We start from the raw sequence: 85,614 nt of genomic DNA on the forward strand, positions 1-85,614 counted from the left end.
CGCGTTCCCCTTTTGGCTCTCTTCCGTTGGGTGGTCCACCTCTTGGGGCGGGCCGCACCCCTTCTGGGGGCCCCGGCCGGCCGGGGCGAGGACTTCAGCGTGTCACCGTGACCGACGAGGGGGCGGAGGGGATCTCCTCCTCCGCCTCGCTCAGTCCGAACCGGTCGTGCGCACGGCGCAGGAACCGGGGCGCGTACCACGAGGCGTCGCCGAGCAGCCGGAACGACGCGGGCAGCAGGACGCCCCGCATGACGGTGGCGTCGAGGACGATGGCCAGTCCCGTCCCGATGCCGAAGAACTTGCCGAAGGTCAGCGGGCTGACCACCCAGGCGAAGAAGCTGATGGCGATCAGACCGGCCGCGGTGCTGACGATCCGTCCGGTCCTGCCGAGCCCCTCGACGACCGCTTCCCGGGTGCTCGCGCCTCCCTTGCGCAGTTCGGCGATCCGGCTCATGACGAACACCTCGTAGTCCATCGACAGACCGAAGGCGATGCAGAGCAGCAGCACCGGCATCGAGGTGTCGAGCGGCCGCGCGGTGATGTCCAGGAGCCCGCTCAGGTGCCCGTCCTGGAACACCAGCACCATCAGTCCGAGGACCGTGGAGAGCCCCAGCGCGTTGAGCAGCAGGGCCCGCAGCGGTTGCACGACGCTGCCGGTGAAGAGGAAGAGCAGCACGAACGTGGTGAGCGCGATGAGTCCGACCGCCAGGGGCAGCCGGGAGCGCATCGCGTCCTTGGTGTCGATCAGCTCCGCGGTGGTGCCGCCGACGAGGAAGTGGCCGGGGGAGCGCACACCGCGGATGTCCTCGACCAGATCCTGGGCCGCCCGGGACTCCGGGCCGACCCCGGTGGCCGGCGTGATCAGCACCTGCTCGGTGCCGGCCGCGCCGAGCCGGTCCGTCTCACCGGTCTGTGACAGCGTGCCCGCGACGAAGCGCCCCGCGCTGCTGTCGACCCGTCCGACGTGCGGCAGTCGGGAGAGCCGCCGTGCGTAGGACGTGACCTGGTCGCGCGTGACCGGTCGCTCGCTGACCGCGCTGACCGTCGCGGTGGTGTCGCCGCCGAAGGAGGTCCGCAGCACCTCGCTCGCCTGCCGGCTGTCGGCCGAGGTCGGCAGCATCCTGTCGTCGGGCGTGGCGAAGGAGATGTGCAGGGCGGGCAGGGCCAGGAACACCAGCGCCGCGATGATCGGCACGGCGAACACGACGGGCCGCCGTATGACGGCTCCCGCGAGTCGGCCCCACGGCCGAGAGGCCGCGATACGGGATGAACGGACCAGGGGAATCCGGCCGGCGTTGACCCGGTGGCCGAGCACCGCCAGCAGCGCCGGCAGCACGACCACCGCCGCCACCGCCGAGATGACCGTCAGTCCGATGCCCGCGTAGGCGAGCGAGCGCAGGAACACCGACTGGAAGACCAGCAGCGCGCACATCGCCGCCGCCACGGCCGCGGCGCTGAACACGATGGTCCGCCCGGCGGTCTCCACCGTGCGGATCACCGCGGACTCCACGTCACGCCCCCGGGCCAGCTCCTCCCGGAACCGGCTGACGCTCAGCAGCGCGTAGTCGATCGCCAGGCCGAGCGCCATCGCGGTGGTGAGGTTGGTGGCGAAGACACTGACGTCGGTGATCGAACCCAGCACGGACAGTTCCGCGAACGTCCCCAGGACCGCCAGCAGCGCGATCAGCAGCGGCAGCAGCGCCGAGACCAGGCTTCCGAACACCACGAGGAGCAGCAGGAGCGTCAGCGGCACGGCGATGCCCTCGGCGAGGGCGATCCCCTTCTTGACCTTCACCCCGATCTCGTGGCTCACGCCGAGCGGGCCCGCGGGCCGTACCACCACGGCGTCCCCGGCCTTCTGGAGATCGTGGTCGACGATGGCGCCGACGGTCTTGTCCTGCTCGGTCTCCGTGCCCGTGACATGCGCGAGGACCAGCGCGTACTTGCGGTCGGACGACCTGAGCGAGGGTGTCCCGGCGGCCCAGTACGTGGTCACGTTGCGCAGTTCGTGACGGGCCTTCAGCGCGGTGGTGAGGTCAGCGCCCGCCGCGCGTACGTCCGGCGCGTCGACCGTGCCGGACCTGGCCTCGACGACCAGGACCAGATTGGGGTCGCCGCCGAACTTCTGGTCGACGAGCTTGCGGGCGGCGACCGACTCGGCCCCCGCCGGGGTGAAGCCGCCGCCCTGCAGCTTGGTGAACGCGCCCCCCGCGAGCAGCACCGATGCGACGAGAGCGAGGCCGGAGACGGCGAGCACGAGCCTGGCCCGGCGGACGAGGAACGCGCCGATGGCGGCGTACATCAGACGCCCTCCGTGACACCGGGCCGGTGACGCTGCAGCCAGGCCGACAGTGACAGCGGCTGCCCGTACCGGGCCCAGACCGCGCCGGAGTCGACGACCTGCGGCTGGGTGTCCAGGACCACGCCCATCTGCATCTGGCGCGCGAGGACGGGGTTGAACGGCTTCATCAGCGCGCTCATCGGCCGGAGCATGCCGACCGGCATCTTGTTCTCGCCCTTGACCTGCGTGCCCATCGAGGCCGCGACGAGTTCGTTGACCTGGGCGAGGGTCAGCGCCTCGGGGCCTCCGAGGTCGGCCGAGAAGCCCTCACCCGCGCCCACGGCCAGCGCCGCGGCCACCCGGGCGACGTCCGAGCCGGCCACCCAGGAGACCGGGTTGGCGCCCGAGCCGAGCACCATGGCCTTCCCCTTCTTGGCGATCTCCGCGGCGAGCATCTCCACCCAGGTGTCCATCAGATGGGTGGGCCGCAGGATCGAGAACGGCACCCCGCTGCCGCGCAGCGTGCGCTCGGCCTCGAACTTGAGGCGGAAGAACTCGACCGGGCTGTCGGCCCGCGCGCTCGCCGTCGAGAGGTACACGAAGTGCTGGACCGCGGCGTCCCGGGCGACGTCGACGAGGGCGGGTACACCCTTGCCCTCGATGCCCTTGGGGCCGCTCGCTCCCTTGCCGTTACCGCCCTGGACGGTGCAGACGATCGCCCTGGCGCCGGTGACGGCCCGGACGAGCGAGTGCCGGTCGTGCAGGTCGCCGGCGACGACCTCGACGTCCCGGGCGAACTTCACCGAGGAGGGGGTCCGGGTGACGACGCGCACCGCGTGCCTGTCGCTGCGCAGCTGGTCCACGATCTGGCGGCCGACCTTGCCGGTGCCGCCGAAGACGACGATCACGCCTGGCTCCTTAATGCTGTCAGCAAATCTATCATTGTTAGACATTAGATCGGCGATAGTATTCCCGTGTCAACGGAAGGACGAACGTGACGACGAAACCCGAGCTCGCGCAGCCGAAGCCGCAGCCGAGCGCCAGCAGGCAGCGGCGCGAGCGGGAGCGTCAGCAGATGCGCGCGCGCCTGCTGGAAGCGGCGAGGGACATCGCGGCCGAAGAGGGCTGGAACGCGGTCACGATCCGCCGCATCGCCAACAAGCTCGAGTACACCCCGCCGATCCTGTACCAGTACTTCTCCAGCAAGGAGTCACTGTTCGTCGAGCTGATGCTGGTCGGCTTCAGCGAACTCACCGACCGGCTCGCCGCCGCCGCCGAGGCCCCGGCGCAGCAGCGGTTGACCGCGATGGCCGAGGCGTACTGGTCGTTCGCGTTCGCCTCGCCCGAGCTCTACCAGGCGATGAACGGCATGGACGGCGTCCCGTTCGGCACCGCCGAGACCCCCACGGAGGCGAAGACCGCCTTCCGGACGTTCCGCATCGCCCTGCAGAGCACCGCCGAGGCGCGGGGTGCCGAACTGAGCGACCCCGGCGGGGCGGTCGACACCGTCTGGGCCTTTCTGCACGGCTGTGTGTCGCTGGCGATGGCCGGCCGGGTCAAGGGCGGGACCGAGCGGGCCAGGGCGCTCATGCTGAACGCCGTGGAACCGCTCTTCGCCGCCCAGTTGCGCACCTAGAGGCCTACACCGGAATCTGCGGAGCGTCCCAGCGGGCCCCGCCTGCCATGTCCTTGTCCACCTGCTTCCAGATCGGCCCCGCCCACACGGCCCGGTAGAGCAGCGTGCGGGCGCGGACGGCGACCGGGTTGCCCCAGCTGCCGACCCGGCCCACCACCCGGGCCGCCTTCTGGAACGAGTGGACACGCGGCCGGCGCTCCTCCTCGTAGGCGCGCAACGCGGCCGTGGGATCGGCCGTCGTCGCGAGGGCACGGGCGAGCACGAGGGCGTCCTCCAGGGCCTGACAGGCGCCCTGGCCGACGTTGAAGTTCATCGGGTGGGCGGCGTCACCGAGCAGCGTGACCCTGCCCTCGCCCCAGACCTTGTCCGGTCGGCGGTCCACCACGTCGTTGCGGAGGATCACCTCCGGGGGCGTCCGCTCGATGATCTCCTCGACCGGGTCCATCCAGCCCCGGTGACGGGCCAGCAGCATGTCCTTGACGTCGCCGCCGTCCCGGCCGCCCGGCCGGGTGTTCGCCACGCTCATCCAGTGCAGCCGGCCCGGAGCGATGGCGTAGAAGACGAACCTGGTGCCGTTGCCGAACATGCAGCGGAAGAAGTCGTCCGGGACGAAGTCAGGCTCCACCTGTACGGCGGCCCGCCACGCCGTGTAGCCGGCGAAGTCGGGCGGGGTGTCGCCGAGGAGCTGCGCACGCACGCGGGAGTTGACGCCGTCCGCGCCGATCAGCACATCGCCGCGGACCTCCGATCCGTCGGCCAGGAGTACGGCGACCCCGGCCCCGTCATCGCCCTGCCTGTATCCGACGACGTCGGCATCGGTACGCACCGCGTCCGGAGCCGCCGCCTCCAGGGCGTCGGCGAGGATGTCCACCAGGTCGTCGCGGCCGATGGCCACCACCGGCTGTCCGTACCGGTCCACGAACTGCTCCACCGGCCAGACGGCCAGCTCGCCGCCGTTCCAGTTGCGGAACTCGCAGCGGACCTGCGATCGGCCGACCGCGTGCAGCGGACCGGCCAGGCCCAGGTCCTGCAGCGCGAGCACGGCGTTGGTCCACAGATGGACTCCGCACCCCGCGGCCCGCAGCCGCAGCGCCCGTTCCAGGACGACCACCTCGATGCCGGCCTTGCGGAGCGCCAGCGCGGTGGCAAGCCCGCCGATCCCGCCGCCCGCGACGATCACCCTGAGCTGTCGTGCCATGTCTGCCTCCCTTCGGGGGCTCCACTCTCGGACGGTGCACTGGGCGCGAACCTTGACCCGATCTTGCAAGGGGGATTCAAGGTTTCCGCCCATGCGGCGGTTCCACGATCGGCCCGGCCAGCGCAACCGTCTTGAGAAAACTGGGGGAAACCGTGCTCAGCCGCCGCAACCTTCTCCGCGCCGGGGCCGCGTCCCTCGGCCTGGCAGCCGTCCCGATGCTCACCGCCGCGCCGGCCCGGGCGGCGGTCCGCTGGGACAGCCTCCGCTCCCACCTGCAAGGCGATCTGATCCTGCCCGGCGACGCTACCTACGACCAGGCCAGGCAACTCGACCAGATCCAGTTCGACACCGTGAACCCGAGCGCGGTCGCCTACTGCGAAAGCCCCGCCGACGTCGCGCTCTGCCTGCGCTTCGCCGCCGACCACGACCTGGCGATGGCGGTGCGCAGCGGCGGCCACAGCGCGGCCGGCTACTCCACCTCCCAGGGGCTCGTCGTCGACGTGTCCCGGCTCGACTCGATCTCCGTCGGCTCCGGCACGGCCACCCTGGGCCCGGGCGCCCAGATGGTCGACATCACCCACACCCTCGGCTCGGCGGGCCTGGCCATGGCCGGCGGCTACTGCCCGACCGTCCGCGCCGGCGGCTTCCTGCAGGGCGGCGGCCTGGGACCGCAGACGCGCACCATGGGCATGGCCTGCGACACGGTCACCGCGGCCCGGGTCGTGCTCGCCGACGGCCGCTGCGTCACCGCCTCCGCCACCGAGCACCCCGACCTGTACTGGGCGCTGCGCGGCGGTGGCGGCGGCAACTTCGGCGTCGTGACGTCGTACACCGTCACCACCGACCCGGTCGCCGAGATCGCGGTGGCCTTCGTCAACTGGTCCTACGACCAGGCCGTCGACGTCCTGAACGGCTGGGCGCAGTGGCTGGCCGGCGCGCCCTCGACGGTCGGCGGTCTCGCCGAGGTCAACCTGACCGACCCGTCCGCCACTCCCCAGGTCCAGGTGATCCTGCTGGGACTGGCCGGGATCGACCAGCTGAACCAGGAGGCGGCCCGGCTCGCGGACGCCGTCGGCAGCGCACCCGCCGCCCAGTTCGCCTCCCTCATGTCCTACGAATCCGCCCTGATGATCGCCTACGGCTGCTCGTCCTACACCGTCGCCCAGTGCCACCGCACCGGCACCGGAACCGACGCGCAACTCGCCCGGACCGCCTGGGCCGACGCCCGCAGCAGGCTGTTCACGGGGCCCCTTCCGCGCGGCAACTGGTCGGAGCTGCTCACCGCATACGACACCGACCGCAGGAGCGGCCAGCTGCGCCAGCTCCGCGCGACCGCGCTCGGCGGCGCTGTCAACGCCCTCAGACGGACGGACACCGCCTATGTGCACCGCGACAGCCTCTACCTGCTCACCTACAACGCGTCGATCGCCGTCGGCCCCACCGACGACGACAGCCTGGCGTCCGCCCGGAACTGGGCCGACCGCGGCTTCCGGGCGATGGACCCCTACTCGAACGGCGAGTCCTACCAGAACTACATCGACCCGGCCCTCTCCGGCTACATGGCCGCCTACTACGCGGAGAACGCGCCCCGGCTGGTCCGGGTCAAGAAGAAGTACGACCCCGACGGCCTCTTCCGTTTCCCCCAGGCCGTCTCGGCCTGACGGCGCCCGCACCACGCCGGGTGAGGGCCGGGTAACCTGCGAGGATGCTGCCTGAGGTCACCGCGACCCGTTATCTCGCGCCCCTGCGGTCCGGCGGCTCCGTGCCCGGAGTCGTCGAGGCCGACGACCTGGGCACGTACGTCGTCAAGTTCACCGGCTCCGCGCAGGGCAGGAAGGCGCTGGTCGCCGAGGTGATCGTCGGCGAACTGGCCCGCGCGCTGGGCCTGCGCTTCCCCGAGCTGGTCCTGGTCCACTTCGACCCGGCGATCGCGGACGGCGAGCCCCACCAGGAGGTGCGGGAACTCCACGGCGCCAGTGCGGGGATCAACCTCGGCATGGACTATCTGCCGGGCGCCGTCGACTTCACTCCGGAGGTCGCGAAGACCTTCCGGGTCGATCCGGTCGAGGCGGGCCGGATCGTCTGGCTCGACGCGCTCACCGTCAACGTGGACCGCACGGTGCACAGTTCCAACCTGATGGTCTGGCCGACGCTCGGCGTCGCACCGCCGCGCCTGTGGCTGATCGACCACGGCGCGGCCCTGGTCTTCCACCACCGCTGGGACACCACGGACCCCGCGAAGCGGTACGACTTCCGCCACCATGCCCTCGGCCACTACGCCCCCGACCTGCGGGCGGCCGACGCCGAGCTGGCTCCCAAGGTCACGGAGGAACTGCTGCGGGGGATCGTCGCCGAGGTCCCCGACGCCTGGCTGACCGACTTCACGACACCGGGGGAGGCACGCGAGGCCTATGTGACCTACCTCCACGCGCGCGTGCGGGCCTCCGAGGCCTGGCTGCCCACGGACTTCCCCTCCCGGGAGGAGCTCGCCGCGGAGGAGGCACTCCGGGCGGCGCGGAACCAGCAAGGACGCCCCGCGTGGCTCAAGCAGGTCCCCGATCTGCACGGCAAGCCCGCGGCCGAACAGGATTGGTCGGTGCACCTCGGATGACGGAGGCTTCTTCGGGCGAGCGGCGGGTCGAGATCGAGTACTGCACCCAGTGCCGCTGGCTGCCCCGCGCGGCCTGGCTGGCCCAGGAACTGCTCACCACCTTCGAGACCGAGCTGTCCGAACTGGCGCTGAAGCCGGGCAGGGGTGGGGTGTTCGTGGTACGCGTGGACGACGAGGTGGTCTGGGACCGCCGGGAGCAGGGCTTCCCGGAGCCCACGGCGGTGAAGCAGGCCGTACGCGACCGAGTGGCCCCGGGAAAGTCCCTGGGCCACTCGGACAAGGCTGCGCAGGACGACGTCAGCCCTTGAGCTGCTCGTACGCCGGCAGCGTCAGGAAGTCCGCGTAGTCGGCGTCGAGGGAGACCTGGAGCAGCAGGTCGTGGGCCTGCTGCCAGTGGCCGGCCGCGAAGGCCTCCTCGCCGATCTCCTTGCGGATGTTCGAGAGTTCCTCGGCGGCGACCTTGCGGGCCAGCTCCGGGGTGGCGAGTTCACCGTTCTCGAACTCGACGCCCGCGTTGATCCACTGCCAGATCTGCGAGCGGGAGATCTCGGCGGTCGCCGCGTCCTCCATGAGGTTGAAGATGGCGACCGCGCCGAGCCCGCGCAGCCAGGCCTCGATGTAACGGATGCCGACCTGGACGGCGTTGACCAGGCCGTTGTACGTCGGCTTGGCCTCCAGCGAGTCGACGGCGATGAGGTCGGCGGGCTCGACGTGGACGTCCTCGCGCAGGCGGTCCTTCTGGTGGGGCTTGTCGCCGAGGACCTTGTCGAAGGACTCCATGGCGATCGGGACCAGGTCGGGGTGGGCGACCCAGGAGCCGTCGAAGCCGTCGCCGGCCTCGCGGTCCTTGTCGGCGCGGACCTTCTCGAAGGCCACCTTGTTGACCTCGGCGTCCCGGCGGGACGGGATGAACGCCGCCATGCCGCCGATCGCGTGCGCGCCGCGCTTGTGGCAGGTGCGGACGAGGAGTTCGGTGTACGCCCGCATGAACGGGGCCGTCATGGTGACCGCGTTGCGGTCCGGCAGGACGAACTTGGCGCCCCCGTCACGGAAGTTCTTGACGATGGAGAACAGGTAGTCCCAGCGGCCGGCGTTCAACCCCGAGGCGTGGTCGCGGAGTTCGTAGAGGATCTCCTCCATCTCGTACGCGGCCGTGATCGTCTCGATCAGGACGGTCGCGCGGATGGTGCCCTGCGGGATGCCGACGTACTCCTGAGCGAAGACGAACACGTCGTTCCACAGCCGCGCTTCGAGGTGCGACTCGGTCTTCGGGAGGTAGAAGTACGGGCCCTTGCCGAGGTCGAGCAGACGCTGGGCGTTGTGGAAGAAGTAGAGGCCGAAGTCGACGAAGGCGCCCGGGACCTGGGTGCCGTTCTCGTCCACCAGGTGCCGCTCGCCCAGGTGCCAGCCGCGCGGGCGCATGACGACCGTCGCCAGCTCTTCGTCCGGGCGCAGGGCGTAGGACTTGCCCGACTTCTCGTCCGTGAAGTCGATGTTCCGGGTGTACGCGTCGGCCAGGTTGACCTGACCGAGGATCACGTTCTCCCACGTCGGGGCGGAAGCGTCCTCGAAGTCCGCGAGCCAGATCCTCGCCCCCGAGTTGAGGGCGTTGATGGTCATCTTGCGGTCGGTGGGGCCGGTGATCTCGACCCGGCGGTCGTTCAGGGCCGCGGGGGAGGGGGCCACCTTCCAGGAGTCGTCCGCGCGGATCGCGGCCGTCTCCGGGAGGAAGTCGAGGGTGGAGGTGCGGGCGATCTCGGCGCGGCGCTCGGCGCGGCGGGCGAGGAGTTCGTCACGGCGCGGCGTGAACCGCCGGTGCAGCTCGGCCACGAAGGCGAGCGCCGCCTCGGTGAGGACCTCCTCCTGCCGCGGCAGGGGCTCGGCGTCGACGATGGCCAGCGGGGACGGCGCTGGTGCGGACATGAGCTGTCACTTCCTTCAGCGGTGGCACCGGGTGCCAGGCGTACCGGGTAGGGCGAGCAGCACCCTGGGGGCGGAAGGGCGCTTCTGAACAGTGGATACTAGTTTCCTCATCGTGGAAGTTCAATAGTTTGTTGATGTCGAGATTCTCCGGGTCGAGGGAAGGTGGCGCTGAGTGCCACCCTGCTCACTGAAGGTTCATTCAAGGTGGACCAGATCGGCCTCCGTGTCGATGTCGTACGGCTCGGCCACGTCCCCGCACTCGACGAGCGTGATCGACGACTCGTGCGCCCTGAGGTAGGCGCGGGCCCCCCGGTCCCCGGTCGCGCTCTCGGCGATGCCCGCCCAGTGCGCCGCGCCGAAGAGCACGGGATGGCCGCGTACGCCGTCGTAGGCGGCGGAGACCAGGGATGCCTCGCCCTCGTACGCCTGCACCACCCGCTGCGCCGCCTCCGCCCCGATCCCCGGCTGGTCGACGAGCGACACGAGCACCGCCCCGGCCCCCGTCCCGGCGAGCGAGTGCAGCCCGGCCCGCAGTGAGCTCCCCATGCCCTCCTCCCACGCGGGGTTGTCGACGACCACGCACCCATCGAGCTCCGCCTCCTCCCGTACGGCGTCGGCCCGCGCTCCCAGGACCACGTGGACGCGGGTGCAGCCGGCCGCGCGCAGCACTCCGGCCGCGTGTTCGACGAGCGGGCGTCCACGGTGCCGGAGCAGTGCCTTGGGCCGCCCGCCGAGCCGTTTCCCGCCCCCCGCGGCGAGGACGAGCCCGGCCACCTGCTGTTCGTTGTCCGTCATGGGTCCTGCATACCTGACGTCGAGGCGAGTGCCCGGTTTCCAGGGGCTGAATTTCGGTCCGCACGGTGGCGCACCCGGCATCGGGTGGCGTTTACTGACCCGCGTCCCCCGGCGCCCGACCAGCGCCACGGGGCTGTTCGGGATCACCACATGACAGCGCACAAGGGCGTGCGAGGGGGGAGAGCTGTGTTGCGGAGCTTGGGGCAGAGGCCAGTGACCGGCAGCGACGAGGACCCGAGGGTGGCGGAACTGCGGACCGCCGTGTCCCGACTGCGCCGTGAACTCGCCGCCCACCCGGCCGAGTTCCCCGACCGCGCCATCGCCGAGGACGAACTCGCCGCGCTGGCCGCGATGACGATCTACGGAGCACCCGAGATTCCCCGCCTGCGGCGGTCGCTGCTGCTGATCGCGGGGGCGATCGGGTCGGTGAGCGCGCTGTCGCGGGGACTGACGGAGGTGCGGAACGCGGTGGAGCTGTTCGGGGAGCCGCGCCGCTAGCTAGATCGGGAAGGAACCCCGGTAGCCCGCGTTGGGCCCGCGGCGCTCGAACTGCTCGCACAGCCAGGTCTCCTGGACGAACTCGGTGCGCTCGTCCCAGACCGCGAAGATGCCGTGCGGTCCATGTTTGCCGTCCACCTGCCGGTAGCGGTTCTTGACGTCGCGGAAGCAGGCCAGTCCCGCCATCAGCGAGCCCCCTGCGGGACTGTAGTCGGACCAGGCGCAGGCGACGCAGGTTCGGATGCGGGATCTCTCCGGCAGTCGGCGCTGGATGTCGCTGAGCGCGCCCTCGAAATCCGAGTGATGCTCCCCGCTGCGGTACTCGCCGTCGCCGAGGCGCAGGGTGACGGTCAGTGTCTCCGCGTCCAGACCGTGTGGCGGCCGAGGGTCGCCGAGCCGCAGGGTGCAGTGCAGCACGCCGGTTCGTACGCCGCCGTCCTGCTCGACGGGTAGGGGCAGGGCCCACTCCAGAACGCAGGAACACAGTCCTGCGTGATGGAAGGCGAAGGAGGCCTCGGGTGGCTCCCCGTCCAGGGCGCCCAGGTCGTCCATGTCGGAGCCCCCGAAGCGCACGCCCCTGATCGTCGTACGGATCAGCTCCCGCCCGTCCGACTCGAAGACGACGTCCTGCGAACCGTGCCGGTCGGTGTACCGGCCGGGCCAGCGCTGCACCGCCGTCACGCCGGGTTCTGGGTGGCCAGCGCCTCCGACAGCTCCCCGGCCACCTGCTGCAGCACCGGCACGATCTTGTCCGTCGCCGACTCCGTGACCCGCCCCGCCGGACCGGAGATCGAAATCGCCGCCGCGGTGGGGGAGTTGGGGACCGACACCGCGAGGCACCGCACCCCGATCTCCTGCTCGTTGTCGTCCACGGCGTAACCCTGACGCCGGACGTCCTCCAGGGCCGCGAGGAATCCGTCCGGCGTGGTGATCGTCTTCTCGGTCGCGGCCGGCATGCCGGTGCGGGAGAGGAGGGCGCGGACCTCGTCGTCCGGGGTGTTGGCGAGGAGGGCCTTGCCGACGCCCGTGGAGTGGGGGAGGACACGGCGGCCGACCTCGGTGAACATCCGCATCGAGTGCTTGGACGGCACCTGCGCGACGTACACGATCTCGTCGCCGTCGAGCAGCGCCATGTTCGCGGTCTCGCCGGTCTCCTCGACCAGGCGGGCCAGATACGGGCGCGCCCAGGTGCCGAGCAGTCGGGACGCCGACTCGCCGAGGCGGATCAGGCGCGGGCCGAGCGCATACCGGCGATTCGGCTGCTGACGGACGTAACCGCAGGCCACGAGTGTGCGCATCAGGCGGTGGATGGTGGGCAGCGGCAGCCCGCTGCTCGCGGAGAGCTCGCTCAGACCGACCTCGCCGCCCGCGTCGGCCATCCGCTCGAGCAGATCGAAGGCGCGCTCGAGGGACTGGACCCCGCCACTGGCGGACTTGGCGGAGTCGGTGGTGCTGGCGCTGGACGTCGGCACGGCGCGTTCCTTTCGGGGCTGGCAGGAAGGGCAGAAGCCTACCCGGCAGTCGGTTGACCGCCCGCTTGTGCGTAGCTACGTTCTGCTTGCTGGAATGATAATTCCGCTTTGTGGAAACGTCCAGAGTAGCGCCATCGGGAGCACCCTGGATCAGTGTGCCCTTGACGGCGCGAGAGTGGGAGTGAAGACTCCTTCAACAGAAAGTTGAATTCCGTTACGTGGAAGTAAATCCCGTTTCCGGGGTGTAACGGCGGCGGCAGAGAGGGGTCCAGGTGTCCGACGTAGAACTGGTGCTGCGCTCGACACGCGTCATCACACCCGAGGGGACGCGTGCGGCCTCGGTCGCGGTCGCCGACGGGAGGATCACAGCCGTACTGCCGTACGGCGCCGAGGTGCCGGCCGGCGCCCGCTTGGAGGACGTGGGCGACCACGTCGTCCTGCCCGGCCTGGTCGACACGCACGTGCACGTCAACGACCCGGGCCGCACCGAGTGGGAGGGCTTCTGGACCGCCACGCGCGCGGCGGCGGCCGGCGGCATCACCACCCTCGTCGACATGCCGCTCAACTCCCTCCCGCCGACCACGACGGTCGACAACCTCCGTACCAAGAAGGACGTCGCCGCCGACAAGGCGCACATCGACGTCGGCTTCTGGGGCGGCGCCCTGCCCGACAACGTCAAGGACCTGCGGCCGCTGCACGAGGCCGGGGTCTTCGGCTTCAAGGCGTTCCTGTCGCCCTCCGGCGTGGACGAGTTCCCGCACCTGGACCAGGACCGACTCGCGCAGTCCCTGGCCGAGATCGCCTCCTTCGGCGGCCTGCTGATCGTGCACGCCGAGGACCCGCACCACCTGGACGCGGCCCCGCAGCAGGGCGGCCCCAAGTACGCCGACTTCCTCGCCTCCCGCCCGCGCGACGCCGAGGACACGGCGATCGCCCAGCTGATCGCCCAGGCGAAGCGGCTCGACGCGCGCGTGCACGTGCTGCACCTGTCGTCGAGCGACGCGCTGCCACTGATCGCCGAGGCCAAGGTGGAGGGCGTCCGCATCACCGTCGAGACCTGCCCGCACTACCTCACCCTCACCGCCGAGGAAGTCCCGGACGGCGCGAGCGAGTTCAAGTGCTGCCCGCCCATCCGCGAGTCCGCCAACCAGGACCTGCTGTGGCAGGCGCTGGCCGACGGCACGATCGACTGCGTGGTCACCGACCACTCCCCGTCCACGGCCGACCTCAAGACGGACGACTTCGCGACCGCCTGGGGCGGCATCTCAGGACTCCAGCTGAGCCTCGCCGCCGTCTGGACGGAGGCACGCACGCGTGGCCACGGTCTGGAGGACGTGGTCCGCTGGATGTCCGCACGGACCTCGGAACTCGTCGGCCTGGATCGCAAGGGCGCCATCGAGGCCGGCCGCGACGCCGACTTCGCGGTCCTCGCGCCCGACGAGACGTTCACCGTGGACCCGGCCGCCCTGCAGCACCGCAACCGCGTCACGGCCTACGCCGGCAAGACCCTGTACGGCGTCGTGAAGTCGACCTGGCTGCGCGGCCGACGCATCGTGGCGGACGGCGAGTTCACCGAGCCGAAGGGGCAGCTCCTCACCCGCGACCAATGATCCCGTTCTCCGCACCCGCAGCGGCCGACTCCCGAAAGGCATGTATCCCGTGACGGCGATTCCGAGTTTCTCCGGCGACGCCAACCCCTACGGGGGCGGCGACCCGTACGCCGACTACCGCACCGCCGACTTCCCCTTCACCCAGTACGCCAACCTCTCCGACCGGCAGCTCGGTGCCGGTGTCATCGCCGCCAACGACGAGTTCTTCGCCCAGCGGGAGAACCTGCTGGTGCCCGAGCGCGCCGAGTTCGACCCCGAGCACTTCGGGCACAAGGGCAAGATCATGGACGGCTGGGAGACGCGGCGCCGGCGCGGTGTCTCGGCGGAGCACCCGTGGCCGACGGCGGAGGACCACGACTGGGCGCTGGTGCGCCTGGGCGCGCCGGGTGTCGTCCGGGGGATCGTCGTCGACACGGCCCACTTCCGGGGCAACTACCCGCAGGCGGTGTCGGTCGAGGGAACGTCCGTACCGGGCTCCCCGTCCCCCGAGGAACTCCTCGGCGACGACGTGAAGTGGACCACGCTCGTCCCCCGCACCCCGGTCGGCGGCCACGCGGCGAATGGTTTCTCCATCTCCGTCGAACAGCGCTTCACGCACGTGCGCGTCAACCAGCACCCCGACGGCGGCATCGCACGCCTGCGCGTGTACGGCGAGGTGGTCCCCGACCCGAAGTGGCTGGAGACCCTCGGCACCTTCGACGTCGTCGCCCTGGAGAACGGCGGCCAGGCGGAGGACGCGTCGAACCTCTTCTACTCCCCGGCGACCAACACCATCCAGCCGGGCCGCTCCCGCAAGATGGACGACGGCTGGGAGACCCGCCGCCGCCGCGACCAGGGCAACGACTGGATCCGCTACCGCCTCGCGGCCCAGTCCCGGATCCGCGCCCTGGAGATCGACACGGCGTACCTGAAGGGCAACAGCGCGGGCTGGGCCTCGGTCTCGGTGAAGGACGGCGAGAGCGGCGCGTGGACGGAGATCCTCCCGCGCACCCGCCTCCAGCCCGACACCAACCACCGCTTCGTCCTCCCCGCCCCGGCGATCGGCACGCACGCGCGCGTGGACATCTTCCCGGACGGCGGCATCTCCCGCCTGCGCCTGTTCGGCTCGCTCACGGAGCAGGGGGCGGCGGGGCTGGCGGCACGGCACCAGGAGCTCGGCGGCTGAACCCCTGGGGCGCACCGTCCGCCAACTCCGGTGCGCCTCACTGTCGTTGATCCCGTCGGTGTCGACGCACCAGGGGGATCCGATGGGCGTGCCGCGCGATCCTCGGGTGTACGAGGCCGTCGTCGGCGAGGAGCTGAAGCGGCTGGACGAGCGGGAGCTGTACCGGCCGCTCGCGTTCACCGAGGAATCCCTGGATGTGAGGGACGGCCGCTCCTGGCTCAGAGGGCAGGCCTCCTCCATCCTGGTCGAGAAGCTTCGGCGGGTCGCGGCACGTCGGGACCCGCCACGGCCCACGTCACCTCCCGAGGCGGTCATCCACACCTCCAAGGCCAGTGGGTGGCTCGAGGAGCAGCTGCTGGACCTTGGACGGGGCCCTCCGACGGAGACCACCCCTGGCCCCACGTCCGCGACACCCTCCAGAACGCCCTGCGCCAAGCACTCTCCCGCCCCGGCGCGGAGGGCCTCGCCGCACGGGACGGACCGCTCGACGTCATCCGCAGATTCCACGATGCACGCGCCACCGCGACAGCCGCGGACGACCCGGACCAACGCCGGGCCCAGGACGAGATCGAGTGACCGAGAACACGCAGGAACTCTTCGCTCTCCCTCCGGCGTTCCTCCCACGTGACCCTTCAGCAAGAGATCGTCGGCAACGCCATGCAGATGGCGGTCGTCAACCTGCGCCCCGGCCAGACCGTGTACTGCGAGGCCGGCAAGTTCCTGTTCAAGACGACGAACGTGACCATGGAGACCCGCCTCTCCGGCCCGTCGAACGGCGGAGGCCAGCAGCAGGGCGGAGGCGGTGGCATGGGCGGCATGCTGCGCCAGGCCATGGGCACCGCCATGCAGGTCGGCCAGCGCATGCTCGCGGGCGAGTCGCTGGCGTTCCAGTACTTCACCTCCCAGGGCGGCGAGGGCACCGTCGGCTTCGCGGGCGTGCTCCCCGGCGAGATGCGCGCCCTGGAACTCGACGGCACGCGCGCGTGGTTCGCCGAGAAGGACGCCTTCGTGGCCGCCGAGTCCACCGTCGACTTCGGCATCGCCTTCCAGGGCGGCCGCACCGGCATGAGCGGAGGCGAGGGCTTCGTCCTGGAGAAGTTCACCGGGCACGGCACGGTGATCATCGCGGGCGCCGGCAACTTCATCGACCTCAACCCGGCCGACTTCGGCGGCCGCATCGAGGTCGACACCGGCTGTGTGGTCGCCTTCGAGGAGGGCATCCAGTACGGCGTCCAGCGCATCGGCGGCCTGAACCGCCAGGGCATGATGAACGCCGTCTTCGGCGGCGAGGGCCTCTCCCTGGCCACCCTGGAGGGCAACGGCCGCGTGATCCTGCAGTCCCTCACCATCGAGAGCCTGGCCAACGCGCTGAAGAAGGCCCAGGGCGGCGACAAGCAGGGTCCGACCGGCGGCCTCTTCTCGACGCACGCCGGCTGAGGTGCCGTTTGGACGAGCGATGAGTTGCGGGTGTCCGCGGGGTCTGAGGTGATGACAACAGACCCCGCACCAGGAAGCAGGCACCTGTCATGGGCAAGCTCGTCTCCACGATCTTCGTCACTCTCGACGGCGTGTATCAGGCGCCCGGCGGTCCCCAGGAGGACACCCGCGGCGGCTTCGAGCACGGCGGCTGGAGTTTCGTGTACGGCGACGACGACTTCGGCCGGTTCGTCACCGAGGTCTTCGCACACCCCGCCGCGTTCCTCCTCGGCCGCCGTACGTACGACATCTTCTCCTCCTACTGGCCGAAGGTGACCGATCCCGACAACCTCATCGCCTCCCAGCTCAACGCCCTGCCGAAGTTCGTCGCCTCGGCGACCCTGACCGACCCCGAGTGGGCCCACACCACCGTGATCAGCGGCGACCTCGCCAAGGAGGTCACCGCCCTCAAGGAACGCACGGATGGCGAGCTCCAGGTGCACGGCAGCGGCGCCCTCGTCCAGTCCCTGCTCGCGCTCGACCTCATCGACACGCTCCACCTGGCGACGTTCCCGGTCGTGCTCGGTTCCGGCCGTCGCCTCTTCACGGAGGGCGCGCGGCCGACGAAGTTCCGGCACACGGGCGGCCGTGTCACCCCCGCCGGGGTGTCCATCCAGACGTACGACCTGGCCGGACGCCCGGACTACGGCGAGTACAAGCTCCCCGAGAACGCCTGACCGAACGCCGTGCGGCGGCCGTGCGCCGCCGCAGGGCGTTCCTGTGACCCCGGCGCCGAAGTGCGCGGCCCTGAGCAGCAGGCTCGATTCCGACGCGTGACGGGACCGGGCGCCGACGTCGGGCGGACCGCGTTACCGCCGTGTGCCGCACCCCGGGCAGAATGCCGCGCCGTCCGGCACGGCTGCGGAGCAGGAGGTGCACCGGGTGGACTGGGCCAGGTGATGGCCGCAGCCGGAGCAGTAGGCGGCTCCGTGGGTCTCGGTGCGGCACTGGGGGCAGACCAACTGCCGGGGTGTGGTGGGGTCGTAGGCCTGCCCGGCCTGCTGTCCCGCGGCGTACGCCCGCTGGGAGGCCATGTCGTTGAGGCCGCGCTGCTGGGCCGCCATGGCCTCGGCCGCGGTGTCCGGTGCGCAGTGCAGACACAGTCCCTGCGCCGCGTTCCAGCAGCGTCCGCAGACGTAGTTCGTGCAGCGCGCGCAGCGGTTGAAATGCCCCTGCGCGTTGGCGATCGCCCGCTGGAAGGCATGGTCGCGGGCCTGCCCCCAGCCCGCCCCCGCGAGCCCGTCGGCCGCGGACGAGACCCCCCTGCCCGCACTGCCGAGCAGGCTCCAGGCCATGTCGACGCCCTTGCCGAGCCAGGTGGCGGCCCGCTCACCGGCGTACGCCTCGAACGGCGAACGCCAGGTGTCATAGCAGCGAGAACAGGAGAACTCGAACTGGAAACCGGCCCCGGTGCCGTTGCGCTCGCACAGGTCGCGGTAGTTGTTGCTGAAGTAGAGCTCGCTGCTCATGTCGTACCCCCACAGTTCAGGCCGTCGGCACCCCAGCCGTACGACGCTGGCGGAAGAGTACTGGTTCTCGCCAAATGCCCGGCAGTTGGCCGGGATCAGCCCTGTGGCAGGTGGGGAGTTCCCCGTCGAACACCTGGGGGAACGTGCCTCGCCCCGCGGCCGGCGGCACTGTGGGGGGACGCGGGACGAGGGGCTCGGTCACCTTGACGGACTGCCGGGCCTCAGCAGTCGAAGTCGATCAGATCGAACGTGGCGTAGTGATCGGAGGTGTAGTAGTCCTCCTGGGTCTCCTCACCGGTGACGATCCGGCGTGCTCCGCGCGTGGACGACCCCGGAGTCTTGACCGTGTATTCGTGGTAGTAGCCGGACGGCTGGCTGGGCAGCACCCCTTCCGAGTTCCGGAAGACGGTGCCGTCCTGCGAGTAGGGGAAGGGGCCGTCCGACGCGATCAGGTCGAGCGTGTCGTATGCCTGGGAGGGCAGGTCGCTGTAGCAGATGCTGCCGACAGCGGCGGACGCCGGGGTGGCCGCGACGGTGCCGCCCACGAGCAGGGCGGACAGAAGAGCGGCTGCGGCGCCGATACGGGTGGCGCGTGGGGGGAATCTCATGCCCTCATGATGACGCGCGTAGACCGTGGCATGTCAATGACAACTCCGGAGATTTTCCCGTCAAGTCCGATGAGTTTTCCGGGAGTTAACGCGGTGCGCGCCGACGGACCGAGGCGGCCTGAGCGCCGCCCGGGCCGGGCTCGCCTGCACCGCGTTACCCGGACCTCCGGCTCTGTGCGGCGGCGAACAGGGCGATCGCCAGGACCACCAGGGCGACGCTCGCGTAGACCCCGTAGCCGTCGAGGAAACCGAGCCGTTGGACGAGCCCCGCATGCCAGTGGGTGAACTCGTGCACCAGGCCCAGCACGCCCTGCACCAGGGCGAGGAAACCGAGTACCTCCAGCACCTGCTTCATGGCACGACCCTCGCCCCGCGGAACCCCCACGCACATCGGCCGCGGGGCGAGTCGTGCGCGACGGAAGTTCCGGTTCCCCGGGGGCCGGTGCGTCGAAAGTCTGCGGCCGTGCGACTTTGGTCTGGGATCGCCCCGCGTGGGGAGGTGCCGGGGGCCGCGGCTGCGTAGATTTGTCGACCGTGACCGACGAGACGCGGACGCCCGCGGTGACGGGGGTCGTAGGGCGGCGCAGATGGCTGTTCCCGTCCGCCCTGCTGCACGAGATCGACCCCGACGCCGGGCGCTCGGCCCGGCCCCGGCGCACCGCGCGCGACTGGATCGTCGACTTCACCTGCTTCCTGCTCGCCGCGGTCATCGGCCTCGCGGCCGCGGACACCCTGAACAGCGACCCGCACACCTCGCACGCCCTCGCCGTCCTCGACCAACTGCTCGGCGCACTGGCCTGCGCGGCGGTGTGGCTGCGGCGCCGCCGGCCGCTCGGGCTGGCGGTCGCGATGATCCCGGTCGGCTTCCTGTCCGACACGGCGGGCGGCGCGGCCATGATCGCCCTGTTCACCCTCGCCGTGCACCGGCCCTTCCGGTACGTCGCCTGGATAGGCGGCGTCCAGCTCGCGCTGGTCCCGCTGTTCTACCTGATGCGCCCCGACCCCGACCTGCCGTACGCGGGCGTCGTCGCGTTCACCGAGCTGCTCACTGTCGCCGTCATCGGCTGGGGCATGTTCGTACGGTCCAAGCGGCAGCTCATGCTGAGCCTGCGGGACCGTGCCCGGCGCGCCGAGACGGAGGCGCGGCTGCGGGCCGAGCAGGCGCAGCGGCTCGCCCGCGAGGCCATCGCCCGGGAGATGCACGACGTCCTCGCCCACCGGCTGACGCTGCTCAGCGTGCACGCGGGCGCCCTGGAGTTCCGCCCGGACGCGCCCCGGGAGGAGATCGCGCGGGCGGCCGGTGTCATCCGGGAGAGTGCGCACGAGGCCCTGCAGGACCTGCGGGAGATCATCGGCGTGCTGCGCGCGGGCGAACCCGACGAGGCGGGCCGTCCGCAGCCGACGCTCGCCGCACTCGACGCGCTGGTCGCCGAGTCCCGTGAGGCCGGCATGAAGGTCACCCTCGACAGCCGGGTCACCGACCCCGCCGCCGTCCCGGCCTCGGTCGGCCGCACTGCCTACCGCATCGCCCAGGAGGCCCTGACCAACGCCCGCAAGCACGCGCCGGGGGCCGAGGTCACGGTGACCGTCACGGGCGCGTACGGCGACGGGCTCACCGTGACCGTGCGGAACCCACCGCCCGAGGGCGAGGTCCCGTCCGTCCCCGGCTCCGGACAGGGCCTGATCGGGCTGACGGAGCGCGCCACGCTGGCCGGGGGCCGGCTGGCGCACGGGGCCGAGGACGACGGGGGATTCCGGGTGCGGGCGTGGCTGCCCTGGGGATGACCACCTGACGAGCCGAGACGCCAACGTCCCTGTCCGCAACCGTGATTACGTATGGCCCATGACTGCGATCAGAGTGCTCCTCGTCGACGACGACCCCCTGGTGCGGGCCGGCCTGTCCCTGATGATGGGCGGCGCGGACGACATCGAGATCGTCGGGGAGGCCGCCGACGGCGCAGAGGTCGAGGCGCTCGTCGACCGCACCCGGCCGGACGTCGTCCTCATGGACATCCGGATGCCGTCGGTGGACGGCCTCACGGCCACGGAGCGGCTGCGGGCCCGCAAGGACGCCCCGCAGGTCGTCGTCCTCACCACCTTCCACGCCGACGAACAGGTGCTGCGCGCCCTGCGCGCCGGTGCCGCCGGGTTCGTCCTCAAGGACACCCCGCCCGCCGAGATCGTCGACGCGGTGCGCCGGGTCGCGACCGGCGACCCCGTGCTGTCGCCCACCGTCACCCGCCAGTTGATGGAACACGCCGTCGGCAGCGCCGCCGACACGCGCCGCACACGCGCGCGTGCGCGCATCGCGGCCCTCAACGACCGTGAGCGCGAGGTCGCCGTCGCGGTCGGCCGGGGTCTGTCCAACGCCGAGATCGCCGCCGACCTCTTCATGAGCGTCGCGACCGTGAAGACCCACGTCTCCCGCATCCTGGCCAAGCTCGACCTCAACAACCGGGTGCAGATCGCCCTGTTGGCGTACGACGCGGGACTTCTGGAGGAACCGGAAGGGAACGGGCACTAGCGGTACCCGCCGGACGTTGAGAGGGAGAGACAGCGATCGGACGGGGCGTCACGGGACCGGGGGAGCGGGCACATGGCGGAACTGATCGACCTGGGGGAGTTCGGCGACGGATTCCGCACCGACCCGCATCCCGTCTACGCGCGGCTGCGCGAGCGCGGGCCCGTGCACCGGGTGCGGCTGCCCGGGGTGGACGCCCACTTCGAGACCTGGCTCGTCGTCGGCTACGAGGAGGCGCGCGCGGCGCTGGCCGACCCACGCCTCGCCAAGGACGGCAGCAAGATCGGCATGACGTTCCTCGACGAGGAGCTGATCGGCAATCACCTGCTGACCGTCGACCCGCCCCAGCACACCCGCCTGCGCGCCCTGGTCTCCCGGGCCTTCACCATGCGCCGGGTGGAGGAACTGCGGCCGCGTATCCGGCAGATCACCGACGACCTGCTCGACGAGATGCTCCCGCGCGGCCGCGCCGACCTCGTGGACTCCTTCGCGTATCCGCTGCCGATCACCGTGATCTGCGAGTTGCTCGGCGTGCCCGAGATGGACCGCGCGGAGTTCCGGCAGATGTCCACGGAGGCGGTCGCGCCGACCAGTTCGGAGGCCGAGCACGCCGCGTTCACGCGGCTCGCCGAGTACCTCGTCGAGCTGATCGAGGACAAGCGGTGCGCGGGCCCGACCGGCGACCTGCTGAGCGACCTGATCCGCACGACCACGGAGGACGGCGACCGCCTCTCCGTGGGCGAACTGCGCGGCATGGCCTTCGTGCTGCTGATCGCGGGCCACGAGACGACGGTCAATCTGATCAGCGGCACGGTCCACACCCTGCTCACGCACCCGGCCCAACTGGCCGCCCTCCGCTCCGACATGAGCCTCGTCGACGCCGCGGTGGAGGAGACGCTGCGCTACGAGGGCCCGGTCGAGAACGCCACGTTCCGCTTCGCCGCCGAGACCCTGGAGATCGCCGGCACGAAGATCGTCCGGGGCGACGCGGTGATGGTCGGCCTCAGCGCGGCCGACCGCGACGCCCTGCGCTACCCCGACCCCGACCGCTTCGACCTCCACCGCGACACCCGCGGCCACCTGGCCTTCGGCCATGGCATCCACTACTGCCTGGGCGCCCCCCTGGCCCGCCTCGAAGCCCGTACGGCGATCCGGACCCTGCTGGAGCGGGCGCCCGGCCTCACGCCGGACGGTTCGCCCGGCGACTGGCTGCCGGGGATGCTGATGCGGGGGGTGCGGAGCCTGCCGGTGCGGTGGTGACCACCGTGGCCCCGAGCCACGGAACCGGTCACCTGAACGCCTGCTCCACCCGCCCCGGAATCTCCATGAGCGCCACCGGTCTGCGCTCCCGTCTGGACACCTCGCAGGCCTCCGCGATCCGCAGCGCCTGCAGGGCTTCGCGGCCGTCGCAGGGGTTCGGGCGCCGGCCGAGGACGACCTCGACAAAGGCGGCCAGTTCGGCCTCGTAGGCCGGTCCGAAGCGCTCCAGGAAGCCCGTCCACGGCTTGTCCGCGGCCGGCGGCCCGGTCGGCTCGGTGGACGCGATCGGCGAACGGTCGTCCAGGCCCACGACGATCTGGTCGAGTTCGCCGGCCAGTTCCATTCGGACGTCGTACCCGGCGCCGTTCAGCCGTGTCGCCGTGGCCGTCGCGAGGGTGCCGTCGTCCAGGGTCAGCAGCGCCGCGCCCGTGTCGACGTCACCCGCCTCCCGGAACATCGGCGGCCCGGCGTCCGACCCTGCCGCGTACACGTCCACGACCTCGCGCCCCGTCACCCAGCGCAGCACGTCGAAGTCGTGGATCAGCGTGTCCCGGTACAGCCCGCCGGACAGCGGCAGCCACGAGGGCGGGGGAGGGGCCTGGTCGCTCGTCAGCGCCCGTACGGTGTGCAGACGCCCGAGCCGCCCCGAGCGCACCGCTTCCCGCGCACCCACGTACCCCGTGTCGAACCGCCGCTGGAACCCCATCTGCAGAATCGTCCCGGCGGTTTCGACCTCGGCGATGGCGTTCAGCGTGCCCGGCAGGTCGAGGGCGATCGGCTTCTCGCAGAACACCGGGAGTCCCGAGCGCGCTGCCCGACCGATCAGTTCGGCGTGCGCCGCCGTCGCGGTGGTGATCACCACCGCGTCCACGCCCCACTTGAAGATCTCGTCCACCCCCGGCGCAGCCGTCTCCCCGAGGCGGTGCGCGAGCTCCTGGGCCCGCGCGGGATCCGCGTCCGTGAGGATCAGCGACCCGACCTCGCGGTTCCGGCTGAGCGTGTTCGCATGGATGGTGCCGATCCGCCCCGTACCGATGACCCCGATGCGCATGAAAACAAAGTGGGGGTTCGGTGGCCAAACTGTCAATGCGTATGTCCGGACAATCGGACTACACAACTTCCCGTCAACAACGCGTGGAGCTACGCTCGGCCCGTGCCGAAACCAGATGTGGACCCGACCGTGCCGCTCGAGCTCAGCGTGGACCGGAGCTCTCCCGTGCCGTTGTACTTCCAGCTGTCCCAGCAGCTGGAGGCGGCGATCGAGCACGGAGCTCTCACGCCCGGCAGCCTGCTGGGCAACGAGATCGAGCTGGCCGCCCGTCTCGGTCTGTCCCGCCCCACCGTCCGCCAGGCCATCCAGTCCCTGGTCGACAAGGGCCTCCTGGTGCGCCGCAGAGGCGTCGGCACCCAGGTCGTCCACAGCCAGGTCAAACGCCCCCTGGAGCTCTCCAGCCTCTATGACGACCTCGAGGCCGCCGGCCAACGCCCCGCGACAAAGGTCCTGGTCAACGCCATCGTCCCGGCCACCGCCGAGGTCGCCGCGGCCCTGGGCGTCGCCGAGGACAGCGACGTACACCGAGTGGAACGCCTGCGCCTCGCCCACGGCGAGCCGATGGCGTACCTGTGCAACTACCTCCCCCAGGGCCTCCTCGACCTGAACACTGCCCAGCTGGAGACGACAGGCCTCTACCGCATGATGCGCTCGGCAGGCATCACCCTCCACAGCGCCCGCCAGACGATCGGCGCCCGGGGCGCCACGTCCGCGGAGGCCGACCGCCTGTCCGAGCCGGAGGGCGCGCCCCTCCTGACCATGCAGCGAGTCACCTTCGACGACACGGGCAGGGCGGTCGAATACGGCACACACACGTACCGCCCGACACGCTATTCGTTCGAGTTCCAGCTGCTAGTACGGTCATGAGTGTCGTGTTCCTGCGGTACTGACTGGTTTACGGGCCTTGGTGGCTTTGGTCGCAATGTCAGGACAATTAGGTCGACATGGCTCGCACGCCCTCAAGGGGCGCGGGGCTGTATCGATGTGCGGCTCCGTCGCGTGGGCGCGACCAGCCACAAACAACCGGCACCCGGCACACGTCGCGCACCCCCTTCGCTCCCCCGCACAGCACCCGTCGTCACGGTGAGGCAGAATCGGGCCTTGATGAGCACCTACGGCAACTTCACCGCCCCCATAGGCTCCAGGCGCGCCCCCGCACTCCGTACGGTCGGCACCCGGGAACGCCGCTCCCACCTGACCGCCCCCCGCGTGCCCACGGTCGGCATCGACATCGGCGGCACCAAGGTGATGGCGGGCGTCGTCGACGCGGACGGCAACATCCTGGAGAAGCTCCGCACGGAGACGCCGGACAAGTCCAAGAGCCCCAAGGTCGTCGAGGACACCATCGTCGAACTGGTCCTGGACCTCTCCGACCGCCACGACGTGCACGCCGTCGGCATCGGCGCCGCCGGCTGGGTGGACGCCGACCGCAACCGCGTCCTGTTCGCCCCCCACCTCTCCTGGCGCAACGAGCCCCTGCGTGACCGTCTCGCCGGCCGTCTCGCCGTCCCCGTCCTAGTAGACAACGACGCCAACGCCGCCGCCTGGGCCGAGTGGCGCTTCGGCGCGGGCCGCGGCGAGGACCACCTCGTCATGATCACGCTCGGCACCGGTATCGGCGGCGCGATCCTGGAGGACGGCCAGGTCAAGCGCGGCAAGTACGGCGTCGCCGGCGAGTTCGGCCATATGCAGGTCGTGCCCGGCGGCCACCGCTGCCCGTGCGGCAACCGCGGCTGCTGGGAGCAGTACAGCTCCGGCAACGCACTGGTCCGCGAGGCCAAGGAACTGGCCGCCGCCGACTCCCCGGTGGCCTACGGGATCATCGAGCACGTCAAGGGCAACATCGACGACATCACCGGCCCGATGATCACCGAGCTGGCCCGTGAGGGCGACGCGATGTGCATCGAGCTGCTGCAGGACATCGGCCAGTGGCTCGGCGTCGGCATCGCCAACCTAGCCGCCGCCCTCGACCCGTCCTGCTTCGTCATCGGCGGCGGCGTCAGCGCGGCCGACGACCTGCTGATCGGCCCCGCCCGGGACGCCTTCAAGCGCCAGCTCACCGGCCGCGGCTACCGCCCCGAGGCCCGGATCGCCCGCGCCCAGCTCGGCCCCGAGGCCGGCATGGTGGGCGCCGCCGACCTGGCCCGCCTGGTGGCCCGCCGCTTCCGCCGCGCCAACCGGCGCCGGGTGGAGCGCTACGAGCGCTACGCGCGGTACACGGAGGCCCGCCGCTCCACCCGGGACACCGCATGACGGCATCGCTGCCGCGCCAGGCGGTGCCCCCGGACGAGCCGCGGCGGCCTGCCGAGGACCGCCGCCACAAGATCCGCCGACGGGCGCTCACCCTGCTCATCATCGTGCTGCTCATCGGCGTCCCGGCCGGCTACCTGGTGATCTCCGCGGCCCAGAGCCGCGACAGCGGCAAGGACAAGGAGGCCAAGTACGCGGCGACCGGCCTGACCAAGGGCTGGCCGTCGAAGGTGCAGCGCCGCCTCTACCAGGTGCCGATGCCGCACCCCTCCGGCAAGGTCGCCTCCTACGAGACCAACAACTGGAAGACCAGCCGGCTCTACGTCCAGTTCCAGACCCCCGTCCGCAACCTCGACGTCTTCCTTCACGACATGGGCGTCAGCCGCGCCGACCTGAAGCGGGACGACATCACCATCAGCGCCCGCGACCAGAAGATCACCGGCTGGAGGTTCATCCGCCCCGGCCCCTGGTACGGCCTCGTCCACAAGCAGAAGGCCCCGAAGCCGACGCAGGACGTCGTCGTGAACATGTCCGACGCGAACAACCCGTTCTTCTACGTCGTCTCCCGCACGGTTCCGTGACGCGGTCGGCCTCGACACCGGCTGGAGCGCTGGCTGGAGCGCCGCGGAGGCGATCCGGCTCGTAGCAGCCGCCGGGACCGATTGTCAGACCCCGCCCGTAGAGTCGAAGACATCTGATCGGAGACACGGGCGGGAGGTGACAGATCGTATGGGTGACACGGCTGCGGTGGCCGAGCGTGAGGGCGCGTCGGTCCCCGTGCGACTCGCGGCCGTCTTCCTGCCCGCACCCCTGCCGAGGGACGGCCGGGTCGCCTTCTGGGATCCCGACGGCGGTCCGTTGCCCGCCGAGGACACCGAGCTCACCGTCGTACGACCACACGGCGCGTCGGGAGTCCGGCGCAGGACCGCCCCCGCGCTCTCCCTCCCGGTCGTGGAGGCCCTGCCCCTTCTGGTCCGTGCCCGGCGCGACCCGGCCGCCCACCCCGCGACCGCCTGCTGGGGAGCGGCGGCCCTGCACGCGCTGCGGCTCACCGCGCGCGGCCGCCTCCTGCCCGGCCTCACGGCCACCGGCCATGACGCGTGGCGGGCAGGCCCGCTCGACCCGGACGACATCGCGCATCTTCGAGCCGTCGCCGCCGCGCTGCCGTACGAGGGCCACGCGGTCCCGCTGCCCGGCCCGGGCCCGCTCCGGCTGCCCGAGCCGGAGGCGCTGATGCGCTCCTTCCTGGACGCGGTCGCCGACACCCTGCCCCGCACCCCCGCCGCACCGCACGCCCTGGGCAAGCCCTTCGCGGACCGCCGCCCGCAGCGACTGCCCGACGCCCACGACTGGGCGGCCGAGGTCGCCGCCGGCATGGACGCGGGCGTGCGCATCTCGCTCCGCCTCGACCTGTCGGCGTACGAGCTCTTCGACGGCGACGACGGCAGGCGCACCGCGGGCGCCGCGATCGTCCAGGTGCACAGCCTCGCCGACCCCACCCTCGTCGTCGACGTGGCGACCCTGTGGGCGGGTGAGGCGGACGCGGCATTCGGACCACGCGCACGCGTGCACGCCGCGCTGGCCGTGCGGCGGGCGGCCCGGATCTGGGCACCGCTCGACCGGCTCGCCGAGCAGGACGTCCCCGACGTCCTCGCCCTGTACGACGAGGAGCTGGGCGACCTGCTCGGCGTGGCGGCGACGCGGCTCGCGGCGGCCGGGGTCGCCGTGCACTGGCCCCGGGACCTCGCCCAGGACCTGTCCGCCGCCGCGGTGGTACGCCCCGCACCCGGCGCGGCGACCGACGGCACGGGCTTCTTCGAGAGCGAGGAACTCCTGCAGTTCCGCTGGCAGTTGGCGCTCGGCGGCGATCCGCTCACCGAGGCCGAGATGGACGCGCTGGCCGAGGCCCACCGTCCGGTCGTACGGCTGAGGGACCGCTGGGTGCTGGTCGACCCGGCCCTGGTCCGCAAGGCCCGCAAGCGCGAACTGGGCCTGCTCGACCCGGTGGACGCGCTCTCCGTCGCCCTCACCGGCAGCGCGGAGGTGGAGGGCGAGACGGTCGAGGCGGTCCCGGTGGGCGCGCTGGCCGCCCTGCGCGACCGCCTGACGACCGGAGTCCGTCCCGCCGACCCCCCACCCGGCCTGCACGCCACGCTCCGCGACTACCAACTCCGCGGCCTGGCCTGGCTGGACCTCATGACGACGCTCGGCCTCGGCGGCTGCCTCGCCGACGACATGGGCCTCGGCAAGACGATCACGGTCATCGCCCTGCACCTCGAGCGGGCCCGCAGCGAGCCGACCCTGGTGGTCTGCCCGGCCTCGCTGCTGGGCAACTGGCAGCGGGAGATCGTCCGTTTCGCACCCGGCGTCCCCGTCCGCCGCTTCCATGGCCCGGAGCGCACGCTGGAGGACCTGGGCGCGGGCTTCGTCCTGACGACGTACGGCACCATGCGCACCACCGCACCACGGCTCGCCGAGCAGCGCTGGGGCATGGTTGTCGCGGACGAGGCACAGCATGTGAAGAACCCGTACTCGGCGACGGCGAAGGCCCTGCGCACGATCCCGTCACCCGCGCGCGTGGCCCTCACGGGCACGCCGGTGGAGAACAACCTCTCCGAACTCTGGGCTCTGCTCGACTGGACGACACCGGGACTCCTCGGCCCCCTGAAGTCCTTCCGCGCCAGGCACGCGCGTGCCGTCGAGAACGGCGAGGACGAGGAGGCGGTGCACCGGCTGGCCCGCCTGGTCCGCCCCTTCCTCCTGCGGCGCAAGAAGTCCGACCCGGGCATCGTCCCCGAACTGCCGCCCAAGACGGAGACGGACCATCCGGTGCCGCTCACCCGCGAACAGGCGGCGCTGTACGAGGCGGTGGTGCGGGAGTCGATGCTGACCATCGAGATGTCGGAGGGCATCGCGCGCAGGGGCCTGGTGCTGAAGCTCCTGGGTGCGCTGAAGCAGATCTGCGACCACCCGGCGCTGTACCTGAAGGAGGAGGCAGCGGGAGGATCCGACGGCCGCCTGCTGGCCCGCTCCGGCAAACTCGCCCTCCTCGACGAGCTGTTGGACACGCTGCTGGCGGAGGACGGTTCGGCGCTGGTCTTCACACAGTACGTCGGGATGGCCCGGCTGATCACCGCCCACCTGGCTTCCCGCGCGGTCCCCGTCGACCTGCTGCACGGCGGCACACCCGTCCCCGAACGCGAACGCATGGTGGACCGCTTCCAGAGCGGCGCGACCCCGGTCCTGGTCCTGTCCCTGAGGGCGGCGGGCACCGGCCTGAACCTCACCCGAGCAGGTCACGTGATCCACTTCGACCGCTGGTGGAACCCGGCCGTCGAGGAACAGGCCACCGACCGCGCCTACCGCATCGGCCAGACCCAGCCGGTCCAGGTCCACCGTCTGATCACGGAGGGCACGGTCGAGGACCGCATCGCCGAAATGCTGGAGTCCAAGCGGGCGTTGGCCGACGCGATCCTCGGCTCCGGCGAGTCGGCCCTCACCGAACTGACGGACCGTGAACTGTCCGACCTGGTGTCCCTCAGGAGGCCCTCATGACCCCGGGCCCGGCGGACGAGGCCCGCAGGGCGCTGCGGGAGGCGCGGGAGCGGCGGCGACGGGACGAGGGGGCGGGGGAGGCGACCGCGTCCGAGGAGTCTGCGGCCGCGGAACGGCCCGGGTCCGAGAAGAGCGCGGGGGAGGGGACGGCGCTCGGGGACTCCGTGGAGGTGGCGGCCTCGTCGGGCGGTTCTGCGGAGCAGGGGCAGGTATCCCAGGCACCTGGTGATGACGAGGCGCGACCGGCGGATGCCGCGCGTGCGCGGCTGCGGCGGGCCGTCGCCGCCGCAGTGGACGGAGCGGGCGCCTCCTCCGTCGGTGAAGCCGGTCAACCCGTCGAGGCGGCGGAGACCCCGTCGGCCACCGCGGCTTCGGGCAGCGACGTCGGCCGACGAGGCATCGACGTGGCGAATTCTCCCGAGCCTGCCGCGGCTGCCCGGGGTGTCGAGGAGGCTGCCCGGGGCGGTGAGGTCGCAGAGGGCGGCCGGGCCGTCGGCTCTCCTCGGGACGGTGCATCCCTTCCGCGGCCTGCGGATGCCGTGCGCGAGGCGTTGCGTGCCGCGCGGGAGCAGGCGCGGCGGGATGAGGAGAGCGGTGAGCGCGGGGGGCGCCGGCCCGCGTGGGGGCCGCGTCGCGCCGAGCGGGTTCCGGACGGAGCACGCGGTGGTGCGTCTCGTCGGGCGCCCGGAGTTCAGGCACGTGACCTGCGGGAGTTGCTTGCCGGAGCCTTCCGGATGCCTTCGGAGGAGAGTTCGCCGGAAGGCGCGGACGACCATGGGGACCCTGCCCGGCAAGGGAGTTCGGACCTGGGCAACTCCGGGCAGGACGCGACCTCGGCACCGTCGGGACGTGCCGGGTCCGAGGCCGATGCCGAGACGGACCGCACGGCCACCGCGCGCACCGGACACATCTCGGCGTCGTCCGACCGTGTCCCTTCCGTCGGCTCGGCGGCCTCCTTGCCGCCCCGCTCCATGGCAGCCCCCTCCCGCGACGGCGAACTGCGCCGCACCTTCCCCGCCCTGCCGGCCCCCGCATCCACCCCCGCTTCTTCGGCGGATTCCCCTTCCCCCTTCGCCGACACCTGGTGGGGAAACGCCTGGGTCACGGCCCTGGAAGAAGGCGCGTTGGACCCCAAGCGGCTTGCTCGGGGCCGGAGTTATGCCGAGCGGGGGCATGTGGACGCCATTACCGTGACCCCGGGGCTGGTCCTGGCGTATGTGCAGGGGAGCCGGCCTCGCCCGTACCGCGTGCAGGTGCGGTTGCGGACGCTGGACGACGGCGACTGGGCGCGGTTTCTGGATGCCGCCGCCGAGCGGCCCGGACATATCGCCGCGCTGCTCGACAAGGAGTTGCCCCAGTCCCTCGCCGACTGCGGGGTGCCGTTGCTCCCCGGCCCGCGTGACCTCGACCCGCACTGCAGCTGCCCCGACCGCGGCCACCCCTGCAAACACGCCGCAGCCCTCTGCTACCGGACCGCCCGCCTCCTCGACGCCGATCCCTTCGTCCTGCTTCTGCTGCGCGGCCGCGGCGAACGCGAACTGCTCGACGCCCTCTCCCGCCTCAGCGCCGCCCGCGCGGCCCGCGCCGCCCAGGAGCAGGAACCGGCCCAGCTTCCGGCGGTCCGAGCCACCGAGGTCGTCCTCGCGTCCCGCCGACTCCCGCCCCTCCCGGCCCCGTTGCCCGTGCCCCCGCACCCCGAGCAGCCCCCGGTCTACCCGGCAGCCCCTGGCGGCCCGGACCCCTTCGCGTTGGACCAGCTGGCCACCGACGCCGCCGCCCGCGCCCACACCCTGCTCACCAGCGGCCGCGACCCGGTGGCCGAGCTGACACTGTGGCAGGACGCGGTCCGGCTCGCCGCCGCCCGCCCCGGTTCCGGCCTCACCGCCACGACCCGCGCGCTCTACGCCTCCCTCGCCTCCGCCGCCGACCGCACCCCGTCCGACCTGGCCCGCGCGGTCGCCGCCTGGCGGCAGGGCGGACTCGAAGGACTCGCCGTCCTCGAAGAGCCCTGGGACCCGCCCGCAGGCCGCTTCGACCGCGCCCGCCCCCTCCTCCTCGCCGCCGACCTCCCCGCCTTCCGTCCCTGGCGCAACCACCTCACCCACCCCCGCGGCCACATCCAACTCCGCCTGGGCCGCGACGGACTGTGGTACGCCTACGAGTCGGAACCGGGCCACGACGACTGGTGGCCCCGCGGCACGCCGGACCTGGACCCCGTGGGCGCGCTCACCGGCCTGGGCACACCGAACGACCTCTGACCGCCAGGGCCGGCACAGCGCGTGCCCAGAGCCGTCGCCGACCTCGATGCCCTACCGGTTCCGGCCGTCCCGATCCGTCCGGAACGCCCCGGCGCCCTGGGTCTCCACTTGAGGAGCGCACCTGCCGCGCAACAGCCGTCCCTGCACGGCCGGCTGCCCCGGCAGACGACCGAGAGCGCCTGGGAGCCGGACTGGACACGAGTCCAGGGCCACCTCTTCGACGCCGTCGCCCGGCGTCCCGTGAAGGCGGTGTGAGGGTTCGCCGGTGATCCGCGGGAGTCAGGTGTGAGGACTGGGGGCCCAGGGGCCGGGGGCAAAGAAACGGCGGTTAGCGTGGAGCGGTGAGTGAGACGAAGACCCCCGCCCTCCAGTACCGCTTCGACGGCCCGGACGACGCCCCGGTCCTCATCCTCGGTCCCTCGCTCGGCACGACGTGGCACATGTGGGACCGCCAGGTGCCCGAGCTGATCAAGCAGTGGCGTGTCTTCCGGTTCGATCTGCCGGGGCACGGCGGTGCGCCCGCGTACCCGGCGGGCTCGGTCGGCGTGCTCACCGATCGGCTGCTCGCCACGCTCGACGCGCTCGGCGTGCAGCGGTTCGGCTATGCGGGCTGTGCGTTCGGGGCCGCCCTCGGGCTCGAGCTGGCCCTGCGTCATCCGGAGCGGATCGCCTCGCTCGCGGTGATCGCGGCCTCGCCGCGGTTCGGCACGGCGGACGAGTTCCGGCAGCGCGGGGTGATCGTACGCACCAACGGGCTCGACCCCATCGCCCGTACCTCCCCGGACCGCTGGTTCACCGGCGGGTTCGCCGCCACGCAGCCCGCGATCACCGAGTGGGCCGTGCAGATGGTGCGCACCACGGACCCCGGCTGCTACATCTCCGCCTGCGAGGCGCTGGCGGCCTTCGACGTACGGGCCGAGCTGGGCCGGGTCGGGGTGCCGACACTCGTCCTCGTCGGCTCGGACGACCAGGTCACCGGGCCCGCCGAGGCCCGAACCCTGGTCGCCGGCATCCCGGACGCCCGCCTCGCCGTCGTGCCCGGCGCCTCCCATCTGGTGCCGGTCGAGCAGCCCGCCGCCGTCACCGACCTGCTGGTGCGGCACTTCTCCACCGCCTGGCAGCCCGCGTTCGACTCCGCGACCGGCCAGATGGCCATCCTCGCGGCACCGGTCAAGCCGGTCCTGGCCGCCGCGCCCCAGCCCACGCCGATCGCCGAGATCGCGCCCGCCGTCGTCGTGCCCCCGCCGGGGACGGGACGGCCCGACCCCTACGACGCCGGGATCAAGGTCCGCCGAGAGGTGCTCGGCGACGCGCACGTCGACCGGGCGCTGGCGCAGGCCGACGAGTTCTCCGGGGACTTCCAGGAGTTCATCACCCGGTACGCGTGGGGCGAGATCTGGGACCGGCCCGGCCTCGACCGACGCGCCCGCAGCTGTGTGACCCTCACCGCCCTGGTCGCGGGCGGCCACCTGGACGAGCTGGCCTTCCACACCCGCGCCGCCCTGCGCAACGGTCTCACCCCGGTGGAGATCAAGGAGGTTCTGCTGCAGGCGGCCGTCTACTGCGGCGTACCGGCGGCGAACAGCGCGTTCAGGGTGGCCCAGCAGGTCATACGCGAGGAGACCACGCCCGAGGAGTGATCATCAGCCTGGCAGCGAAAGCACCAGGCTGAACCGCCCCCGGCCGCGCGCGAGGCGGCAGGATGGGAGCCATGAAACTCACGAAGAAGTCGCACTCGTGCGTACGCCTCGAGAAGGACGGGCGGACGCTCGTCCTCGACCCCGGCGGGTTCAGCGAGGAGGACGCCGCGATCGGCGCGGACGCCATCCTCGTCACGCACGAACACCCCGACCACTTCAGCGAGGAGCGGCTGCGGGCGGCCCTGGACGCCAATCCGGCCGCCGAGATCTGGACCCTCGCCTCGGTCGCGGAACAGATCTCCGCCGCCTTCCCGGGCCGCGTGCACACCGTCGGCCACGGCGACACCTTCACCGCCGCCGGCTTCGACGTCCAGGTCCACGGCGAACTGCACGCCGTCATCCACCCGGACATCCCGCGCATCACCAACGTCGGTTACCTCATCGACGGCGGCAAGGTCTTCCACCCCGGCGACGCCCTCACCGTCCCCGACCACCCCGTCGAGACGCTGATGCTGCCCGTCATGGCCCCCTGGAACAAGATCTCGGAGGTCATCGACTATGTCCGCGAGGTCAAGCCGCAGCGCGCCTACGACATCCACGACGCCCTCCTCACCGACCTCGCCCGTCCGATCTACGACCGTCAGATCGGCGCGCTGGGCGGCTCCGAGCATCTGCGGCTGACGCCGGGCGGCTCGGCGGAGGTCTGAGAGCGGAGGTCTGAGAGCGGGGGCCTGAGAGCGGAGGTCCGAGAGCGGAGGTCCGAGACCGGCCGCGGCGGGCGGTCGGCGGAGGTCCGAGCGAGGCGTCGGGCAGGGCGCCGGGCGGTTCGGCGTCGGCCCGAGGCGGCCCGGCGGGCGGGGCGGCCGCGTTGTCGGACCCGCCCGGTAGGTTGTGAGACATGCGCATCGCGACCTGGAACGTGAACTCGATCACCGCCCGCCTGCCGAGGCTCCTGGCCTGGCTGGAGAGCAGCGGCACCGACGTGCTCTGCCTCCAGGAGGCCAAGCTGGCCGAGGACCAGTTCCCGTTCGACCAGCTGCGCGAGGCGGGCTACGAGGCGGCGGTGAACGCGACCGGGCGGTGGAACGGCGTGGCGGTGCTCTCCCGCGTCGGCCTGGAGGACGTCGTCAAGGGCCTGCCCGGCGACCCCGGCTACGACGGCGCCGAGGAGCCCCGCGCCATCTCGGCGACCTGCGGCAAGGTCCGCGTCTGGTCGGTCTACGTGCCGAACGGCCGTGAGGTGGACCACCCCCACTACGCCTACAAGCTCCAGTGGTTCGAGGCCCTCAAGGCGGCCGTCGCCGGTGACGCGTCCGGCAGCCGGCCCTTCGCGGTCCTCGGCGACTACAACGTCGCGCCGACCGACGACGACGTCTACGACGTGGCCGCCTTCGAGGGCCTCACCCACGTCACCCCGGCCGAGCGCGCCGCCCTCGCCTCCCTCCGCGAGGCCGGCCTCTCCGACGTCGTCCCACGCCCCCTCAAGTACGACCACCCCTTCACGTACTGGGACTACCGCCAGCTCTGCTTCCCCAAGAACCGCGGCATGCGCATCGACCTGGTCTACGGCAACGAGCCGTTCGCGAAGGCGGTCACCGACGCGTACGTGGACCGGGAGGAGCGGAAGGGCAAGGGCGCATCCGATCACGCGCCGGTGGTGGTCGATCTGGACGTGTAGCTCCTACAACAGCCTCAGGTCCACGGATTGCGCGAGGGCCGCCAACCCCGCGTCCCCGGGATGCAGATGATCCCCGCTGTCGTAGGCGGGCAGCATCCGTGTCGGGTGGGCGGGGTCACGGGCGAGGACATCGAAGTCCAGCACGCCGTCGAACGCGTCCGTGTCCCGGATCCAGCCGTTGACCGCCACCCGCTCGGCGTCCACGGCGGCCGTGCACCGCACCTCGCCCTCGCACGGCAGGATCGTGGCCACCAGCATCCGCAGCCCCCGCGCATGCCCGCGCTCGGCGAGATCTCGCAGTCCCGCGATGACCTCCTCCGCCGTCGACTGCCACCGCACGTCGTTCACGCCCTCGAAGACGATCACCGTGCGCGCCGAGGTCTGGGCGAGGACATCGCGGTCGAAGCGGTGCAGCGCGCTCACCCCGCCCGTGCTCGTGGACACCCCGTCCCCGGGGTAGGAGTCCGTGACCACGCGGTTGCCCGAGATCCCCTCGTTCAGCACCCCGTAACGCGGGACCGCATCCTGCTCCAGCAAGCGCCTCGCCAGCACATCCGGCCACCGCCGGTTCGCGTCCTGGGTCGACATCGTGCCGTCGGTGATCGAGTCCCCGTCCACCACCACCGACCCCGGACCGTCACTCACGTCCACACCGGTCAGCAGCGGCCAGCTGGTCAGGGTCTTGGTGTACGACGCCCCCGAGCTCTCCGCCGCGTGATCACCCGGCACACTCAGATACGACCGCTGCACCGCGACCCGGTGCACGGGTGCCGCCGCCACCGTGTCCGGCAGATGGAAGCTCACCAGCAGGTTCGTGTCCGCGGGCACCGCGAAGGACAGCGGATCGCTGAACGCCTCTGCCCCCGCCGGGACTTCGACCCCGGCCGAAACCCCGAAGGACACCGGCACCGGGACCTCCCGCGCCGCGGCGCCCGCCGTCTGCACCGCCACCGTCGCGCTGCCGATCCGTAGCGGCGCCGCCGCGAACGTGTTGTCGAACCGCAGCCGCACCCGGGGCCCGCCCACCGACGTGTGCACCACCAGCCGCAGGGTCCGGTCGCTCCATGGCCCGACCGCCGCGTACCCGGAGCTCGCCGCCGCCCAACTCCCGGTCCAGCCCTGCCCCGACGCCCGTACCGTCACCGAGAACACATGCAGACCGACGGCGCGGGGCAGCCGTACGGACGAGACCGCGCGCCCCGCGACCAACGGCACCGTCACCACGTACAGCCGTGCCCGCCGGTCGAGTTGACCGGTCGGTGTGTTGATGTGCGGCAGCGCCACCGCCTTCGTGGGGAGTGGACCGGTGCGCCAGTCCGGGGCCGTCAGCCGGTACCAGGAGCGGGTGCCGTTCGTGTACGACACCGAGCCCGCGCCGCTCACATCGGCGCCGTCCGTGCCCGCGACCAGGAAGGCGAGGGCGTCACCACGGCCGCGGAGGCGCACGGACTGGCCGTCGGCGCGGACGTTGTCCGGCTCGCCCGGCTGCCGGCACGGCCAGGTCAGCCGGGCGCCCTGCACGGTGAGCGTGCGGCCGGGGGTCCAGCCCGCGGCCGTCAGGTCCTGTGCGGACAGGGAGGCGCCGGAGTCGTCGAAGTCGGCCGCGGCCGGGACGGAGTCGTCGCTGACCGCCCTGTTGTCGAAGAGCCGCTCCAGCGGCAGCGGCCTGGCCACGCCTCCGGTGGCGCCCCGTGCCGAGACGGCCGGCACCAGAGCGGCGAACAGGACGACGACGATCGCGAAGCCCCGGACACGTCGACGCACGGCCGACTCCTCCCCGTTCACCGGTGGGACGAAAGACGCAGGGTGAAGCTAGAGAGACAGCAGGGACGCGTCAACGAGGCAGGCGCGCACGCGGCGTGAAATCGCCCCGAAGTGACCATCCGCGCGCCTGTGGTGCGTACGCCGGTGCGAATGACACGCTGGACGTATGAAGATCCCTTTTCTCGGCAACCGGCACGAGGAGTATGCCGACCTCGACCCCGAGGGCATCGCAGAACTCCTCGCAGAGTGCGAGCTGCTCCGGTCGCAGGCGTCCCGGGAGGGCGTCCAACTGGACGACTCCGTCGAGTCGTTGGAGGCCCTCGACCAGGTGGTGCCGCGCTGGCGGGACGACGAGGAGGTGCTGCCCTGGCTCGGCAACGACGCGGGTCTCTACCTGGGCACGGTCATCGTGCGTACCGTGCCCGGTGCCGCCTGGGAGATCCGGTCGGACGGCCAGCCCGTCGTCCGGCTCGACACCGGCCGTGAGTTCGACGTCGTGGAGTCCGGTCAGGACTGGGCGGCCAGCGGGGCTCCAGAGCTCTCGCAGGTGTACGCCGAGGTCGCGGAGGAGTGACTGGAGAGGCTCGTGTGACTCATGGTTCGACATATGGTCGACGTAAATACGGCTAATGCCCGAAAAGTGCGTGTCGTGTATTAACTCCACTCTTGTCTGGATAGTTTGCGGCAACCACGACACAGCTGAGAGTGAGTAGGGCTGCGTATGGCCGTCGATCCGTTGATCGAGCTGCGTGAAGTGAACAAGTACTACGGGGAGCTGCATGTCCTGCAGGACATCGAGCTCACCGTCGGCAAGGGGGAGGTGGTCGTGGTCATCGGCCCGTCCGGGTCGGGGAAGTCGACGCTGTGCCGGACGATCAACCGACTGGAGACCATCCAGTCCGGCGCCATCCTGCTCGACGGGAAGCCGCTGCCCGAGGAGGGCAAGGCGCTCGCGCGGCTGCGTGCCGACGTCGGCATGGTCTTCCAGTCGTTCAACCTGTTCGCCCACAAGACCGTGCTGCAGAACGTCTCGCTGGGGCAGGTCAAGGTCCGCGGCCGCAAGAGGGAGGAGGCCGACCAGCGCTCGCGCCGGCTCCTCGACCGCGTCGGACTCGCCGACCAGGCGCCCAAGTTCCCGGCCCAGCTCTCCGGCGGCCAGCAGCAGCGCGTGGCCATCGCCCGCGCCCTGGCCATGGAGCCCAAGGTGCTCCTGTTCGACGAGCCGACCTCCGCGCTCGACCCGGAGATGATCAACGAGGTCCTCGAGGTCATGCGGCAACTGGCCAGGGAGGGGATGACGATGGTCGTCGTCACCCACGAGATGGGCTTCGCCCGCTCCGCCGCCAACCGGGTCGTCTTCATGGCCGACGGCCGGATCGTCGAGGACCGGACCCCCGACGAGTTCTTCATGAACCCGCGCAGCGAGCGCGCCAAGGACTTCCTGTCCAAGATCCTCAAGCACTGAGCCGTAGAGCCATGTCCGCCCGGCCGCAGCCGGAGATCACTGCTCGCGCAGCGGAATCGACACGTACGACGGGTCGTTCGACGGCGAGGAGAAGGTCAGCTGCGCGCCGGACGGGTTGTGCTCGATGTAGAGCGGGTCGACCGTGTCGACGACCAGGGCCAGCCGGTGCCCTGCCGGGACGTCGTAGGCCGTGGAGAACAGCTCCAGGTCGACGCCGAACGGCTTTCCGGGCGTACGTCCGTGGAAGGTGTACGGCGCGTTGCTGACCAGCTTGCCGAGGCCGAGCGGCCCCACGTCATAGAGGTAGGCGACGAGGGTGCCGCTCTCCTTGGTCGGGGTGAGGGTGGTGTGCAACATGGCGGTACCGCGTACCTGTCGGGCCGTGGCGTACTTCTCCGACTGCCATACGGCGGCCCAACGGCGGGGGAGCAGGGGGATCGAGGCCACCGGCGGGATCCTGGCCACCTGGTCGAGGATGCTGGAGAGGAAGACGACCCCGCCGTCCGCGCCCGAGTCGACGTTGGTGTGGATGGTGGTCGTGCCCGCGAGGGCGATCTTCCTGCGCGTCTCGCCGACCGACTTCCAGTCCGGGTAGCCCTCGTAGCCGCCCGTGGAACGGGACTTGAGCTGAACCGGTTCCTCGCGGTTGATGCCGTTGTCCGTGCCCTTGAGGTAGTGGTCGAACCAGCGCTCGGTGTCCGTCCAGACATCGTTGGGGAGGCCGAACAGGCCGGTCAGCTCGGCGGTCGCATGGTCGCCGGGACGGAACTCCAGTCTCTTCGGGCCGGTCAGCTTCTCGTAGAAGTCGGCGTACTGGTTGGGTGAGAAGATCGTGTCGCCCCAGGCGTTGGCCATCATGACCGCGGTGCCGTTCTTGTTCAGTTGGTCCACGTATGTGGTGGCCGAACGTTTCTTCCCCCAAGCGATCATCTCCTGTTCCCTGGAGAGGTTGGAGGCGTAGAAGTTGTCGAAGATCTCCCGGAGTTCGGGGCTCTGACGGCCGGTGACCAGGCTCGCGCCGTCCAGCAGGGCGGCCGCCTGGACGTGTTGGGTGCGCCCGGAGTAGATCGAGTCGATCAGGTCGGCCCAGCCGCTCATCGCCGCGACCGCCTTGATGCGCTTGTCGTGCGCGGCGGCGAGCAGGCTGATGCCGGCGCCGTAGGAGACGCCTCCCATGCCGATGTGCCGGGAGTCCGCCGGGGTGTTGGCGAGCGCCCAGTCGATGACCTTGGACGCGTCGGCCATGTCGGGTGGCCCTGCCACTTCTATCTGTCCGCCGGACTGCCAGAAGCCGCGCACGTTGTAACTGACCACGATGTAACCGGAGTTCGCGAGCCTCTGGGCCTGGGCGAGGTACTCGACCTGGGGCAGGCCCCAGCTCGTGGGGAACACGAGCAGCGGGTAGCGGTGCGCGCCGTCGGCGCCCACGGGCGTGATGACGTTCGCCTTGAGGACGGTGCCGCCGTCGCCGGTGATGTCGACGAAGCGGACGGCGGTGGCCGCCTGGGCGGGGGCGGTCCCGAGGACGCCACCGGCGATCAGTGTCGCGGAGACGGCGCCCACGGCGGTCGTACGCAGGGCCCTGCGATGGTTTCCCACGGTCACTCCTCACTCGTGTCAGTGCAAAGTGACCAGACGGTAACCGCGCCGCCTTACCGTAAGTAACCCGTCGGTAAGTTACGTGCGGGTAACGATTGTTGCTATGTGAATCAATTCAGGAGGAGCGGTGGGAGTTGCGAGGAGCCGGGGTTGCCGCCGCCGCGGGCAGCGGCGCCCTTGCCTCGCGGGTCACATCCCCGACCAGCTCCACGACATCCGGGCCGTACGCCTGCGAGTTGACCACCTTCAGCAGCAGTACGAAGGAGTTGGCGCCGTACTTGCGGGACAGCCGTTCGTGGTTGCGGGCGAGGTAGCGGGTGGCGGCCTGGTTGGTGATGGCGCGCTGGCCGCAGAAGAGGAAGACGGGGCGGGTCTGCTGCTCGCCGGCGGTGAGCCGGGCCAGCAGGACGTACTCGGTGATGCCCGGGTCCATGCGGTAGCGCTCGGTGCCGATCTGGAACGCGCCCCGGTCCGGGCCGGGTTCGGGATCGACGTTCACCCGGACACCCGGCAGCATCGCCGACATGTGCGCCACCATGCGCCGGTTCGACCCGGGGCCGCCGACGCAGAACTCGGTGCGCTCGCCGAAGCCCTGGTGCACCGCGTCCTGGGTGGCCACATGGAACTGGGCGCCGCAGTCCTTGATGAGCGCGGAGAGTTCGAGCAGCGCGAACACGTCGAAGCGGTGCACCGCGGGCTCGGCGGTGGCCGAGTCGCGGTTGACGACGAGCAGCGACTCCGAGTTCTCCGGCAGCCCGAGGAAGGCCTGCTTGCGGCGGAGCTTCCGCCGCCACAGATACGTACGGGCCAGCCAGCCGAGGGCCGCGCTGATGCCGGCCGCGACCACGCCCAGGACGATGTTGCGCACGTCGTCATTCATGGGCGCGCATGCTAGCGGGCCAAGGTGGCTGGTACGTACCGGTGTTCGATCTGTGGCATTCGTATGACAGCAGCCGGAATGGGGCTGTTGGGCGCCTGTGCGTTCTGGCTACGCTGCGCGGACGGTCCTGACTGGAGGTACGGATGCGTCGCCCTGTCGCGCGGAAACTGTCGGTCCTGGCGGTCTCGGCCGCCATGGTGTCGGTGGGGGCGGCAGCACCGCCGGCCGCCACCGCCACCCCCGCGAAAGTTCCGGTCGCCGTCGGCTACGGGGGCGCTGTCGCGAGCGTCGACGCGGATGCCTCGGCCGCCGGCATCGAGGTGCTGAGGAAGGGCGGCAACGCGGTCGACGCCGCCGTCGCCACGGCGGCCGCGCTCGGCGTTACCGAGCCCTACTCCTCCGGTGTCGGAGGCGGCGGCTTCTTCGTCTACTACGACGCCAAGTCCCGTACGGTGCACACCATCGACGGCCGCGAGACGGCGCCGCTCACCGCCGACTCCAACCTCTTCGTCGAGAACGGCAAGCCGCTGGCCTTCGCCGACGCCGTCAGCAGCGGGCTGAGCGTCGGCACGCCGGGGACGCCCGCCACCTGGCAGACGGCGCTGGACCAGTGGGGGAGCAGAAGACTCGGGACGGTGCTGAAGCCGGCCGAGCGGATCGCTCGGAACGGGTTCGTGGTCGACGACACGTTCCGGTCGCAGACCTCCGCGAACGAGACGCGGTTCCGGTACTTCCCGGACACGGCGCGACTGTTCCTGCCGGGTGGGCAGCTGCCGGTGGTGGGGTCGACGTTCAGGAATCCCGAACTTGCCAAGACGTACGAGGAGTTGGGCAAGAAGGGGATCGGGGCGATCTATCACGGTGACCTCGGGAAGGCCATCGTGAACACGGTGAACCATCCGCCCGTGGACCCGAGTTCGGGGTGGAACGCCCGGGCGGGACAGCTGTCGGAGAAGGATCTCGCCGCCTACCGGGCCAAGGTGCAGGCGCCGACCAGGACTTCGTACCGCGGGCTGGGGGTCTACTCCATCGCGCCGTCGTCCTCCGGTGGTACGACCGTGGGTGAGGCGCTCAACATCCTTGAGGACACGGACCTTTCGAAGGCGAGCGAGGTCCAGTATCTGCATCACTTCATCGAGGCCGGCCGGATCGCCTTCGCGGACCGGGGGCGGTGGGTCGGGGACCCGGCGTTCGAGGACGTGCCGACGAAGGAGCTGCTGTCGCAGAAGTACGCCGACTCGCGCGCTTGCCTGATCAAGGACGACGCGACGCTCACGAGTCCGGTGGCGCCGGGCGACCCTCGGCATCCGGCGGCCTGTGGGGCCGGGGGTACGGCGGCTCCGACGACGTACGAGGGTGAGAACACCACGCATCTGACGGTCGCCGACAAGTGGGGGAACGTCGTCTCGTACACGCTGACCATCGAGCAGACCGGTGGTAGTGCGATCACCGTGCCCGGGCGTGGGTTCCTGCTGAACAATGAGCTGACGGACTTCTCGTTCACGCCGGCCAACCCCGCTGTGCACGACCCGAACCTGCCGGGGCCGGGGAAGCGGCCGCGGTCCTCCATTTCGCCGACGATCGTGTTGGACAGGAACAATCGGCCTGTGGTGGCTCTGGGGTCGCCGGGTGGGGCGACGATCATCACGACCGTGCTGCAGGTTCTGACCGAGTTCCTGGATCGGCATCTTCCGCTGGTCGACGCGATCGCCGCGCCGCGGGTGAGCCAGCGGAACGCGGCCAGGACCGAGATGGAGCCGGCGCTGTACAACGACACCAGTGCGGCGGGGTTGCGGGCTCAGCTGGAGGCCATTGGGCAGTCGTTCAGCTTGAACCCCGAGATCGGGGCGGCGACCGGTGTGCAGCGGCTGCCGGGTGGGAAGTGGCTCGCGGCTGCGGAGACGGTGCGGCGGGGTGGGGGCTCGGCGCAGGTGGTGGATCCGGCGCCGTAGGCGTGGTGCGGGTGCGTGGGGGCTGGTCGCGCAGTTCCCCGCGCCCCTAATGGGGCGCGCCGGCCTCCGCTTCCTCATCAGTCCTGAAGGTCAGGCGGCCTGCCTCCACGTCCACCGTTACCCGGTTGCCCCCGGCGATCGTGCCGTCGAGGAGCAGGCGTGAGAGTTGGTTGTCGACTTCCCGTTGGATCGTGCGGCGCAGCGGTCGGGCGCCGTACTCCGGCTGGTAGCCGTGTTCGGCCAGCCAGTCGACCGCCGTGTCCGTGAAGGTGACCGTGATGCCCTGGGTGTGGAGCAGACGGCGGGTTCCTTCCAGCAACAGGGTGGTGATCTCGCGGAGTTGATCGCCCGTCAGTTGGCGGAAGACGACGACCTCGTCGATGCGGTTGAGGAACTCGGGGCGGAAGTGTTCGCGCAGGGGGCGGAGGATCTGCTCCCTGCGGGCCTCCTCGTCGGCCTCCGCGCCGCCCGCGCCGAAGCCGATGCCCGCGCCGCGCCGGGTGATGGCCTCGGAGCCGAGGTTGCTCGTCATCACGATGACCGTGTTGGTGAAGTCGACCGTGCGGCCCTGGGAGTCGGTCAGGCGGCCGTCGTCCAGGACCTGGAGCAGGATGTTGAAGACGTCCGGGTGGGCCTTCTCGACCTCGTCGAGCAGAAGCAGCGAGTACGGGTGCCGGCGGACGACCTCGGTGAGCTGGCCCGCCTCCTCGTGGCCCACGTAGCCGGGCGGGGCGCCCACCAGGCGGCTGACCGTGTGGCGCTCCTGGTACTCGCTCATGTCCAGGCGGACCATGCGCTCCTCGCTGCCGAAGAGGGCCTCGGCGAGGGCGCGGGCCAGTTCCGTCTTGCCCACGCCTGTGGGGCCCAGGAAGAGGAAGCTGCCGATCGGGCGGTCGGGGCTGGCCAGGCCCGCGCGGGAGCGCATGACCGCCTCGGAGACGACGGCGACCGCCTCGTTCTGGCCCACGACCCGTTGGTGGAGGTGCTCCTCAAGGCCCAGCAGTTTCTCCTTCTCCTCCTGGGTGAGGCTGGCGACCGGGATGCCCGTCTGGCGGGAGACCACCTCGGCGATCGCCTCGGCCGTCACCTCCAGTTGGCCCTCGTCGGCCTCTTCGTCGCCGGTCGTGTCCGAGATGCGCTGCTTCAACTCGGTGATGCGGTCGCGCAGTCGGGTGGCCTGTTCGTACTGCTCGTCGGCGACCGCCTGGTCCTTGTCGCGGGTCAGCTGTTCGATCTCGCGCTCCAGGGTCCGTACGTCCGTGCCCTTGGTGCGGAAGTGGAGGCGGACCCGGGCGCCCGCCTGGTCGATCAGGTCGATGGCCTTGTCGGGCAGACGGCGGTCGGTGAGGTAGCGGTCGGAGAGTTCCACGGCGGCCACCAGGGCCTCGTCCGTGTAGCGGACCTGGTGGTGGGCCTCGTAGCGGTCGCGCAGGCCGCGCAGGATCTCGATCGTGTCGGGGACCGTGGGCTCGGGAACCATGATGGGCTGGAAGCGGCGGGCCAGGGCCGCGTCCTTCTCGATGCGGCGGAACTCTTCGAGCGTCGTGGCGCCCACGATGTGCAACTCGCCCCGGGCCAGCGCCGGTTTGAGGATGTTGCCCGCGTCCATCGCGCCGCCCTCGCCGCCCGAGCCGGCGCCGACGACCGTGTGCAGTTCGTCGATGAAGACGATCAACTGCTCGGAGTGCGTGCGGATTTCGGTGACGATGGTGTTGAGGCGTTCCTCGAAGTCGCCCCGGTAGCGGGTGCCCGCGACCACGCCGGTGAGGTCCAGGGCGACCACGCGCCGCCCGATGAGGACGTCGGGCACGTCCCCGTCGGCGATCCGCTGGGCCAGCCCCTCGACGATGGCCGTCTTGCCGACGCCCGCGTCGCCGATGAGCACCGGGTTGTTCTTGCCGCGCCGGGAGAGGACCTCGATGGTCTGCTCGATCTCGTCGTCCCGGCCGATCACCGGGTCGATACGGCCCTGGCGGGCCAGGTCGGTGAGGTCGCGGCCGTACTTGTCGAGGGTGGGGGTGCCGGTGGAGCGGGGGCGTTCGGTGCGGGGTTGCGTCGTGTCCGGGGTCTCCGGGGGGAGCCCGGTGGGCGCGAAGCGGGCCGAGTTGAGGATGTGGCCGGCCGCCGAGTCCGGGTTCGCGGCCAGGGCGCTGAGGACGTGCTCGGGGCCGATGTAGCCGGTGCCGCTCGCCCGGGCCAGTTCATGGGCGTCGAGAAGGGCCCGTTTGACGGCCGGGGTGAGCGAGAGCGAGGTGGGCGGCGGAGCCTCCTCGGGTGGGTGCTGGACCGGGCCGGAGCGCTCGTCGATCTCCGACGCCAGGGAGTCGGGGTCCGCGCCCGCCCGGCTGAGCAGGCTCCGGGTCGGTTCGGCGGCCAGCGCGGCCCGCAGCAGATGCTGGGTGTCCAGGTCGCGACTGCCGTGCTCGGCCGCGTACTGGGCGGCACCGCGAACCAGCTCCCGGGCCGGCTGACTGAGCAGACGGCCTATGTCGATCTGCCGGGGGCCCTGGCGCGGTCCGCCGAAGAAGCGGGCGAAGAATTCCTGGAAGGGATCCGATCCGAAGTCGCCTGGACCGGGGAATCCGCTGGTCATGAGCGTTCGTTCCGTTCCGGCGTCCCGTCGCCTGGCGGGACGCGCTCGCTGATCGACGTGCCGGTCCACGCGGGTGCCCCTGCAGGGCCCGGTTACACCACCTTCGCACGGCCGCCGGGAGCGGGCACCTCAAGGATGAGGTGGCACAGGGGATTCATCACCCCGACGGGTGGAAGCCCGCGCCCAGGACCGGGGTGTTCCGTACGAGCGCCCGCGCGAAGGCGTCGCGGCGGCCCGGGTCGCATCCGGGCGGTGCCGCGCCGGTGCACCCGTGCGGGTTCGGTCTCCTGCCGGTTGTGGGCCACAGCGCCCTGAGCGGGCGGGACAACCGTCGGTTGGCCGGCCAGAGGACCGGGGCGGCCAACCGGCGGTAGAGCGCCCGCGCGAAGGCGTCGCGGCGGCCCGGGGCGCATCCGGGCGGTGTCGCGCCGGTGCACCTGTACGGGTTCGGTCTCCTGTCGGTTGTGGGCCACAGCGCCCTGAGCGGGCGGGACAACCGCCGGTTGGCCGGCCAGAGGACCGGGGCGGCGGCGAAGGGCAGCAGGGCCGGCTCCCGGCGCAGCGGCAGCGCGGCGACAGGGCGGCGCTCGCGAAGAGGACCAGGCCGACCGCGGTGTTGGGCAGCCGTACCGGGCCCGAGGCGACCACATGCTCCCCCTCGGCCGTGTCAGTTCTTCGCATGGCGCTCCGTGAGGATCCGCGGCCCGGCGTCCGTGATCGCCACCGTGTGCTCCACGTGGGCCGCCCGGGAGCCGTCGTCCGTGCGCAGGGTCCAGCCGTCCGGGGCCTCGTGGTAACCGTCCCGGCCGCTCCCGATCAGCATGGGCTCGATCGCGATGGCCATCCCATGGCGCAGTGGGAAGCCGCGGCCGGGGCGGCCCTCGTTGGGGACCCCCGGGTCCTCGTGCATACGGCGGCCGATGCCGTGGCCGCCGAAGCCCTGCGGGATGCCGTAGCCGCCCTCGCGGCACACCGTGCCGATCGCGTGCGCGATGTCGCCGATGCGGTTGCCGACGACCGCCGCCGCGATGCCGGCCGCGAGGGCGCGCTCCGCGGTCTCGATCAGCCGTACGTCGGCCGGGCGCGGCTCGCCCACCGTGAAGCTGATCGCCGAGTCGCCCACCCAGCCGCCCAGTTCGGCGCCGCAGTCGACGGAGACGAGGTCGCCGTCGCGCAGCCGGTAGGCGGTCGGGATGCCGTGCACGATCGCGTCGTTCACCGAGGCGCAGATGACGGCCGGGAAGGGGACGGGGGCGAAGGAGGGGCGGTAGCCGAGGAAGGGGGAGGAGGCACCGGCCTCCCGCAGCACCGCGCGCGCCGCCTCATCCAGCTCCAGCAGGGAAACGCCCACGTCGGCGGCTTCCCGTGCGGCCGTCAGGGCCCGCCCGACGACCTGGCCCGCCTCGTACATCGCGTCGATCGACGTGTCTGTCTTCAGTTCCACCATGCCAATTAATATACCGGGTTGTTTGACCGGGTTAGAATGACGGCATGGTGCGCACCCCTCTCACCCCCGAAGAACGCGAACGCGGCGAGCGGCTCGGCCGGATGCTGCGCGAGGCCCGTGGCGGGCGGAGCATGACGGACGTCGCGGCCGCGGCGGGGATCTCCGCGGAGACGCTGCGCAAGATCGAGACGGGGCGGGCGCCGACGCCGGCCTTCTTCACCGTCGCCGCGCTCGCCCGGACGCTCGGTCTGTCGATGGACGTGCTCGTCGAGCGGTGCGCGCTCGTGGTGGTGTGACGCACATCGGTCAAGATCCCGTAATGACGTGTCCGCACTCCCGTCGCAAACTCCCCGTAGCGCCCCCGTAACACGACTGGTGTTGCCTACGGGAGCGGAGTGCTCCGGTCAGCTGGGAGTTGAGCGATGGCTGTGGATCAACTTCCGGGGCACGTGCGGGAGTTCGCGAACTATCTGAACGGCCTGCTGGCGCGCCTGAATCAGGACGGCGGCTGGTGCGCGGTGTTCTGGCAGCGCGACCCCGACGGTATGCGGGCCTGTCTCGAAGGGCGTGAAGTGCCGCCCTGGGACGTGGTGGAGGCGCTGCTGCAGGATCTCGCCGTGGAGTTCGGCCCCGGTGCGGTGAACCGGGAGGCGGAACGCGCCCGCGCGCTGCACGCGGCCGCGCTCTTCGCGTACGACACCCGCCCCGGTGGCCGGGAGGCCCTCGGCGACCGGTTCGACGTCATGCTCCGCGAACAGCGCTACGCCGCCGAACGCCAGGCGGAGCTGGGCCGCTTGCTCGCCTCCGCCACCACCCGGCAGGAGGCCGACACCATCCGCCTCGACCTCGCCTGGGCCCGCGACGACCACGAACGTGCGACCGCCCGATGCGCCGAGCTCCGTTCCCGGATGGCCCATGTGGACCGGCGGGTGCCAGGCGGACGAGTGGAGGCGATCCGTCGGGGGCGGTTGTCGGAGAGCGCGGCCTACCACGTCGAGGGCGACTTCACGGATCGCGCCGTTCCCTCGGGCGACGACTGGCAGGGCCGGCCGGGAGGGCGGGATGCCGGCTTCCTCCAGCAGCACGGCTCGTACGACCCGGCGGGTACGGGCGCCGGCGGGCAGCGGGCGCCGTACGCGGACGAGGGCGAGGCCGGGCGGTCTCACGATGCCCATGATCGCGATCCTGAGGCCGGCATGCGGCGTGACCTGCGCGAGCGCGGCGTCGGCGGGCTGTGGCGCAGTGCGTACGACGCCGAGTCCTGGACCGCACAGCAAGGTCGGGCCGAGGCGGCAGCCCCGGGCGCGCCCCAGCGACCCGCGCCGCGGCCGTCGCCCGTCACCTCCTCCACTTCCTCCACCTCCTCCACCTCCGAATTCTTCGAGCCGGCGCAGTCCGCCCCCGCACAGGCCGCCCCCGAATCGCCCGTCCCGCAGGCACCGGTCCCCACCACGGCCTCCTCTGGTCCGACGGAAACGACCCCCGAAGCCCCCACCCCCAAACAGCGCAAGCGCCGCCGAGGCAGTGCCCGTTTCGCCGGGATGGTCGAGGATGACGCCGCCCCCGTCGTCGTACCGCCCGCCTCCGAACCGGCCCTCCCCGCTCCGGCCGCCCCCGCCGGTCGCACACCGCGCGGAGCCCGTTTCGCCGGGGGTGCCGAGGCCCCCGTGCGGTCGGCGGAGCCGCAGGCCGAGCCGTTGGACTCGGCGGGTGCGCGGGAGGTCGCCGAGGGGGTGGAGAGGCTTGTGCGGCTGCGGATGGAGGGGCGCACCGGGGAGGCGCACGCCCTGCTCGTCGAGGCCGCGCACTGGCCCGCCGCCCGGTTCCCGCTGCTCGCGGGTGAACTGCAGCGGGCAGGGCTCGGGGCCGACTGGGCGACCCTGCTCTGGGAGGCCGCCTCGCTGCCCCCCGAGCAGCTGGTCGCGGCGGCGGACGCGCTGGTCGCGGCCGGGCGTGGACCCGACGGTGAGCAGATCCTGCGGCAGGGTGTCGCCCGGCCCGCCGCGGAGATCGGGGAGGCCGTGCTCGGCCTGGTCGGCGAGCGGCGCGGGCGCGAGGTGGGCGCGCTGCTCGACGCGTACGTCCGGGTCCGTACCCCCGAGGAAGCGGCCCGCAGCGTCGAGCCCGACCCGGACACCCTCGTACCGCTGCTGCTCCAGGCCGCGCGAGGTGTGTCGGACGAGCGACACTGGGACCTGGTGCACGCCCTCCGGGTCGCCGGTTTCGCCGCCTGACCACACACTCCCCGACCCACCTCGCCACCCCCCGCGCCGGCCCTCCGCTCACCCACAGGAGTGCGAAACGTGATCGACTTCGCGGGTTAACGGCGATGGTCTTGGCAAGGCTCTCCCGGAGGCTTACGTTCATCCCTCTACGGCCTCATCTACGGGCGTAGAGGCTCTGACGTCCCCGCCGAAGGAGCAGCTCATGGCCAACGTCGTACGTGCCGCTCTGGTCCAGGCCACCTGGACCGGCGACACCGAGTCCATGGTGGCGAAACACGAGGAGCACGCCCGCGAGGCGGCCCGCCAGGGTGCGAAGATCATCGGATTCCAGGAGGTCTTCAACGCCCCCTACTTCTGTCAGGTCCAGGAACCGGAGCACTACCGCTGGGCCGAGCCGGTGCCCGAGGGGCCGACCGTGAGTCGTATGCAGGACCTCGCGCGCGAAACGGGCATGGTGATCGTCGTGCCGGTCTTCGAGGTCGAGCAGTCCGGCTTCTACTACAACACCGCCGCCGTGATCGACGCCGACGGCACCTTCCTCGGAAAGTACCGCAAGCACCACATCCCGCAGGTCAAGGGCTTCTGGGAGAAGTACTACTTCAAGCCGGGCAACGTGGGCTGGCCCGTCTTCGACACGGCGGTCGGAAAGGTCGGCGTATACATCTGCTACGACCGCCACTTCCCGGAGGGCTGGCGGCAACTCGGCCTCAACGGTGCCCAGTTGGTGTACAACCCGTCGGCCACCCACCGCGGACTCTCCTCCTACCTCTGGAGGTTGGAGCAGCCGGCCGCGGCCGTCGCCAACGAGTACTTCATCGCCGCGATCAACCGTGTCGGCCAGGAGGAGTACGGGGACAACGACTTCTACGGGACCTCGTACTTCGTCGACCCGCGCGGACAGTTCGTGGGCGAGACCGCCAGTGACACCAAGGAAGAACTCGTCGTCCGCGACCTCGACTTCGACCTGATCGAGGAAGTGCGCCAGCAGTGGGCGTTCTACCGAGACCGACGACCCGACGCCTACGAGGGGCTGGTGCAGCCGTGAGCGACCTGTACGCACGTCACCATTCCGTCATGCCGGACTGGCTGGCCCTCTACTACGAGGACCCGCTGGAGATCACGCACGGCGAGGGCCGGCACGTCTGGGACGCCGACGGCAACAAGTACCTCGACTTCTTCGGCGGCATCCTCACGACGATGACCGCGCACGCGCTGCCCGAGGTGACGAAGGCGGTGAGCGAACAGGCCGGGCGGATCCTCCACTCCTCGACCCTGTACCTCAACCGCCCGATGGTCGAACTCGCCGAGCGGATCGCCCAGTTGAGCGGCATCCCGGACGCCCGCGTCTTCTTCACCACCTCCGGCACCGAGGCCAACGACACGGCTCTGCTGCTCGCGACGACCTATCGCCGCAGCAACACGATCCTGGCGATGCGCAACAGCTACCACGGCCGCTCCTTCAGCGCGGTCGGCATCACCGGCAACCGCGGCTGGTCCCCGACCTCGCTGTCACCGCTCCAGACGCTCTACGTCCATGGGGGCGTCCGCACCCGAGGCCCTTACGCCTCGCTCAGCGACGACGACTTCATCGCGGCCTGCGTCGAGGACCTGAAGGACCTGCTCGGCCACACCCGCCCGCCCGCCGCCCTGATCGCCGAGCCGATCCAGGGCGTCGGCGGCTTCACCTCCGGGCCGGACGGCCTCTACGCCGCCTTCCGGGAGGTGCTCGCCGAGCGCGGCATCCTCTGGATCGCCGACGAGGTGCAGACCGGCTGGGGCCGCACCGGCGACAACTTCTGGGGCTGGCAGGCACACGGGCAGAGCGGCCCGCCGGACATCCTCACCTTCGCCAAGGGCATCGGCAACGGCAGCTCCATCGGCGGTGTCGTCGCCCGCGCCGAGATCATGAACTGCCTGGACGCCAACAGCATCTCGACGTTCGGCGGCACCCAGATCACCATGGCGGCGGGCCTCGCCAACCTCACCTACCTGCTGGAGCACGACCTCCAGGGCAACGCCCGGCGCGTCGGCGGCCTGCTCATCGAGCGGTTGCGGGCGGTCGCGGCGCAGGTGCCGCACGTACGGGAGGTGCGTGGGCGGGGGCTGATGCTCGGCATCGAGCTCGTCAAGCCGGGGACCGACCAGGCCGACCCGGACGCGGCGAGCGCGGTGCTGGAGGCGACCCGCGCCGACGGGCTCCTCATCGGCAAGGGCGGTGGCCACAACACCAGCGCCCTGCGCATCGCCCCGCCGCTGTCCCTGACGGTCGCCGAGGCCGAGGAGGGCGCCGCGATCCTCGAACGCGCTCTGAGGAGCCTCTCGTAGCAGTGCACTGAGCAAGGGAAGACCGCCATGACCACCACCTTCGGGACCTTCGAGCCGGCTCTGTCGGTGCGCCAGGTGCTGGCCCTGGAACGGGTCCTCGCCGGCGAGCCCGAGGTGGTGGCGGGGGCCTCCCAGCTCGACCGGCCGGTGCGCTGGGTGCATGTCGCCGAGGCGCCGGACGTGGGCGTGATGCTCAGCGGCGGTGAGATGGTGCTCACCACCGGGGTGCTGCTCGCCGGCGACGAGGAGAAGCAGGCCGAGTACATCCAGTCCCTGCACCGTGCCGAGGCCGCGGCGGTGGTGCTGGGACTGGGGCGCGCCTTTCCGTCGCCCCCGGACGTCATGCGCCGGGCCGCCGAACGCTGCGGGCTGCCGATGGTGGTCCTCCACCGGCCCTTCCCCTTCGCGGAGTTGACGGAAGAGGTCCAAGCCCGGCTGATCCGGCGGAAGTTCGCCGCCGTCAGCCTCTCGGAGTCGGTACGGACCGCCCTCACCGGACTCATCACGGCAGGCGCCCCGCTGCAACGACTCCTCGACGAGGTCGCCCAGCACAGCGCCTGCCCGGTCGTCGTCACCAACCTCGCCCACCGTGTCCTCGCCACGGCGGGGGAGCGGCCGGCGGTGGACGACGTGCTGCGCGACTGGGAGCGGATCTCCCGGCAGGCCGGCGGCAGCGAGGGCGACGGCTGGATCCGCGCCGAGCTGGGCGGACGCGGGGAGCGCTGGGGCCAGATCATGCTGTGCGGGTATCGAGGGGACACGGCCGGCGGACGGCTCCTCGCCGACCGGGCCGCCGAGGCCCTCGTCCTGCACCGCATGCTCGGCGGCACCTCGGCCCACACCTGGGAGGAGCAGTCGGCGCAGAGTCTGCTGACCGACCTGGTGAGCGGGGTCGTGGCGGCCAGGCAGCTGCTGCCCCGCGCGCGTGCCGCCGGGCTGCCGGTCAACCGGCGGACGTTCGTGCCGTTGGTCGTACGGGACGGGGAGCCCGCCCAACTCGACCGAGTGCTACGGATGCTGGGGCTGCCCGGTCTCGTCGCCGAGCTCGCCGAGGAGGCCACCGCCGTGCTGCTCAGCCTCGCCCGGGACCAGGACGCCGAGGCGCTGACCGCGCACTTCGCGGCCAGGCTCCGTACGGAATCGGGGTCGACGAAGGCCGTCGTGGCCGCCGCCGACCCGCGTATCGCCTGGGACGACGTGCCGGCGGGGCTCCGCGAGGCGCAGCACGTGGCCGACGCCGTGGCCGACTCGTCGGCCGTCCTCGACCTCCCGGCGGTCGTACGCCTCAGGGACGTACATCTGCGGGGGCTGATCCGGTTGCTGCGGGACGATCCGCATGTGCAGTCGTTCGCGGAGCGGGAGCTGGACGGACTGCTGTACTCGGCCGACGACGATCTGCTGCCGGTCCTGCGCACCTACCTCGCCACCGGCCGCAACAAGTCCCGCACCGCCCAGCTCCACCATGTCTCCCGGCCCGCGCTGTATCGCCGGCTGGAAGCGATACAGGGCCGGCTGGGCGTCGATCTCGACGACTTCGAGCAGGCCGCCTCCGTGCACATCGCGCTCCTCGCGCACGACGCGCAACAGGGCTGAAACATGCCACGACCTGGGAAAACGGCGGTGAAACATGGGCCCACGAGAGGGTGACACCGTGACACGCCGCATGCCCGCAGACGTGACACGCTGCAACTCAAAGCCGGTTTTCGGACTTCCTAGTCTTCTCGCACACCGAGCGACCGGAGGTCCCGATGAGCAGAGTGATTCGTGCCGCCCTCTTCCAGACCGCGTGGACGGGCGACAAGGAGTCGATGATCCAGGTACACGAGCAGGCGGCCCGCGACGCGGCCGCGCAGGGTGCTCAGGTCCTGTGCTTCCAGGAGCTGTTCTACGGGCCGTACTTCTGCCAGGTCCAGGACAAGGCGTTCTACGAGTACGCCGAGCAGATCCCGGACGGCCCGATCGTCAAGCGCTTCCAGGCGCTGGCCAAGGAACTGGGTCTCGTTCTGATCCTGCCGATGTACGAGGAGGAGCAGCCCGGCGTCCTCTACAACACGGCCGCCGTGATCGACGCCGACGGCTCGTACCTCGGCAAGTACCGCAAGCACCACATTCCCCAAGTGCCGGGATTCTGGGAGAAGTTCTACTTCCGCCCCGGCAACGCGGGCTGGCCGGTCTTCGACACGGCTGTCGGCAGGATCGGCGTCTACATCTGCTACGACCGTCACTTCCCCGAGGGCTGGCGGGCGTTGGGCCTGGAGGGCGCGGAGATCGTCTTCAATCCGTCGGCCACCTCGCGCGGTCTGTCCGCCTACCTGTGGCAGCTGGAGCAGCCGGCCGCGGCCGTCGCCAACGAGTACTTCGTGGGTGCGATCAACCGGGTGGGTGTCGAGGAGCTGGGCGACAACGACTTCTACGGCACGAGCTACTTCGTGGACCCGGAGGCCCAGTTCGTCGGCGAGGTGGCGAGCGACAAGGAGACCGAACTCGTCGTCCGCGACCTGGATCTGGCGAAGCTCCGCGAGGTCCGCGACCGTTGGCAGTTCTTCCGCGACCGCCGCCCGGACGCGTACGCCCCGCTGACGGCGCCGTAACAGCCGACGGCACTGCCCGCGCCCCTTCTTCGAGGGGCGCGGGGCAGCGCCCATATGCGGCTCCGCCGCGTGGGCGCGACCAGCCCCCGACGACCCGCACCCACCCACAACCCAGCGGAGTCAGACCATGAGCAGCCGGACCATCATCCGCGGCGGTCTCGTCATCACCGCGTCCGACGAACTCCACGCCGATGTCCTGATCGAGGACGGACGTATCACCGCCCTCGCCGCCGCAGGCACTTCCGCCGCCGAGGCCTGGACGGCCGAGCGGACCATCGACGCCACCGGCAAGTACGTCATCCCGGGCGGCGTCGACGCTCACACCCACATGGAGCTGCCGTTCGGCGGCACCTTCGCCTCCGACACCTTCGAGACCGGCACCCGGGCCGCCGCCTGGGGCGGTACGACGACGATCGTCGACTTCGCGGTGCAGAGCGTCGGCCACTCCCTGCGCGAGGGCCTGGACGCCTGGCACGCGAAGGCCGAGGGCAACTGCGCGATCGACTACGGCTTCCACATGATCGTCTCCGATGTGAACCAGGAGACGCTCAAGGAGATGGATCTGCTGGTGGAGGAGGGTGTGACCTCCTTCAAGCAGTTCATGGCCTACCCGGGGGTCTTCTACTCCGACGACGGCCAGATCCTCCGCGCCATGCAGCGCTCCGCCGAGAACGGCGGCCTGATCATGATGCACGCGGAGAACGGCATCGCGATCGACGTGCTGGTGGAGCAGGCGCTGGCGCGCGGGGAGACCGACCCGCGCTACCACGGGGAGGTACGCAAGGCCCTGCTGGAGGCCGAGGCGACCCACCGCGCCATCAAGCTCGCCCAGGTCGCGGGCGCTCCGCTGTACGTCGTGCACGTCTCGGCCATGGAGGCGGTGGCCGAGCTGGCGCGGGCGCGCGACGAGGGCCTGAACGTCTTCGGCGAGACCTGCCCCCAGTACCTCTTCCTGTCGACCGACAACCTCGCCGAGCCCGACTTCGAGGGCTCGAAGTACGTGTGCAGCACGCCCCTTCGCCCCAAGGAGCACCAGGCGAAGCTGTGGCAGGGTCTGCGGACCAACGACCTGCAGGTCGTCTCCACCGACCACTGCCCCTTCTGCTTCGTGGGCCAGAAGGAGCTGGGGCGCGGGGACTTCTCGAAGATCCCCAACGGCCTTCCGGGCGTCGAGAACCGCATGGACCTGCTCCACCAGGCCGTCGTCGACGGGCACATCAGCCGCCGCCGCTGGATCGAGATCGCCTGCGCCACCCCGGCCCGGATGTTCGGCATGTACCCGAAGAAGGGCACCATCGCCCCGGGCGCCGACGCCGACATCGTCATCTACGACCCGAACGCCGAGCAGGTCCTGTCGGTCGACACGCACCACATGAACGTCGACTACTCGGCCTACGAGGGCAAGCGCATCACCGGCCAGGTCGAGACGGTGCTCTCGCGCGGCGAACTCGTCATCACCGAGCGGGAGTACACCGGACACGCCGGGCACGGTGTCTACACCCCGCGCTCCACCTGTCAGTACCTCAACTAGGAGTGGCGCCAATGGACTTCGGACTCGTCCTGCAGACCGACCCGCCGGCCTCGAAGGTCGTCAGCCTGATGAAGCGGGCGGAGCGCAACGGCTTCACGTACGGCTGGACGTTCGACTCCGCCGTGCTGTGGCAGGAGCCGTTCGTGATCTACAGTCAGATCCTCGCGAACACACAGAAGTTGACCGTGGGCCCGATGGTGACGAACCCCGGGACCCGCACCTGGGAGGTCACCGCCTCCACCTTCGCCACCCTCAACGACATGTTCGGCAACCGCACCGTCTGCGGCATCGGCCGCGGCGACTCCGCGATGCGTGTCGCGGGCCGTACCCCGAACACCCTGGCCCGGATCAGCGAGGCCATGAAGGTCATCAGGGCGCTCGGCTCGGGCAAGGAGGCCGACCTCGGGGGTACCGTCATCAAGTTCCCCTGGATCAGGGAGGACGCCGAACTCCCCGTCTGGATGGCCGCGTACGGCCCCAAGGCGCTGAAGATGACCGGCGAGGAGGCCGACGGTTTCATCCTCCAGCTCGCCGACCTGTACCTCACCGAGTACATGGTGAAGGCGGTCAAGGACGCGGCGGTCGCGGCCGGCCGGGACCCCGGTGACGTCAAGATCTGCGTCGCCGCCCCCGCCTACGTCACCGAGGACGACTCGCCCGAGGCGCTCGCCCACGCGCGCGAGCAGTGCCGCTGGTTCGGCGGCATGGTCGGCAACCACGTCGCCGACCTGGTGTCGAAGTACGGCGCGCACTCCGCGGCCGTACCCGAGGAACTCACGGACTACATCAAGGCCCGTGAGGGGTACGACTACTCGCACCACGGGCGCGCCGACAACCCCGACACCGCCTTCGTGCCCGACGAGATCGTCGACCGGTTCTGCATCATCGGCCCGGTCGGCAAGCACATCGAGAAGCTGAACGCACTGCGTGAGCTGGGCGTCGACCAGTTCGCCGTCTACGACATGCACGACGCGCAGGAAGCCACCATCGACGCCTACGGCACCAAGGTGATCCCGGCCGTCAACGGCTGACCGAAGGAAGACCCACCGCTCGACTCCCCATCCCCCCACTCCTGTTCTCCCCTCCCCGGCCGTCCCCGGGGAGGGGGCCGGAGACCCGCACGGCCTTTCCGGACCCACCCCTCATTGATTGGCCTGCCCATGACCGACACCGCTCCCACGGCCATACCGCCGACAGCCCAAGTAACCCTCGACGACGGTCGCGTGGAGATCGCGCCGGGGTCCCCCATGCCCAGCGGTCCGTACGCGAACGAGGACCTGCTCCCGGTCCCGGTCGAGAAGCGCACCTGGACCACGTACAACTTCTCCGCACTGTGGGTCGGCATGGCCCACAACACGGCCTCCTGGACCCTGGCCTCCGGTCTGATCGCCGTCGGCATGGACTGGAAGCAGGCGGTGCTCACCATCGCCCTGGCCAATGTGATCGTGCTGATCCCGATGCTGCTCACCGGGCACGCGGGTCCGAAGTACGGCATCCCCTTCCCGGTCTTCGCGCGTGCGTCGTTCGGCGTGCGCGGTGCCAACCTCCCCGCCGTCGTACGGGCGTTGGTGGCGTGCGGCTGGTTCGGCATCCAGACCTGGATCGGCGGTGAGGCGATCTACTTCCTCGCCGGGAAGCTGATCGGCAACGGCTGGTCCGACGCCGGGAAGGTCGGCGGGTACGCCTGGACGATGTGGCTGTCGTTCGCGCTCTTCTGGGTGCTCCAGGTCGCCATCATCTACCGGGGCATGGAGACGATCCGCCGCTTCGAGAACTGGGCGGCGCCGTTCGTCATCGTCGGCGCGATCGTGATGCTGATCTGGATGAGCAACAAGGCCGGCGGCTTCGGCCCCCTGCTCGACCAGCCCTCCAAGCTCGGCTGGGGCGGCGACTTCTGGAAGCTGTTCTGGCCGTCCCTGATGGGCATGATCGGCTTCTGGTCCACGCTGTCGCTGAACATCCCCGACTTCACCCGCTACGGCAAGAGCCAGAAGGCCCAGACGCGGGGCCAGGCCCTCGGTCTGCCGACCACCATGACGCTGTTCGCGCTGCTGTCGGTGCTGGTCACCTCCGGTTCGCAGAAGGTGTACGGCGAGGCCGTCTGGGACCCGGTACAGCTCGCCGCCAAGACGGACAACGTCTTCGGTCTGCTGTTCGCCCTGGTGACCGTGCTGGTCGCGACCCTCTCCGTGAACATCGCGGCCAACCTGGTCTCGCCGGCCTTCGACTTCTCCAACATCGCGCCCCGGAAGGTCAGTTTCCGGGCCGGAGCCCTCGCCACCTGCGTCATCGGTGTGCTGATCTTCCCGTGGAAGCTGTACTCCGACCCGCAGGGCTACATCTTCACCTGGCTCGGCCTGGTCGGCGGTCTGCTCGGCACGGTCGCCGGCATCCTCATCGCCGACTACTGGATCCTGCGCCGCGGCAAGCTCGACCTCGTCGACCTGTACCGCACGGGCGGCCGCTACTGGTACGAGGGCGGCTGGAACTGGCGGGCCGTGGTGGCCTTCGTCGTCGGCGGTGTGCTGGCGGTCGGCGGAGCGAGCTTCAAGCCGCTGATCGACGGACGGCCCATCCCGTTCCTGAAGTCCCTCGCGGACTACGGCTGGGCGGTCGGCCTCGGCACCTCGATGGTGCTCTACCTGGCCCTGATGCTGCTGCGCGGAAAGGACCGCCTGGAGGTCTGAGCCCGAGCCTCGGGTTTGCGGGTCCTCGAAGGGCAGCCGGTTCCTACTGGCTGCCCTTCAGCGCTGTCACCGCGTCCTTCGCCGCCTTGATCGCACCCTTGTTGATCACGTCCGTGCTGGGTGCCTTCTTGGACTCGAAGTCGCTGCCGTTGTAGGTGATGACCACCAGAACGTTGGACACGCGCGAGATGACGACACCCTCGCGGGTCTGCTGCTTGTCCTCGGTGGTGAGGTTCACGACGGAGTAGCCCGCGTCACCCAGGCCCGGAACGTCCCCTCCGCCGCTCTTCTCCGTGAGCCGGTCCTTGTACTCCTTCTGTGCCGCTTCGTCCGAGTCCATGACCTCGAAGGAGACATCGAGCCAGCGGTAGTCGTACCCCTTGAGCGCGTTCCAGGAGCAGGTCCGGCGCAGCTTGGAGTCCGTCGACCGGATCTCCTTGCCCGCCGTCTTGGCCCCCGGGACCAGCGACTTGATCGTCGCCACGGACACGCTGCCGCAGGGTGCGGGGGAGGCGGCGTACGACTTGGTCACGGCCGACGTCGACGGTGCCGAGGGCGACGAAGTGCCCTTCTTCTGCGCCGAGTTGTTCTCGTCGGCCGGTGTCGCGGGGCTGGACGACAGTGCCCAGCCCACCGCGGCGAGCACGACGACGGGGGACAGACGCGCGGTCAGGGCGACCGGCAGAGGAAGTTCGCGCACGGGCACACTTCTCGGTGGGGGACGGTGTGCGGATGGAGTCCGCACTGCGGACGGGGCGCCAGTCTCACATGACTCCCTGTGAGACGGAAGTTCCAACTCGCTCCGTGCTCGGGCGGTCACTGAGGCCCATGGGCGACCTGGGTTCGACATGGGCGTTTCGCGGTGACGAGCCAGAGATTGTCGAGTGGATCGATGGTGACATTTGCGCATCTGTCCAGAATCTCCCGAGTGTGGACGGGAGTGGAGCGAGGGGCCCCGGCGGAGCGCGAGCACTCGAACACCATTCGGCCGCCCGGCATCAAGGCCCGCGTCGGATTGAAGCGGCCTCCTCGGCGAGAGGCAGGGCCAGGGCGCTCTCGATGCGGTCCACGGCCAGGAAGGCCCCGTAGGCGATGAGTCGGACCAGCTGCTCGTCGTTGTGCCAGGGCATGTGCCAGGCGGCCACATCCTCGTCCGTGATGCGGTACGGCGCCAGGGCGGCCAGCAGCGCCAGCCGTGCGCCGGGCCGCTCGCGCCGGGGCGGGAAGTCGCGCAGGACGGCCGACGGGTGCGAGCCGTCCCACTCCCGCAGGGCGTGGTGCACGAGGGCTCGCTCGCCCGGGTCGAGGAGGCCGGCGCCCGCCTGGGCCGCCGCCCGCAGGGCCGCGTAGGCGGGGGCGATCGGCGTTCCGAGGGCCCAGTGCGGGCCGGGGCCGAGGGTGTCGAGCAGGGGCAGGGAGGCTCCGGGCTCGGTGGTCCGGCGGACGATACGGCCCAGGGAGCGGCCCGCGAGCGAGCGCACCGCCCGGAAGCGCTGGGCGCCGCCCGGCAGGAGCTGTTCGGTGAGCAGGGCCGAGACGATGCGGTTGATGAAGTGGAAGGCGAGGGCGGTGCCCAGGTAGCCGGGCGCGTGCTCCTCCGGGAAGGGGTACGGCCGCAGGGCGGCCCCCGGGGTGCGGCTGGCGAGGCCCCAGTCGAGCACGCGCGTGTGCTCGTCGTGCTCCGGGTCGTCGCCGCGGGCCAGCCGCTCGGCCAGGGCGTGATCGCCGGTGGCGTGCAGCAGCATGGTGTGCGCGTCCACGCAGAACGGGCACTTGTTCGCGAGGGAGACCCCGAGCGCCGCCAGCTCCTTGCCGGTGCGGCTGCCGGGGCCGGCGATGAGCGACTCGCGCATCAACGCCCAGGTGGAGGCGAGGAGTTCGGGAGCGGAGGACAGGACCACGAAGGTGGGTGGCCGCTTGATGCCGAAGTCGACGGCGATCTGCTCGTAGACCTCGGCGACCCGGCCGGTTGCGGACCTGGCCGACGGAGGCTGTGTGTGCCGGAACGATGTGGACATGGGCAGCAGCATGCGCGTCCGGGCCGGACCGGGGCGTCGTACGGGCGGAGGCAGTTGGGGGTACGACGGCGGGGCCGGGGGAGACGCGCAGTACTCCGTGGGGAGTAGTCCAGGAGCAGTCCACAGGGCTGACGCCGTTGTCGGTGGCGGCGTCTACTGTGCCCGTATGAGTGGGCGATTCGACGCACGTACGAGACTCGCCGACGCGGCCCTCGCGGTGGTCGTCGGCGTTCTCGCCGTGACCACGGTCGCCTTCGCCCAGGACACGACGGCCCTCGACTACGCGTTCGTCGCGCTCGGTTCGGCGGCACTGGCGTTCCACCGTTCGAGCCCGCTCGAGGTGCTGGCCGTCACCACGGCGAGCGGCGCTGCCTATGTGCTGCACGCGCACCCGGGCCCGCTCTCCGCCCTGACCGTCTTCGTCGCCGTGGCGACGGCGGCCGGCGCGGGACACCGGGGCCTTGGGGCCGCGGCGAGCGGCGTCTTCCTGGCCGCGTATCTCGCGACCGGCCCGACGAGTCACGCCGTGGTCGAGCGGACCGCGCTGCTCGCGGGCTGGTTCCTGACCGCCGTGGTCGCGGGACAGGCCGACCGCAACTGGCAGGCGTATCTGCGCCAGACCGAGCAGCGCGCGCTGGAGGCGGAGCGGGCCAAGGAGGAGGCGGCCCTGCGTCGGGCCGGCGAGGAACGGCTGCGTATAGCGCGGGAGTTGCACGACTCCCTCACCCACAGCATCTCCATCGTCAAGCTCCAGGCCGGAGTCGCGGTTCATCTCGCCCGCAAGCGCGGCGAGGAGATACCGCCCGCACTGCTCGCCATCCAGGACGCGAGCGGCGAGGCGATGCGCGAACTGCGCTCCACTCTGGAGGTGCTGCGCTCCGACGACGAACCGACCGGCACGCCCGCGCTGCTGGTCGAGCGGGCCTGCGCGGCGGGCCTCACCGCCGAGCTCACGGTGACCGGCGAGGAACGGCCTCTCACGGCCACGGTCGACCGCGCCGTCTACCGCATCGTCCAGGAGTCCCTGACCAACGCGGCCCGCCACGCAGGACCGGCCAAGGTGAACGTCCAACTCGCCTACGGAGCAGACGACTTGACGATCCACGTCGAGGACGACGGCACCGCCGACCCGGCAAGCCCGCCCGCCCCGGGCGTAGGTCTCACCGGCATGCGCGAGCGGGTCACGGCGCTCGGCGGCACCCTGGAGGCGGCTCCACGAGCGGAGGGCGGCTTCGCGGTGCTGGCCAGACTGCCGTTGGGGGAGACGGCGTGATCAGGGTCGCGCTCGTCGACGACCAGGCGTTGATGCGGGCCGGCTTCAGGGCGCTGCTGGACGCCGAGGACGGTATCGAGGTGGTCGGCGAGGCGGCGGACGGCGAACAGGGCCTCGCCCTGGTGCGCGCGCAGGTCCCCGACATCGCGCTCATCGACGTGCAGATGCCGGTGATGACCGGCATAGAGGCGACCCGCCGGATCGCGGCGGACCCCGCCCTGGCGTCGGTACGCGTGGTGATCCTCACCAACTACGGCCTCGACGAGTACGTCTTCGAGGCGCTGCGCGCGGGCGCCAGTGGCTTCCTCCTCAAGGACACCGAACCGGCCGACCTCCTCCAGGGCATCCAGATCGTGGCCCGCGGTGAGGCCCTGCTCTCCCCGTCGATCACCCGCACCCTCATCGGTGAGTTCGTCTCCCGCCCTCCCGACCGCGCGACGGCCCCCGGCCTGGACGGCCTGACCCGCCGCGAACGCGAGGTGACGGCGCTGGCGGCCCGCGGCCTGACCAACGAGGAGATCGCCGCGCACATGGTGATCAGCCCGTTCACCGCGAAGACGCACATCAGCCGGGCGATGACCAAACTCGGTGCGCGCGACCGGGCCCAACTGGTCGTGTTCGCCTACGAGTCGGGGCTGGTGGTGCCGCGCACCGCATAATCCGTTGCGGGACGGACGCGCGGATCACCACTCTGTGGTGATGACCGAGACGACACGCTCCCAGTCCCCGGCCGTCCCCGAGGAGATCCTCGCCTACTACAACCGGGGCAAGGAGGACGCCCGCCTCAGACAGGGCGGCGCCCCCGCCGGAAGGCTGGAGTACTGGCGCACACAGGACGTACTGCGCCGGCTTCTGCCCGCCGCGCCCGCGCGCGTACTGGACGTCGGCGGCGGCAGCGGCGTCCACGCGGAGTGGCTGGCCCGGGACGGCTACGAGGTGGACCTGGTCGACGCCGTACCCCTGCACGTGGAGCTGGCCGGCCGACTCCCCGGCGTGAAGGCCAGGTGCGGAGACGCCCGCGCGCTGTCCGAGGAGGACGCCTCCTACGACGCCGTACTGCTGCTCGGCCCCCTCTACCACCTCCCCGAACGGACCGACCGAGTAAGGGCGTTGACCCAGGCGCACCGAGTCGTCCGCCCCGGTGGCCCGGTGATCGCGGCCACCATCAACCGCTACGCGGGCCTGCACGACCTGCTCCGCGAGGAACGCTACTTCGACCCCGCCCAACGCCTCCGCACGGACACGGTCAGCACCCACGGCCGCCACAACGGCGAGGGCGGCCTCTTCACCACCGCCTACTTCGCCCAACCGACAGAGGTACCCGGGGAGTTCACCGACGCCGGCCTCACGGTCGAGGGCCAGTACGGCCTGGAGGGCCTGGCCTGGCTGATGGGCGGAATCGAGGACTGGCTGGACGACCCGGAGCGACGGGAGGCCGTCCTGGCAGCAACCCGCCGCACCGAGTCCGAGCCCACGCTCCTGGGCGCAAGCGGACACCTGCTCACCGTCGGCAGGCGCACTCCCGCCGACCGTCAGCCGACGACCTACGCTGCCGTACCACCCGAGTAGTCGCTGTTGAACGTGCTCTCGACGGTGGTCGCCACCGACTGAGCCACCCCCGTCCCGGTCAGGATGATCCCCAACTCCCTGTTGTTGGACAGGGAGTTGCTGCTGATGTTCATGGACCCGGCTTCCACCTTCTGAGTGGACAGCCCATAGTCGGCGACCATGGCCTTCGCGTGGATGTAGAACCCGTCCGGGTCGGAGTACCCGACGACCGTGCCACCCGCGTCCTCGATCTCGGACACCTCGCTGGAGTAGTCCCCCGGCGTCTCCAGCACCACCCGCACCGTCACCCCCGCCTCCGCTCTCGCCGCGATCGCATCGACCACCGTGCTGTCGCTGAACTCCAACTCCTCGACGTCCAGTGTCTCCGTCGCCCCGTTGATCACGGACAGCAGCCGGCTGCGGGAGTCGGTCGGGGACCAGAGCAGATGGTCGCCGTCGGTGGGGGTGATCGACGTCCCCGCGTAGTCCGCGTTGAAGACCTTCTCGATGGCGGCGACATCACGGGTGTCGTCGGTGAAGACACCGTAGTCGCGGCCGGTCGCGTAGTACTGCGAGGTGAGGTTGCCGGTGAGGACCAGCGACTTGGTGGCGTCGACGGTGATCGTCTTCTGGTGCGTGTAGACGAAGCTGGACGACGACCACACCACCCCCACACCCGCGTTCGTCAGCGCGGTGTACGCCGCGTTGTTGGCGGTCTTGTGCTGGCGGTCGAGGACCACCCGCACCGTGACGCCGTCGTCCTCCAGGGCTATCAGGTCGTTGACGGCGGTGGTGTCCTCGAGCTCGTACATCGTCATGTCGAGCGACGTGGTGGCCGAGTTGATGAAGTCGTAGATCGTGGGCTCGCTGCTGCTGAGCGAGAAGGCGAAAGCGGAATAGCTCGCGGCGTTCGCGGGAACGGCGGTGGCGACCACCGTCGCTCCGGCCGCCAGAGCGACACCCGCACGCCCGAAGACCTTCCACAACATGCGTGACTCCTAGTCGAGTTGATGCCCACGTGGGGGGTGGTGAGCGTGGGCATGACACCACGCGCGTAGACCCGGAGGAAGGGAACCGAGGTGAACTCGGGATTACCGGGCGCGCGTTGGACCGGACAAAGGGGACTTGGTGCAGGTGGAGGCCGGTTCAAGGGGGCTTTGCGAGTTCGCAAAATCTTCGTAGATCCCTGTCCGGGCCGCGCTGCGGCGGCCGCGCTTCGGCGTGGTTGTGATCGGCGGTGAGGTGTGATCGCATCGGACCCACCGAGGCGCCCGAGCAGCGAGGTGAGAGATGCGGTTCACGACCCGGCCGACCCTGCAGGGCACGTTCGGCATGGTCTCCTCCACCCACTGGCTCGCCTCGCAGTCGGCGATGGCCGTACTGGAGGCCGGCGGCAACGCGTACGACGCGGCCGTGGCGGGGGCGTTCGTGCTGCACGTCGTCGAGCCGCACCTCAACGGGCCCGCCGGCGAGGTGCCGATCCTGCTCGCGCCGGCGGGTGGCGAGGTGCGGGTGCTGTGCGGACAGGGCGTCGCGCCGGCCGGGGCGACGGTCGCCCACTACCAGGGACTCGGCCTGGACCTCGTCCCCGGCACCGGGCCGCTCGCCGCCGCCGTGCCGGGCGCGTTCGACGCCTGGATGCTCCTGCTGCGGGACCACGGCACCAAGTCCCTCGCCGACGTCCTCGGGTACGCCATCGGGTACGCCGAGGACGGACACGCGCCCGTGGAGAACGTCGGCGCGACCGTCGAGGCGGTACGGCAGCTGTTCGAGACGGAGTGGACGTCCTCGGCGGAGGTGTACCTGCCGGGTGGCAGGGCACCGCAGCCGGGCGAGCTGTTCCGCAACCCCGCCCTGGCCGCCACCTGGAGGCGACTGCTCGCCGAGGTGGAGGGAGCCGGGGACCGGGTCGCGCAGATCGAGGCCGCGCGCGAGGTGTGGCGCTCCGGCTTCGTCGCCGAGGCCCTGCTACGACAGTCCGGGCGCCCCACCATGGACACCAGCGGCGAGCGCCACACCGGCACCCTCACGGCCGCCGACCTCACCGGCTGGTCCGCGACCTACGAGGCCCCGGCGACGTACGACTGGAACGGCTGGACCCTGTGCAAGGCCGGCCCCTGGAGCCAGGGCCCGGTCCTGCTCCAGCAGCTGGCCCTGCTCCCGCCCGAGCTGCCCGCGTACGGCTCCGCCGACTACGTCCATCTGCTCATCGAGGGCTGCAAGCTCGCCATGGCCGACCGCGAGGCCTGGTACGGCGACGCCGCCGAGGTTCCGCTCACGGAACTGCTCTCGGCGGACTACAACGCGGGCCGCCGCAGCCTCATCTCCGACAGGGCGGCACACGAACTGCGGCCCGGCAGCCCCGGGGGGCGCACACCACGACTCAGCGCGCACGCGCACGTGGTCGCCACCGACGACCCCGGGTTCAACCCCCTGGGCGTGGGTGAGCCGACGGTGGCCGAGCGGGCGGCCTCGGCGGTGCCGGGTGAGCCGGAGACCATCGACGACCCACGCGTGCGTGCCGGTCGGCCGGAGCCCGCCAGTCACCCACGCGCGCGTGGCGCCGACCCCGACGTCCGGGCCGACGGTGCCACCCGTGGCGACACCTGCCACCTGGACGTCGTCGACCGCTGGGGCAACATGGTCGCCGCCACTCCCAGCGGCGGCTGGCTCCAGTCCAACCCCGTCGTACCCGAGCTCGGCTTCCCGCTCGGCACCCGGCTGCAGATGACCTGGCTGGAGGAGGGCCTGCCGAACTCTCTCACCCCCGGCCGCCGTCCCCGGACCACCCTGACCCCCTCCATCGCCCTGCGCGACGGCGTCCCGGTGCTGGCGTTCGGCACGCCCGGCGGCGACCAGCAGGACCAGTGGCAGCTGCACTTCTTCCTCGCCGTCGCCCTGAGCGCCCGCACCCGCGGCGGCCTCGACCTCCAGGGCGCGATCGACGCCCCGAACTGGCACAACGACAGCTTCCCGGGCTCCTTCTACCCACGCGGGATGCGGCCGGGCAGCATCACGTTGGAGTCCCGCACGGACCCGGCCGTCGTGGCGGAGCTGCGCCGCCGCGGCCACGACGTGACCATCGGCGACCCCTGGTCGGAGGGCCGCCTGTGCGCGGTCGCCCGGGACCCACGCACCGGAGTGCTGTCGGCGGCGGCGAACCCGAGGGGCATGCAGGGATACGCGGTCGGCCGCTGAGGACGAAGCGGGACCGTTGTCGCCGCACCGCGAGTTCATGCCGATTCCACCGGGAGTCCATCGGGCGGGTGGGGATTGTCAGTGGTGCGTGCTCTCATGGAGGCATGATCGAAGAAACGGAAACCATCGACGAGTTTCTCGCCCGCCGCTCGGCCGACGTGGAGGAGGCGGTCCGCAAGGCCGCCGCGGCCGAGATCATGCCCCGCTTCCGCCGGCTCGCCGCACACGAGGTGGACCAGAAGGCCGGACCCCATGACCTGGTGACCGACGCCGACCGGCTGGCCGAGCGGTACCTCACCGAGGCACTCGGTGCCCTCCTGCCCGGGTCGGTCGTGGTCGGCGAGGAGGCGGTGCACGCCGACCCGGCGACGTACGAGGCGATACAGGGCGACGCCCCGGTCTGGATCGTCGACCCGGTCGACGGCACCCGCCAGTTCGTGCGCGGCGAGCCCGGCTTCTGCACGCTGGTCGCGCTCGCCCACCGAGGAGTGCTGCTCGCCTCCTGGACCTACGCCCCGGCCCGCGACCAGCTGGCCACCGCCATCAGGGGCCAGGGCGCCCGCCTCGACGGCGAGCGCCTGTTCGCCGGCTCGCCCACCCCCGGCCGCGACCTGGAAGTGGCCACCTCGCACCCCGACTACACGACGGACGACCAGAAGCGCGCCCTGCTCGGCCTGTGGACCGATGGCGTCGCCCCCCGCGCCTGCGGCTCGGCAGGCCTGGAGTATCTCGCCGTCGCCCGCGGCGAGTTGGACGCGACCGCCTTCTCCTGGGAGGCCGCCTGGGACCACGCGGCCGGCATCCTCCTGGTCGAGGAGGCCGGCGGCACCCACCTGACGGCCGCGGGAGAACCCTTCCGCATAACCGGCGGTAACGCCCTCCCCTTCACGGCGGCCCGAGACGAGGTGACGGCGCGCAGGGTGGTGGGACTTCTGCAGTGAGTGGTGGGACTTCTCCGCAAAGGGCGCGGTGACCCACTCAGGGGTGCGGGGCTGCATCGATATGCGGTTCCGCCCCGTGGGCGCGAATCACCCCACGACCTGCAGTCGTGTACAACCGCTGGGCCCGGTTCCTTGGGCGAACGTCCTTCCCCGGCCCCTGGACTGTCGGACCCCCGGCATATCCTGATCCCCACTGGCCGTCGACTGACGAAGGGGTGCCGTCGATGCTCGATGCAGTCGTCGTGGGCGCGGGACCAAACGGACTGACGGCCGCCGTCGAGCTGGCGCGGCGCAACTTCTCCGTCGCCGTCTTCGAAGCCCGCGACACCGTCGGCGGAGGAGCCCGCACCGAAGAGCTCACCCTCCCCGGCTTCCTGCACGACCCGTGCTCCGCGGCCCACCCCCTCGGCATCAACTCCCCGGCCTTCCGCGCCCTGCCCCTCCAGCGGTACGGCCTCGAGTGGCTGCACTCCGAGCTGCCCATGGCCCACCCCTTCCCCGACGGCACCGCGGCCGTGCTGGCCCGCTCGGTCGCCGAGACGGCAGCCTCCTTCGGCCCCCGGGACGCGGGCGCGTACCGCAGGCTGGTCGAGCCGTTCCTGCCCAAGTGGGACACCCTCGCCCGTGACTTCATGTCCCTGCCGCTCACCGCGCTCCCGCGCGACCCGGTCACCCTGGCCCGCTTCGGCCTGGTCGGTCTGCCCCCGTCGACCTGGCTGACCCGCCGCTTCCACGAGGAGCGCGCCAAGACCCTCTTCTCCGGTCTGGTCGCGCATGTGATGGCCCCGCTCGGCGGATTCGCCACCGGCGCCGTCGGCCTCGTCTTCGCCCTCGCCGCCCACGCGCGCGGCTGGCCCGTGGCCCGCGGCGGCTCCCAGTCCATCTCCGACGCGCTGACCGCGTATCTGAAGGACCTCGGCGGCCTGGTCCACACCGACTACGAGGTCAAGCGCCTCGACGATCTGCCGCCTGCCCGCGCCTACGTCTTCGACACCTCGCCCACCGCCCTGGCCCGGATCGCCGGCTTCGGGCGCTCCTACGAGAAGTACAAGTACGGCCCAGGAGTCTTCAAGGTCGACTACGCGCTCGACGGCCCGGTGCCGTGGACCGCCGAGGAGGCCCGCGCCGCCACCACCGTGCAGATCGGCGCGGACAGCGCGGAGATCGGCGCCGCCCTGCGCGCGGCCTCCCGTGAGGGCCGCGCGCCCGACCGGCCGTTCATGATCACGGTCCAGCCCTCGATCGTCGACCCCACCCGCGCCCCCGAGGGCAAGCAGGTCTTCTGGGCCTACGCCCATGTCCCGAGCGGCTGGACGGGCGACCTCACGGATGTCATGGAGCGTCAACTGGAGCGCTTCGCACCGGGGTTCCGCGACCGCGTCCTCGCCCGTGCCACCGCGGGGCCGGCCGAGCTCGCCGCCCGCAACGCCAACTACGTCGGCGGCGACATCGCCTCCGGCGCGGTCAGCGGACTCCAGGTCCTGCTGCGCCCCAAGCTCTCCCTGACCCCGTACAGCACCCCGCACCCGGCCGTCTTCCTCTGCTCGTCGGCCACCCCGCCGGGCCCGGGCGTGCACGGCATGTCGGGGCACAACGCGGCGAAGGCCGTCTGGCGGCGGCTGCGACAGCAGGCCTAGCGCCGATCCAAGGTCTCCCGCTTCGACTCCGGATCTGCCGTGCGCCTTTCCGACCTCGCGCTTCTCGTCCGGGCACCGGCGAGATCACGGTTGAGGAGGCGGTCGGGGCCGCGGCCCTGCTGCTGATCGCGGGCCACGAGACGACGGCGAACATGTTCCCGCCGGCGGTCATGGCCCTCCTGCGCCCCCCGAGCAGCTCGCCTCCCTGCGGGCCGACCCCGTCCTGTGGCCGGACGCCGGCGAGGAGTTGCTGCGGTATCTCACCGTGGCCAGTCCGGGATGCGCATCGCTACCGAGGACGTCGAGGTGGGCGGCGTGCGCATCCGGGCCGGGGAGGGTGGGGGCGTGGCGCTCCAGGCGGCCGACCGGGACCCGGCGGTCTACGAGGACCCCGACACATTCGACATCGGCCGGGACATGAGCGCAGGTCACCTGGCCTTCGGCCGCGGGCCGCACCGGTGCGTCGGCCGGTCCCTCGCCCGCGCCGAGCTCCAGATCGGCCTGTCCGCCCTCTTCGACCGGCCGCCCGGACTGCGGCTCACGGCGCTTCCGGAGACCTGGCGCTGTCGCGGTCGGCGATCCACGGACCGCGGTCGCTGCCCGTCGCCCGGTGATCGACGCGCCCGGGACGGGAGTGGCTGGTATAGAGGCATTCATGACCGGCATCACGCTCGTCCAGGGCGACATCACCCAGCAGTCCGTCGACGCCATCGTCAACGCGGCGAACTCCTCGCTGCTCGGCGGCGGTGGCGTCGACGGCGCCATCCACCGCCGTGGCGGCCCGGAGATCCTGCAGGACTGCCGCAGGCTCCGCGCCTCGAAGTACGGCAAGGGCCTGCCCACGGGCCAGGCGGTCGCCACGACCGCCGGGAAGCTGGACGCGCGGTGGGTGATCCACACGGTCGGTCCGGTCTGGTCGGGGTCCGACGACCGTTCCGGGCTGCTGACCTCCTGCTACCGGGAGTCCCTGCGGATCGCCGACGAGCTGGGCGCCCGTACCGTCGCCTTCCCCGCCGTCTCCACCGGCATCTACGGGTGGCCCATGGACGACGGGGCCCGCATCGCCGTGGAGACGGTGCGGGCAGCCGACACGTCGGTCGAGGAGGTCAGGTTCGTGCTCTTCGACCAGCGGGCGTACGACGCGTTCGCCGCGATGGTGTGAGGAGAGCGGGCGAGGCCGGTCACCCAGTCGTCAGACGAAGTGTCAGGTGTCATCCCCGCCCAGCAGTTGCTCTCCCGAGCCCCGCACGATCAGCCGCGTCGGCACCGTCACCGTACGGGCCCGGGTGCGGTCGCCGTCCAGGCGGGACAGGGCCGTGGCCGCCGCGGCGCGGCCGATCTCCTCGGGGTCCTGGGCGACGACGGTCAGGGCCGGTTCGAGGGCCTCGGCCAGCTCCACGTCGTCGAAGGCGACGACCGCGACGTCCTTGCGTTTGCTGCGGGCGAGTTCGCTGACTATCCCCAGCGCGACGATGTTGTTCCCGGCGAAGAGCGCGGTCGGCGGGTCCGGCAGAGCGAGGAGCTGGGCCGTCGTGGCCGAAGCCGCTTGCTGGTCATGGGCGTTGGCGACCAGGGCGCGGTCGACGGGCAGGCCCGCTTCCTGCAGGGCCTCGCGGTAGCCGGCCAGTCGCTCGCGGCGGGTGTAGAGCCTGACGGGCAGGTCGCCGACGAAGCCGATGCGCCGGTGTCCGTGGGCGACGAGGTGGGCGACGCCCTCGCGGGAGCCGGTGCGGTTGGAGCTCACCACGCTGTCCGTGGACAGGCCCACGCCGGGGCGGTCGAGGAAGACGACGGGCAGGCCCCTGGTGCGGTGGGTCTTGAGGTGGGAGTGGTCGGCGCCCACCGACGGCACGACCATCAGGACGCTGACCCGGCGGGCGAGGAACTTGTCCGTCAGCGCGCGCTCTCGGTCGGGATCGTCCGCGGAGGAGCCCATCAGCAGGGTCAGCCCGCGGTCGCGCACCGTGTCCTCGATGCTCCTGGCCACGGCCCCGAAGAACGGGTTGGCCAGATCGGGGATGACGAGCCCGATCGTGGTGTCGGGCCCGCCGACGCGGATGTTGCGGGCCATCAGGTTCGGCTGGAAGCCCAGTTTGGCGACGGCCGCCAGGACCTGCTTCCTGGTCTCCGCGGAGGCGGGGCCGTCCTCGTTGAGGACACGGGAGACGGTCTTGGCGCTGACACCGACCTCGCGGGCGACGTCGGCCAGGGTCGGGCGGCGGCTGGCTGCCATGGAGGAAACGGTCTCCTGTGCTCGTCGGATCCGGCCGCGGCCTCGGCCGGAACCTGTGAGTGTGTTGTCAGTTGGCCTGGACTCCCGCGGCCTTCGCCGCCTCGGAATCGGCTACGACAGTACCTCCGGCCTCGTCGACGGTGAGCGCCCCGGTCATGATGGCGACGACCTCCGCCATCGAGTAGTCGGAGGGCTTGATCACGGCGGCCCGCCTGCCCAGCCGGTGGACGTGGATGCGGTCCGCGATCTCGAAGACGTGCGGCATGTTGTGGCTGATCAGCACCACCGGCATGCCCTTGTCCCGGACGCGCCGGATCAGGTCCAGGACCTGACCGGACTCCTTCACACCGAGGGCGGCGGTCGGCTCGTCCATGACGACGACGCTGTTCGCCCAGGCGACGGCACGGGCCACCGCGACGGCCTGCCGCTGCCCGCCGGAGAGCGTCTCCACCGACTGCGTCAGCGAGCGCAGACCGATCTTGAGGTCGGCCATGTGCTCGGCCGCTTCCTGGCGCATCCGCTTCTTGTCCAGCATCCGGAAGGCACTGCCGAGAACACCGGGCCGGCGCAGCTCGCGCCCCAGGAACATGTTGGAGGCGATGTCCATGGAGGCGGCCACGGCGAGATCCTGGTACACGGTTTCGATGCCGTGGGCACGGGCGCTCTGCGGACCGGAGAAGGTGATCGGCTTCCCGTTCAGGCGGATCTCGCCCGCGTCGGGGATCACCGCGCCGGTCAGCGCCTTGATCAGACTGGTCTTGCCGGCGCCGTTGTCTCCGATCACGGCCAGGACCTCGCCCGGCAGCAGGTCGAAGTCGGCGCCGTCGATGGCGGTGACATGGCCGTACCGCTTGACCAGACCACGGGCCTGCAGCACGGGCGTCGGGGTGGAGGTGGCGGTCATCGGGCCTTCTTCCGGGAGATCTGGTCGACGGTCACCGCGAGGATCACCAGGACGCCGGTGATCAGCGTCTGGTAGATCGAGGCGACGCCCATCAGCTGGAGCCCGTTGCGGAACACACCGACGATGAGGACACCGATGAAGGTGCCCAGTACCGAACCGCGCCCGCCGAAGAGGCTGGTGCCGCCCAGTACCACGGCGGTGATGCTGTCGAGGTTGTCGGTCTGGCCGGCCTGCGGGTCGCCCACTCCGGTGCGGGAGATGAGCAGCAGGGCGGCGATGCCGTAGAGCAGGCCCGCGACGGTGTAGATGCCGATGGTCAGCCGGGAGGTGCGGATGCCGTTGAGGCGCGCGGCCTCCTGGCTGTTGCCCAGCGCGTAGACGTGCCGGCCCCAGCCGGTGTTGCTCAGCGCGTAGGCGAGCAGGAGGAACAGGGCGATGGTGACGAGGGAGCCGTAGGTGATGTCGGTGTGCCCGAGCGGGAAGGTCTCCCCGAGGGCCGTCAGCGGGCCGGGCAGGTTGGTGACCGTCTGCTCCGCGGAGTAGATGTGGGTCAGCGCGAACGCCACGTTCAGCATGCCGAGCGTGACGATGAACGGCGGCAGCGGGATCTTCTGCACCAGCAGCCCGTTGACCAGCCCGAAGCCCCCGCACACGGCGATGCCCAGGGCGATGGCGAGCAGCGGCGGCAGGGTGCCCTGCGCCGCCATCTTGGCGATCATGATGCTGCCGAAGGCCATCACGGCACCGCAGGACAGGTCGATGCCCGCGGTGAGGATGATCAGCGTCTGCCCGATGGCGAGCGTGCCCACCACCATGACCTGCTGCACGATCAGCGAGAAGTTGCCGCCGGTCAGGAACTGGTCGGTCGAGAGGGAGAAGAAGGCGCAGGCCAGAAGGAGAGCGGCCAGCGGACCCGTGGTCGGTGCCGTGAGCAGTCGGCGGGCCACGCCGGGCGCCTTCAGCTCGGCGTACGGCGACGAGGTGCCCGGTGGCGTGGTCGTGGCTGTCATGCGAAGTCCTTGTCGGAAGACTGTCGTACGGACACGGCGGCGGCTTAGCCCCAGCAGTTCTGCAGGCCGAACGCGGTGTCCTTCGACGTGACCCCGGCCTGCGCCTTGTCGGTGATCAGGTTGACGCCGGTGTCGGTGTAGCCGGACGCCTTCTTGCCGCCCTTGGCGTAGTCCACGACGGCCTGGACGCCCTGGGAGGCCATCTTCAGCGGGTACTGCTGCGACGTGGCGGCGATCTTGCCGTCCTTGACCGCCTGGGTGCCGGTGCAGCCGCCGTCGACGGAGACGATCAGGACGTCCTTCTCCCGGCCCTTGGCCTTGAGCGCGGTGTACGCGCCCAGCGCGGCCGGCTCGTTGATCGTGTAGACGAGGTTGATGCCGGGCGCCTTCTGCAGGCAGTTCTCCATCGCCGTCTGGCCCTTGGCCTGGTCACCGCCGGTGTCCTGGGCGCAGGCGACGTCCTTGTCGGTGGCGCCGAAGCCCTGCAGGAAGCCGTTGTGCCGCTGCACGCCCACCGAGACGCCCGGCGCCAGGTCGAGGGTGGCTATCTTCGCCGTCTTGCCCTTCATCGCGGCCTTGGCGTACTGGCCGATCAGCTTGCCGGCGTTGAGGTTGTTCGTGGCGAAGAGGGCGTCGACCGCGCTCTGCGGCTCGGTCGGCGTGTCCAGGGCGATGACCAGGACGCCCTTGGCGCGGGCCTTGGCGATCGCGGGCACGATGGCCTTGGAGTCGCTCGGGGTGATCAGGATGCCCTTCACACCGGAGGCGACCATGTTCTCGATCGCGGTCACCTGACCGGCGTTGTCGCCGTCGAACTTGCCGGCGGCGGTGACCAGTTGGGCACCGTCCGCCTTGGCGGCCTTCTCGGCGCCCTCCTTCATCTTCACGAAGAACGGGTTGGTGTCGGTCTTGGTGATCAGGCCGACCTTGATGCTGCCCGAACCGGCGCTGGTGGAACTCGATCCGGAGCCGGACCCACAGGCGGTCAGCGTGAGTGCGGCGACGCCCGTGCACGCGGCGACTCTGAGGAGGGAAACGGGCAGACGAGAGGTGCGAGACATGAACGACTCCTGCGGGATTGCGAGCGGCGCGGCCGGCATCGGTGGATGCCGTCCCGAGATGTCATCGTTGACTTATGTCATCGTTGACACTGCATGGCGAGGATGATGGACTCCGGTTCCCGGCAACGTCAATGCCTTGTGCTTGTCACAAATCGGCAACGCGCGGCCGGTGTGCCCGTACGTCCGTCAGAGAAGAGCAGCTCATGAGCCCGCGCCAGATCACCGTCCTGGGGGAGTGCGTCGCGGACGCCTTCGTCGACCCCGCGAGCGCTTCCGGCGAACTCGCCCTGCGCGTCCTGCCGGGCGGCGGCCCGGCGAACACGGCGGTCGCCCTGGCCCGGCTCGGCACCCCGGCCCGCTTCCTCGCACGCCTGTCGGACGACGTCTTCGGCCGCCTCTTCCGCGCCCACCTGGAGGAGTCCGGGGTCGACCTGTCATATGCCGTCCGGGCCGCCGAGCCCAGCACGCTGGCCGTGGCGGAGCTGGACGAACGGGGCCAGGCCGCGTTCTCCTTCCACGCCCAGAACACCGCCGACTGGCAGTGGACGTCCGGTGAACTGGCCCGGGTCGACCTGGCCGAAACGGCCTGTCTGCACACCGGTTCCCTGGCCCTGGTCCAGGAGCCCGGCGCGGTGGTGGTGGAGGACTTCCTGGCCGAGGCCGCGTCCCGGGCGACGATCAGCATCGACCCCAACGTCCGGCCCCTGCTCGTCCACCCGGATGTCTACCGGGCCCGGCTGGCCCACTGGTGCGGCCTCGCCGACGTGCTGCGCCTCAGCGAGGACGACCTGGAGCTGCTGCTGCCGGGCACCCCGCCCGAGCAGGCGTGCGACAGCTGGCACGCGGCCGGCGCACGGCTCGTCGTGATCACCCGAGGTGGAGACGGCGTCCTGGCCTCGCTCGACGGCGAGCGGGTACAACTGCCCGCCGTGCCGGTCGATGTCGTCGACACGGTGGGTGCGGGGGACTCCTTCACCGCCGGGCTGCTGCACCACCTCGGCACCCGCGGCCTGCTCGGCGGCCGACTGACGGACCTCCGCATCGACGAGGTCGCGGACGCCTGCCTCTTCGCCACCCGGGTGGCGGCCCTGACCTGCTCGGTCCCCGGCCCCAACCCGCCCTGGCAGCACCAGCTGACCCCGCTCACCACCGCCGACCACGCCTGACGGCCCCGACGACCCCGACGACCCCGAAGGACACGCCACCATGCCCAAGACCCTGCTCGCCGAGTTCACCGCCCGCGAGGGAGCGGAGGACGAGGTCGCCCGCCTGATCCTCGACTACGCCAAGAAGGTGCGCGAGGAGGAGGGCAACCTCGTCTTCGACGTCCTCACCAAGGAGGCCGATCCACGTGCTTTCTGGATCTACGAGGTCTACCGGGACGAGGACGCCTTCCAGGCGCACCTGAAGGCTCCGTACGGCGGCCCGTTCAACGCCGTGCTCGCCCCGCTGATAGAGGAGGACGCCTCGGTGCTGACCTTCCTCGTCCCGGTGAGCTGACCTCCCTCGGCTCAGCCGTCGATACGGTGTGTACTCCAGAAGGACGTCAGATCCGTGCTGGTCGCCGCCTGTGCGGCCGCCTTGAACTCGGCGGTGGTCGAGACGCCGTACCAGTGCGAACTCGCGTAGTTCTTGAGCAAGTTGGTCATCGCCGTGTCACCGATCAGCCGTCGCAGATCGTGCAGGGCGCACTTGCCGTAGCCGTAGACGACGGTGGAGTACCGGGACGAGTGAGCGTCCCAGTAGGCCATGGAGTTGGTGATCTTCTCCGCCGACGAGGCCCACGAGACGCTGCTCCAGCAGTTGGTGCCGGTCTTGCCGAGGGCCAGGTCGGTGGAGTAGTCGGTGAACGCCTCGTCCAGCCAGGGGCTGTTGTACTCGTCGTCGCCGACGATGCCGTACCACCACTGGTGGCCGATCTCGTGGGTGAGCGCGGTGGTGCTGACGAGGTCGAGGACGAAGCCCGGGTACTCCATGCCGCCGAACCAGTAGTTGTTGTCGATGACCGCGTCCAACTCACTGTAGGGGTAGGCCCCGAAGCGGCCGGCGTGTGCGTCGACCGCCGTTTTCGCGGTGCTGAGCATCGACTGGGCGTCGGAGGAGCTGATGCCCGAGACGGAGTAGATGTTGATGGCCGTTCCGGCGGTCGAGGTGCCGGAGATCTTGCTGAACGGACCGGCCGCCCAGGCGAAGTCACGGACCTTCGACGCGGTGGCCGTCGTGACTGTGCGCCCGCTGGAGCCGGGGGTGTCGGTCGAGGTGCCGGTGGCCGGAACCAGCAGTGAACTCGGGTGGTCCAGCGTCACCTTGAAGTCGGCGGCCAGGGAGTAGAACGACTCGCCGTTGTTCGTGTACGGGTCCAGGTGCCAGCCCGAACCGTCCTTGACCGCGAGGACCGGCAGTGCGTTGCCGATGTTGTTGAACGCCCCGTCATGACCGAACCGGTCGGCGCCGCTGGGCACGGTGATGCCCAAGTCGAAGCCGATCGTGGCCGACTGACCCTGCGTCAGGGGTGTCGGCAGGGTGATCTGGAGGGCCGTGCAGCCGACGGAGAGCGAACCGGCCGTACCGCCACTGACGTTGGTGACCGCGATCGGCATGGCGTCGCAGGTGCCGTGGTAGTTGTCCCACAGCCGCAGGTACACCTCGCTCAGCGCGGTCGAGGAGGCGTTGGTGAAGGTCGCGCTCTCGTGGCCGGTCCAGACGGTGCCGGCGGTGTTGCTGCTCAGGTTCACGGTGTACGAGGGTGCGGCGGGCGTCCGTGTCGAGTCCGCCGGCGGAGTGGTGTCGCCGGAGGTGTCGAGGGCGATGTCGTCGAGCACGAAGCTGGTCTGGAGGCTGGAGTCCTCGGTGCCGGTGAAGGCCACCGTGACGGTCTGGCCCGCGAACGACGACACGTCCAGCGACTTCTTCACGTACCCCGTGGCCTTGTCGAGGTTCGAGTACGTCGCCAGCGTCGTACTGCCGATCTTCGCCGTCAGCTTGTCGTAGGCGGTGGACGAGGTCGTCTCGGTGGTGTCGATGTGGAGCCAGAAGGAGAGGGTGGCGGTGCTGCAGCCGGACGGGATCGTCACGCTCTGCGAGAGCGTGTCGGTGTGTGTGCCGCCGGTGCCGTCGAGCCAGGCGAAGCTGGTGCCGCCGTGGGCGGACTGGCCGGACCGGCTGGTGATCACGCTCGTGGACGACTGGGTCCAGGACGAAGTACCGCTCTCGAAGCCGCCGTTGGCGACTGCCTGGGTCGGTGTGCAGGCCGCGGCGGCGTCGGGTGCGGCTGACGCCGGGTGGACGGGAAGCAGGGAGACGGCGGCCAGCGCGGCGACGGCGAGGGCGCGCGCGGCGATGGATCTGTGGGGGGTGGTTCTCACGCGTAACTCCTTTGCGGCGGCCGGGATTCCGGCCTGCTCGGCGACTGCCCGGCCGGCTGGGGTGCGTCGGTGGGCGGCCGTGGGCTGCGTGCCTATTGACGGGAGCATGCCACACAGGCGGGCGTGATGGGGGTCGGCGCACCGGGCAAACGTCAATTCACCGGGCGGTGGGGGGTGTTCGTCGCGGAGGTCGTGGACCGGCCGAGGTCAGTCGCCGTCGCCGTGGCCGGAGAAGTGGCCGCTCTCGCCCTGCGCGATCTCGATGCCGTTGTGCAGGTCGGTGGCCGCGTCCAGGGCTGCGGTGGCCGACAGGGCCACGCAGGCGAGGAGCAGACCGGCCAGGGCGCGGGGGAGCAGACGGCCGGTGGGGGCGGGCTTGTTCAGGAGGGCGGTGACGCGGCGGGGGACCGGGCCCGCGGTGGCCGTGAGGGACAGCCGGGGGCGGGGTGCGGGGCCGGCCGCGTGGGCGGCGAGCGCGGCGCGGCCGACGGCGCGGGCGGTGAGGGTGCGGTCGCCGGTCGCCTGCGCGGCGACCTCGTCGGCCCAGCGCTCCAGTGCGTACGAGAGCGGGGCGCGCAGGCCGCGAAGTGCCGGGTGCAGGGCGGCGGCGAACTCGACGGCGGCGAGGAACAGGTGGTGGCGGCAGGTGAGATGGGCGCGCTCATGGGCGAGGAGCACCTCGCGCTCGCGCGCGTCGAGGGCGCGCAGCATGCCGGTGGTCACCACGATGCGGCCCGGTCGACCGGGCAGGGCGTAGGCGTCGGGGCGCCCGTCGTGCCGTACGGAGAGGCCGCCGGCCGTTGCCTCGTCACCGAACTGCCGGTGGGCGGCGCGCAGTTCGCGCAGGTGCCGACGGGTCCGGCGCAGCAGCAGGGCGCCGACGCCGGTCAGCGTGAGGCCGGCCAGGATCGCGGCTGGCACGGTGGCGGGGGAGCCGTCACCCAGCGGGTGCGGGGAGAGATGACCGAGCGCCGCGACCAAGGGCAGCCGCAGGGCCCCGGCGAGCGCGAGCAGCGTCAGCGCCGCCGTACTGGCGACGGCGAGGACCAGTGCGAGGCCGCTCAGGGCCCAGGCGGCGGCCCGGGGTGGCAGCAACTCGGCACCCCGCCGGGCCGACGGCACGGCCAGCAACGGCACGAGCAGCGGAAGCCACACGGCGTAGATCACGGGTTCCTCCAGGGGCCGCCGGTCCGTTGTCGATCAGCCTACTCGGGGTGACCGGCAGAGGGGTCCGTGCGACCGTCTTCCCGTTGCGAGCGGCCCTGTTGCGGCACGTCCGTCAGGGCGCCGTCTCGTCCGCCGCCCCTGCCCCGTCCAGCAGGCTGCGCAGGAGCTGTTCGTCCTCGGGGCTCAGGTCGGAGACGAAGCGGGCGAGGACGGTGCCGCGGTCCTCGCCCTTGTCCAGTTCCGCGTGCATACGGCGCGCGGTGAGGCCGTGGGAGTCCTGGGCAGGGGCGTACGCGTAACCGCGGCCGGAGCGCGCCCGGGTCACCATGCCCTTGGCGTGCAGGCGGGTGAGAATGGTGGTGACGGTCGTGCGGGCGAGGCCGTTGCCGAGCTCCAGCTGGACGGCGCCGGGCGTGAGCGGCCCGTCGGCGGCCCACAGCGCGGCCAGTACGCCGGCCTCCAGCTCGCCCGCCGGCCGCCGGTCCGTGCGCTCGTCGGCCGGGTCGTAGGCCGGCTCGTCGATCTGCCCCTCGGGCATGGGAACGCTCCTCGGCTCTCATTCGTCTACAGTGGAGTAGACGGTCTACATAACTGTAGTCGCTCGGTGAGGAGCGTGTCCGCTCCGCGCACGTCCCAGTATGAGAGGGGTCGCCTGCATGGCAGCCGCCCAGTTCGCCATGGCCCAGGCGGTGAACGTCCTGGATGCCGGATCCCTGCTGTCCACGTTCGGCGCGCTCGGCGTGGCCGTCGTGCTGTTCGCCGAGACCGGCCTGCTGGTCGGCTTCTTCCTCCCGGGTGACTCCCTGCTGTTCACCGCGGGGTTGCTGTGCGTGGACGGCGGCCACGGCGGTGTGCGTCTGTCGCTCCCGCAGGTACTGGCCGCGGCCGTGGTCGGCGCGCTGCTAGGGGCGCAGACGGGGTACTGGATAGGGCGTCGCGGCGGCCGTGCGCTGCTGGCCCGCAGCCGAGCGAAGAAGCTGCACGAGGGCGCCGAGCGCGCCGAGGAACTGCTCGCGCGGTACGGGTATGCCAAGGCGATCGTGCTGGCCCGCTTCGTGCCGGTGGTGCGGACGGTGCTGAACCCGCTGGCGGGGGCGCTCGACGTGCCGGTGCGGGTCTTCACGGTGTGGCAGGCGGTCGGCGGCCTGGTGTGGACGGTCGGCCTGGTCCTGAGCGGTTACGCACTCGGCTCCTCGATCCCGAACGTCGACCGATACCTCCTGCCGCTGGTCGCCCTGGTCGTCGTCGCCTCCCTGACCCCGCTCGCCCTGGAGGCCCGCCGCGCGCGGGCCCGCCGAGCCTCGTCCTCGGAGGCTTCCTCATGACCGGCCTGGCCTTCGGAGGCGCGTCGGTCGACGGCGGCCTGTACACGTGGATCATGGACCTGGCCGGCCACACACCGCACCCGGTGAACACCGTGATCGCCGTCTGGTCCGACTACGGCCTGGCCCTGTTCGGGGTACTGATGCTCGCGGCATGGTGGCGGGCCCGGGGCGCCGGGGAGCAGCGGATGGTGCGGGCGCTGGCGGCCCCCGTGATCGTGGTGGTCGTGTACGTCGCCGACATCCTGCTGAAGTCGGCGGTGGCGGAGCACAGACCCTGTCAGACCCTGCGCACCGTGACGGTCGAGGCGTGTCCGGGGGCCGGCGACTGGTCGTTCCCCAGCAACCACGCGGTGATCGCCGGCGCCGCCGCGATGGCCCTGGCCCTGGCCGACCACCGGCTGGGCCGCATCGCCGCGGTGGCCGCCGTCCTGATGGCCGTCTCCCGGGTCTGGATCGGCGTCCACTATCCGCACGACGTGGCGGTGGGGCTGGCCCTGGGGGCGGGGCTCGCATGGGTGCTGGTGCGGGTCGCCGATCGCGCGGCGCCGTTGGTGGGGTGGATGGCCGACGGTCGGTTCAGGGTGCTGGTGACGAGGGCGTGAGGTCGGCGGGGTGTGGAGTCAGGGGGCAGTGGTCGCTGGCCCTCGTGCTGCCCCTCGTCTGTGCCGTGCTGTTCGCCGCCCTGGCGACCGCGGTGGCCGTGCGTCATGGCGCCCCTCTTCCGGGTGATACGGCGGCCCACGCGTGGGGGCTCGGACACCGGCCGCCGGTCGCGGTGGCGCTCGCGCGCTGGTTCACGGCGACCGGGACCGGTGTGTGGCCGTACGCGATCGTCGTGGCGGCCGGGGTCATGGCGGGGCGTGGTGCCGGCGGGCGGCTCAGAGCCGTGGTCGGTGCCCTGGCCGTGCTGTTCGCCGGGGAATTCGTGCGCACGGGACTGATGGAACTGTTCGCCCGGGCCCGCCCGAACCGCGCGGACTGGGCGACCCACGCCTCCGGCTACGCCTTCCCCTCCGGGCACGCGACCACCTCCGCCCTGACGGCGGGACTGCTGTGCTGGGCCCTCGCCCGCCGCACCCGCCCCGATCTCGCCCGCACGACCTGCGCGGTCGCGGTCTGCTGGGCGGTGGCGGTCGGAGCGACCCGGGTGTACCTCGGCGTGCACTGGGCCAGCGACGTCATCGGCGGCTGGTTGCTGGCGACGGCTTGGCTGGGGCTGTGCTGGTGGGCCGTCGCCAGGTGGCTGCCGCCGGAACCGACCGGAGTCGGCCCATCCGTGGCAGGGAGCAGCCGTCGGGCACCGAAGCCCACGAAGACGAACGGCACGCCCACGGCACACGCCCCGGACCCGAACCGGACGCGCCCGGCCGACTGAAGAGCCATGGCCCCACGCCCCCGGCCCGCCCACCCCCACCCCCGACGGAGACCGATGAACCACAAGATCCTGGTCGTCGAGGACGACCACGCCCTGCGTGACGTCCTCCTGCGCGGTCTGCGGGACGAGGGGTTCGCCACCGTGCCCGCCGCCGATGGGGCGACCGCGCTGCGGCTGGCCGGGGACGGGGTCTCCGCGGCCGTAGTCGACGTGGGGCTGCCGGACGCGGACGGGCGGGACGTGTGCCAGGCGCTGCGGGCCAACGGCTTCTCGTCCCCCGTCATCTTCCTCACCGCGCGCCAAGGCCTCATCGACCGTCTGTCCGGCTTCTCGGCCGGCGGCGACGACTATCTGCCCAAGCCCTTCCACCTGGCCGAACTCGCCGCCCGACTGCGCGCCGCCCTCAAGCGCACGGCACCCGCACCCCGCGCCGCGGCCGGAGATCTGGTCCTGGACGCCGTCCGGCACCGCCTCACGGCCGGCGGCACCGAGATCGACCTGACTCCGACGGAGTTCCGCCTCCTGGCCACCCTCATGGCGGCTCCGGGGGAGATCGTGAGCCGCCGTGACCTGGTGCGGTCCGCCTGGCCGGAGGGCGCCCAGGTCAGCGACAACACCCTCGACCAGTACCTGACCCGGCTGCGCCGCAAGCTGCGCGGAGCCGGCAGCGACCTGACGATCGGTACGGCCCGCGGCATCGGACACCGCCTGTCATGACCGACCCCGATTCGCCCCCGCACTCTCCTCCACCACCGCGCGCCCCCCTGCGCCGCCCCTCCTTCCCGCCCCGCACCCTCCGGGGCCGCCTCTCCCTCGTCGCCCTCACCACCGCCGCGCTCCTGATGGTGATCCTCACCGTCGTCTTCAACACCGTGGTCCGCCATCACCTGCGCCGTCAGGCGGACGACGAACTGCGCACCCGGGCCGCCGCCGTCGCCACGACCGTCGACACCACCGGTCCCCGGGTACGGGTCCTGGAGACCGCCAACGACCGCCTCCTGGACGCCAATGTGTGGATCTACGCGGGCTCCCGGCTGTTGGAGCGGCCACCCTCCGCCGGCCCCCTGAGCCGAGTCGCCGACGACCTGGCCCGCCACGGCGGCCGTGCCTGCGGCACCGTCGACGGCCACGGTTCCGGCCCGGTCCGGCTGTGCGCCGAGCCCGTCCCAGGCGCCCGGCAGGCGGCGACCGTCGTCACGGCTCTTGACCTGTCCCCGTACCGGAGTTCGGCCGACACGCTGCTGCTGGGCTCCCTGGTCCTGGACACCGTGATGCTCGCCTGCACGTACGCCCTGACCCGGTTGGCGGTGGGCCGTGCGCTGCGTCCGGTCGGGGCGATGACCGACCAGGCCACACAGTGGAGCGCGGTCGCCTCCGAGGAACGGTTCGGCAGCGCGGACCGCCCGGCCGAACTGGCCCGGCTGGGCGCCTCGTTGGACGCCCTCCTGGACCGTATCCGCGCGGTGCTGCGGCACGAGCGGCAGCTGACCGGCGAGCTCTCGCACGAGCTGCGCACTCCGCTCAGCCGCATCGTCGCCGAGCTGGACTGGTACGGCTCGCGCCCCCGCACCGCAGCCGAGACCCGGGCCGTGCACCGCACCATCGCCGAGGCCGCCGAGTCGATGCGCACGATCTGCGACACCCTCCTGACCACCGCCCGTGAGGACGCGGTCACCGCCCCCGGCACGGCCCCCGTCCTGCCCACGCTGCACCGCCTCGCCGGCCAACAGGTCACTCCCGCCCAGGTGACCGTCACCGTCGACGCCCCCGACACCCGGCTGGAAGCAGGCGTTCAACCGGCCCTCCTGGAACGCATCGTCAGCCCTCTGCTCGCCAACGCCCTGCGCTACGCCGCCTCGACCGTCACCCTGCACGCGGAGCGCGACGACACCGGCGTACGCGTCTCCGTCACCGACGACGGCCCCGGCGTGCCGCCCGCCTTCGCCGCGCACCTCTTCCAGCCCGGCCGACGGGCCGACCCGGACGACGGACACGCCGGAGCGGGCCTGGGACTGCCGCTCGCGCGACGCCTGGCCCGCTCCGCCGGGGGCGAGGTCTCCTACGACCACGATCACGGCCATGACCATCGACTCGCCCCCGGTGCACGCTTCGTGGTCAGACTGCCGTCCGGCTGACCGTGCCCGAGTCACGCCGCTCCCGGACACCGGCGTACGCCATCATCCCGAAGAGCAACGCCAGCAACACCGCGGACGAACCCGCCGTGCCGAGGTCGAGACCGCCCTTGGCGGCCGGCTTGGTGAGGAAGTCACCGGCCGTCGCACCGAGCGGCCGGGTCAGCACGAACGCGAACCAGAACAGCAGCACGTTCGGTACGACCGGCACCTTCATCAGGGCGACCAGCAGGACCAGCATCCCCGTCACGAGCAGCGCCCCGCCGGCGTAACCGAGCCCGGAGCTGTCGGAGAGGAAGTCACCCATGGAGGTGCCGAGCGTGTTGGAGACGAGGATCGCCGACCAGAACAGCGCCTCCCCGCGGAAACTGACGATGTCCCGGATGACGAACGTCATCCCGGTCAGCCGCCACACGGCGAAGATGACGACCAGGATCGAGATCAGGATCGCCGCGCCCGTCGGATAGCCGAGGCCGAGCCCCTGCGGCCCCCAGCCCAGCGAAGTCGCCCCGCCGGAGAGGTAGGTGGCGCTGGCGTCCCGGTTCATGAAGTCGGACATGGTGGTGCCGGCCATGCTGGTCGACAGGATCACGGTCCAGTAGAAGAAGGGGTTGTAGCGGCGCGACCGCAGCTGCACGACCAGCGTCACCACGAACACCAGGAACAGGGCGATCGTGGTGAGGAAGTAGCCCAGCTTCAGGGTCTGCGCGAAGAGGTCGCCGGCCGTCTCGCCGAGAGTGGTCGCCGCGATCTTCATCACCCAGAAGGCCAGGGTGACTTCGGGTAACTTCTTCAGCGCGTCCCGGCGGACGGCCGCAGAGCCGAGGCCGCCCAGGGCCGTCGACTCCGCGGTCTGTGTGGGGGGTTGCTGGGTCATGCGGTCGGCAGCTCCTGTCGTTCCGTCTGTGTCACGTCCTTGCGGGTGACGTCTTTGCGAGTGATGGCCAGGAAGACGACGAGACCGAGGATCACCGTGAGGAACAGCGCGCTCGTCACCACGGTGCCCAGGCCCAGACCACCGTCCCCGGTGGCCTGCGACAGGTAGTCGCCGACCGAGGCGCCGAGCGGGCGGGTCAGGACGTACGCGATCCAGAAGCTCCACACCGCGTCGAGCCCGAGCCAGAAGTGCGCCACCGCGACCGCGGCGATCGCCAGCCCGAACAGCACCGCGGACAGCCAGTACCCCAGGTCCATCCGCTCCGAGACGAGGTCGCCGGCCGCTGTGCCGAGGGCGAAGGTGAACAGCACCGCGAGCCAGTAGAAGGACTCCCGGCGCGGGGTGTCGACGGAGTGGATGGACAGGGTGCGCTCGCTGCGGTACCAGGCGACGAACACGACCGCCAGGACGACCGCGAACACCGAGGTGCTGACCTCCAGCGGCACGCCCATGTTGTCGGTCAGGTTGTCGCTGACGAGGGTGCCGACGACGCTGATCAGCGCGACGGCGAGCCAGTACACGCCGGCCCGGTAGCCGGCCGTGCGGAACTGGACGACCAGCACCGCCGCCAGCAGCACGCTCATCAGCAGCGACACACCGGTCAGGCCGAGCCCGGCCTTCTCGTTGAGCAGGTCGGCCGCCGTCTCGCCCACGGTGGTGCACAGCACCTTGATCACCCAGAAGTAGACGGTGACCTCGGGAACCTTGTTCCAGCCCGCACGAGGTCGGCGATGGGGAGGCGCGGACGCGCCCGTTGTTGTCGTATCCGATGTCATGGGGCCGACGCTGTCACCGGAAACCTGAACACATCCTGACCGCCCAGGGCGCAGGCGTCACAGCACCCTCGCCCGCACCAGCCCGGCCAGCACCAGCAACGCCGGCACCAACGGCACCCAGACCGTCAGCAGCCGATACCCGATCACCACCGACACACTCGCCTGCGCAGACGTCCCGGCCGCGGTCAACGCCCAGGCGAGCGCGGCATCCAGCGACCCGAGCCCGCCGGGAGTGGGCAGCAGCACGGCGGCGCTGCTGGCCGCGAGATACGCGAGCGCGACCTCGCCGGCCGGCAGCGGCAGATCGAGAGCCCGTACGACGGCGATCACAACTCCCGTATGCAGCAAGGCGAACACCAGCGAACCGCCCCAAAGGGCAGCCGCGCGCGAGGGGTTGGTGTGCACGGCGCGTACGTCGGCGACCGCACGGGCAGACGCCCGCCGGAGCCGGGCCGACCGCACCGGCCTCGACCGCCGCGGGAGCCCCGTCCGCGCGAGCCGGACCCCCGCGAGCCCTGTCCGCCGCGGGAGCTCTGTTCGTTGTCCGGGTTCCGTCTGCTGCGGGAGCTCTGTTCGCTGTCCGAGTCCCGTCTGCTGTGCGAGCTCCGTCCGCTGCGGGAGCGCCGTTTGCTGTCCGAGTCCCGTCCGCTGCGGGAGCGCCGTTTGCTGTCCGAGTCCCGTCCGCTGCGGGAGCGCCGTT

The 85,614-nt window shown here is 71.3% G+C and carries 76 protein-coding genes and 2 pseudogenes; 49 read left to right on the plus strand and 29 right to left on the minus strand.

Annotated features, from left to right (window positions below):
• Positions 1-94 precede the first annotated feature (94 nt).
• Both ACWC09_RS14770 and ACWC09_RS14775 read right to left on the minus strand, forming a co-directional pair.
• Positions 95-2,302: an MMPL family transporter gene (locus ACWC09_RS14770; protein ID WP_450850905.1), complete on the minus strand. Its 2,208-nt coding sequence runs from the start codon at positions 2,300-2,302 to the stop codon at positions 95-97.
• Positions 2,302-3,189 carry an SDR family oxidoreductase gene (locus tag ACWC09_RS14775; protein ID WP_450850906.1) on the minus strand — a complete coding sequence of 296 codons (888 nt, stop codon included), beginning with the start codon at positions 3,187-3,189 and terminating at the stop codon, positions 2,302-2,304. The genes ACWC09_RS14770 and ACWC09_RS14775 overlap by 1 nt, the downstream gene beginning before the upstream one ends.
• An 86-nt stretch (positions 3,190-3,275) precedes the next feature.
• Between ACWC09_RS14775 and ACWC09_RS14780 the strand changes: the two genes are divergently transcribed.
• Positions 3,276-3,917: a TetR/AcrR family transcriptional regulator gene (locus ACWC09_RS14780; RefSeq protein ID WP_450850907.1), complete on the plus strand. Its 642-nt coding sequence runs from the start codon at positions 3,276-3,278 to the stop codon at positions 3,915-3,917.
• 4 nt (positions 3,918-3,921) lie between these two features.
• On the opposite strand, the gene ACWC09_RS14785 is transcribed toward ACWC09_RS14780, so the two are convergent.
• Complete coding sequence (locus ACWC09_RS14785; protein WP_450850908.1) at positions 3,922-5,115, minus strand: FAD-dependent monooxygenase; 1,194 nt, start codon at positions 5,113-5,115, stop codon at positions 3,922-3,924.
• Positions 5,116-5,246: 131 nt separating this feature from the next.
• Between ACWC09_RS14785 and ACWC09_RS14790 the strand changes: the two genes are divergently transcribed.
• The 3 genes from ACWC09_RS14790 to ACWC09_RS14800 are packed head-to-tail and all read left to right on the plus strand — an operon-like array spanning position 5,247 to position 8,034.
• Positions 5,247-6,776, plus strand: a complete 1,530-nt coding sequence (locus tag ACWC09_RS14790) for an FAD-binding oxidoreductase (protein WP_450850909.1) — start codon at positions 5,247-5,249, stop codon at positions 6,774-6,776.
• A 44-nt stretch (positions 6,777-6,820) separates the two neighbouring features.
• Positions 6,821-7,726, plus strand: a complete 906-nt coding sequence (locus tag ACWC09_RS14795) for a HipA family kinase (RefSeq protein ID WP_450850910.1) — start codon at positions 6,821-6,823, stop codon at positions 7,724-7,726.
• The gene (locus ACWC09_RS14800) at positions 7,723-8,034 is read left to right on the plus strand and encodes a SelT/SelW/SelH family protein (protein WP_450850911.1); all 312 of its coding nucleotides are present in this window, start codon (positions 7,723-7,725) and stop codon (positions 8,032-8,034) included. Before ACWC09_RS14795 ends, ACWC09_RS14800 begins: the two co-directional genes overlap by 4 nt.
• On the opposite strand, the gene aceB is transcribed toward ACWC09_RS14800, so the two are convergent.
• Both aceB and ACWC09_RS14810 read right to left on the minus strand, forming a co-directional pair.
• Positions 8,024-9,649, minus strand: coding sequence for a malate synthase A (aceB, locus tag ACWC09_RS14805; protein WP_450850912.1), 1,626 nt, complete (start codon positions 9,647-9,649; stop codon positions 8,024-8,026). The genes ACWC09_RS14800 and aceB overlap by 11 nt on opposite strands.
• A gap of 195 nt (positions 9,650-9,844) precedes the next feature.
• Positions 9,845-10,444, minus strand: a complete 600-nt coding sequence (locus ACWC09_RS14810; protein ID WP_450850913.1) for a nucleotidyltransferase family protein — start codon at positions 10,442-10,444, stop codon at positions 9,845-9,847.
• Positions 10,445-10,657: 213 nt separating this feature from the next.
• On the opposite strand from ACWC09_RS14810, the gene ACWC09_RS14815 reads away from it, so the two are divergent.
• The gene (locus ACWC09_RS14815; protein ID WP_450850914.1) at positions 10,658-10,942 is read left to right on the plus strand and encodes a DUF5955 family protein; all 285 of its coding nucleotides are present in this window, start codon (positions 10,658-10,660) and stop codon (positions 10,940-10,942) included.
• On the opposite strand, the gene ACWC09_RS14820 is transcribed toward ACWC09_RS14815, so the two are convergent.
• On the minus strand, positions 10,943-11,623 hold the full coding sequence (locus tag ACWC09_RS14820; RefSeq protein ID WP_450850915.1) for a DUF6304 family protein: 681 nt from the start codon (positions 11,621-11,623) through the stop codon (positions 10,943-10,945).
• Positions 11,620-12,414, minus strand: coding sequence for an IclR family transcriptional regulator (locus ACWC09_RS14825; protein WP_450850916.1), 795 nt, complete (start codon positions 12,412-12,414; stop codon positions 11,620-11,622). The genes ACWC09_RS14820 and ACWC09_RS14825 overlap by 4 nt, the downstream gene beginning before the upstream one ends.
• A gap of 272 nt (positions 12,415-12,686) precedes the next feature.
• Here ACWC09_RS14825 and allB point away from each other — a divergent pair, with 272 nt between their 5' ends.
• The 5 genes from allB (at position 12,687) to ACWC09_RS14850 (ending at position 17,342) form a co-directional block, all read left to right on the plus strand.
• The gene (gene allB, locus ACWC09_RS14830) at positions 12,687-14,024 is read left to right on the plus strand and encodes an allantoinase AllB (RefSeq protein WP_450850917.1); all 1,338 of its coding nucleotides are present in this window, start codon (positions 12,687-12,689) and stop codon (positions 14,022-14,024) included.
• A gap of 49 nt (positions 14,025-14,073) precedes the next feature.
• The gene (alc, locus tag ACWC09_RS14835; protein ID WP_450850918.1) at positions 14,074-15,189 is read left to right on the plus strand and encodes an allantoicase; all 1,116 of its coding nucleotides are present in this window, start codon (positions 14,074-14,076) and stop codon (positions 15,187-15,189) included.
• Between the two features lie 336 nt (positions 15,190-15,525).
• Positions 15,526-15,765 carry a hypothetical protein gene (locus tag ACWC09_RS14840; protein ID WP_450850919.1) on the plus strand — a complete coding sequence of 80 codons (240 nt, stop codon included), beginning with the start codon at positions 15,526-15,528 and terminating at the stop codon, positions 15,763-15,765.
• A 48-nt stretch (positions 15,766-15,813) separates the two neighbouring features.
• Positions 15,814-16,626: an AIM24 family protein gene (locus ACWC09_RS14845; protein ID WP_450850920.1), complete on the plus strand. Its 813-nt coding sequence runs from the start codon at positions 15,814-15,816 to the stop codon at positions 16,624-16,626.
• Between the two features lie 89 nt (positions 16,627-16,715).
• The gene (locus ACWC09_RS14850; protein ID WP_450850921.1) at positions 16,716-17,342 is read left to right on the plus strand and encodes a dihydrofolate reductase family protein; all 627 of its coding nucleotides are present in this window, start codon (positions 16,716-16,718) and stop codon (positions 17,340-17,342) included.
• A 132-nt stretch (positions 17,343-17,474) separates the two neighbouring features.
• Here ACWC09_RS14850 and ACWC09_RS14855 read toward each other — a convergent pair whose 3' ends face one another.
• From ACWC09_RS14855 to ACWC09_RS14865, 3 genes are all read right to left on the minus strand, one after another.
• Positions 17,475-18,134: a zinc ribbon domain-containing protein gene (locus ACWC09_RS14855; protein WP_450850922.1), complete on the minus strand. Its 660-nt coding sequence runs from the start codon at positions 18,132-18,134 to the stop codon at positions 17,475-17,477.
• A gap of 221 nt (positions 18,135-18,355) precedes the next feature.
• Positions 18,356-18,742, minus strand: coding sequence for a ribonuclease (locus ACWC09_RS14860; RefSeq protein ID WP_450850923.1), 387 nt, complete (start codon positions 18,740-18,742; stop codon positions 18,356-18,358).
• A 154-nt stretch (positions 18,743-18,896) separates the two neighbouring features.
• Positions 18,897-19,097: a hypothetical protein gene (locus tag ACWC09_RS14865; RefSeq protein ID WP_450850924.1), complete on the minus strand. Its 201-nt coding sequence runs from the start codon at positions 19,095-19,097 to the stop codon at positions 18,897-18,899.
• A gap of 170 nt (positions 19,098-19,267) precedes the next feature.
• Between ACWC09_RS14865 and ACWC09_RS14870 the strand changes: the two genes are divergently transcribed.
• The 3 genes from ACWC09_RS14870 (at position 19,268) to ACWC09_RS14880 (ending at position 22,523) form a co-directional block, all read left to right on the plus strand.
• Complete coding sequence (locus tag ACWC09_RS14870; RefSeq protein WP_450850925.1) at positions 19,268-20,527, plus strand: sensor histidine kinase; 1,260 nt, start codon at positions 19,268-19,270, stop codon at positions 20,525-20,527.
• 58 nt (positions 20,528-20,585) lie between these two features.
• Positions 20,586-21,266, plus strand: coding sequence for a response regulator transcription factor (locus tag ACWC09_RS14875; protein WP_450850926.1), 681 nt, complete (start codon positions 20,586-20,588; stop codon positions 21,264-21,266).
• A 72-nt stretch (positions 21,267-21,338) separates the two neighbouring features.
• Positions 21,339-22,523 carry a cytochrome P450 family protein gene (locus tag ACWC09_RS14880; protein ID WP_450850927.1) on the plus strand — a complete coding sequence of 395 codons (1,185 nt, stop codon included), beginning with the start codon at positions 21,339-21,341 and terminating at the stop codon, positions 22,521-22,523.
• Positions 22,524-22,551: 28 nt separating this feature from the next.
• On the opposite strand, the gene ACWC09_RS14885 is transcribed toward ACWC09_RS14880, so the two are convergent.
• A complete protein-coding gene (locus ACWC09_RS14885) occupies positions 22,552-23,574 on the minus strand; it encodes a Gfo/Idh/MocA family protein (protein ID WP_450850928.1) in 1,023 nt (340 codons plus the stop codon).
• A 129-nt stretch (positions 23,575-23,703) separates the two neighbouring features.
• On the opposite strand from ACWC09_RS14885, the gene ACWC09_RS14890 reads away from it, so the two are divergent.
• The 9 genes from ACWC09_RS14890 (at position 23,704) to ACWC09_RS14930 (ending at position 34,955) form a co-directional block, all read left to right on the plus strand.
• Positions 23,704-24,441 (plus strand): GntR family transcriptional regulator, encoded by a 738-nt coding sequence (locus tag ACWC09_RS14890; RefSeq protein WP_450851039.1) that lies wholly within the window; start codon positions 23,704-23,706, stop codon positions 24,439-24,441.
• A 237-nt stretch (positions 24,442-24,678) separates the two neighbouring features.
• Entirely contained in the window at positions 24,679-25,827 is a 1,149-nt protein-coding gene (locus ACWC09_RS14895; RefSeq protein ID WP_450850929.1) for an ROK family glucokinase, read from the plus strand.
• Complete coding sequence (locus ACWC09_RS14900; protein WP_450850930.1) at positions 25,824-26,405, plus strand: sugar kinase; 582 nt, start codon at positions 25,824-25,826, stop codon at positions 26,403-26,405. Before ACWC09_RS14895 ends, ACWC09_RS14900 begins: the two co-directional genes overlap by 4 nt.
• 148 nt (positions 26,406-26,553) lie before the next feature.
• Entirely contained in the window at positions 26,554-29,379 is a 2,826-nt protein-coding gene (locus ACWC09_RS14905) for an SNF2-related protein (protein WP_450850931.1), read from the plus strand.
• The gene (locus tag ACWC09_RS14910) at positions 29,376-31,637 is read left to right on the plus strand and encodes an SWIM zinc finger family protein (protein ID WP_450850932.1); all 2,262 of its coding nucleotides are present in this window, start codon (positions 29,376-29,378) and stop codon (positions 31,635-31,637) included. Before ACWC09_RS14905 ends, ACWC09_RS14910 begins: the two co-directional genes overlap by 4 nt.
• A 21-nt stretch (positions 31,638-31,658) precedes the next feature.
• Positions 31,659-31,892 (plus strand): hypothetical protein, encoded by a 234-nt coding sequence (locus tag ACWC09_RS14915; protein ID WP_450850933.1) that lies wholly within the window; start codon positions 31,659-31,661, stop codon positions 31,890-31,892.
• A gap of 86 nt (positions 31,893-31,978) precedes the next feature.
• A complete protein-coding gene (pcaDC, locus tag ACWC09_RS14920) occupies positions 31,979-33,277 on the plus strand; it encodes a bifunctional 3-oxoadipate enol-lactonase/4-carboxymuconolactone decarboxylase PcaDC (RefSeq protein WP_450850934.1) in 1,299 nt (432 codons plus the stop codon).
• 71 nt (positions 33,278-33,348) lie between these two features.
• Positions 33,349-33,984 (plus strand): MBL fold metallo-hydrolase, encoded by a 636-nt coding sequence (locus ACWC09_RS14925; protein WP_450850935.1) that lies wholly within the window; start codon positions 33,349-33,351, stop codon positions 33,982-33,984.
• A gap of 191 nt (positions 33,985-34,175) precedes the next feature.
• The gene (locus ACWC09_RS14930) at positions 34,176-34,955 is read left to right on the plus strand and encodes an exodeoxyribonuclease III (RefSeq protein ID WP_450850936.1); all 780 of its coding nucleotides are present in this window, start codon (positions 34,176-34,178) and stop codon (positions 34,953-34,955) included.
• A gap of 3 nt (positions 34,956-34,958) precedes the next feature.
• Here the strand turns inward: ACWC09_RS14930 and ACWC09_RS14935 are convergent, their stop codons facing one another.
• On the minus strand, positions 34,959-36,719 hold the full coding sequence (locus ACWC09_RS14935) for an SGNH/GDSL hydrolase family protein (protein ID WP_450850937.1): 1,761 nt from the start codon (positions 36,717-36,719) through the stop codon (positions 34,959-34,961).
• A gap of 166 nt (positions 36,720-36,885) precedes the next feature.
• Between ACWC09_RS14935 and ACWC09_RS14940 the strand changes: the two genes are divergently transcribed.
• Positions 36,886-37,293: a DUF6278 family protein gene (locus tag ACWC09_RS14940; protein WP_450850938.1), complete on the plus strand. Its 408-nt coding sequence runs from the start codon at positions 36,886-36,888 to the stop codon at positions 37,291-37,293.
• A 147-nt stretch (positions 37,294-37,440) separates the two neighbouring features.
• Entirely contained in the window at positions 37,441-38,184 is a 744-nt protein-coding gene (locus ACWC09_RS14945; RefSeq protein ID WP_450850939.1) for an amino acid ABC transporter ATP-binding protein, read from the plus strand.
• Positions 38,185-38,220: 36 nt separating this feature from the next.
• Here ACWC09_RS14945 and ACWC09_RS14950 read toward each other — a convergent pair whose 3' ends face one another.
• Together ACWC09_RS14950 and ACWC09_RS14955 are read right to left on the minus strand one after the other, a co-directional pair.
• Entirely contained in the window at positions 38,221-39,783 is a 1,563-nt protein-coding gene (locus ACWC09_RS14950) for a CocE/NonD family hydrolase (RefSeq protein ID WP_450850940.1), read from the minus strand.
• A gap of 115 nt (positions 39,784-39,898) precedes the next feature.
• Entirely contained in the window at positions 39,899-40,663 is a 765-nt protein-coding gene (locus tag ACWC09_RS14955) for a hypothetical protein (RefSeq protein WP_450850941.1), read from the minus strand.
• A 143-nt stretch (positions 40,664-40,806) separates the two neighbouring features.
• On the opposite strand from ACWC09_RS14955, the gene ggt reads away from it, so the two are divergent.
• The gene (gene ggt, locus ACWC09_RS14960; RefSeq protein ID WP_450850942.1) at positions 40,807-42,615 is read left to right on the plus strand and encodes a gamma-glutamyltransferase; all 1,809 of its coding nucleotides are present in this window, start codon (positions 40,807-40,809) and stop codon (positions 42,613-42,615) included.
• Positions 42,616-42,661: 46 nt separating this feature from the next.
• Here the strand turns inward: ggt and ACWC09_RS14965 are convergent, their stop codons facing one another.
• Entirely contained in the window at positions 42,662-45,208 is a 2,547-nt protein-coding gene (locus ACWC09_RS14965; RefSeq protein ID WP_450850943.1) for an ATP-dependent Clp protease ATP-binding subunit, read from the minus strand.
• A gap of 667 nt (positions 45,209-45,875) precedes the next feature.
• Complete coding sequence (gene map / locus ACWC09_RS14970; protein ID WP_450850944.1) at positions 45,876-46,655, minus strand: type I methionyl aminopeptidase; 780 nt, start codon at positions 46,653-46,655, stop codon at positions 45,876-45,878.
• Between the two features lie 44 nt (positions 46,656-46,699).
• On the opposite strand from map, the gene ACWC09_RS14975 reads away from it, so the two are divergent.
• The 9 genes from ACWC09_RS14975 (at position 46,700) to ACWC09_RS15015 (ending at position 58,014) form a co-directional block, all read left to right on the plus strand.
• Positions 46,700-46,951 carry a helix-turn-helix domain-containing protein gene (locus ACWC09_RS14975; RefSeq protein WP_450850945.1) on the plus strand — a complete coding sequence of 84 codons (252 nt, stop codon included), beginning with the start codon at positions 46,700-46,702 and terminating at the stop codon, positions 46,949-46,951.
• 126 nt (positions 46,952-47,077) lie between these two features.
• Positions 47,078-48,889, plus strand: coding sequence for a hypothetical protein (locus ACWC09_RS14980; protein WP_450850946.1), 1,812 nt, complete (start codon positions 47,078-47,080; stop codon positions 48,887-48,889).
• A 193-nt stretch (positions 48,890-49,082) separates the two neighbouring features.
• Positions 49,083-49,925: a nitrilase-related carbon-nitrogen hydrolase gene (locus ACWC09_RS14985; RefSeq protein WP_450850947.1), complete on the plus strand. Its 843-nt coding sequence runs from the start codon at positions 49,083-49,085 to the stop codon at positions 49,923-49,925.
• Positions 49,926-49,954: 29 nt separating this feature from the next.
• The gene (locus ACWC09_RS14990) at positions 49,955-51,205 is read left to right on the plus strand and encodes an aspartate aminotransferase family protein (RefSeq protein WP_450850948.1); all 1,251 of its coding nucleotides are present in this window, start codon (positions 49,955-49,957) and stop codon (positions 51,203-51,205) included.
• Between the two features lie 27 nt (positions 51,206-51,232).
• Positions 51,233-52,798 carry a PucR family transcriptional regulator gene (locus tag ACWC09_RS14995; protein ID WP_450850949.1) on the plus strand — a complete coding sequence of 522 codons (1,566 nt, stop codon included), beginning with the start codon at positions 51,233-51,235 and terminating at the stop codon, positions 52,796-52,798.
• A 155-nt stretch (positions 52,799-52,953) separates the two neighbouring features.
• The gene (locus ACWC09_RS15000) at positions 52,954-53,796 is read left to right on the plus strand and encodes a nitrilase-related carbon-nitrogen hydrolase (RefSeq protein ID WP_450850950.1); all 843 of its coding nucleotides are present in this window, start codon (positions 52,954-52,956) and stop codon (positions 53,794-53,796) included.
• Between the two features lie 127 nt (positions 53,797-53,923).
• The gene (hydA, locus tag ACWC09_RS15005; protein WP_450850951.1) at positions 53,924-55,327 is read left to right on the plus strand and encodes a dihydropyrimidinase; all 1,404 of its coding nucleotides are present in this window, start codon (positions 53,924-53,926) and stop codon (positions 55,325-55,327) included.
• An 11-nt stretch (positions 55,328-55,338) separates the two neighbouring features.
• Entirely contained in the window at positions 55,339-56,358 is a 1,020-nt protein-coding gene (locus tag ACWC09_RS15010; RefSeq protein ID WP_450850952.1) for a TIGR03842 family LLM class F420-dependent oxidoreductase, read from the plus strand.
• 129 nt (positions 56,359-56,487) lie between these two features.
• Positions 56,488-58,014, plus strand: coding sequence for an NCS1 family nucleobase:cation symporter-1 (locus tag ACWC09_RS15015; RefSeq protein ID WP_450850953.1), 1,527 nt, complete (start codon positions 56,488-56,490; stop codon positions 58,012-58,014).
• A gap of 43 nt (positions 58,015-58,057) precedes the next feature.
• Here the strand turns inward: ACWC09_RS15015 and ACWC09_RS15020 are convergent, their stop codons facing one another.
• Both ACWC09_RS15020 and ACWC09_RS15025 read right to left on the minus strand, forming a co-directional pair.
• Positions 58,058-58,714 carry a hypothetical protein gene (locus ACWC09_RS15020; RefSeq protein ID WP_450850954.1) on the minus strand — a complete coding sequence of 219 codons (657 nt, stop codon included), beginning with the start codon at positions 58,712-58,714 and terminating at the stop codon, positions 58,058-58,060.
• A gap of 298 nt (positions 58,715-59,012) precedes the next feature.
• Entirely contained in the window at positions 59,013-60,032 is a 1,020-nt protein-coding gene (locus tag ACWC09_RS15025) for a carboxymuconolactone decarboxylase family protein (protein WP_450850955.1), read from the minus strand.
• Between the two features lie 166 nt (positions 60,033-60,198).
• Between ACWC09_RS15025 and ACWC09_RS15030 the strand changes: the two genes are divergently transcribed.
• The 3 genes from ACWC09_RS15030 to ACWC09_RS15040 are packed head-to-tail and all read left to right on the plus strand — an operon-like array spanning position 60,199 to position 62,874.
• Positions 60,199-61,305 carry a sensor histidine kinase gene (locus ACWC09_RS15030; protein WP_450850956.1) on the plus strand — a complete coding sequence of 369 codons (1,107 nt, stop codon included), beginning with the start codon at positions 60,199-60,201 and terminating at the stop codon, positions 61,303-61,305.
• The gene (locus ACWC09_RS15035) at positions 61,302-61,964 is read left to right on the plus strand and encodes a response regulator (protein ID WP_450850957.1); all 663 of its coding nucleotides are present in this window, start codon (positions 61,302-61,304) and stop codon (positions 61,962-61,964) included. Before ACWC09_RS15030 ends, ACWC09_RS15035 begins: the two co-directional genes overlap by 4 nt.
• Positions 61,965-62,004: 40 nt before the next feature.
• Complete coding sequence (locus ACWC09_RS15040; RefSeq protein ID WP_450850958.1) at positions 62,005-62,874, plus strand: class I SAM-dependent methyltransferase; 870 nt, start codon at positions 62,005-62,007, stop codon at positions 62,872-62,874.
• On the opposite strand, the gene ACWC09_RS15045 is transcribed toward ACWC09_RS15040, so the two are convergent.
• Positions 62,850-63,842, minus strand: a complete 993-nt coding sequence (locus tag ACWC09_RS15045) for a phospholipase D-like domain-containing protein (protein ID WP_450850959.1) — start codon at positions 63,840-63,842, stop codon at positions 62,850-62,852. The genes ACWC09_RS15040 and ACWC09_RS15045 overlap by 25 nt on opposite strands.
• A 301-nt stretch (positions 63,843-64,143) precedes the next feature.
• Between ACWC09_RS15045 and ACWC09_RS15050 the strand changes: the two genes are divergently transcribed.
• The 5 genes and pseudogenes from ACWC09_RS15050 to ACWC09_RS15070 all read left to right on the plus strand — a co-directional run bounded on the left by ACWC09_RS15050 (position 64,144) and on the right by ACWC09_RS15070 (position 69,791).
• Positions 64,144-66,051 (plus strand): gamma-glutamyltransferase family protein, encoded by a 1,908-nt coding sequence (locus ACWC09_RS15050; protein WP_450850960.1) that lies wholly within the window; start codon positions 64,144-64,146, stop codon positions 66,049-66,051.
• Positions 66,052-66,155: 104 nt separating this feature from the next.
• On the plus strand, positions 66,156-66,992 hold the full coding sequence (locus ACWC09_RS15055; RefSeq protein ID WP_450850961.1) for an inositol monophosphatase family protein: 837 nt from the start codon (positions 66,156-66,158) through the stop codon (positions 66,990-66,992).
• Between the two features lie 224 nt (positions 66,993-67,216).
• A complete protein-coding gene (locus ACWC09_RS15060) occupies positions 67,217-68,629 on the plus strand; it encodes a phytoene desaturase family protein (protein ID WP_450850962.1) in 1,413 nt (470 codons plus the stop codon).
• 279 nt (positions 68,630-68,908) lie between these two features.
• Positions 68,909-69,085 (plus strand): annotated as a pseudogene (locus ACWC09_RS15065) (cytochrome P450); the annotation flags it as partial.
• A gap of 199 nt (positions 69,086-69,284) precedes the next feature.
• Positions 69,285-69,791, plus strand: coding sequence for an O-acetyl-ADP-ribose deacetylase (locus tag ACWC09_RS15070; protein ID WP_450850963.1), 507 nt, complete (start codon positions 69,285-69,287; stop codon positions 69,789-69,791).
• A 42-nt stretch (positions 69,792-69,833) separates the two neighbouring features.
• Here ACWC09_RS15070 and ACWC09_RS15075 read toward each other — a convergent pair whose 3' ends face one another.
• From ACWC09_RS15075 to ACWC09_RS15090, 4 genes are all read right to left on the minus strand, one after another.
• Entirely contained in the window at positions 69,834-70,862 is a 1,029-nt protein-coding gene (locus tag ACWC09_RS15075) for a LacI family DNA-binding transcriptional regulator (protein ID WP_450850964.1), read from the minus strand.
• A 67-nt stretch (positions 70,863-70,929) separates the two neighbouring features.
• Positions 70,930-71,766 carry an ATP-binding cassette domain-containing protein gene (locus ACWC09_RS15080; RefSeq protein WP_450850965.1) on the minus strand — a complete coding sequence of 279 codons (837 nt, stop codon included), beginning with the start codon at positions 71,764-71,766 and terminating at the stop codon, positions 70,930-70,932.
• A complete protein-coding gene (locus tag ACWC09_RS15085) occupies positions 71,763-72,776 on the minus strand; it encodes an ABC transporter permease (protein WP_450850966.1) in 1,014 nt (337 codons plus the stop codon). The genes ACWC09_RS15080 and ACWC09_RS15085 overlap by 4 nt, the downstream gene beginning before the upstream one ends.
• A 44-nt stretch (positions 72,777-72,820) precedes the next feature.
• Positions 72,821-73,837, minus strand: coding sequence for a substrate-binding domain-containing protein (locus ACWC09_RS15090; protein WP_450850967.1), 1,017 nt, complete (start codon positions 73,835-73,837; stop codon positions 72,821-72,823).
• 203 nt (positions 73,838-74,040) lie between these two features.
• Here ACWC09_RS15090 and ACWC09_RS15095 point away from each other — a divergent pair, with 203 nt between their 5' ends.
• The gene (locus ACWC09_RS15095) at positions 74,041-75,003 is read left to right on the plus strand and encodes a carbohydrate kinase family protein (protein WP_450850968.1); all 963 of its coding nucleotides are present in this window, start codon (positions 74,041-74,043) and stop codon (positions 75,001-75,003) included.
• Positions 75,004-75,043: 40 nt separating this feature from the next.
• A complete protein-coding gene (locus ACWC09_RS15100) occupies positions 75,044-75,337 on the plus strand; it encodes a putative quinol monooxygenase (protein ID WP_450850969.1) in 294 nt (97 codons plus the stop codon).
• Between the two features lie 11 nt (positions 75,338-75,348).
• On the opposite strand, the gene ACWC09_RS15105 is transcribed toward ACWC09_RS15100, so the two are convergent.
• From ACWC09_RS15105 to ACWC09_RS15115, 3 genes are all read right to left on the minus strand, one after another.
• The gene (locus tag ACWC09_RS15105; protein WP_450850970.1) at positions 75,349-77,202 is read right to left on the minus strand and encodes a M1 family aminopeptidase; all 1,854 of its coding nucleotides are present in this window, start codon (positions 77,200-77,202) and stop codon (positions 75,349-75,351) included.
• 207 nt (positions 77,203-77,409) lie between these two features.
• Positions 77,410-78,369 carry a M56 family metallopeptidase gene (locus ACWC09_RS15110; RefSeq protein WP_450850971.1) on the minus strand — a complete coding sequence of 320 codons (960 nt, stop codon included), beginning with the start codon at positions 78,367-78,369 and terminating at the stop codon, positions 77,410-77,412.
• Positions 78,370-78,481: 112 nt separating this feature from the next.
• Positions 78,482-78,907, minus strand: a complete 426-nt coding sequence (locus tag ACWC09_RS15115; protein WP_450850972.1) for a BlaI/MecI/CopY family transcriptional regulator — start codon at positions 78,905-78,907, stop codon at positions 78,482-78,484.
• Positions 78,908-79,025: 118 nt separating this feature from the next.
• Between ACWC09_RS15115 and ACWC09_RS15120 the strand changes: the two genes are divergently transcribed.
• The 5 genes from ACWC09_RS15120 to ACWC09_RS15140 are packed head-to-tail and all read left to right on the plus strand — an operon-like array spanning position 79,026 to position 83,204.
• Positions 79,026-79,694 carry a DedA family protein gene (locus ACWC09_RS15120; RefSeq protein WP_450850973.1) on the plus strand — a complete coding sequence of 223 codons (669 nt, stop codon included), beginning with the start codon at positions 79,026-79,028 and terminating at the stop codon, positions 79,692-79,694.
• On the plus strand, positions 79,691-80,296 hold the full coding sequence (locus tag ACWC09_RS15125; protein ID WP_450850974.1) for a phosphatase PAP2 family protein: 606 nt from the start codon (positions 79,691-79,693) through the stop codon (positions 80,294-80,296). The genes ACWC09_RS15120 and ACWC09_RS15125 overlap by 4 nt, the downstream gene beginning before the upstream one ends.
• Before the next feature lie 44 nt (positions 80,297-80,340).
• Entirely contained in the window at positions 80,341-81,069 is a 729-nt protein-coding gene (locus ACWC09_RS15130) for a phosphatase PAP2 family protein (protein ID WP_450850975.1), read from the plus strand.
• Between the two features lie 54 nt (positions 81,070-81,123).
• On the plus strand, positions 81,124-81,786 hold the full coding sequence (locus tag ACWC09_RS15135) for a response regulator transcription factor (RefSeq protein WP_450850976.1): 663 nt from the start codon (positions 81,124-81,126) through the stop codon (positions 81,784-81,786).
• The gene (locus ACWC09_RS15140) at positions 81,783-83,204 is read left to right on the plus strand and encodes a sensor histidine kinase (RefSeq protein WP_450850977.1); all 1,422 of its coding nucleotides are present in this window, start codon (positions 81,783-81,785) and stop codon (positions 83,202-83,204) included. The genes ACWC09_RS15135 and ACWC09_RS15140 overlap by 4 nt, the downstream gene beginning before the upstream one ends.
• Here the strand turns inward: ACWC09_RS15140 and ACWC09_RS15145 are convergent.
• From ACWC09_RS15145 to ACWC09_RS15155, 3 genes and pseudogenes are all read right to left on the minus strand, one after another.
• The gene (locus ACWC09_RS15145; protein ID WP_450850978.1) at positions 83,185-84,078 is read right to left on the minus strand and encodes a COG4705 family protein; all 894 of its coding nucleotides are present in this window, start codon (positions 84,076-84,078) and stop codon (positions 83,185-83,187) included. The genes ACWC09_RS15140 and ACWC09_RS15145 overlap by 20 nt on opposite strands.
• On the minus strand, positions 84,075-84,914 hold the full coding sequence (locus ACWC09_RS15150) for a COG4705 family protein (protein WP_450850979.1): 840 nt from the start codon (positions 84,912-84,914) through the stop codon (positions 84,075-84,077). The genes ACWC09_RS15145 and ACWC09_RS15150 overlap by 4 nt, the downstream gene beginning before the upstream one ends.
• Before the next feature lie 57 nt (positions 84,915-84,971).
• Positions 84,972-85,367 (minus strand): annotated as a pseudogene (locus ACWC09_RS15155) (lysylphosphatidylglycerol synthase domain-containing protein); the annotation flags it as partial.
• Positions 85,368-85,614: the final 247 nt, after the last annotated feature.

It is taken from the genome of Streptomyces sp. NPDC001617 (assembly GCF_053596855.1).

What these genes read in the sequence shown, in the direction of transcription:
- ACWC09_RS14770 (WP_450850905.1), bottom strand. Translation starts at nt 2,302, where the DNA reads ATGTACGCCGCCATCGGCGCGTTCCTCGTCCGCCGGGCCAGGCTCGTG.
- ACWC09_RS14785 (WP_450850908.1), bottom strand. Translation starts at nt 5,115, where the DNA reads ATGGCACGACAGCTCAGGGTGATCGTCGCGGGCGGCGGGATCGGCGGG.
- ACWC09_RS14795 (WP_450850910.1), top strand. Translation starts at nt 6,821, where the DNA reads ATGCTGCCTGAGGTCACCGCGACCCGTTATCTCGCGCCCCTGCGGTCC.
- ACWC09_RS14800 (WP_450850911.1), top strand. Translation starts at nt 7,723, where the DNA reads ATGACGGAGGCTTCTTCGGGCGAGCGGCGGGTCGAGATCGAGTACTGC.
- aceB (WP_450850912.1), bottom strand. Translation starts at nt 9,649, where the DNA reads ATGTCCGCACCAGCGCCGTCCCCGCTGGCCATCGTCGACGCCGAGCCC.
- ACWC09_RS14810 (WP_450850913.1), bottom strand. Translation starts at nt 10,444, where the DNA reads ATGACGGACAACGAACAGCAGGTGGCCGGGCTCGTCCTCGCCGCGGGG.
- ACWC09_RS14850 (WP_450850921.1), top strand. Translation starts at nt 16,716, where the DNA reads ATGGGCAAGCTCGTCTCCACGATCTTCGTCACTCTCGACGGCGTGTAT.
- ACWC09_RS14855 (WP_450850922.1), bottom strand. Translation starts at nt 18,134, where the DNA reads ATGAGCAGCGAGCTCTACTTCAGCAACAACTACCGCGACCTGTGCGAG.
- ACWC09_RS14860 (WP_450850923.1), bottom strand. Translation starts at nt 18,742, where the DNA reads ATGAGATTCCCCCCACGCGCCACCCGTATCGGCGCCGCAGCCGCTCTT.
- ACWC09_RS14865 (WP_450850924.1), bottom strand. Translation starts at nt 19,097, where the DNA reads ATGAAGCAGGTGCTGGAGGTACTCGGTTTCCTCGCCCTGGTGCAGGGC.
- ACWC09_RS14875 (WP_450850926.1), top strand. Translation starts at nt 20,586, where the DNA reads ATGACTGCGATCAGAGTGCTCCTCGTCGACGACGACCCCCTGGTGCGG.
- ACWC09_RS14880 (WP_450850927.1), top strand. Translation starts at nt 21,339, where the DNA reads ATGGCGGAACTGATCGACCTGGGGGAGTTCGGCGACGGATTCCGCACC.
- ACWC09_RS14885 (WP_450850928.1), bottom strand. Translation starts at nt 23,574, where the DNA reads ATGCGCATCGGGGTCATCGGTACGGGGCGGATCGGCACCATCCATGCG.
- ACWC09_RS14895 (WP_450850929.1), top strand. Translation starts at nt 24,679, where the DNA reads ATGAGCACCTACGGCAACTTCACCGCCCCCATAGGCTCCAGGCGCGCC.
- ACWC09_RS14900 (WP_450850930.1), top strand. Translation starts at nt 25,824, where the DNA reads ATGACGGCATCGCTGCCGCGCCAGGCGGTGCCCCCGGACGAGCCGCGG.
- ACWC09_RS14905 (WP_450850931.1), top strand. Translation starts at nt 26,554, where the DNA reads ATGGGTGACACGGCTGCGGTGGCCGAGCGTGAGGGCGCGTCGGTCCCC.
- ACWC09_RS14910 (WP_450850932.1), top strand. Translation starts at nt 29,376, where the DNA reads ATGACCCCGGGCCCGGCGGACGAGGCCCGCAGGGCGCTGCGGGAGGCG.
- ACWC09_RS14925 (WP_450850935.1), top strand. Translation starts at nt 33,349, where the DNA reads ATGAAACTCACGAAGAAGTCGCACTCGTGCGTACGCCTCGAGAAGGAC.
- ACWC09_RS14930 (WP_450850936.1), top strand. Translation starts at nt 34,176, where the DNA reads ATGCGCATCGCGACCTGGAACGTGAACTCGATCACCGCCCGCCTGCCG.
- ACWC09_RS14940 (WP_450850938.1), top strand. Translation starts at nt 36,886, where the DNA reads ATGAAGATCCCTTTTCTCGGCAACCGGCACGAGGAGTATGCCGACCTC.
- ACWC09_RS14945 (WP_450850939.1), top strand. Translation starts at nt 37,441, where the DNA reads ATGGCCGTCGATCCGTTGATCGAGCTGCGTGAAGTGAACAAGTACTAC.
- ACWC09_RS14955 (WP_450850941.1), bottom strand. Translation starts at nt 40,663, where the DNA reads ATGAATGACGACGTGCGCAACATCGTCCTGGGCGTGGTCGCGGCCGGC.
- ggt (WP_450850942.1), top strand. Translation starts at nt 40,807, where the DNA reads ATGCGTCGCCCTGTCGCGCGGAAACTGTCGGTCCTGGCGGTCTCGGCC.
- ACWC09_RS14965 (WP_450850943.1), bottom strand. Translation starts at nt 45,208, where the DNA reads ATGACCAGCGGATTCCCCGGTCCAGGCGACTTCGGATCGGATCCCTTC.
- map (WP_450850944.1), bottom strand. Translation starts at nt 46,655, where the DNA reads ATGGTGGAACTGAAGACAGACACGTCGATCGACGCGATGTACGAGGCG.
- ACWC09_RS14975 (WP_450850945.1), top strand. Translation starts at nt 46,700, where the DNA reads ATGGTGCGCACCCCTCTCACCCCCGAAGAACGCGAACGCGGCGAGCGG.
- ACWC09_RS14980 (WP_450850946.1), top strand. Translation starts at nt 47,078, where the DNA reads ATGGCTGTGGATCAACTTCCGGGGCACGTGCGGGAGTTCGCGAACTAT.
- ACWC09_RS14985 (WP_450850947.1), top strand. Translation starts at nt 49,083, where the DNA reads ATGGCCAACGTCGTACGTGCCGCTCTGGTCCAGGCCACCTGGACCGGC.
- ACWC09_RS14990 (WP_450850948.1), top strand. Translation starts at nt 49,955, where the DNA reads ATGCCGGACTGGCTGGCCCTCTACTACGAGGACCCGCTGGAGATCACG.
- ACWC09_RS14995 (WP_450850949.1), top strand. Translation starts at nt 51,233, where the DNA reads ATGACCACCACCTTCGGGACCTTCGAGCCGGCTCTGTCGGTGCGCCAG.
- ACWC09_RS15000 (WP_450850950.1), top strand. Translation starts at nt 52,954, where the DNA reads ATGAGCAGAGTGATTCGTGCCGCCCTCTTCCAGACCGCGTGGACGGGC.
- hydA (WP_450850951.1), top strand. Translation starts at nt 53,924, where the DNA reads ATGAGCAGCCGGACCATCATCCGCGGCGGTCTCGTCATCACCGCGTCC.
- ACWC09_RS15010 (WP_450850952.1), top strand. Translation starts at nt 55,339, where the DNA reads ATGGACTTCGGACTCGTCCTGCAGACCGACCCGCCGGCCTCGAAGGTC.
- ACWC09_RS15015 (WP_450850953.1), top strand. Translation starts at nt 56,488, where the DNA reads ATGACCGACACCGCTCCCACGGCCATACCGCCGACAGCCCAAGTAACC.
- ACWC09_RS15025 (WP_450850955.1), bottom strand. Translation starts at nt 60,032, where the DNA reads ATGTCCACATCGTTCCGGCACACACAGCCTCCGTCGGCCAGGTCCGCA.
- ACWC09_RS15030 (WP_450850956.1), top strand. Translation starts at nt 60,199, where the DNA reads ATGAGTGGGCGATTCGACGCACGTACGAGACTCGCCGACGCGGCCCTC.
- ACWC09_RS15040 (WP_450850958.1), top strand. Translation starts at nt 62,005, where the DNA reads ATGACCGAGACGACACGCTCCCAGTCCCCGGCCGTCCCCGAGGAGATC.
- ACWC09_RS15045 (WP_450850959.1), bottom strand. Translation starts at nt 63,842, where the DNA reads ATGTTGTGGAAGGTCTTCGGGCGTGCGGGTGTCGCTCTGGCGGCCGGA.
- ACWC09_RS15050 (WP_450850960.1), top strand. Translation starts at nt 64,144, where the DNA reads ATGCGGTTCACGACCCGGCCGACCCTGCAGGGCACGTTCGGCATGGTC.
- ACWC09_RS15055 (WP_450850961.1), top strand. Translation starts at nt 66,156, where the DNA reads ATGATCGAAGAAACGGAAACCATCGACGAGTTTCTCGCCCGCCGCTCG.
- ACWC09_RS15060 (WP_450850962.1), top strand. Translation starts at nt 67,217, where the DNA reads ATGCTCGATGCAGTCGTCGTGGGCGCGGGACCAAACGGACTGACGGCC.
- ACWC09_RS15070 (WP_450850963.1), top strand. Translation starts at nt 69,285, where the DNA reads ATGACCGGCATCACGCTCGTCCAGGGCGACATCACCCAGCAGTCCGTC.
- ACWC09_RS15075 (WP_450850964.1), bottom strand. Translation starts at nt 70,862, where the DNA reads ATGGCAGCCAGCCGCCGCCCGACCCTGGCCGACGTCGCCCGCGAGGTC.
- ACWC09_RS15080 (WP_450850965.1), bottom strand. Translation starts at nt 71,766, where the DNA reads ATGACCGCCACCTCCACCCCGACGCCCGTGCTGCAGGCCCGTGGTCTG.
- ACWC09_RS15085 (WP_450850966.1), bottom strand. Translation starts at nt 72,776, where the DNA reads ATGACAGCCACGACCACGCCACCGGGCACCTCGTCGCCGTACGCCGAG.
- ACWC09_RS15090 (WP_450850967.1), bottom strand. Translation starts at nt 73,837, where the DNA reads ATGTCTCGCACCTCTCGTCTGCCCGTTTCCCTCCTCAGAGTCGCCGCG.
- ACWC09_RS15095 (WP_450850968.1), top strand. Translation starts at nt 74,041, where the DNA reads ATGAGCCCGCGCCAGATCACCGTCCTGGGGGAGTGCGTCGCGGACGCC.
- ACWC09_RS15100 (WP_450850969.1), top strand. Translation starts at nt 75,044, where the DNA reads ATGCCCAAGACCCTGCTCGCCGAGTTCACCGCCCGCGAGGGAGCGGAG.
- ACWC09_RS15115 (WP_450850972.1), bottom strand. Translation starts at nt 78,907, where the DNA reads ATGCCCGAGGGGCAGATCGACGAGCCGGCCTACGACCCGGCCGACGAG.
- ACWC09_RS15120 (WP_450850973.1), top strand. Translation starts at nt 79,026, where the DNA reads ATGGCAGCCGCCCAGTTCGCCATGGCCCAGGCGGTGAACGTCCTGGAT.
- ACWC09_RS15125 (WP_450850974.1), top strand. Translation starts at nt 79,691, where the DNA reads ATGACCGGCCTGGCCTTCGGAGGCGCGTCGGTCGACGGCGGCCTGTAC.
- ACWC09_RS15135 (WP_450850976.1), top strand. Translation starts at nt 81,124, where the DNA reads ATGAACCACAAGATCCTGGTCGTCGAGGACGACCACGCCCTGCGTGAC.
- ACWC09_RS15140 (WP_450850977.1), top strand. Translation starts at nt 81,783, where the DNA reads ATGACCGACCCCGATTCGCCCCCGCACTCTCCTCCACCACCGCGCGCC.
- ACWC09_RS15145 (WP_450850978.1), bottom strand. Translation starts at nt 84,078, where the DNA reads ATGACCCAGCAACCCCCCACACAGACCGCGGAGTCGACGGCCCTGGGC.
- ACWC09_RS15150 (WP_450850979.1), bottom strand. Translation starts at nt 84,914, where the DNA reads ATGACATCGGATACGACAACAACGGGCGCGTCCGCGCCTCCCCATCGC.